Genomic DNA, 115,343 nt, shown 5'->3' with positions numbered 1-115,343 from the left:
CGCATCGCTGGTTAGACGTGTGATCAGATCACCCGTTTTGGCTTTCTCATAGTTGGATGCCTTAAAATGCAGAATATGATCAAACAGCTTTTTGCGAATATCAAACAGAAACTTTACATTTAAATAAATCCAGATGGATTTGATGATCCAGCTTAGTGCCCGAACACCCAAATACAATGCAATATACGTTAAAATCACATAACCAAAGAAATGAAGATTTCGATGATAGAACACTTCGTCAATCATAACTGCAAATATAAGCGGCCCAATCAGATCTACAAGGACCATAATCAACTCGCAGAACAGCATTGTGATTACACTAATCCGATAGGGTTTAACAAACGGGCGCACCCGCTTGCCTAATGAAATATTCCCCATACCTTCCTTTGAAATGTTCCCCATATTTCCCTCCTCTAGGAGATCCAGCTCTCAAATACGGTTCGGCTCTGGGATTGTACCTCCGTAATAATAGGAATTTTCTCTACGCTAGTGGAATGCATAAGCTCCTGCAATTCTTCATTCCAGGCACCTTCGGCAGTAACCCGGATGATGCTGGTGTTCAGGTCTGTGTTCACACTCACAATCTCGGCTGCATACCGCTTTCCCTGTTCCTCTGTATACCAGATGAGAACATCTCCTTCCTGCAGCCCCGCATGAGGCAGCTCTGCAAATGCGGCCTCAATTCGAACGGTCTTTACTTCAGCAGGCAGGGCATTCACATCAGCATATGCGCTTGCCTTCTCACTGCGCAGATAAGAGGTCGTATGGAACTGCATGGCAAGTGCCACCAGGATCGTTACAGTCAGACCGAGGATTACAAGCGCAGCCACAGGCAGCTTTACAGAGAGACGGAACCAAAGGTGAGTCCAACGTTTAGTCCGTTTCATGCCCAGCCTCTCCTTTAATCAGACTTACAACATAATCTCTGAAATCTCCAATTAACTCGGATGGTTCATAAGCCAGACGCTCATCGTCTATTTCCACATCAAATTCATTTTCGATCTCAACCATAATTTTGATGTAATCAATTGAATTCACACCCAGTTCGGACAACGTCTGATCCATCGGGATCTGTGTACCGCATGTCATAATCTTATCGACAGCCTGCAGGATTCGCTGTTCCACTGTTATCATTCCGCTCATTTAGGACCTCCCTATCGCAGAGGTGCTTGACACCCTGTTGTAAAATTCACGTTCAAGCACAGCTATGCGTCTGTATATTTCAGGCAACTTATGAAAGGATGAGGGTTTATAAGTGGAGGTTAATACGTACTTGGCCAGCACTGCCCGAATGCTGCTCCACTCGGCTGTAATCTGTTCGCGGATCACCGTCAACCGGGAACCTGAACCGGTCAGCTTTTCACAGCGGTACAGCTCTGCTTTTTTTGCATTGACCAGTTTATGGAGCGCTGTTACCCATTCCTCAGCAGTAGAGAGCAGACTGTCCGGATTATGCACCAGGTCCTCAAACACAGATGAACTCTGCTCAAGTCGTTCCAGGCTGTTCTTCACCCGAGCCTCTTCTCTCGCCAGATGGCCTGCATATGTCTGCCAATAGTGATCCAGCTGTTCAGGAGAAGCATGTAACCGATGTAGTGCAGGCTGGTGCCTGTTATGAAATGAATAAAATGTATGAGCTTCCATGTTGAAATGTTGGATATACCCCGTATAACTGTCCTTCAGATCCTGATAACTGATCGTTCTCTCTTCGTAGGACAGATTGTCATGATGCCTGTGTTCCATGATCATGAACGTTTGATTCAGGGGATCAACATCATAAATTAGCCAGGTATGCGGTATATGCTTTTTCAAATAAGCATCCTTCCGAATGGAAGCATAATAAGTGTCCACCCAGATAATAACCGGTCTGGCATCCAAAAGAGATTGTTCGACATCCTGAATAATATCTTCACTGTTGACTTTCGTATCAAAACCGATACCCAGTTCCTCCAAAATGTCCGTGTCGTTCCTGCATCTGATCCATCCGTTCACGATAAATTGTTGATTATCGGACCAGAGATATTCATCCACATGATGAATGAAAAATGGATAGATACTTTTTTGCTGCTGCATAATGATTGGGAACAATGAATTGTAAAAGCACACTTTGAAAAAAACATCGTTAAATGGGACGTACCCATGCATGCCTGCGGGCTTCAAATCATTCCCGTTATACAGATGAGTCTTGGGATACTCACCTGGTCCAGAGTCTTGTAAAGAATCGTGACTCTCGCCGGGCTGCAGTGTGGCTGCCGCTCCCTCCTCCAGTCTTCGAGCAAGCTCTCGGATGGTGGGGTAATCGTATATGATGGTGGGCTGCACATAATGTCCAATCTTCTCCAATTCAATCTCCATACGAATCACCAGCAGGGAATGTCCTCCGAGTTGAAAGAAGTCATCGTCTATTCCGACAGGTTCTGTCTGAAACAGTTCACTCCATACCTGTACAAGCTGATGCTCCAGTTCATTCTCAGGTGGGGAATACATCATACCGGATTCCAAAGACTGTTTCTGATTCGTCAATTCCTGGATATCCATCTTTCCGTGAATAGTTCGGGGTATTTGTGTGATTCGAATATACTTGGACGGAAGCATATATTCGGGGATACATGAACGCAGATAACCACGAATCTCCGAGACATACAGCTCACTTTCCGAGACCAGATAGGCTGTCAGCGTTTTTTCACCTTCGCTTCCGACCGGAAGGACAACACTTTCCTTGACAGAAGCATGGCGATCCAGATGGCGCTCAATTTCAGCTAATTCAATTCGATGCCCTCTGATTTTCACCTGATAATCCTTCCGTCCCAGGAATAACACCTGCCCTTCAGCGTTCCACATCCCGATGTCACCTGTACGAAACATTCGCGCTTCTTCAAGGTAGGGAGAACGGCCAAACTTCTGATCGGTCATTTCACGCAGCTTGTGATACCCCCATGCAACCCCCGGCCCTGATATACAAATCTCTCCTGGTACACCGACGGGCAGCATCCTGCCATGAGGGTCTGCGATGTGCACAAAATAGCCTTGTATCGGCTTTCCTGCAGGGATGGGTTCAACAGATGATTCTGACAGTTTCTCGTAAAGGGCACATACGGTTGTCTCGGTTGGTCCGTATGTATTGTATACATCTCCATACGTAAGCAACTGGTCGATATCTGCTATCTTTAATACATCTCCGCCGCTGATAAATGTTCGTACACTCCGCAGCTGAGGCATCCGGTTCAGTTCTCGCAAAATATGAGGTGTCGTCGTCACATGTGTAATTTCACAACTGTCCAGCAGATCGACCAGTCCGTGTATATCCAGCAATTGCTGCCGATCAACAACTACCAAAGAAGCCCCCGCAGTCAGCGCAGGGAATACCTCTTCCATATACGTATCGAAGGTACTGACAGCCTGCTGCAGCATCCGGTGTCCTGGTTTCAGTTGAAATTCAGCCTGAAAAGCATTCACGTAGGCACTTAAGTTGCGATGTTCTACAACAACCCCTTTGGGCCGCCCCGTCGAACCGGAAGTATACAATACATAGGCCTGATCAGCGATGTCCTCCTCGTATTCCAATGCACTATCATCTTGTCCGGTCCAGGATGTATCCTTCAGATGAATAATATCCACTATTGATGACAAGCTCTGAACGGCCTCTGCCCATGTGTGTAACCAAGTCTCCTCCATCTGCCCTGTAATGAGAACATCCGCTTCAGTCTCTTCAAGAATTCGGCGTATCCGTTCAGCTGGATATTCCGGATGCAGTGCAACATACACTCCACCTGACTTGAAAATGGCCAGAATGGTCAAAATCAGCTCGATGGAGTTATCCATAATTACGGGCACCATCGTGCCTGAGGTAACTCCGGCACTCATCAGCAGACGGGCCAACTGGTTGGAATCCCGGTCCAATGCAAAATAAGTGATCTGTCGTTCTCCATCTATTATCGCTATCTGCTCCGGCGTTCTGTTGACCTGCTCTTGAAACCTGGAGATTATGGAATGCTCTGCTTTGGCGAAAGTAAACGCACCGTAATTCCACTCCCTGATCTCAAGCTCCTCCTCCGTTGAAAGAAGCTGGATGTGAAACAGAGACTCATCCGGTGATTGTACTGCTTGTTCGAGCAGCCGTATGTAATGAGAACATAAACGCTCAGGCTGGCTCGGCTCCACAGGTCTTATTTGGTAGTGAAGATGGATCTGAATCTGCTGATCGATCCGCTCAATTTCAAGAACGGTATGCAGCTCGGAATCAAGTACGGGTTCTGCATGAATCCCTTTCATATATACAGCCGTCTGCAGCTTGCTCTCCTCAGGCAACCTTTCAAGCTTCTCGGCCATTTTGTCAAAAGGAAAGTGCCAGTAAACCCGTGCAGACATGACCTCGGATTTCATATGCAACACCTGTTCTCTGAATGAAGCATCACCATCAGCCTTACCACGGATAGCAAGCAGGTGAGTTTGATGAAGCTCTTCAGCCTGTTCCAAGGTCAGAGGCATACCTATAAGCAGATCAGAAGTTCCGGAATAGCGGTACAGAAGATGCTGAAATCCGGTTAGAAGCAGTATATATAACGCCAGGTTTGACCCGCCGCTCATATGGATTAGTCTGGCGGATAATTCGTGAGGAATAGATTGCGAGTATACGTTAGCTGTTGAACTATCGGCATTATCAGCCAGAGGGCCCATTTGTTCCAAAGCTTTTCCGATCTGAATATCGCCTGCAAGTTTGTCCTGCCAATAGGTTCGTTCTTCCTTGAACTTGTCGCTCGACATCATAATATTGAACAGATGGATATCCATGATCTCACCTCGAATACATAATAGACCGGTATGACATGTGCCCAAGCACATCATCATACCGGTCTGTGATTAGTTAGAGTTCGTTTAAGCTGTCGTTACTTTATGATCCGTCCACAGATAATATTGTCCTGTTTCATCCAGGATCTGGTGGAACCAGTCCTCACGTTCTTCTTGATCTACCTGTTTCGTTTCAAAAATCGTTCCCAGCCATTCCAGAGACTGTTTCATTTGCTCTGGCGTCGGCGCAGCTTCGGCGGCCTCCAGTTCTTCCTGAAGCTGTTGAATGCGTTTGTAAGGTTCCACGACACCCTTTTGATACTCGTCCTGATTCCAGTTGCGGTTCGGTGTAGCTACAGCAGCAGCCATACACTTGGTCACTACGGTCGGTCTTGGTCTGGACACAACTGCCTGATCCAGCAGTGTCTTGAGCGCTTTTCTGTCCTCTTTCTGCCCGTAAGCAAACGATTTCATGCCAAGGTTCTCCAACTCCACCAGCCCGCTCAGTACATTTTTCGGACCAAGTTCAATGGTTAATGTCACCCCGTGTTTCTTCAGATATTGCATCGTCTGGGTCCATTTCACGGGCTGAGACAGCTGTCTTTGCAGCAATCCGGGAATACGTGAACCCTCGGTATATGGACTCGCGGTAACATTGGACACAACCGGCCACTTAAAAGGATGGAAACGGTAATCAGTGAGTGCATTACCAAGCTGCTCACCGGCAGACTCCATCAAGCGGCTGTGAAATGGCGCACTCATCATCAACGGGGTTGTCTGTGCATCCTGCTCCAGCAAAATCGTTTCAACCTGTTCGATCGAATCCTGATGACCTGAAATCGCATATTGACTCATCGCATTGTAACAAGAGATTTCAGACCAGGCTGTATCGGTTGAAACCTGCTCACACGCTTTACGAATCATCTCCTCGTTCGCCCCGTCAATAATCGTCATGGCTCCGTCGCTCTCTTCAGCGACCCGCTCGGTCAGTTCACCTCTCCGCTTCGTAATCCGCACCGCATCACCAAATGTCATCGCTCCAGAGCAAGTCAGTGCTGCATATTCACCTAGACTGTGACCTGCACAGAATTGCGGGGTAATGCCAATCTCCTCCATGTACACCCGATATGCAGTCACACTTGCTGTAAGCAGCGCAGGCTGCATGTTGGACGGTTTATTCAGATCAAACAAGCTGCCCTCGAAACTCATCTTGGCCAGATCTAAGCCGAGGATATCGCTGGCCTCTTCATAAGTTCGTCTCGCAATCTCATATTGATCAAAGAAATTTTTCATCATGCCTACATATTGGGAGCCTTGGCCAGGGAATAAGAATGCTATTTTTTCCATAAAAAGAACACCTCGCTTATAGGATTGGTTTATGCAATGACTTCCAGCGATACATACGAAGGCTGATCCTGAATCATGCTCATGTCACTCTCAAACAAATAGAAATTGTCCTTTTGCTCAATCTCCTGGAATCCGGCAAATTTATACGTAATCATCATGGTCCGGTTACGGTCTGTGGACACAAATTCAGCCTGCAGTCGAACCCCTGCATCCTTAGCCATGCGCATAACATGGTGGAGCAACAGAGTGCCCGCGCCTCTTGACATGACCCTGCACGATACCAGAAGCAGCTTGAGTGTCCAAATCTCTTCGTTCAGCTCGAGCAGTGCCAGACCAATCTTCCCGTACGTGCCATATTTGTCTTCAAGCCCGGCAATGAGCAGTTTGTGGCGCGGTGAATAGCGGAACTCGTCCAATTCCTCATATGAATAGGTGTATCCGGTAGCATTCAACTGGTGAGTTCGTACCGTCAGTTCCTCCGCCCGCTGCAGATCTCCCTCCTTCACTTCCGAGATGGTAAAGATCATCCCGAGGGAAGCGAGAAACTCATCCTGCGTACCGTCGAAGGAATCTTCCTTCTCGTTGCGAACAATATCGCTCATATACATCTGACGGCGCAGTGCAGAATCCTCGGTAATAAAACGCGGATTCATCTCTTCCATCTGAGTGATCTCAAGATAAGCAAGTGAATCAATACATAGAACCTCCGGATGAGAATACAGTACCTCCTCCCGCTCAAACGGCTGATCATCTATAAAAGCAATCGTGTCCATACCGATATTGATAGCCTCAACGATCGTTTTGACAGATCGGGATTTGGCATTCCAGTTGATCTGCGGATAGATGAAATATTCGCGCAGCCCAAACTGCTCGAGTTTAGCCATAGCGAGGTCATGCTCATTACGGCTGGCGATCGATTGCAGAATTCCACGCGCATCAAGTGTGCGGATCACTTCAGCAATATTATCTTTCAGCGTAACCTCTTCATCTTCCAGTAAAATTCCGTTCCAGATCGTATGGTCAAGGTCCCAAATAACACATTTGATTTTTTTCATGAGTGTATAGCCTCCTCTTGGACGGATTGGTGAGTACTTGCAGCATACGAAGCAATAACCATCTCATGCATCTGTGTTGTGCCTTCTATAATTTCGTTCACCCGGGCATCTCGGTAGAAACGTTCAACCGGAGACTCGGTGCTGCAGCCTTTGGCTCCAAGAATCTGCACTGCCCGGTGTGCTACCTTGTTGACCATATCTGCTGCATGATACTTCGCTGTCCATGTTTCCATGATGGAATCGGGGTCCATCACCTCTTTTAAATATCCGGCCTGATAACACAGAAGCCGTGCTGCCTTAACTTCCACGATCATCTCGGTAAGCATTTTCTGAATCAGCTGATTATCCTGTAAAAGCACTCCAAATTGCCGTCGGCTGCCGGCATGACTTAATGAAGCCTCCAGACATGCCTGACCAAGCCCCACGCACCCCCATGCTACCGTATAACGTCCATAATCCAAACAGTGCAGGGCAACCATGGATACACCCATTCCCGGCTGGCCTAACATGCTGTCTTTGGCAACCCGGCAGTCCTCCAGATACAGCTCAGCCAGCATTGAACCTTTGACTCCCATCATGCCCTGAATAGGCTGCACGCCAAATCCCGGGCTATTCCGCTCAACCAGAAATGCCGTAGGTTTATCATTCACTTGGGCAAAGATCAGGAACACATCTGCAATCAGCCCCATCGTAATCCATTTCTTCCTGCCGTTCAGGCGATAGTTATCCTCCTCCGCTTCAGCCTTGGTTTCAATGCTTTTCGCATCACTCCCGATACCCGGTTCACTGAGTCCAAAAGCGCCGAGAACCTCACCTGAGGCCAGCCGAGGCAGCCAGTAAGAACGCATCTCTTCAGATCCGAATTTAAAAATGGCGAGGGCAACCATACCATGCACGGTGAGCAGGCTTCTTACAGACGAGCAGCCTCGTCCAATCTCCTCGTTCAGCACACCAACCGATATTGGGTCAAGGCCCCATCCGCCGTATTCCTGCGGAATCATGGAGCCCAGATAACCTGAAGATTTCAACGATTCAACGACTTCAGGATGGAGCCTTTCTTCCCGATCATGAAAAGCCGCGTACGGGACAACATACTGATTCGTATATGAAGCAGCCTCCTGCTTGCAGCGAAGCTGTTGCTCGTTCAATTCCATTTTCAACGCGCTAACCTCCTATTAGTGAAATATCGTTAGACAGCATATCGGGATCAGGAACTCACCATTTTGCTCTCGATGAGTTCTGTAATAGCATTAATCGATTTGAAGTTCTGCAGGTCCAAGTCCTGATTGTCGACACGGATGGAAAATTCTTTTTCCAGAAACATCACGAGCTGCATGGCAAACAGGGAATTCACAAAACCTAAGGCAAAAATATCTTCGTGGTCTTGAAGTTCATGTTTTCTGAAAAAACGTCCTAAAAATTTGCGAACTTTACCTTTAACTTCTTCCATTTTGAGAACTTCACTTTTAACTTCTTCCATTTCGCGAACTTCATTTTTAACTTCTTTCATTCGGATAACTCCCTTTCTCTCATTCCATTTATTTTAATGGGGCCCGTTCATAATCTGTCATGCCATTAACAGTTCACAGTGTAAATTCATCATTGAATTAGTAACTATAAAATCCTTCTCCTGACTTTCTGCCTGTTCGACCGGCATGCACCATCTTTCTGAGCAGCGGACAGCAGCGGAACTTGGGGTCCTGATAGCTTTCATACAGCACATCCAGCGAATCCATAACGGTATCCAGACCAATCAAGTCAGCTGTCTCCAGCGGTCCCATCGTGTGTCCATAACATTTCACAAAAATATCATCCACTTCACGGGCGGACGCTACCTGATCTTGAAGCACAAAAGCAGCCTCATTCATAAACAGATGTGAAATCCGGTTCGAAACAAAGCCCGGGTAATCATTGACCAAAATGGTCTCTTTACCAATGGATGAGAGGAGTTCTGTCACCACTTCTATCGTCTGCTCGGATGTATCCATTCCCTTGATCACTTCAACAGCCGATTTCAGAGGTACCGGATTCATAAAATGAGTGCCGATGACCCGATCAGGACGTTTCGTAAGGGCTGCAATTCTCGTAATAGAGATACAGGATGTGTTGACCAGGAAAATGCAATCTTTCTGACAAATCGGATCAATCTGGGCATACACATCCTTTTTCACTTCCCATTGTTCATTTACATTTTCTACAATGATGTCAGCCTCACGAAGCTCCTCCAGAGATGTTGTTCGATGAATCCGCTCCAAAATGACCTCGGGGGCTTCAAGCCCCTCCACTTTTTTGAACAGCAGCAGCATACGAATCTGGTTGTAGATCTCCTCTGCGGCTGTATCAAGTACTTCTTCGCTGATGTCCATCAGGATAACCTTATGCCCTGCCTGTGCAAAACTCTGTGCTACGCCGCGGCCCATCACACCTGCCCCGATAACTCCAATTGTTTTCATGTCCTACCTCCTTATATGTGTGAAGATCATGCCTCTATGGGGTTAGAAATTAAAATCAAAATCAAGGGTATCTGCGGCTGCATCCCGGGTAATCTGCATACGTTTGCTGCTCTCCAGTTCGATCTCTCCCAGCTTTAGTTCCGGATGCTGCAGTATCTGATGAAGCAGCTGCATATAATCGCCAAGCATCTTCTCGGCGGTTTCCCGCTTGAAGAGCTTGGTGCGGTACTCCAGGTTAAATTTCAGCTTGTCATGCTTCTGAATCACTTCAAGATAAACGTCATATCGGCTTTCAGAAGCTCCAAACCCGTAAGGTGTTGTTGTAAACTTCCCTACGGTCACATCGACCGTACCCACATTTTGCAGCGCGAACATAGCATCAAATAACGGGTTCCGATGAATATCCCTGTTCAGATTCAGTTTTCGTACCAGATCCTCAAACTGAAACTGCTGGTTTTCATATGATTTCAATGCACCTTCCCGTACTTCAGCAAGTAGCTCAAGAAATGTTTTATCCGCTTGCGGCTTCGTACGAATCGTGATGATATTGATGAATACACCAACTACATCTTCCAGATCGGCGTGAGATCGGCCTGCGATCGGAGAGCCAACAACGATATCTTCCTGGGCTGCGTATTTCGCTAGAAGCACGTTGTATGCAGCGAGTAGCAGCATAAACAGGGTTGTTCCTGTCCTGGAAGCCATACGTTCCAGTTCAAGAGTTAACGTTTCACTCCCCATCACGACCACCTGATCCCCTTCAAACTCATTGGCAGCAGGACGAACATAGTCGGTAGGCAGATGAAGTTGCGGTATAACATCCCTGTACAGGCTCAGCCAGTATTCCTCCTGCTTCTGCAAAGCCCCGGAGGAGAGAAGTGCATTATGCCATTCGGAGAAATCTTTGTACTGTATAGACAGCGGCTTCAACTCGCGCCCTTCATACAAATCAATAATCTCCTGCATAATGATGTCCATGGACATGCCATCAGTGATAATATGATGCATGTCCAAGAATACGGCATGTGTTCGTTCGGCAAGCTTGAGCACCTCAAAGCGGAATAACGGTGCCTGATCCAGCTCAAACGGCTTCACAAAACCAAGGAGTCTGTCCGTCAGTTCTTCCCGAGTACACTCGGAATATCCAACGCTGAAGTCCACATGGTCCCATATCTTCTGATAAGGGATACCATCCTGGATTTCGAACGAAGTTCGGAATGCCTCGTGGCGTTTGATTAACTGACGAATGATCCCTTCAAAAATGCCGTGCTCGAAGTCTCCTTCCATAATGGATGCCCTCGGAATGTTGGCGCTGGTGTTGGGGCCCTCCAGCCGGTCCAAAACAAGGAATCTCTTCTGAGCCGAAGACACCGGATAGTAGACCCGCTGCTCCACTGGGGTCAGGACAGGGATCGTCATGCCTGCAGAACCGACATTTCCTGCTGCTGGACCGTACGTCTCTACCAAATAAGCAGCCGATTCGGCAATGGTTGGATACATCAGAATCTCGGCAGTATTGACTAACACTGATAAAGCTTTCGTGAGACTATTTGCAATCTTGAGACCAATGATCGAGTCTCCTCCCAGTTCATAAAAATCATCATATATACCTAATTCAGTGACGCCGAGAGCGCGGCTCCATACACTCCCCAGTGTCATTTCCATCGCCGAGTACATGCCATCCGTTCTTCCTCGCAGATGTAGCTCGTCCTGCTCGTCCTTCCCGTAATCCGAATCTTCCCTGCGCCCCTGCTCAATGGCTCCACGAATATCATCCGAGAACAGCATCAGCGGCATATCATCCGATACATGCTGATAGATTGCCTCCCGGTTCAATTCTCCGATCAGAACCTGTGTAATATCTTTACGCATCGCCTCCTGCAGTCCCTGAATACCTCTCGCTGTGCTGATAGCCTTAAAGCCACCGTCTGCGTTGACATGAAAGTCCTTGGCCATACCAGTTTCTTTCCAGGCGGTCCAATTCACTGTTAGAGTGGGCAGTCCTTCCTGCCTGCGCTGGGCAGCAAACGAATCCAGATAGGCATTCGCGGCTGTATAGTCTCCCTGTCCAGGTTCACTAAAAAACGTGGTCGCAGTAGAGAACATCACAAAGAAGTCTGGCTGATCTGAACGTGTCAGCTGATCCAGACTCCATGTTCCCAGCACTTTAGGACGCATCACGCATTCAAAGGCTGTCCGTTCTTTGTTCATGAGTAACCCTTCACCAGCTACACCTGCACCGTGAATAATACCTGCAACCGGGCCATGCTCTTGTCTGATACTGCTGAGCACCGAAGCAAGCTGAATCGGATCTGCAATATCTGCACTGTGGAGATAAACTTCTGTACCACGAGCCTCCATCTCCTGAATTCGCCCAATCTGAAGGGACAGCTTTTCGTTCTGTTTAGAAGCCATCAGTTCTTCCCACATATGACGTTCAGGGAACTGAGAACGGTTAATCAGCACAAGTTTGATCTTCGCTGAAGACAGGGATAACGCATTAGCTGTCTCCAGACCGATCCCCCCAGTCCCCCCTGTGATCAGGTATACACCGCCTTCGCGCATTTGGACCGGTTGCTCTGGCAGCAGCGACATCGGCATTTCTCCTAATTCCTGAACATATCGGCGCCCGTTTCGATATGCAGCGAGATACAGGGTGTCCGGCTCACGAATCTCCTGCAGCCACTGCTCGATCGGTGTTTCGGAATCAATATCAATGGCCCTGCAGCGGAACTGATTCATTTCATGACAGATGGTTTTGCCAAGCCCCACCATTGGAGCGTATTCCGGATAGATATGTGGTTCACTGCCCGTAACACGCTGGCTGCAGGTTGTTATCAGCACCAGATCAACCGGGCGTTTGAAGTGAATCTTGGACATCTCTTTGGACAGATAAAAGAGACTGTACACACTCCGCTCAAGCGAGTCCTCCAGTCCATCCACTGTGCCTGTTTCTGAAATATCCATTGCAAAAAAATGAAGCAGCTGCGAGATTTTATAGGGTTCTATTGCTCGTACAAGCCGCTCATAATCCTCTTCGCATGGCCGAATTGTAAATTTCGCGTTGGACTGATTAGTATAGGAATCACCCCGGTATACCCTGATAACGAGCCTGCCCTCCGCCTCCAGTCTGGCAGCAACAGACGAAGCTGTGCCCTTTTCATCCATGAATATGACCACAGGATCAGTTTCGCTTTGTTTCGTGCCGGAAACCGGCCTGCTCATTTCTTTCCAAAGCGCTGCATAGTGCAGGGGAATCTCCCTGCCGTGACTGGACAAGTCTGCAGAACGCTTGCGCTCGGGAATGTCGATCCAGCATCGTTTCCGCTCCAGCGGATATGATGGCAGGCTTACTTTACGGATCAGCTCACCTGTATACAGTTCTGCCCAATTTGCATCTGCTCCCTGAACATAGAGATGGGCGATCTGTTTCAGCAAATATTCGGATTCCCGTCCGTTCTGTACAAAGTTCTCAATGGCGGAACGCAATAGTTGACTTAGTCCCGCTTTTTCAGACTCCGTCATATCCCCTGCGCCTCGCTCCTTCTTACTCTTGGGAACAATCCGGTGCTCTCCATACTCAAGTCCTGATATGATATCTGACCCCAAACGCGTTCTCGATGCCTGTCCAAGCATGCTCAGCATGCTCTTGTCATCTACAGCAATAAAGGCCAGCCGGAACGAATAATGACCGCGGCCTATGCTTGCTGTACTACAGATATCTGCAAGAGAACCCAAATTGTTACGTTCAAAGAGCCTTATATAATCAGCAACCAATCGGCGCAGGCCTTCCTCCGAACGGGCAGATAATACCAGGAGATGAGGAGCAGATGCTGCTGGCATCAATGGTACAGTTTTTGGCGGTTCTTCCAAAATGACATGGCAGTTGGTACCGCTGATTCCAAAGGCACTGACTCCGCATCGGCGCGGGCCGTTATCCACCTTCCATTGCCGCAAGCGTGTGTTTACATATACGGGTGAAGCATGAAAATCGATATTCCGGTTCGGACGATTAAAATGGAGATTGGGTGGAATAATGCCATCCCTCACCGCTAGTGCCGCCTTTATCAGACTAATCATACCGGCAGCTTCCGAAGTATGACCCAGATTTGTTTTGATCGATCCGATCGCACAGAATTGACGCTTGTCCGTAAATTGCCGGAAGGCATTCTGAATACCTTTAATCTCAATCGGGTCACCCAAGGCCGTTCCTGTACCATGCGTTTCCATATATGTTATCGTCTCGGGTTCAATACCAGCCTGCTGCCAAGCTTTCGTAATAACCTCCTGCTGTGCAGCAGGATTCGGAGCCGTAATACCGGCTGAACTACCGTCCTGATTCATGGCGGTTCCTTTGAGAACAGCATATACTTGATCGCCATCCGCCAATGCATCTTCCAGTCTCTTGAGCATCACAACCCCAATCCCCTCGCCAAGGCCTGCCCCGTCAGACTCATCATCAAACGCACGCGTCTTACCGTCACCAGACTCCAGACCCTGGAGCATATTTTCATTCTTTTTGGTGATCGGCATCGTTGAGATCTTGATTCCTCCGACTGCTGCCATACTGCACTCGCCGCTCAGCAAAGCTCTTGAGGCAATATGTACCGCTGTAAGCGAGGAAGAACAGGCCGTATCGACAAGCATGCTTGGCCCTTTCAGGTTTAACAAATAGGAGATGCGGGCAGGTATAATGGATGGTGTGTTGCCCACCACAGCATCAGGCAGCGCGCCCAAATCTGTCTCATAGATAAATCGTGAATACATATCCACCGTGTTCGTTGAATACCCCAAGAAGACACCGGTATCCGACCCTGCTAGCTGCCCGCCGCCGTATCCCGCATCCTCAATAGCCCTCCAGACCGTCTCCAGAAAAAGGCGCTGGTTGGGGTCCGTCAGACTCGCTTCCTTCGGTGATAACTTAAAAAAAGAATAATCAAACAAGTCAATATCCTCAATAAAAGCACCCACCTTGGAACTCAGTTCCGGAAGGTCCAGTGCCGTATTTTGCAGATACCAGTCCAGGTCATGCTGCCGCCGCTCCGGGAGAGGTCCTATATGATCAACCTTGCCCTGAATATGATCCCAGAATTCTGCAACATCCGTTGTGGAAGCGACATTCAGTGCCATGCCTACAATGGCCAGATCTCCCGGTTTCGTTGTAGTCAAAGCGTCCAATTTCATGCTGCCCTTGGGTTCTGTATCTCCCTCCAAAGAAATGTCTACCTGCTCCTGCGATGGTGCAGCTTCTTCGATCTCCTCCGTCTCCCCGTTCTCCTTGAAGATGAAATCAGCGAGCTTATGAATGGTTGAAAATTCAAATAAATCCGTTACGGCAAGAACACCCGGATATCGTGTGGAAAGTCCTGCATGAATCCGGAGCAGCAGAATGGAATCTGCACCCAGTTCAAAGAAGTTTTCGTAGACATCAATTTCATCAAAGCCCAGAACCTCTTTGCAGACGCTGGCTACGTGGCGTTCTGTAGCGGTGTACCCGCCCTCGCTTTTGCCTGACAGTATGACTTCACCGCTGGATACGCCCCCCGCCTTCTTGGTCGATCTGGTTTTGGAGGCTGCACGCTGCAAATATTCAGCAACACTGCTGCTGAGATCAGCAGATAAACGCACCTGCATTTTATCCAGCAGCCGCACACCCCCCCCGCTGAAATTCAGCTGTCCAATGAGCACTCTGCGAATAGAAGAGTTCATCGCCCGCTCCAGACCTGCAACAGCCTGAGAGGTGAGTATTGTTTTGAAGATTGTATCGGCAGTAAAACCTGCATCTACGGACATGCCCGTCTCTTTCCAGGTTGTCCAATTCACCGTAAGTGTACGTTTCCCTCTTGCGCTGCGCTCATCAGCATAAGCGTCCATATAAGCATTGGCTGCTACATAATCTGCTTGAGTTACTCCGCTGAACATCGTCGCTACAGAAGAATACATAACAAAGAAATCCAGATCATCATTACATGTAAGCTGATCCAGATTCCATGTTCCATCTATTTTGGATGCCAGCACTTCGGTAAATCGCTCTTCACTTCGATCCACCAAGAGCTGATCTCCCCCGACACCTGCTCCGTGGATAATGCCATGGATCGCTCCGTAACGTGTTCGTACATCATCAATCACACATGCCATCGTGTTCTCGTCTGCAACATCGGCACTGTACCAGGATACCTCTGAACCCGCTGCTTCCAGCTCAGTAACGGCTGTGATGAAACGCCGAAGCTTCGATTGACCCGGCTGATGCTGCACATCCGTCCAGCTTGTACGTTCCGGTATGGGGGTACGATTGACCAGCACGAGCCGGACTTTTGCCTTGGAAGCCAGGAATCGCGCCGTCTCCAGACCAATACCGCCCCCGCCCCCGGTAATGAGGTATACGCCCTGATCACGGATCGTGAAGGGAGCATCATTCTTCACGTCAATGCGGGTAAACTCTTCAACATAACGATGTCCATTACGATATGCTACCAGATAGTCCCCTGCCGAATCTGCTCCAAGTACATCTTCCAACCAAACGGCTGTAGTCGTATCATTGTCCACATCAACAGATTGGAACGTTATCTCGGGGTGCTCCCGGCTCAGTACCTTGCTTAGACTCAGATATGCAGCATGCTCCGGCAGCTGAATATCCTCGGTGCCTGTAACACGATTGGCGTTCGTCGCCACCAGTGTTATGCCTGTAATGGATGCGAACTCACTTCTCAAGAGAGCCCGTACCAGATAATACACACTGTATATACTTTTACGTTGGCAGTTCCTTAATTCGTGAAGGGATTCAATACCCGTTGGATGATGATGATGCATCGCACTGCCAACATGAATGATGTGAGACGGCATCCTTCCCTGCAGGCTGGAGAACAGCCGGGCGTAATCTGCTTCCTGGTCTCCCAGAACATACTGACCGAGTGTCTTATGTTCATACGAACCACCCAAGACAGCCCGAATTACGGCAGTTCCATTCTCTTCAAGCCCAAGAGCTACAGCGTCTCCCGCACCAGGTGTTCCCTCGATCAGCAGCACGCCTGATGGGAAAAGGGTATCTCTTCCATCCTGACGTCTCTGCTCAGCCGCCTTCCATTGCATCGTATAGTGAAACTCTTCCTTACTTGTTGAGGGTACCGTCTCCTGCCCAGGACTTCTTCGATTGGAAGCCATCTCCTCCGGCAGATCGATCCAGCAGCGATGACGCTCAAAAGGATACACAGGTAGGCTGACCCGTCTTGCACTGGTATTGCTGTACATTTCTGACCAGTTCACGTCTGCACCCTGAACATATAAAGAACCCAGTTCAAGCAGCTCCTTTTCATCGGCCTCCCCTGATCGGACCATCTCCTGCACCAGTTGCTGTACCTGCTGATCCAGCTTCCTACGTGAAGCTTCTGTCATATCTCCGGCTTCAAGCTGTGCTTTGCTGGCCGGTACGATCTTATGCTCCCCGAAACGGAACCATGACGTCTCTCTGCTCCAACTCTCCAGAGAAGATAGTTCCTTGAACTTCCATTCCAGATCTGCAATGCTGTCTGCGGCTATAGCTAACCGGAAATTATAATGTCCTCTGCCCGAACTCGCGGTGTAACATATATCCTGCAGGTGACAGGTACGTTCCTTATGATGCATGAAATATTCATATGCTGTGACGAGCTCACGTAAAGCCATCTCGGATTTGGCTGACATTACAATCAGTCCGGCAGGCCTATCGGAATTTTCAGCAGCTGTAACACTCACACTTGGCGCTTCCTCCAATACCAGGTGACAGTTGGTGCCGCTGAAGCCAAAACTGCTTACCGCGCATCGCATAGGCAGCCCTGACTCCGATGTCTCCCATTTACGCAGCCGTGTATTTACATACACAGGTGAAGTTTTGAAATCAATCTGTCCGTTCGGTCGATTAAAATGAAGAGACGGAGGGATTTCACGATTTTTGATAACCAGAGCTGCCTTGATCAGACTTACCAGCCCAGCCGCTTCATAGGGATGACCTACGTTGGATTTCACTGTTCCAATGGGACAAAATTGTTTTTTGTCGGTATATTTCTGAAAAGCAAGCTCAAGCCCTTCCAGTTCCAACGGGTCGCCAAGTTTCGTCCCTGTGCCGTGCGTCTCAATATAGGAGAGGCTTTCGGGGTGAATACCTGCCCGATCCCATGCTCTGGATATGACATCGGCCTGTGCCTCAGGATTGGGAGCCGTTATCCCGATGGAAGCTCCGTCCTGATTAATTGCACTGCCTTTAATTACAGCATAAATCTGGTCATGATCCTTCAGTGCTTTGCTCAGCGGTTTAAGAACGACGGCAGCCACCCCCTCACTGATGCCAGCCCCGTCTGAAGAATGATCAAAGGCTCTTGTCCGACCATCCGAGGCCTCAAGCCCTCCCCGGTAATACTCTGTGTCCAGCGGCATGAGATTTACGCGCAGCCCCCCCGCAAGAGCCATGTCGCAGTCTCCATTCAACAGCGACTGACAAGCCAAATGAACAGCTACCAAAGATGAAGAACAGGCTGTGTCGACGACCATCGAAGGACCTTTCAGATCAAGCAGATACGAGATCCGGGCAGGCATCATAGCCGAAATGTTGCCAACGGCTGCATCCGACGTCAGATGAATATCGATATCCTGAAGCATACGCAGATAACTGTCCTTGATATTACTGGCAAATCCCAGATATACACCCGTGCGGCTGCCTGCCAGACTTTTTCCGCCATAACCGGCATCCTCAAGAGCACTCCAGGCTGTTCGCAAGAACAACCTCTGAAAAGGGTCCATCAGCGCTGCATCCCGGGGTGGAATACGAAATAACTTGTAATCAAACTGGTCAATTTCGTTCAGATAAGAACCGTTGCTGAACTTGAGATTATCTCCATATCCTGCATATTGAAGATAAGCTTCAATATTCTTACGGCGGGAATCCGGAAAATTGGCAATGGAATCGCAGCGGCCCCGAATGTTGTCCCAGAACTCGTCAATCGTATTCGCTGAAGGAAGCATTGCGGAGATACCTACGATGGCGATCCCTTCCGAATCCTTCCGGCTACCTTCCGCCTTCAATCCCTTCAGCAACTGGGCTGCCACCTGCTTGTCAATTTTACCTGCAGCCGCGTTCTCAATAATCATTCTTAACATTTGGCTGGTTTGGTTCATTAGCTTCTCCTTCCTCAACGATCTTCGAAGCTCTTGACAGCATCGTCTATGCTCAGACTCCCGGCTTCAATATCTTTAAACAATTGTTCAAAATCATCTTCTGTCCGGGATGCCGGAACAGGCGGCTGTACGTCCAGTTTGCTCATGATGAATTGAGACAGCGCATGCACGGTCGTGTAGGAGAAGAGATGAATTAACTTCATTTTTCCTGGATAGGCCTCTTCCAGCAGTGCAAACAGCCTGTTCAGCAAAATGGAATCTCCACCCAGATCAAAGAAGCTGTCATGAATATCCAGTTCCTCAAAACCAAGCACTTCGTGATACATACTCGCAATCTGACGCTCAATGCTGTTGTAATCCTCGCCTTCTTTACCCTTAAGTTCTACCTGAGTGTTTGCAGAAGATTTACTTTTCTTCGTTGTTACTATCGTTGTCTGCCTAAGCTCTTCCTGCTTCTCGGCCTCCTTCAGTCTCTCCGTCATCTCTTCGGAGAAACGAAACGGAAACTTGTGCAGCAGCGCCTTGGCAAAGCGTGGATGGTAAGTGAACTCCCCAATTAATACGCGTGAGACTTCCTTCTGAAGTGCCCTCATAAATCCGGCAACTGCCTGTTCTGTCGGAAGCGCCTTGGTGATGGCATCTACATTAAATCCGTAGTCGACCGACATACCGGCTTCTTTCCACGAAGACCAGTTGATGGACAACGTTTTTAGCCCGCTTTTGCTGCGAGCATTGGCCAGTGCATCCAGATAGGCATTAGCAGCGGAGTAATCTCCCTGCCCCACCTCACTAGACAGCGAGAGTCCGGATGAGAAGAAAACGAGGAAATCCAGCTGGTCCTGTCGGGTCAACTGATCTATAATCCAGGCCCCATGCACTTTGGGATGTAATACTTCGTCAAAGATTTCCCGCGTCTTACGAATCAGATATCCTACAGCCGGCACACCTGCACCGTGGATTACCCCCGTAATCTTCCCGTATCTGTCTCTGACATCCGCCAGTACACTCTGCATCGCTTCGTAATCTGCTGTATCCGCCGCATAACAGGAAATCTCTGATCCCTGCTGTTCAATTTCCAGAAAGTTCCGCAAACGGGCAGCCATCTTAAGATCCAATGTCGGGTCCTCAAGGAGCATCTCCCATTCTGTTCTTGGCGGAATCGGCTTGCGCCCCAGCAGAACTAGTTTTACTTTGGCCTGCGAAGCAAAAAATTTGGCCATCTCCTGTCCAATTCCACCTGTACCACCAGTAATGACGTATACCCCGTTTTCCTGGATAAACACAGGTGAATCTGCTAGATCATCAGTCGGTACTTCGCCAAGCACCTCAATATACCGTATGCCCCCTCGATATGCCGAGGTATAACTCTGATCCTGTGAACCCATCTCACGAAAAAGCACCTCTGTCCCGGTATTCTCATCCAGGTCAATGCTTCGACAAGTGATATGCGGATACTCCAGAGCAAGCACTTTGCCCAGTCCCGTCAAAGAAGCCGTATCCGGGGAAAGCCGTGATTCTTCGCTGGTTACTTCGTAAAGCAGCTCCGAAACCAGCATCATGTTTAAGGCATTGTCATTTCCATGTTCAATGAGTGCACGAATGAGATGAAACAAGCTGTATACGCCTCTTTGCTGCCGCTGCTCCAGCTCCTGTATCGTACGAACCTCAGAAGACGTCGATGTAGCAAACAGATGAACAATATCACTCACAGCCGTCTCACCCAGAGCGGTAAAAAGTGCTCCAAAATCCTCCTCTGAGCCGTTTACTGTATATGTCCCGTCCTTTTCACGATGAAAAGATTCACCGAAGTTAACTTCAATGACACGACGCCCTGAAGTTTGAAGGAATTCCGTTAATTCACTCCCCCGTCGCCCCTCATCCTTCAGGATCAGTACTGCTCCTGAACTTTGCTGGCTTCCTGCCTCCGGCATGTCTGCCTTGCGCCAGTTCATCCGGTAGAAACGTGCTGACCACGGTTCATTTAAGGTGATATCGTCCATCCTTACTGACCCGGCACGCGCACCTTCTGGAACTTCAAACCAGCAGCGAGTTCGGGTAAAAGGGTATGTCGGCAGACTTGTTTTTCGCAGCCCTGCTTCGGTATACAAAAGCTCCCAATTCAGATCAACGCCTTGAACATACTGCACTCCGATTCGATCCATTATATCTGAAGCAGATGCCAGCCCTTTCCCTATTTTGGAGAGCTCCGGGTTCAGACTGGTTATTTCCAGCGAATCGGTGCAGTCAGCTTCACTGCTTCCAGGTTTATGATAGCCGTAATAGATACCCGGGCTTCCAATTCCCGAGGAACTTCCTGAGGGATCACCTTTCGTAACCCTTCCAATTTTCCCCTCTGTTGCGTTCGCCAAGAGACGCTCTGCCTCCATCAGCCGAAGCTGCAGCTGGCCTGCGTTCTGACCCAAAACCAGCAGCCGGTATGCATAGTGGCCTCTTCCCGTGTTCGCGGTATAACAGATGGAAGATAGCTCGGAAGGAGCGGCTGCTGACAGCACATCCACATATTGCTTGATCAGAATGCGCAGAGCTTCCTCCGTTTTGGCTGATACCGTTAAGAGATGCTCTCCATAAATCACCGGATCAAATAATGCTGCAGACGGCGCCTCCTCCAGTACAATGTGACAATTGGTGCCGCTGATTCCAAATGCACTTACACCACTGCGGCGCGGCGTGTTTTCTGCCCCCCAATGCCGTAAACGGGCGTTCACATAAACAGGAGAAGCAGCAAAATCAATAGAACGATTCGGTCTGTGAAAATGTTTGGAAGCAGGAATCTGCTTGTTACGCAGGGAAAGTGCCGACTTAATCAGTCCGATCACTCCCGCTGCCTCTGAAAGATGACCAATATTGGTTTTGACCGAACCAATTCCGCAAAATTGCCGCTTCGTGGTGTGACGACGGAAAGCTTGCTCTATCCCCTGTACCTCAAGCGGATCACCCAGCATCGTGCCGCTGCCGTGTGTTTCAATATAAGAAACCGTTTCGGGTTCAATACCAGCATCAGCCCAGGCCTGCAATATAGCTTCAGTCTGCGCTTCCGGATTCGGAGCCGCAATACTGATTGATTTACCATCCTGATTCACACCGTACCCTTTGATGACCGCATAAATCTGATCCCGATCTTCCAGTGCTTTCTCCAGTGGTTTTAGCAGAACGACTCCTGCCCCTTCACCGATACCTGATCCATCCGAATCATCATCAAACGCTTTCGTCCGCCAGTCTGTAGATTCAATGCCAATCTTGATGTGATCACTCTTCAGAGGCACAAGATTGATTTTGATCCCGCCTACCAGTGCTTGATCACACTGACCCTCTTTAATGGCTTGGCAAGCGAGTGTAACTGCCACAAGAGAGGAAGAACACGACGTATCCACCACCATACTCGGCCCTTTCAGATCCAGCAAAAAAGACAGCCGGCCTGCGGCCACAGATGCCAGATTACCGACCAGGGAATAAGCGAAGCTTTCCGGTTCTGCATCATAAATAAAGCGTGAGTACAAGTCCCTTATATTATTGGAGAGCCCCAGATACACTCCTGTTCGGCTGCCTGCAAGTTTCCCGCCACCATATCCTGCATCTTCCATTGCCTTCCAGGCTGTTTCAAGAAATAATCTGTGATTGGGGTCTGTGAGACTAGCCTCCTTGGGAGACATTTTGAAATAGGCATAGTCGAATTTGTCAATCTCATCCAGATAGGCATTCTCATTAAAAGCAATCTCATCCGGATTCATGCCCAGATACTCCAGATACGAATGGATATCCGGTCTTCTGGATTCCGGAAAGGAACGGATGCTGTCCGTTCCACTGATCATATTGTTCCAGAATTCTCCCGGCGAGTCGGCCTGAGGCAGTTTTAAGGCCATGCCTACAATGGCAATGTCCTTGGCTCCCTTCACGGACCCGGATGCCTTGCAGGTATCCTCTTCCTGTTTAAGTTTCTGAAGAAGCTGCACCGCAACCGTCTTGTCCAACGTTCCATCCTGCAGATGTTCCATGATGAACTTGTATACATGCTCCATCTCAGTTCTCCTTTACAAGTTAATCAGATTGTTCAGCGCCTGCTGCAGCGTCACATCGCCGCTTTCCATCTGATCGATGACACGCTTCAAATCCTGTTCCATATCTTGCGGCTTCGATTCAGACTGTTCATCCATGAATCGGGCCAGCCGGGTTATATTGGAGTTGGCAAACAGGTCCGTGACTTTGGTCAGACCAGGGAACTGCTGATCAATCCGGGCATGAACCTGCATGAGAACGATAGAGTCAGCTCCCATCTCAAAGAAGCTGTCTCCCACGTGGATCTCCTGAAAACCCAGCATGGTCTGACAGATGGATGCAAGGGCCCGCTCGGTTGCGGTATAAGCACCATCCACTTTTCCGATTAACGTCACTTCTCCCTTGACATGGGTTTGCAGTGTAGATGCGGCGCGTTTGCTTTCCAGCTGTTTGATCCGTTGATCCAGCTGTAGACGAATATTGGATGAAAGGTCAAATGGACTTTTCGCCAGTGAAGAGATCAGCTGACCTCCAAAATGAATCTCTCCGACCAATACTCGCTTCACCGTTGGTTGCTGCATGACACGAGCCAACTGTCGTATCGCCTGTGTCGTTGGCATGGCTTTGAACAGCGTATCTACAGCAAAACCATGGTCAGCAGACATCCCCGTCTCTTTCCACGTAGACCATTGCACGGTTAATGTGCGTTTGCCAAGTTTGGTTCTGTAATCGGCATAAGCATCCAGATAAGCATTGGCTGCAATATAATCCGCTTGACCTGGTGCACTGAAAATGGAAGCAATGGACGAGTACAGCACCATGAAATCCAGTTGATCCTGCCGGGTAAGCTGATCCAGCACCCATGTCCCGTATACTTTCGGATAAAATACTTCATTGAACCCGGCCTGCGAGCGATTGATAATCAGTTCTGAGCTTCCCACACCTGCTCCGTGAACAATCCCTCTGATCTTCCCGTATTTGTCCCGCAGTTGGTCCAGAAGCACACGCATCGAATCCAGATCGGATACATCTGCAGCATAACAGCTGACATCGTGTCCCCGACTTTCGAGTTCACGAATGGTCGTAATCTGGTGTATCACCTTCAGGTTATCCTGTGCTCCCACGACTGCATCCCATTGCTCGCGTGCGGGCAATGGTGTACGACTGATGAGTGCAAGATTCACCGGTTGACCTGCAGCCATGTATTTGGCTGTCTCCAATCCGATTCCACCTGTACCACCTGTAATCACGTATACGCCATCGTTATCAAACGCAATGTTGGATGGTGCGACTTCTGGTTCCTGAAGCTCCCTGAACTGCTGCACATATCGAACGCCATCCCGGAAGGCGACCTCATAATATGCTGATGGCATGGTTATCTCCTGCATCAACATATCCAGAGGCGTGCCTGCATCCATGTCAATACAGCGGCATTGAATCTGCAAGTTCTCCTTTCCGACGACCCTCCCCATGCCAAACGCCGAGGAAAGCTCCGGCTTGATCTGTTCCCTGCCATTGATGCTGTTGACCTCGCAGGAGATCAAAACCAGATCGACAGGATGTTTCAGGTTACTGGATAACAAGGCTCGAATCCATCGATAGAACGCATATACACGTTCATTGAGTATTGAAGTAAAACTTCCTACATCGGATACAGCATTTTCGGATGGCTCGTCATCACCTGCACCATTCAGGTATACCACTCTCGACACCTGCTCGATGCCTGCCCGCTGCAATGCCTGGGTGTATATTTCAACATCGGATATATCGTGAGTATCTGGAAGTGAGAACAGCGTATCATTCTGATGAATCGAGCAGACATTCAGGCCTGTCTCTTCCATATGTGATACAATCCGGGATGCTGTTGCAGAACCATCGAGAATGACGAGTGTTTTGCCTTCAGCCGGGTCACGCAACGGCGAACCGATTGTTGCATCACTACTTCTTGAGGCAGGCTTCCATACAAGCTCATAGGCTTCAGGTGCTTCATGGACACTCGCAAACGAAGACACCAAAGAAGGCTCGGGAAGATCCACCCAGCATCGTGTGTTGTCATATACATAAAGAGGAAGACTGATTTTACAGATCTCTTCATTTTCATAGAGTAGCTTCCAATCCAGATCACTGCCCGCTGCATACAGGCTACACAACTCCTGCATCAGCTCCACATCAGAGGATTCCAGAAAAAGAGACAGACACGCCTTCCCCTTCCGATTCAATTCAGACTTCTCCTGCCCTGTTAATTCACAGCTCGTAGCATCACTTTTCTCTGTGACGACTTTATGCGTCCCGTAATACAGCTCTTCACTAGTTGACTCGGAATCAAGGCCGGAAACCGCCAGCGATTGCAATTTTCGGAGCAGATCAGAGATATCCGCCACCGCAAAAGCAATGCGATGAACATGCTGCCAGCGACCGGTATTTACGGTATAACATATATTTTTGAGCGAAAGTGTCTGCTGATGTTCAGAAACAAAACGTATATATTGATCGATCATGGCTAACAGAGATTGACGATTCTTGGCGCTCAGCGTGAATATTTCCGCTTTCCTCGGGATGATGCGTTCCTGAATAACAGGAGGTTCTTCAAGCACCAGGTGGCAGTTGGTTCCACTGAAACCAAACGCACTCACACCGCAACGCAGGGGTGCACCATCCCCCTCCCACGCCCTTGCCTTGGTGTTGACATACAGCGGCGAATCCTGAAACGGAATGACTGCATTAGGTTTTTCAAAATGAAGGGTGGGAGGCAGCACCCGGTGCTTCAGCGCCATAGCCGCTTTTACCAGACTGCCCACACCAGCAGCCTCAAACAAATGTCCTACGTTGGATTTTACTGAACTGATGGCAACAAACTGATTCTTATCCGTGTATCGCCGCAAAGCTGTAGTAAGTCCATCCATCTCGATCGGATCACCCAGCTTGGTTGCTGTACCATGAGTCTCCACATAACCGATTGTCGCTGGATCAATTCCAGCATCCTCCCATGCCTTCACAATGACCTCCGTCTGCGCTTCGGGATTGGGGGCAGTGATACCAATGGAGGCGCCATCCTGATTAATGGCACTGCCCTTAATAACCGCATAAACGTTGTCTCTGTCCTCTATTGCTTTGCTCAGCGGTTTCAAAATTACTGCTGCGCTGCCTTCTCCGAGGCCCGAACCGTCTGCATCCTGGTCAAAGGGTCTGGTTAAACCATCCGAAGATTCGATACCTACTTTCAGATAATCGTGATCGAGCGGACTGAGACTGATTCGCGCGCCAGCAACAATGGCCATCTCGCAGTCACCGTTACGCAGAGCCTGACAGGCCAGATGTGTCGCCACAAGGGACGCCGAGCAGGCAGTATCAATCACCATGGTGGGCCCCTTAAGATCCAATGGATAAGCAATGCGAGTAGGCATCATGGCGGTGATGTTGCCGACAATGGACATCGGGTATTGGTAGGGGTCCAAATCGCAGATCATCTTCAGATAGGAATCATTCAAGCTGCTTGCAAAGCCCATGTACACGCCTGTGTTGGTTCCCTCAATTCGTCCGCCGTACCCGGCATCTTCAACCGCATGCCATGACGTCTTCATAAATAAACGCTGGATTGGGTCCGTCAGACCGGCCTCCTTCGGAGAAAGTCTGAAATATTGGTAGTCGAACTGATCAATGTTGTCCAGGAAAGCTCCCTGCAGATACTGCACTTCCTTGTCGGAACCTAATCTGGCATTCATCCATCGGTGATATGCATCCATATCCTTTTTTCGGGCATCTGGAAAATCAACCGTGCAGTCTACGCCGTTCACAACGTTATCCCAGTACTGCTGTGCAGTATCGGCCATCGGCATTTCTGCAGCAATGCCAATAATGGCAATCGCCTCATCTTCCTTCACCATCTGCTTCTTGACCTCTCCCGGCGAAGGGATGTTTGCTGATGCAGCCTGCTTTTCTTTTCCTTGATTCACATGCAGAGACAGTTTGTGAATGGATGTATGTGCAAACAAGTGCGCAATCTTCACTTTACCCGGGAACTCCTCATTCAGCCTTTCGTGCATACGGATCAGCATGATAGAGTTCCCGCCAAGATCAAAAAAGTTATCGTAGATGTTAATCTCCTGATAACCCAGGATTTCACTGTATATGCGGGCGACCTGCTGCTCTGTTTCGGAATAGGCCCCAGCTTCTTTACCTGACAAATCTACAGGACCAGTATGCTTCTCCTGTGATACGGTCCGAGTTGCATGACGCTGTGTTCCTTGATCGGCCAGCTCTGTGCTTTGCTTCACACCAGCCTGCAGTTTGTCAGAAAGCGCAAACGGGAACTGACCGAGTGCAGCCAAATGTTTGCTTCCGTAATTCATTGCCCCGATAAATATGCGTGAGACACTTCTGTTCATCGCTGCTTCCATCGCTTCAATACCGTCCGCTGTAGGAATAGTTCTGAACATCCCATCCACATTAATGCCAAAATCTACGGACATTCCGGTCTCTTTCCATGACACCCAGTTGATTGATAACGTTCTGCGTCCTGTGCTTGAACGCCATGCGGCAAAAGAGTCCAGATAACAATTGGCTGCTGTGTAATCTCCCTGCCCAATCTCACCAATCACCGATATACCGGATGAGAATATCATCATAAAATCCATATCCTGATCCTCTGTCAGCTTCTCCAAAATCCAGGTCCCTTTCACTTTCGGTCCCAGAATCGTCTGAAATTCCTCCCTGCTTTTGCGGTATATAAAGCCATCCCCGGGAATACCTGCACCATGAATAACGCCATGGATGTGTCCATGACGCTCCGTAATGTCCCGAATGACTTGTGCTATCCCCTGCTCATCAGACAGGTCGGCACTGAAATATTCCACAGCAGCACCTGCAGCCTCAAGATCAAGAATACCCTGCATCTTGACACAATGCGGGTTGTCCCCGGCATGAAGCAGGTCCTTCCACTGCTCTCTTGGAGGCAATATCGTTCGTCCGATCAGCGCGAGCTTTACAGACTTGGATGAGCGAGCTAGAAACTTGGCTGTCTCCAGACCAATCCCGCTTGTACCACCTGTAACGAGATATAATCCGCCAAATCTGATCTGGAACGGTACGTTTTCTTTTTCATTCAAATCAATTTCTGTGAATACTTCGGTATACCGTTTTCCATCACGATATGAAACAGCATACGTCTCACCACGGATGCCTCTCTCCCTGCACACATCATCTATAGAAACGGATGTATCTATGTCAACGAACTTGCACTGGATGTGTCCGTATTCTTGCTGAATGACTTTCCCAAGTCCCATCAGCATTGCATTATGAGGGGAAATCCTCTCTTCGTTTCCTGTAACTTGACTGGCATATTCAGCAAGTAGGGTCAACCGAATCTCTTCGGCAAACCCTTTAGCCATGAGTGCCTGGATCAGATACACCGGCGAATAGAAGGCTTCCTTCTGCATGGCCTCAAGTGAATCCAGATCATTGGGATAAGCTGATTTGCCCATCATGGATAAATAGATAATTTCAGTGATATCCCCGTCCGAAAATTCCTCCAGCAGTTCGGTATACATATCCGGTCGGGAGCCGCCAACAGCATACTGATTTGCCGAAATTTGCTCGAATCGTGCCCCCGGTCGCACCTGAATGATTCGGTGACCTTCATTTCTCAATGCCCCGGCGAAATCTTGCTCCCACTCGTTCCCATCTCCAATAATCATGATCGAATTTGTGAACGAATCTGTGGAGATGGCTTCAGCATCAGAGCCTTTATCCTCCACCCATTTCACGGTATGGAAATAATCCTGCAAAGCGGTGGCAGAAGGGTCATGGATGTCAATCCAGCATCGGCTGGGTTCAAACGGGTACGTAGGCAGACTCAGCTTCTGTATCGTTCTTCCTTGATACAGCTGTGCCCAGTCGGCATTAGCTCCCTGGACATAGCTGGAAGCAAGTTCCTCAAGCACTGCCTCATCCCAAACAGAGGGGGCCGCTCCGAGCTGCTTGATTCGCTCCTGTGCTTGTGTGGAATAGCCGCGAACACGGGCCCGCTCTTCTGATACTGTATCCTCAGCCCCTGCAGCATGGACGACTTGTCCACCGATATGCACACCTCGCTGCGCTTTCAGTTGTTCCCAAGGCTGTTCGAGCAGTTGGAGCAGCTCTTCTGTATTTTTCACAACCACAGACATGCGATATTCGTAATGTCCTCTACCGGTTGCTGCTGTATAACAAATGTTCTCAAGCGGAACTTCGGGCATTTCCTTCAGAAAGCCGCGATAACTCTGGATCAGCCGTGTCAATGCCCTCTCTGTCTGGGCTGAACATACAAACAGATGCATGCCGGAAGCAGATGCATCACTGGAATTCTGTAAAGCTGCAGCCTCAGGAGCTTCTTCAAGTACAACGTGGCAGTTGGTACCGCTGAACCCAAAAGCACTCACACCACATCTTCTTGGTACGCCTTCCTCTGTTTCCCACGGCCGAAGTTCTGTGTTCACATACACCGGGGTCTGCTCGAACCGAATGTTGCGGTTAGGTTTGGCAAAGTGAATGGATGGCGGAAGTTTCCGATGTTTCAAAGCCATCACTGCTTTGAGTAGCCCTGTAACTCCTGCACATTCATACAAGTGGCCGATATTGGATTTAACTGAACCTATGGCACAAAATTGTTTCCGTGATGTAAATTGCTCGAAAGCGTTGGTGATCCCCTTAATTTCGATCGGGTCACCAAGTTCGGTTGCTGTACCATGTGCTTCGATATATCGAATGGTCTCCGGGTCGATTCCGGCTTCCTCCCAGGCTTTAATAATCGCTTCCGACTGGGCACGTGGATTCGGAGCAGTAAGCCCAATGGATGTCCCATCCTGATTAGCAGCGGTCCCCTTAATTACGGCATAGATATGGTCCCCATCCTTCAAAGCCTGGCTCAACGGTTTCAACAAAATGGCCGCCACACCTTCACCTACACCCGCTCCATCCGAAGCATCATCAAACGTGCGAGTCTCTCCATCGGAAGATTCGATGCCAAATTGCTCATATTTATTAAAAACAGGCAGCGTATTGACCTTCACTCCACCGGCTATGGCAGCGTCACACTCTCCGCTTCTGATGGATTGGCATGCCATGTGCACCGCTACCAGAGAGGAGGAACATGCCGTGTCCACCACCATACTTGGGCCCTTCAGATTGAGAAGATAGGATATTCTTCCTGCCAGCACAGCAGTCACATTTCCCGTCACCGACATGGATATAGATTCAGGCTCCACATCAGCAATGATATTGGCATAATTGTCCCGGGTACTGCTGTAATACCCTACATATAGTCCGGTATTTGTGCCTGATAAGCGATTTCCCCCATACCCGGCATCTTCCACAGCTTCCCAGGCTGTCTGGAGAAAAATCCGCTGATCCGGGCTCATCAGTGACGCTTCTTTGGGAGTCAGCTTGAAATAGCGGTAATCAAACTTGTCTACCTCCTCCAGATAGGAGCCTTTAATAAAACGAAGCCCGACCTCTTCCTGCTGCTTAAAACGCACGTAGTTGAGAACATCCGCTTGTCTCGCTTCAGGAAATTCCACAATGGAATTTACTTTGTTCTCAATGTTATGCCAGAAGGCCTCCACATGATCCGCCATCGGCATGTGCGCGGATATGCCTACAATGGCAATATCCTCACGCTGATTATGCCTCTGCTGTTTGAGCAGTGTAATCATATCTATCGCTGTCTTTTTATCAATTTTGCCACCGGACGTATTCTCAATAATATATTTAAGCAGCTGTTCCAATGTATCCTCCCCTTACATATCAGATATGTTTTAGTCCTTTGAGCATATCCTCCATGCTGATTGTGCCGTCTTCCAATTGGTCAAAAAGAGAATGGACTTCTTCGTCCAGCCTCGTGACTTCGCTTGAGGCCGCAATATCAGTCTGTTCCTTCTCCCGGGTGCCCTCCGCTTTACCAGCCAGATAAGCACCCAGTCTATGAACTGACGGGTGCTCAAACAGATCCGCCACCACAAGAATGCCCGGATACACCCGATCCAGCTGCGCATACATTTGTTTAATCAAAATAGAATCGGCTCCAAGCTCAAAGAAGCTATCATGGATATCTATTTCACGGAAACCGAGAACAGCTTGGCATACATTCGCAATCTGACGTTCCCACGGGCTGTACTCACCGCCATCTGATCCGATTAATGCAGTCGTTTGCCCTGCTGTCTTTGGTTGCACAACGGGGGCATGTGATCCGGTTGACCGCTTTAACCGTGACTCGATCCAGTTCTCCACTTCAGCAGATCGTCTGAATGGATACTTCCGAATCAGCTGGAGCATGCCGCGGTCTGTGGACATCTGGCCAATGAGTACTCGCTCAACCTGGCGTTCCCACACCTGATCCAGCCAGGAAAGTGCCTCTTCATTTGTCATCGCTTTGAACAAGGTATCCACACCATATCCGGTTGCAGCCGCAGCCCCTGTCTCTTTCCAGGTAGACCAGTTGACTGTCATCGTACCGCTCATTTCACGATTGCGGTACGCCGCATAGGCATCCTGATATGCGTTGGCTGCAACATAATCCGCTTGTCCTGGTCCGCTGAACAGAGTTGCGATCGAAGAAAAAAGAATGAAAAAATCCGGATCATCTATCCGGGTTAACCGATCCACAACCTGCGTTCCCTGTACTTTAGAGCGCCAGACCTGTTCAGCCTCTGTAATCGTTCTGTCTATTAACGGATGATCCCCTCCAATCGCAACGCCAGCGCCATGGATAACTCCAGCGATCCGGCCGTGCTGCTGACGAAGTTCATGAAGCACGGCTTCCATAGATACTTCATCCGCAGCATCGGCCTGGTACACGAGGATCTTGGCTCCGAGTGCTTCCATCTGCTGCACTGACTTTATTTTCTGAATGATGGAATGATTCGAATCGGCAGCAATAATCTGGCCCCATTCCTTACGTGCCGGAAACAAAGTTCGGTTTACGAGAGCCAGTGTAATACCCGGATATCTCTCGGCAAGTTGTTTGCCGACTTCAAGTCCGATGCCCCCCAGTCCGCCGGTAATCAGATACAAACGATCATTGCGAATCGGTTGAGGGCGTTCTGGATACTGAGCAAGATCAAGTACGCCAAACTGCTGCACATACCTTTTTTCACTACGGTACGCTGTACCATAATCCTCACTGTCGTGCTCCAGTTCGGCGAGAACATGTTCAAGCGAGGTCTGTTCATCCACCTGAACAGAACGGCACTGCAGACGTGCATCTTCTTTCCGTGCAGCCTGCCCCAGACCAAACATCAGCGCATGCCGAGGATTAAGTGTCGCCTCCGTACCTGTGACGGCATAGATCGGATCACTCAGCAGTACCAGATCACATGCAGCAGATGAACACACACGCAGCAGATGCTGCAGCAGGTGGAAGAACGTATCAACAGGCTGATTTTTTTGGATATAGATCATTCGTTGAGCATTCAATGTACCCAGATGGAACCCTAACTCTTCCATACTTTCTCGTTCAGGTGATACCGTGTATTGCTCAGGTGTTACACGCGCAAAAGAAGAAGCATGAACCACAGTAATAATAGACTGTCCCTGTTCCTGCAATGCTTCTTTTAAAGGATGGTTCAGGTCCTGTTCATCTACAAAGAGAATCACGGGTCCCTCCGGTTTCTTCCGATTCGTATTACGTTCCGGATCGTGACTCCAGCGCATCTCGTAATGATGTACGTCTTCTATTCCGGCAGTGCCGGAGTCAGAGTTGGAATCAACTTGAGTTTGACGCGAACCAAGGTCAATCCAGCAGCGGTGAGCGTCAAAGGCATACGTCGGAATACTGATCCGTCGCACCTCTTCACCTGAATAAAGGTTTGTCCAGTTCACCTCGCCGCCGTCCAGATATGTTCTGCAGTGTACGCCCAAATAGAGGTGATCTGCCATCGGAACAGCTGCTTCCTGAAGTGATTTCCTATCATTTCCTTTCAGCTCCACTAACTGGGCAAGCAGATCCTCTTTGCTTGAAACAATGAGAATGATCCGATGTTCATAATGATTCCTGGACGTGCCAGCTGTATAACAAATATTGGCCAGCGTATGCGGGGTGCTGCTCAGAAAATTTATATATTTGGAGATATACTTTTGCAAGGATGAAGGTGTTTTGGCTGAAAGAGGAAAGGGATACTCACGTTTTGCCGTCTCCGTCTCCATTTCCTGAACCTGATCATGCCGGAACTCTTCGGCCTGTTCCACAATGACATGACAGTTCGTGCCACTGAACCCGAATGCACTAATACCCATACGAATCGGCTCTTCACCAGAAAGCCATGATCGGCTGCGTGTATTCACATACACAGGTGTACCGCTAAAATCAATATTTCGATTCGGACGATCAAAATGCTGTATCGCAGGTAATATTCCTTTTTTCAGAGACATAACTGCTTTCACCAGTCCAGTGATGCCTGCACTTTCATAGAGATGCCCGATATTTGATTTCACAGAACCAATGGCACAAAATTGCTTCTTGTCGGTGTACTGTGCGAAGGCACCTTTAATCCCGTCGACTTCAATTGGATCTCCTAATATCGTTCCAGTGCCATGTGTTTCAATATAATTGATACTTTCCGGATCTACCCCTGCTGCTTTCCAGGCTTTTACGATAACTTCACTCTGTGCTCTGGCATTAGGTGCTGTAATCCCCATGGAGTTTCCATCCTGATTGATTGCACTGCCTTTGATAACCGCATATACCTGATCCTTGTCCCTCAAAGCATCCTGCAGGGATTTCAGCATGACTACTGCTGCCCCTTCGCCTATGCCGGAACCATCGGAACTGTCATCAAAAGGTCTGGTCATGCCATTCGAAGACTCGATGCCCATGCGGTAATATTCTTTATCCAGCGGAAGCACGTTGAGCTTCACACCTCCAGCAAGAGCCATATCACATTCGCCCAGCCGGATCGCATTACAGGCATGATGGACAGCAACAAGAGACGAGGAACAAGCAGTATCTACCACCATACTTGGCCCTCTCAGATCAAGCATATACGATAATCGGCTTGGCAAAATGCAGGACAGATTGCCGGTCACCGAAATCGGAAGGGACTGCGGGTCCACTTCATGTATCATTTCTTTGTACCGATATCCCTCCAGATCGGAGACCAGTCCAACATATACACCTGTATTGCTGCCAGCCAGTTTTTCTTGGGTATATCCGCCGTCCTCCAAAGCTGCCCAAGCCGTTTCCATAAAAATACGCTGTGCTGGATTCATCAAACTTGCTTCCTTTGGAGAAAAACGAAAAAAAGGATAATCAAAGGTATCAATATGGTCCAGATATGACCCATCCAGATACTTAACCTCTTCTGCAGTGCTCATCTTGCGATACACAAAATCATCGGCATCCTGGCGGCGATGTTCCGGCAGATCCCGGGTGCAGTCCAGACCATGCAACAGATTATCCCAGAACTGCTCCGGGTTGTCTGCTAGTGGCATACGGACACTCAGGCCGACAATAGCGATATCTTGTGAACGGATGTGCGATGTAATGGGAGCAGCGGTCTGCTGATCAACCGATTCCATTTGACTTGTGTCTTGAACGTGCAGCTCACTGAAATCCATCAGTTTGTTTTTCATTGGATCACCCCCTCGCTTCCGCTGAACGGAGATTCTCAATCACTTTGTCTAACATCCTGTCATAGGTTCGGAAAAACGTGTGCCATAATGCCGTGCTTAACCTAGGTTGACAATACATTGTTATCAGCAATTTTCTTTTCTCCTGCTGCATTTCACAGATGATGTCAAACTGTTCTTCCAGTGTACTTCTACCTCCGCTGAAATAATCCGCATCACAAAATAAAGGCCTGATGGCATCGTGCCGAGACTTCATGTCTGATCGAATCAAATCCTGAATGTGATATCCCGGCTGCTCATCTACCGAACGCAGCGCCTGTTTTGCTACAGCAAACAGCTCGTTAAAGTTCCCGGCATTCTGTACATCAAGGGATATGGAACTGATATGATTCATCCGATAGATCAATGTAAACACATGGAGCTGCGGACGGCTGCCAATCTCGGTCAGCAGATATGCAAACAGAGACCATAACCATTCCATCGGGGTGATGTCCGCCTGCTCAGAGAGTGTTTTGATCTCACCCAACCGCTCTTTCTCAATGACGAATTCATATCGATTGTCCTGTAAGGTTTGTACGGAATTTTTCATGTAGTCTGGCGGAACAGGATATGCCTCCAGAATCATCCCCTCCTGTTCAGCGATAAATCGAGCCAATCTGGCAATGCTGGGGTAGGCAAACATATTGGTTAACGTAATTTGAGAGGGAAATAACTTTTCGAGTTGATTGTATACTTGGGCAAGCAGCATGGAATCACTACCCAGGTCGAAGAAATTTTTAGTTATTGTGACACCCGCATCCGTTCCCAGTACTTGTTGGAACACATCCAAAATGCTCTCTTCCAGCTGCTGTGCCGGTGTGATCTGGCGTTGGTTCATAGGACACCTCCGTGTAGGTTTGGACTTATTCCATATAACTCGTTAATGTCTGATTAATCATGCTGACGACCCGGTGCATGCTCTTTTCAAACAAATAAAAATGACCTCCCTTGTAGATCCGGGAGGCACTACCTTGTTGCGTAAAATCCCTCCAGTGCTCTGCACTGCCCAAAATATATTCCTCATCATCCGCTCCATTCAGTACAGTAACATCACAATGCAGTTTGAATGGCTCCTCTTCATAGACGTAAGTCTCATTGATCTCCAAGTCTTTGCGCAGGATAGGAATGAACATATCCATGAGCTGCTGATTTTCAAAAAACTCATCCGGTGTCCCTCCCATTTCCTTCATGCGATCAATGAACTGACCGTCAGGCAGGTGATAGTATACATGTTCTTTTTTGTAGTCCGGTGTCTCCCGACCAGAGAAAAACATATGCACAGGTCTCTGAAACTCCTGCTTATGCATTTTGTTGTACAATTCATAAATAATCAGGCTCCCCAGGCTGTGGCCAAACAAAGCATACTTCTCACCTTCTGGCAGATCCTGAGCTATATACTGGAAAACGTCATCCACACTTTGATGAATGCTTTCATACAAAGGTTTGGAAAATTTCAGTCCTCTGCCTGCCAATTCAACAGGAGTGAGTATAACGCTTTCGGACAAACCTTTTCTCCATTTTTGATAGATGGATGCCGAGCCCCCTGCATATGGAACACAATAAAGTCTAATCTTGGACATATAATCTCCTCTCGGTTTACAAGATCTCGCCCCATCTGATGGCTGTGGCACAATAATAGGTACCTGCTCCTGCACCAACCATGACTACACGTGCACCTGACCTCAACACACCCTCTTGCACGGCTTCGTTAACTGCAATCGGCAGGCAAGCATTCGACGTATATCCGAATTTCTCCATCGCCATATAGGCTTTTTCCTGAGAAATACCGAGAGAAACGGCCAGTTCACGAATCAGATTGCTGTTCGTTTGTGGGAAGATAAACAGATCCACGTCCCGTATGTCCCATTTTATTCTACGAAGCAGCCGGTTAACGAGCCGCGGAATACCCTTGGCCAGCTGCTCGTACAGATATCTCCCGTTGGACGTATACACAGAAACAGCCCCTTCCTTGATGCGCCCATAATGCACAGGCAGCGTTCCATGTTCGATATTCTCCATCACTTCATGATGCATAATACCATTTATAAAAATGCTGTGACTGGCGTTATCCTCCTCATTCAATACTTGTAAAACAAAAGCTCCTGCACCATCACCCACGCTGGAGCATGCTGAACGATCCTGCCAATTAGTCACCTTGGAGTATGTATCAGCTCCAATGACCAGTACATTATTTATATCTTCCTCCGCCTGAAGGGTATAATACGCATTCATCATGCCATAACTAAAACCGGCACAGCCCGCACGAATATCCAAACAACTGGCCTGATTGGCACCTATCTTCTGTTTTACAAGTGCAGCTGAATGTGGAACCAGACGGTCTGGTGTGAACGTTGCCATGATGATCAGATCAATATCCTCCTGATCCAGTCCAGCTTGCTTAACAGCCCGCTTTCCTGCCTCTGCTGCCAAATCACTGGTATACTCATGCTGCTCTGCGATTCTCCGTTCACGTATGCCGAGATTCTGGTAAATCCAGTCCGCATTAGCGTTAATCCCCATAGCCTCAAGCTCTTGATTCGTCAACACCGTACCCGGCACATACATGCCCATACCTTTGACAATCATTTGTCTCATGTTCGCACCTTCCTTTCCCTGATTGCGAATACCCGATTCTCTGGAGACAACAAAAAAAACAGTTCATCCGCTCCCTTGCGCTTCACTGCCATCGACATATTTTATTCAGTTTTAAGTTAGAATCGTTACCCTGTACATAGCTTCGCCCAGTTGAAACACACTATAATGTGTATTTTATCATAAAAAGAAGTATGACCCCTTTGGTTACAAAATGTGCCTAAGCTTCATTTTGCTCCTCCAGTTTTGTACGGTTACAGATTACAAAATTACTTTCTCATATGACTTGCGTATAAAATATCAACACCTAAATCAATAAGTCGAGGTTCTTGATCTCCTGTTAGCTGAAGCCAGATTTTAGCTCTGCGCGTATGTCGGTCAATTTTTTTAATAATACCCTCATGGCCCCTCAAGGGACCGTCGAGCACAACAACTGTGGTATTTTCCATATAAACGGTTGAATAATCGATGATGTCTTCCGGATTAACAAGATTTAGCAGCGTTGTCATTTCATGATCCGGGATCGGAGTGCAGCTTGCATTGGTTCCCAACATCTTGATGATATGAGGTATGGAGCAGATCAAGTGGTAAGTTTCGGCGGTCATATTGACTTGGATAAGTACATAACCAGGGAAGACTTTTTTGGTAGAGGATTTAAAAATACCCGATTTCTTCTCCGGGACTTTTCTCTTGGGGATTAGAACACGAATGGATGTTCCCAGATACATATGTAGGTATCTCCTAATGACTTCTTCGCTTCCTGTATGCACGAATAATGCGTACCAGTTCATCGCGTCATCCTTTGATTTGCAGAGTAGTCGAACAGAAGAATACATAATCCAGAAAGAACTCTACACTTCAATCCATGTATTTTTTTGTAATTATTTAATTATTGATATCTTAACCCATGAATTATTGGATCGTCAATGCTATTGTTGCATTTTTTTGTAATTTAATCTTTTAATTTACATAAATATCTCTTGTTCTGTCAGATCCCTCTGGCCTCTTCTTCCCAAATAGATAAAAAATCACCTGCATCCCGAAATTTCGCAGGTGATTTTTTACGTTTTTATTTTTTTTATTCAAACAGATCCAGTCGCAGACGTTTCAAGCTGGTGTGCTGAATGCGCCACTGTCCATCGATTTTGACAAATGTTTCGTGATAATGCCCAAACCCATGAAAGGATTTGTTGTCATTGCCTTCAGGGAATGTCACCCAGTCCTCCATCGGAGAAATCACCTTTGCTTCGGTCGCGGATACGAACTCCACTTCCGCACTATGTACATGATGCACAGTTACCGCCGGGTCTACAAGTTCACGGAACACTTGTACAATGGTGTCACGTCCATTCAAAACCGGAATTGGATTGCCTTCCGTACTGAAGTCCGCAACAGCATCGGGGGCAAATACATCACCCAACTCATCCCATGCTTTCGTATCAATATAGCGGCAGTAACGCGCCTTGGTATTTCTAATATTTTCGATTGCCAGCAGCTGCTCCAGTTCCGTCATCGTTGTCGTTTGGCTCATGTGTTTCCCTCCAGAGATGTAAATATGATTAAGTATGTATATATAGTATCTTCCTTATTGTAACATTGCCCTTCTGTCAGGCACAACGCCACCCCAAGTGAGAAATTCAAAACCATTACCCAATCTTACTGGAATAAAAACATACCAGAGCCACACTAGAGCAACAAAGACTATAGTGAATGAGCTTCCCTCATCTGGGATGCCAGCTCGGACATTTTTTTATGATGCAGGAAACTTTCCATCTCTTCCTCCGCCTGAACCATGACCTGCTGGATCAGACATGATGCATTATGATTTTGCGAGCATTCAAATAAGGAAGCCTTGCCTTCGATGGCATGAATAATTTCAAGAAAAGAAGGATCAGGATTCTTGCGACTCAACCGATAACCGCCATTGGCACCGGATGTGGATTCAATCATGCCTGCTTTGACCAATTTGGTTAATATTTTCGAAAGGTAGGTAGGAGATACTTTCTGAAACTCAGCCAGTTGATGCACGCTGATTAGTTGCTCAGGCGCAGTGCTAACCAGATATAACATCGTATGCAGAGCATAGTTTGTTGCTTTGGAATATTTCATGAGAAGTCACCTCATATATACGGATTTAATTTATCCATAATAGACCTGATTAAAGGCTCTGTCAAACGAATGCACATGAAAGTCGGCAAGGCAGATGGCCTGCTGGAAGTTTGCTTCATCGATTTATCTTCCTTACTTATGATACAACCCTCGGTAATCGGTAGGTGTCATGCCCTCATGTGCCATAAACTGACGGTTAAAATAGCTGGCATTGGGATACCCCGCTTCCTCCGCAATCTGCCCAATGTTCGCCGACGGTCGTTCAAGAAGCCATTGCTTCGCCATCTGCAACCGTGACCGGGTAATAAACTCCATCGGAGTCATCTCGACGGCATTTTTGAATATTTTGCAAAAATAATATGTGCTTACCCCTGCGCGATCCGCCCAGTCCTGTAATAGAAAAGGCTCACACGCCTCCTGCTGCATCTGCGGTAAAAGTGAAAGCACCCGGCTCTCCGTTTTGCTTGTGTTACGTGTGTTCTTAAGCGGCACGGCATGCTGTACGAATTCCGCCAGCAAAGCATAGGTCAACGTGGATAACTGGGCTGGACGAAGCATCCTGTTCTGCTCCGCCTCTTCAAGCAGCGCCAGATGAGCTTCTTCCCAGGAAGTACGCTGTCTCAGCGTCCATAACAGATTACGGTGCAAGCCCCGCTCCAGCATATAATCATGCAGCCGTTCTCCGTAAAAATGAACCCAGCGTACGTCCCACGGCTCATCTTCGCTACTATAATAATGCTGCCGCTGATGAGGAAAATAAAGCACCGCTTGACCCGCCCGAAGCTCATGCACCACACCATCTACTTCCATATATCCTTTGCCTGCCGCAACATAGTGAATGTTGAAATTATTGAGGACCCCTGCCTCCCGTAATACGGCGTGCTGTGCATGATTCGTATAATGTCCTACAGATTCCGGGTAACAGAAATAAGGGATATCCTGCAGGGTCAGCAATACCGTTTGTCTCATCATGACAATTCACTCCATTAAACAATATTGTGTTAATGATATTCAATATATTATCATTTTAATTCACTCATCTATTTATTATAATCACAATATACATTCAAATACAGGAGGAAACAAGTTATGAATTCTGTTCAAAAGTTACGCTGGGGTATCCTTGGCAGCGCCAACATTGCAATAGGTTCCGTCATTCCTGGATTACAGCAATCGGAATTAAACGAAGTTACCGCTATTGCCAGCCGGGACTTCGATAAAGCACAGCAAACTGCTGATAAACTTAGTATTGAAAAGGCTTACGGTAGCTATGAAGCAATCTTGGAAGATGATTCAATTGATGCCGTTTACATTCCACTACCGAATCATCTGCACCGGGAATGGACGATCCGCGCAGCACAAGCTGGAAAACACATTTTATGCGAAAAACCACTTGCTCTTACGGAAAAAGAAGCACTAGAGATGGTTCAGGCGTGTGCGGATGCGGGTGTGCATCTGGCTGAAGCTTTCATGTACCGTCATCACCCGCGTTATGACCAGATTCGAGAAATCATCTCCAGCGGCGAGATTGGTGAAATTCGCGGCATTCACAGTACGTTTTCGTTTAACAATTCCGGTTCATCCGGCAACGTACGTTTCCGCAAAGAATGGGGCGGCGGCGCGCTGTACGATATCGGCTGTTACTCCATCAGTGCTGCTCGTCTCCTGCTGGGACAGGAGCCAAAAGCGGTAACTGTCATTGGCATGTTCTCCCCGGAGCATGATCAGGTAGATATGATGGCTTCCGGATTACTTGAATTCGATAATCATGTTGGCGTTACATTCGACAGCAGTATGTGGGCAGCTTTTCGTAATACGCTAGAGGTGCTTGGATCTGACGGTATTATTGAAGTACCTTCGGCTTATATTGCGAATCCGGACAACAGCTCTAACTTCTACGTTACTGCAGGTGGTGAGCGTCGGGAGGTTGAAGTGCAGCAGGTGAATCATTACGCGCTGCAAGGAGATGATATGGCTCGTGCGGTGCTTCAGGGTAAAGAGTTACGTTTCGCTCCTTCCGATGCGGCAGCCAATATGAAAGTACTCGAAGCTTGTCTTCGCTCCGCAGAAGAACGTACACGAATCACACTATAAGGCAAGGACTAGATACAACATATAGCAGCTTCATGCTGATTCTAAATTCTGACTTTTTATTCGAATGAACACTCCAAAATGAATTTCACCTTATATATGAGAGGATGGTTTATCTATGGAATATATTGAAATCGCCGGTGCTGGCAAAAAAGTCTCCCGATTAATCAAAGGAACAGACTATTTCTTCCATGATACCTATGAAAAAGCTGCGACAAATCTGGATGCATTCCTGGCTATTGGCGGCAATACGGTAGATACAGCGCACATCTATTGCGGCGGACAGAGCGAAGAGGTTCTGGGACGTTACATGAAGGAACGTGCCAATCGCGACCAGATGGTCATCCTCACTAAAGGGGCACACCATGACCAAAACGGCCCTCGCGTCAATGCCGATGCCATTCGCAGTGACCTGACCGAAAGTCTGGAGCGGTTGCAGACGGATCATGTTGAACTTTATGCATTGCATCGGGACGATCCCAACATGCCTGTGGCTGCCATTCTGGAGGCACTGAACGAACATGTCGAGTCTGGCAAAATCGGCGCCCTTGGCGCCTCCAACTGGACCTGGCAGCGGTTAGAAGAAGCTAACACTTATGCCGCCTCCCATGGTCTCAAAGGATTCACGTTCAGCAGCCCGAACCTCAGTCTCGCCAAAGCAAACGAGCCGTTCTGGGCAGGCTGTGTATCTGCAGATGCCGAAACGCTCGCATGGCATGAGCAGAGCAGGCTGCCGCTCCTGTCCTGGTCTTCCCAGGCTCGCGGTTTCTTCACCGGACGTTTCACGCCTGAAGTACGCGACAATGCTGATCTTGTGCGTGTATTCTACAGTGATGGCAACTGGGAACGACTGCGCCGTGCCGGGGAATTGGCTGAATCCAAAAATACAACGGCGATTCAGATTGCCTTGGCGTATGTATTGAATCAATCCTTCCCAACCTGCGCATTGATCGGGGCACAAAATCAGGCAGAATTGCTTTCCTGTGACGAAGGCTCGCGCATTACGCTGACTTCGGAAGAGATTGCCTGGATCGATCTGGCGAGTGATGTTAAACCAGCAGGTGTCTGAAGATATTGTCCTGAAATTCTAAACTTGCTAAATGCAAAGAAAAAATCTTTAAATAAACCACAAATATCAAGCTAAAAAACGGGATCAAGGTAACGGAATTTCCGCTTTGTCCCGTTTTTTTGATAGCTGTGCAACTGAACTAATGGAGAGACGCCAGATAAACAACGTGCTCCAAGCAGTTGAACATTAGCTTGGGCCTGCTGTTTTTGGCAATATCACCTCACAATCGCACACGCACACGCACACGCACACGCACACGCACACGCACACGCACACGCACACGCACACGCACACGCACACGCACACGCACACGCACACGCACACGCACACGTCGCAAAGTATACTTTCTCACTAATCCACCGTAAATCCATCATTGGTACCCACTTGGAACCAGCATTTGCAGCCAAAAGACATACGCCAAATTTCTAACGATCTCAGATGACGCTATTTCGCCTATTTTAGCCTGTTCTCAATTCTAACGATCACGAGAAACGCTATTTTCCCATCTCACCCTCAAATTCGGTCTTTTAGAGGCAATTTTGGGGAAATAACGTCGCTGGTGATCGTTAGATTTCTCAGACTTCCAAAATCATGCAAATAAGCTTATCTGAGATCGTTAGCGTAATTCTAGAGTTCCACACACACTTTTCCCCCTCCAATGACTAGAGTAAAAGGCTGGGCAAAACCCGGCCTCTCCTCATCAAACCGTACGTGAGGTTTTCCCTTATACGGCTTTCCGATGTTTGTCATTCATGGGCATGCAGATTACAATAGCGTTTTTAATTCATATTGACTGGCGATGTACTTCACCTCGGCTATTGAACCTATCCATTTTCTGCGTTGTCTCTTCTTCGCGTACCACCGGGTTAACCGTTGCAACATATACCAGTCCAGCTTCGCTAATCTCTTTTGGCTGTAGCTCGTGTAGTAATATTTTCTCCACCCTTGAATCTTCGGATTGAGCCATTTCACCTGTTCCGCAAATGATCTGGATCGCATACTCGGTGGGGATAATCGCTCTTTAATGACTCCACGAATACGTTCTTCCGCCTTTTCGGTTAGCCATTGCTGCGTGGTGTAATATACCTTCCCTTGCGACGTTTCTGCTTTCGTTTTGCGGTGGTGCATTCCTAGAAAGTCGAATCCTTCGGCTCCTGTCCATAGACCGACAATCCGGGTTTTGGTCGGGTGTAACGTGAGCTCCAGACGTTCCATGATTCTGCGTATAAGTTCAAATGCATGTTCCGCATCCTTTTTGGTTTTACAGACCACGACAAAATCGTCTGCATACCTTGTCAGTTCTCCCAACCCACTTCCGTGTTTCTCCCATAGCCGGTCAAAGTAGTTCAGATAGATATTCGCTAGAAGCGGTGAAATCACGCCACCTTGCGGTGTTCCTAAGTCGGATCGCCTCACCTTTCCTTCTTCCATCACTCCCGCTTGAAGCCACTTCCGTATTAATTTCAAGATTCGCCTGTCATTGATACGCATTTCCACCAGTTTCATGAGCTTCTCTTGATTTATATTGTCGAAGTAGCCTTGGATATCGACGTCGACTACCCAATTTCCTTTGCGGTTGCAGGCTTTCCGAATTCGTTCTAGCGCTCCTTTTGCACTTCGTTTCGGACGAAATCCGAAGGATACTTCCTCGAAATCTGCTTCAAAGATCGGTTCAATCACGAGCTTGGTTGCCATTTGTATGACTCGATCGCGCACGGTGGGGATGCCTAGCGGTCTTTGCTTCCCATCTTTCTTCGGGATATAGTGCCGCCTTACAGCCTGCGGATGATATTTGCCTTCTTTCAGTTCTCGCTCACATTCCGCAAGGAAACGTGTCTCTCCTTGCTCCTCAATCTGTGCGAACGTCACCTCATCTACTCCCGCAGCTCCCTTGTTCGCTTTCACCCGTTTCCAGGCTTCACACAGCACATCCCAGCGGTAGACTTTGTCGTACAGAGCATGAAATTTACGCTTCTTGTTCTCCTTGGCCACATGACCTAGCTTTTCTTGGAGTTCTTGAACTTTTTCCTTTGGTGTTGTTAGCTGGTTGGCATTCACTCACTCGTACCTCCTCCAAAAGCATAAACAAAGCAGAGCCCCTTCCCTCCCCAAGGTTATGTTGTCCTTGGGTTCTTCGGTACTATGAGCCCCTCGGACTCCCTTCCCACAGACGTTTCACTTCGTCTTTTGGACTTATAGAGCGTCTCTTTACGGGGGTTAAAAAAAAATCCCGTGTGGGGGAGGGTCTCCCCAGTTCACTGCATCCTCTTTCAGACCATGCCGCTCCCTTTACGCCGGAGGATTCTTCGCTGTCGCTCCAAGTTCCAAACAGTTTCCTTGGCCTTCGTCGATATGAGCGCGACTCGGCTTCCTCTTGTCCCTCTTGCAAGGCCTTTTTGACGACGCGGCAGAATTCACTTGATGTTACGGCCTGGCATGTCGCTCGCCCTGTCTCTGACAGGTACTTTTGTCGATACGCTTTTACGTACAGATTTCGCCATACGCAAGTATCCTAGCTACGCAGGGGCTTGGCCCCTCCTGCGACCGGACTTTCACCGGCTAGAAGATGCGTGCTTTGCTGGGCACGCCTCACATAAAAAGGACATCCACCAGCACACTACACTGGAGAATGTCCTCTAAATTTAATGATTGCGATTCAATAGCAATTTATATCCTAAATACACCCTATTACAGCTTAACGATCTGACCTGTTTTCTCGGATTCAAACGCAGCCAGGATGACTTGCAGGGAACGTAAGCCCTCTTCACCAGAGATGGTTGGTGGCGTCTTCGTCACGATAGATTCTACGAATGCATCGATTACACCGCTTGGTACTTGTTTTTCGTTGGTCGCCATGGCCCCGACTTTGTACGTTTCTACTGTACCGTTGGTCAACTCAACGATGACCTCGTCACCTTCCACTGTACCGATCTTCATTACGCCGTTTTCACACCACAGCACGGTGCTGTTGTCTCCGCCTCTGTATTGTGTCCAGCTGGCTACGAGTGTGCCGATTGCGCCGCTCTTCATGCGCAGCAAACATGTCGCATTGTCATCCACATCTGTACCTTCTTTATGCAGCGTGCTGATGAAACCAGCCACTTCGGACACTTCGTCGTTCAGCAAATAACGGATAAAATCGGATTTGTGCACGCCAAGGTCACCCATGGCACCCATAATTGCTTCTTCTTTGCGGAAAAACCAGCTACCAGCTCCATCTAAACTCCAGCCTTCCGGTCCCGGGTGACCAAAAGCAGTACGGAAGGTCAGTACTTTGCCCAGTCGGCCGGAATCCAGAATTTCTTTTGCTTTCACGTGAGGAGGCATCAGACGTTGGTTGTGACCTACCATCAGATATACGCCGTTTTTCTTAGCCGCCTCAATCATTTGCTCGCCTTCTTCAGTGGAAACCGCCATCGGTTTTTCAACCAGGACATGTTTGCCCGCATTGGCAGCAGCAATCGTCATAGGTGCATGCAGATAGTTCGGTGTGCATACGCTCACCGCTTCTACTGTTGTTTCATTTGCGAGCAATTCCTCATAACTGGAATATGCTTTACCTCCGTACATTTCAGCCATTTCCTGCGCACGCTCCACTACGGGATCAGCAAATGCAACAAGTTCTACGTTCTCATTGGCAGCGTACTCTGGAATATGTCTGCGCTGAGCGATAGCTCCACAGCCGAATACAGCAACTTTAATTTTACTCATGTACAAAAGTCTCCTTTGACAATTAGATTCATGTTTGACACGGTCAGATGTTACGTCTATAGAAGTTGAACTCTTAGAACTGGTTCAGGTAGTTTTGTTTCAGCCAATTGTGACTGTTCTCTACGCTCTCAAGCGGAGGGTTCTGACATACGTCCTGCTCCACAATCAGCCACTCCACGCCTGCATTTGTTGCGCTTTCAATAACAGCTGGCAGATCCACTTCGCCTTGTCCCAGCTCCAGAGTTTTCATCTGACCCTGCTCGTCTTTGCTAAAATCTTTCAAGTGAAGCAGCGGCAAACGACCCGCATATTTATTAATATACTCGATCGGATTTTGTCCGGCAAATTGCACCCAACATACGTCCATTTCCACTTGTACTGCTTCAGGTGTGGTTTGAGCGAACATCGCATCAAAAGCATTGGCATCCCCAACTTGACCATGGAATTCGAAGTCATGGTTGTGATAACCAAAGACCAAACCTTGTTTTGCCGCTTCGGCTCCATACTGTTGCAACTCTTCAAACAGCTTTGTCCAGCCTTCTTCATTGTCCGGGCGATCCTCCGGCATCAGATAAGGACAGATCATATATTGTGCACCAATTGTTTTCAGGTAATCGATTTGTTTTTGCAGGTCTTCGCGCATCGCATGAAGGGACACGTGGCTGCTGAAACCTTTGAGACCAAGCTCGTCTAGTAGCGCTTTCATTTCCTCTGCTGGAATGTCGCCATATCCGGCAAATTCTACCCCTTCGTATCCAAGCGCGGCTACTTTGCGCAGTGTACCACGAAAATCTGCTGCCGTTTCATCGCGAAGTGTAAAAAGTTGCAAACCAATGTTAAGTTTTTTCATGACAGATACTCCTCTGCTCTCAAATTTGCTTACATTGCTCTATCTGGTATCATCCTAACGCAAAACAGGCTAAAATGAACATATACAATATAATCGAAACATGAACTATCTGATCAAATTTTATTTCCATCCTGATTTAATCCGTGAACTCAGTTATAGGGCTGCTCACTGGCAGTCCTATAATTCCGCTGATACGACAGGATTGAACGTTTTGGGGGGTACAACTGTGGAAACTTTGGACACATCCGTACTAATCTGTGACTACTCCTATCACTACAAGGCATTCACCCATAATATGAAAGGCGAGCTATCCACCTATCTGTTCCGCTTGCAGACGGAAGGCTCGTGCAAAGTATACGTACAGGAAGAGGAATTCCGCATGACCAGCGGTGATTTGCTTTTGTTAAAACCCGGGGATGATTACCGTCTCGTCGTGGATGAACCGCATAAGGAAGGACGATTGTCCAGCGGGGACTATTATCTGTTCTGTGAAGGCGCCTGGATAGAGCAATGGTGGAAACGTCAGCAGCGTCCGACGGTAAGCCGTATTGGTCTGGATGATAAACTGATCAGCCTGTGGCGCAACATGCTGCTGGAGAAACGACGTGGGCCGCTGGAGGAAAATACGGAGCTGAAGGACGCTCTGCTGCGGGGGCTATGCCTGTACATTGACCGGGCGATTACCGAAAATATTCAGACCGACCGGGCTGTCTCTTCGGCACTTAAGCTCAAGCGTTTTATCGAAGAACATGCCACCGTTACGTTTAAATTGGAGGAAGCCGCCCGTTATGCCGGACTCAGCCTCTCGCGTGCCGTGCGTTTATTCAAAGAACACTACAATCAGACCATGATCCAGTATGCCATCGAAATCCGACTGAATGCGGCACTGGAGCGTATGAAATACAGCGAGATGACACTGGAGCATATTGCCGAGTCCTGCGGTTTTGCCAGCTACTCCTACTTCCATCGAGTGTTCCGTGCACACTTCGGCGTGGCTCCAGCAGAGTACCAGAAATCCAGACAGCATGAACCGATAGATGATCTGGAACATGTGTAGGTTAAAATAGTTGTAATTCTCAACCGAGGCTGCACCTTATGTGCGGCTTCTCTTTTTATCATAAATACATAAATTGTGATTTTTTATCTACATTTTTAAGTTATATCATTAAAGAATAGTTGCTATCACAGGAATCATCGATGGACAAAACGAAGTTAGCGGATTCCAATGGTCTTTGGCTCTGCAAGTTATGTTAAACGGCATAGTGGCAGGACTATTGTTATTAGGTATTGCGGAGATTATACGGCTTGTACAGGATATTAAAAATGAAACGGTAGGCCCAGATTAAATTTGACCTCTGTCTTGGTTAAAGAGTTGTTTATCAATAACAAGAACGAGTTGTTTTTATACCTAGAGACGGATAGTCGACTAGAAAATACCGGTTATTTTGATAATGAAAAGAATATACATAAGGAGTCTACCAATCTTGAAATTAAAGCGGATTAACTACTGGCTCATTGCCAGCCTGTGCTTCTTTCTTGTAATCCCGTCTGAGCCTACTCTCGCTCAAGATCTTCTACAACCTCAATGGGAATATGATATTACCAACGGTGGAAAGAACCGCACAAGCTCATATTCAATGAAGAAAGATATAGATGCTACGGGAAATGAGAGCCTATTCATCCATAAAGTAGGTAAAAATAATGACTATTATATCGACAGTGTAGATGCCAAAACAGGGAAACTCCTTTGGTCGATGCCAACGAACAACGAATACCAGCTTTCTCATTATGGATATATATTCATTTAAAAAAATAATCAAGTGAGTGCCAAGCATGTAGCTACAGGTCGAGTCATATGGAAAGCTGCTTTGCCCGGTGCGCCAGAAGAGTGGAGACGAGACGGGGCTGAGGCCGCCATTCCAGGCAAAAATGGAAGTTTATATTTGTTTTGGAGATCCGACGATAATAAAAGCAGTACCCTCTACTATTACGATACCAAAGGAAATTTAAGCAAAAAGTTAAAGGCTCCATATTTTATGTACCAGATTCATGGAGATGTGATTGTCGGCAGTAAATTTGGAGATCACCCCGATCTGTACTTGATTAGCCTGAACACCGGAAAAAAAATTAAAACGATTACTGGCGGTAAAGGTTACAACGGGATTAGGAGTCTATCTGACGGCACATTCCTGCAATATAATATCTACAAAAAAATGAAGACGCTTAAAGGCTACAACAGCTCAGGGCAACTAAACTGGACAAAACAACTTCCTTACACTGAATATTTTACAAGGTTTTACGAATTAAACGGACGTTTTTTATTTGTGGATGTTAAAAATAATCAAATCAAGCTATATTCATCTTCAGGTAAATTAATAGCTGAAAAGCCATATCTGCCAGAACCACGTACCTATAATCGTGATTACACACCACTTAATGTGGCAGTAGATAGCACTAGTTTAGTTTTATGTTTACATCCGTAAAGAATGGCACAGAGGAACTTGTTATTATGGACACGACTAACCTGAACGTCCTACACACTTACAAAAATGGCGAATTGGATATTGAGAATGAATCCCTGTATCTCCATAACACAACGGGTCTGTATATCATAAGTAACGAAGGTCGGACCTTAGTTAATATGGAGTTAAATTAGTAGCTTAATTAGAAAATCAGAAGAGAGGAATCTCCTCACATTGATGTGGATCCCACGTTACCTTCCGCATCTCGCACTTAAAAAGCCCTCGCCGATCCAAAATTGATCGGTTAGGGCTTCTTTACATTCATACAATTAACTTTTCAGGATACATAACCCTACATCCAATCTTCTAGCTCCGCCACTTTTTCGCCAGCTCGCTAATCTGATGTGGTGTTGTACGGCAGCATCCGCCAATAATCTGAGCACCAGCAGCAACCCATTGTTCCGATGCATCCTTCATGCTGCCGCAGGAACCTTGGCCGCTCCATGTTTTCGTCTCGGCATCGTAGGTTTCACCTGAATTCGGGTACACGATGATCGGTTTATCGCTGCCTTGGCGAAGAATACCGATGGCTTCCGTGACCACTTCCATCGGAGCGCAGTTCAGGCCGATTGCAGCAATCTGCGGCTCCGAGCCAAAGGTCTGTGCGCATACTTCAAGCGGTGTTCCCTCGCTAATGCTTGTCCCATCTTTTAATGAAAAAGAAATCCACGCATTAGCATCCGGAAACTCCTTAAGTAATTCTACAAGAACACGAGCCTCCTGCAACGAAGGAATGGTCTCGAATGCGAGTATGTCAGCCCCTGCTTCAATCAGCGCAGCCATGCGAGGACGGTGAAACGCAGTCAGTGTCTCGTCCGATACGCCGTAATGTCCCACATATTCGGAACCATCCGCCAGATAGGCACCGTATGGGCCAACAGAGCCAGCAACGACAGGTCGCGGACGACGCGGCTTCTCGCCACCAGTATGCTCACCTGTACGATTTTCACTCTGCTCGTTCCCCGCATTCTCGGCATGTTCCGATGTCGCTACCGTAGGCTGTCTTGTTGAACCTTCTACACCTGCTGTGCCACCCTGTACTTCTGCCCATACATCATCTCTGGCATTCGCCGCCAGCTCTACTGTTTTGCGAATCAGATCCAGTGCAGCCTCTTCTCCAATGCCACGCTTGCGGAAGCCCTCCACTGTTGCCTGATAACTGGAGGTGATTGCACAATCTGCCCCTGCACGGAAATAATCAGCATGCACGTTCACAATGACATCCGGGTTCTCCAGCAACACCCGTGCAGACCAAAGCGGATCATCCAGATCACAGCCATGTTGTTCAAGCTCTGTCGCCAGTGCGCCATCCAGAATCATAACAGGATACTTGTCCAGAATGTGCTGTATTGCATTTATATCATTCGTTTGCTCACGTTGAATCATGAAGTCAGCCCTCTTTTCTTCTTCGTACGATCCGTCCAATAATACACGACATAACACAAAATAATGAATGGAATACCACAGTATAAAGCAATCCGCTGTGTTGGGTCAAAAGCTATCCCGATGCAGGATGCCAGGCACAACAAAAATGAAATGATGGGCACAATTGGATATAGCGGTGTCCGGTAAACCAATTTTGTCACGTCATGTCCTTCCCGCAAATACTGTCTGCGGAACATATACTGGGATGCACTGATGCTCATCCACACGACCACTACAGCAAGACCCGAGATGGAGACGAGCGTAATATAAACCGTCCCTGGCGCAATGATGCTGGACAGTAAAGCCAGTGCACCACCAGCCATGCTAAGCACTAGCGCATTGAATGGCACACCGCGTTTGGTCAGACGAGCAAACCATGGAGAAATTGTCTTTTTATCCGCCAATGACCAGAGCATCCGTGAGGAAGCATATAGTCCCGAGTTAGCTGCTGACAGTATCGCTGTTAAAATAACAAAGTTCATCACATCTGCCGCATACGGAACACCGATCCGCTCCATGACCGCCACAAATGGACTTTCCAGCACACTTGCATCCGACATCGGCAGAAGAGCAGACAGAATGACAATTGTACCAATAAAGAAAATAATCAAACGCCATAGCGTTGTATGGATCGCTTTCGGGATCGTTTTCTCTGGATTTTCCGTTTCCCCTGCGGCAATACCAATCAGTTCTGTACCTGAAAAGGCAAAATTGACAGCCAGCATCGTCATGAAAATCGCAGTCGCTCCATACGGAAACCACCCTGACGCTGTAATGTTGGAGAAGAACGGAGCCGATTCAGCATCCGCCATCGGAATAATGCCAAACATCGCGGCACCACCAAGAATGATAAAGAGTACAATCGTCATCACCTTCACCAAAGAAAACCAAAACTCTGATTCTGCAAACAGTTTTACCGTGAATGCATTAAAGAGGAAAATCATCAGCGCAAATAACGCACTCCAGATCCACACGTTTACGGATGGAAACCAGCGCTGCATGAGCAAACCGGCGGCTGTAAATTCCGAACCCAGTGCCACGGTCCAAGTAAGCCAATATAACCAGGCTACGGTGTATCCTGTAGCTGGTCCTATATATTTGGCTGCGTAACTATGGAATGCACCCGTCTCCGGCATATGTACAGACAGTTCGCCTAGACAAAGCATCACCAGATACACCACCAATGCACCAATCAGATAGGACAGAATCGTACCAAGTGGTCCGGCCTGCTGGATGGTATACCCCGAACTAAGGAACAGACCTGTTCCAATGACGCCGCCAAGAGAAAGCATGACCACATGCCTGGTTTGCATTTTTCGCTGAAATTGACCTTTATCGTTTCTATTCTCCATAAACCTGCTCCCCGCTCCTTCATCCAGAACAAACAAAAAAGACCCACTCTTCCCGAAGAGTGCGCCACTACTGACAAATAAAAACAAACGCTCCTATCTATCAGGCTTTCACCCGCTGGAATTAGCACAGTATCCTTCAGATCTGTTGCTGAGGTTTCTAAGGGCCAGTCCCTCCACCTCTCTGGATAAGAAAATGATTTTGTATAACTATATCGACTGCTGCCTGATGTGTCAACATTTAAATACACACTACGCCTACGTCTGACTGAGGCAAAGCTTTCCCCCCCCTTAGTGCCGAGTTAACACATTAAGTATTCCGATTGAGGAGTATCGACTACTCTGTGGAAGATCCCGGATTCACAATACTCGTTTTAATCTCATACGTAATAGGTGCCGTCGCAAACACTTCATCCCAGTTATCTTTTACTTTTTTCCACGTTTTCGGATAATGAATTCGGAGGCTGTCCCGAAAGCCAGCAACATCAGCTTTATACGTATGCTGGAGTTTATAGAGCATTTGATCGATCTGTTGATCTACGATTTTGGCAAAATCTTTTTCAAGCTCCTTAAGATAGGCTCCCTTCTCTTCTTTTTCAGGGGCACGCCAATCCTCCATTAACCAGCCTTCCGACTCTGCCTTGACGTGGAACGAAATATTACCTCCAGCCACCTTTGGTATAATTTTTATCTTTTTCTTTTTGATTTCATAGGTCACTGTAAAACCTTCTTTACTGTACGTTTTAATTACCCCTCCTTTTTGCTCCGGCTCCAGCCAGGACATAGCTTCTAAATCCGTTTGACTAAGCTCACCAATATATTTCGTTGTTTTGCCATCGAAAATGCTTCCTCCAGAAAACTTGTCCTCCCCGTTATAGTTCAGTACATTTTGCAACAGAAAGCTTGACTTGGATTGCATTTGTGCATCCAGTTTTGCCAGCGTTACAGGCTCTAGAATCTTGTTGGAGATATAGGAATTATTCGTAATACCCGTGAGATAAAATGCCGGAATGCGTGATGGATCGTTGGATGTGAGCACATCCAACGCCCGATGATGGCTGATCAACACCAGACAGTTCGGACGAATATCGTTATCTCGCAGAACAAAATCAAGCAGCTGATTCAGCCCGTACTTTTTGGCAATCTCCTTGGAAATAACAATCACCTTGAGGTGATGCCCAATAAGCGGACGGTCACGACGCAAGGCAAACTGACGGAAAATCTGAAGCATGGAATCACCGGTAAGCCGTTCATTGGAATAGGATGATTTCCCGGATGCAGGTGAACCAGGCTGGTCGCTTTTCTGGGTGCTGGAGTAACCTGGTGCGATCTGAACGGTGGCTGTCACGTTGTCCAGCTTGGGATAATCTCCCCCCTGCTCTGAAGTCTTTTTCTCGAATTCGGTTTCCTGACCGACATCAATGCCGAGCCCGACATATAAGCTCAAATCTTCAATCTCACGGCTGCTCCAGCAGCCCGAGAGTATACTCAGGATGGCCACGACGGAAGTGATCCGTCCCAGCAGGCGAAAGAAAATCATGCGTGTTTGCCTCCTTTTTTGCGTATCATGCTAAGAAGCAGCAAGACCAGGGGCAAGATGGCGAACAGGAAAACTGAGGCGTTACCCAGCATATCGCCAAGTGCGAAGGTCTCATCTACATTTTTGGGCATCATCGCCGTCAAATAAATGATGGGTAGCAGAATATACATGATCTTGCCCATCTTCTTCGCCTTGAATAAATCACGAATGCCTACAGAAGCACAGTAATGGGTAATCGCAAAGGTGGAGAAAATCTGCATAATCCAGATGACCAGCAGGAGTGATTCAAAGCGCTCAAAGATCAAGCCTTGTATTTCGAAGCTTCGAACCAGATCCAGCGTCGGCCATGTCCTGGTTTTGATGCCCTCGAGAGAAAGACTGCCCACCACCATAACAACCGTAATAAGGTACATGGCAGTGGAAATAGCTAAGCCCCAAGTCATCGCTTTGTTGCTTTTTTTCGGATTCTGCATATATGCAGTAATGACCAGCATGACTTCGTAACCTGTATAAGACAGTAGAGTTGGCTTCAAACCTTTGATCACGGGCAAGATGCCATCACCCAAAACCGGTCTTAAATTGCTTATCTCGAACAATTGATTGCTAAGCAGTATTTCCATAACGAAGATGACCAGTGTGAGCGGCAGAATGATCTCGAATACACGCAGAATCACAGATAGCCCGCCAGAGATGAGATAGATACCAATCCACATAAACACCATCACAATAGCCCACGTAGGGGTACGCTCAAGCAAATACATGCCTGTTACATCGGCCATCACTCTGATCTCGAATGCAGCAATAATCATAAAATACAGAATCATCGCACATCCCAGAATGTAAGCAATCCAGCGTCCGGTAATTTCCCTTGTGAACTGGAACACTGTTTTTTCGGGAAACCTGCGGCACAGAGTCACAAGGATAATACCCACCCCTGTGATGATCAGACCAGACAGAATAATGGAAATCCAGACGTCAGGTGTTCCCACAACTGTGCTCGTCGTTCGTGGCAACGTTAATATCCCTGCACCCAGCATATAATTGACGATGATCACAACCGCCTGTGTTGTGCTTATTTTCCCCTGAGCGTCATTCACTTCACTGCACCTCCACGCTTACAATTGATTGAAGCGGATGACCGGCCTACTTCTTCCGATCCTCATCCACCGTATTCATCATCTCGGGACGTCTTCTCATCATGGAAAGCGGCGCACGCAGAATGAAATCCTTCCAGTCACTCAAACGATATGGAACAGCCGGGGCCACATATGGAACCCCAAAGCTGGTCAACCGCGCCAGATGAGTGCAGACTAGCAAAAAGAACATAATCACACCATATAATCCGAGTACAGCAGCGCTGATCATAGCAGCAAACCGCAAAATTCGCAGCGTCAATCCTGCACTGTATACCGGGATGGTAAAAGAAGAGATTGCCGTAACGGCCACCACGATGACCAGAAACTGACTGATGATCCCGGCCTGCACTGCCGCTTGCCCGATAATCAGACCCCCAACGATGCCCATTGCAGGTCCAATCGGTTTCGGTAGACGTATTCCGGCTTCCCTCAGAATTTCAATGGCGAGTTCCATTATTAATACTTCAATGAGGGATGGAAAAGGTACACCTGTTCTTGTTTCGATAATGGTCAGCACCAGCTTGGTGGGAATCAGACCTGGATGAAAGGAGATAAACGAGATATACAGCGCGGGAGCAAGCAAGGCCAGCATGGCAGATAAGAAACGCAGCATACGCATAAAGGTCCCGGGAATCCACCGTTCATAATAATCCTCAGGAGATTGCAGCAGCATGCTGAAGGTCACTGGCACAACGAGCACAAATGGCGTCCCATCCAGTAAAATAGCAACTCGTCCTTCCATCAGGGCGCCAATCACCCGGTCAGGCCTTTCCGTATTTAATATTTGCTGGAACGGACTTAGCGTATTGTCTTCAATCAATTGTTCGACATAGCCTGATTCAAGGAAATTGTCCATATCCATCTCACGAATACGCTTCTCGACTTCCGCCACCAAGTTCGGGTCAGCGATATCCTGAATATAAGCAATAGCCAGATCTTTCTTAATACGTGAACCCACTTCAACCTTTTGAATAAACAAGCTCTGATCACTGCCATATCGGCGCAAAATGCCCATGTTGTCACTTAACTGCTCCGTAAATCCAATCCGCGGACCACGCAGCAATGCCTCGGATAACGGCTCATTGATGCTTCGTGTTTTTCCCTTTGGCGTGCCAATCAGCATTCCGGCTGGCATACCGTCCACCAGCAGTCCATTTTTCCCCACCAGTACACCAAGTGCAAGCTCCTGCAGCGAACTTGTCTCCTGAATCTGGCTTACAGGAAGCAATTGATTTTTGAGATAAGTTGATAATAGATTTGCGTTATCCGGGTGTACGAACCCTTCCTGCCTCAGTTCGGGTACCCCTTCCAGCATAAGCGGTGTAATTAGGTGTTCATCAACGAGTCCCTGATCCACTAAACCTTCGGTATACAGGACAGCTGCCCTTGTGTTTGTACCTCTGATCGTGAATTCGCGAATATGTACGTCTGCATTCTGGGCGAAAGTCTCTTTTATACTTGTCATATCTGTCGCATATTCACCCGTTAATTTAATATTGGCATAATGACCTGTCTCCTTACCGGGCCCCATACCCACCGCTGCTGGCGAGATATCTCTGGAGGAAATAGAAGGGTTCTGGGAACGAGAAAAGCTGCCACGCTTGATCGCTGCATTCAACCACCGCCAGATCAAAGTAATGCTCACCGGAACAATCAGTACCAGCATAGCCTGAGCCCATATCGACCATTCGGGAATATACGATATAATGGTGGACCACATGCTTATATCCCTCCCCCCTCTCTGCAAAATCAAACTACAGGTATTCCCAAGTTATTGTGTCCTGTTTACCCGCAAAAATTCCATGTTTCTGCCAACATATCCAAAAGAACGCTTTCTTCTCTTCATTCTCTGAACAACAAAAAAACGACCCTGCAAGGAGCAGAATCGTTCTGAAAATCAATCAACCTCTATGTTCAGAATGTATACATTAAGGCATAACCTACACAATTCGAGTCACATGCTGTGCCTTATCATCCAATAAATGAGCTGCGGCTGCGATCGTTTTGAAGTCGTTTAACGCAATCTCAATTCGTTCGTGACTTTGCTGCACATAGTCCTCTACCTTTTTCGTACCATTTGTGATGTTGGTAATCTCTTTGGTAATGCCCGTAACACTGTCACGGATCTCATTAATTGAATTCTCTACCATGGCTGACAGCTTGCGTACTTCCTTGGCCACAATATCGAATCCTCGGCCGAACTCTCCTGCATGCGCAGCCTCAATCGCTGCATTCAGCGCGAGTAACTGTGTCTGAGACGAAATTTCGCGAATGGTTCGGACCACACCCTGAATGGAACCGGCCTGTTCTTGCAGATGAGATAGAGTAGACTGGTTAGCCGATGATACCTCCGAGATGTAAGAAACGCTGGACATCAGTTCATGGCTTCGACCGATGCCAGCTCCTGCCTGCTCATTCAGTTCATGAGACAACGCCTTCAGTTCCTGAACAACGGCTGTAATGTTATTTTGGCGATTCGTAATATCGGTAGCCATTTTGCAGACTCCCAGCACCTTCCGATTCGACTCGTCAAATACCGGCATATATGTAGCTTCAAGCCATACCGATTGACCATTCGCATCCATGCGCTCGATCTTGTCCTGAAAGCTTTTCCCACCCAAAATACTTCTCCAGAACGCCTCATACGCTGGACTGTCTGCAAATGTTCCAAAGCATAATTGACGATGCTGCATACCATACATCTCTTCCTTGGTATACCCCATCCTTGAAGCAAATACATCGTTCACATATGTAACCCTGCGGTTCAGGTCGAATCGAATGATCGCCAAACTTTTCTCCATCGCCTTAACCACCAGCTCGTCCGTAACCTCATCTTGCCGCCCAGTCTCCAATAAAGACATCCAAATCCCCCACAATCCGTCCCATAGTCAATAAAGTTTTGTTATTTAACCACTGAATGCCGTTCTATACAGATGCATTATGCGTTGACTCCTAGTAATGATACCCGAATTCGGGACTTTTGGATCACTGATTTGCATGAATCCCAAAATATTTTTTTTGCTGTACATACAACCTTCATACTCTGGGTATGATCTGGGAAATTAAAACCAAATAAAGAGCAAGTTATGGATGACCATAACCTGCTCTTCTTTAGAAACTTCAAACCTTAAAAATCATGTACCGTTACACAAAGCTGAATCACAACACCAAACGGATCACGGACGATCCCATATCCGGGACTGAATTCATTCCGTTCATAGGGCACAAGTACCTTCACTCCCTCATGTTGTACCAATGCCGCGTACAGTCGATCCATCTGGCCTTGATCCTTGGATTGAATGCACAGCGATGTACTGTTCCCCAGCTCCCATGGTCGCTCTGCATCCATTGCGTCCTCAGCGATCATGATTTTGTTCGCTCCGATCTCCAGTACCGAATGTGTAATGTACTCATCCTGCCCTGCAGGATACGTGAAACCGGGACTCATTTGTTTCATTTCTTTGTAGCTTTTTCGAAACAATACCTTTGCACCTAACGTTTTTTCGTAAAATGTAATTGCTTTAGCCGCTTCTCCGTTCATCGAGAGAAAAGGAATCACTTCAAGATTCATTCTGTTTGCCTCCTCTATTCGTTTAACTTACACTTATCACTATAACGAATAAAGGTGCCAATTAAAGGCACCATTGAGAGGGGGGACATGGAAAGGTGAAAAAGACTGAACGTTTACACCATATGCTTCGTTTCATTAATCAAAAACAACATTTCACCCTGCTTGAATTGATGCAACAGTTTCATATATCCAAACGCACCGCATTGCGGGACATTGCGTCCATAGAAGAGATGGGTGCGCCCATCTATGTCGAATATGGACGTTATGGCGGCTACCGGCTGCTTCAGCAGATGCAGCTGCCTCCGATCTCTTTTAATACCGATGAGCTCCATGCCCTGTACTTCGCCATGCAGGCCCTTCGCAGTTTCACCAGCCTGCCCTTTCAGACGACATTTGACTCTGTGCATGAGAAATTCATGGCAGCGTTATCCGATCGACAACGAGAGACTATTGATCACATGCAACAACGTGTCACCTTTAAACATACAGAACAGATCAAAGACAGTACTCATCTGGAGCTTCTATTGGAGGCTGCGGTACAGCAAATGGTTATTCAGATTGAGTATCCTGACAAAATCAGGAGCGCGACGGAGCAGAGTAAGGTCACCGTTTCGTTTGAGAACAAAGAGCCTACCAAAGAAAACCTGGAATCCACTCATGATCAGTCAGAAGCAGTTTCCAAACCAAAAACCAGCACCCGTGTTATACAGCCCATTCTGCTATATTCCAGTAAAGGGTACTGGTACTGTCAGGCATACGATCTGGAGAAACAAGCTTATCGTGTATTTCGCTGTGATCGAATCATTTCGGCTGTCTTAACGGATATGGAACCTGTTATTGAGCTGTCTGTTCTGAGAGCAGAGCAATTTCTTTCCTTATGGAAACCTTCCGAACAAGCTATCTCGTTTCAATGTAACATTAGCGAGGCCGGGATAGAACAATTTCGGCAAAATCACTACCCGTCCATGCGTCTTGAAAAAAAGGACGGCGTCCATCTGCTCCTGGGAACCTATGAACCTCATGAATTAGACTTCATCGTGAGTTACCTTGCAGGTTACGGCACATCTATTAAGATCGTAGAGCCAGAATCGCTGAAGGAGTCGTTGAGACAATATTATCTGAAATTGCTGGAGTGTATTGAGTGGTAGAGCAAATATTAGTGAAAACAAAAGGGAATAATTAACTACATCCTTGTTACCAAATGTATCACCAAGTTTTAAGACACCAGGCTATTACCCTAAAGTTTCCATTCTCCTTGTTTTTACAAAACAAGCTCCAGAATGAATATGCCCTTCTGCAATGACTTTATTACCGAATGTTAGTCCGAACATTGCGCGATTAATAATCTGAAATAGCCAGTCTTATCAGGAATCCCTTATGTTTGAATTGTGAATATTTTTATTATTGCGGTCATAAGCCATTCTTCATTAGATGAGAATCAACTCTATATCAATATTGATATTCAAATATTATATTTCTATCTTCTAAAATTGGACACTGCCCCACTTTTTTAGTTCAAGGAATCACAACTTAAAAGTTACTTATTATTTTAGTTATAATTTGTATTTTGATTTAATAAATATATCAAATAGCAAATTTTTAACACAAATGAACAGTTCATATTGTTACACACGACTGACAATGATAAGATATTCTTTGCTAGGGTTAAATTATCTAGAAAAAATAGGGTTAAGGGAGTTCCGCGTTTGCCAATCATGGTGCGATAATTGAGGAGTTAGGAGTGAACATTAATGAATAGCGTTATTCTTCCGATGTATGAACCGAAATTAAATACATATAACGTTTACGCAACACTATTTTCCATTATTGCAAAAGATGAGAGCTATTTGCCTTGGTATTATAGTAATTTTATAGCTCTTGGTATTAATACTTGTGATGACACTTTGTATTTTACCGATCATTTTACATTTTTTGAATATGGTGAAGGATTAACATCATGTCCGTGGTTAGAGGTCTACAAACCGTCGCATAAAACTATTTATTATGATTATAAATTTGATATTCAGAAAGTCTTAACTAGTTATTTAGATCAAAACAAGTACATTTGGCTTCATTTAGACCAATTCTATATTCCATTAAGTGTTCATTATCAAAAGATGCATAAAGAGCATTCCCTGCTAGTGTATGGGTATGATGATGCAACAAATGTATTTTACATTGCAGATAGTTTAGACAATGGAAAGTTCACTAAAACTACACTATCATATCAACAACTAAAAAAAGCTTGGGAGAGCGAGATTTGTGAACACTTCCGCAGATTGTTTCGAGTGATTAGTCGTAAACCAGGAGAATACACCCTCAATACTGAACATCTCAAAATTCAAATAGAAGATTATTTATCATCCAAAAGTGTTAACAAGGGCATTTATTGGGATCAAATCCCAGTGGATGGACCTCATTCTTACGTTCAAAACAAGAAATTTTGGATATTTGGCATAGAAGTTTATAAATATATCCTTAATTTAAACAAGCAATTAAAAGAGAGTTCTGGACATAAAAGTTTGGATCTCCGTATTCCACATCTTCTGTGGCAACATAAGAAGTGTATGCTTGAACGAATACATTATTTAAATTTGGCGAACACTGATATATACAATGATTATAAAAAAATTGTAGATGAATCATTATTAATTCTCAATCTGAGTATGAAATACAATATGACCACTAGCGAAAGTATCTTAGAACGTATAGACACTAAAATTAATAAAGTTGTATTTTCCGAAAAAATTACTTTAAGAAAACTTCTCGAATTGCTTTAGCTAAATTGAACACTTCTGAATCTTTAGAATATTAACGTGTTAAGAGGTGAGGTTAACCATTTTGGCTGGTTAACCTCACTTCAGTTATTCCAACTCTCCTGACTTTCTAGTTGAATATCTTCTTATACACTATATACTTGTCAGTCTACTCGTCAATGTTCGGTAGGATCGGCTTAGATGTCTCTAAACTCCTTCATAGTATTCCCTCCGTTTGTATTTCCCTTGATTAAATAGGTTTATATTACATTATACTCACATAATTGATTTTACGTTCTAATCTTCCTTCATTATCCATTAATACCTGAAGTTCAGAGCTTTTATTTTGACATAGCTCAATTGTACTTCAACAATTCCCGTAATTATTCGCTCGTCCTAGACTAATCGATAAGTACCTTTCCACGGGATATGAAGTTCACTTATATTACATATTTAGTTTCTATAAATCATTTCCATCACTCGCAGCGCCAGACATTAGATTCCTAAGGTGGACTTTCCCTATCATTAAAAACCACCTGGCTCAGGATGCGTGCCGAACGAATTGCGGCATACACCCAAGCCGGCTAATGGATTAGAAAAGAATATCAATGGCTTCTAGCTCATCTTGCTCCTGTTCGGATTGTCCATTCAAGGAAATATCCTTCAAAAGTATAAAAGGCTGTTCGCAAACCTGATTGATGATCATAAGCAGGTCTTGCGCAAAATTGTCGATCAGATTGCGTGTGAACAATTTGGTGGCATATTCAAACTGCCCGTTCATTCCCCCATCCAGCAACGAAATGATCAAGGTAAGATCAAATTGAGACACGGCATGCGTTTCCGGATATGACTCGATCTGGATCTCCCCGAAACTTTGAACGTTATCTTCCTTCGTTTCCAGAGCAAACATAACATCGAATACAGGATTGCGACTTTGATCTCGCGGCACCTGCAACTTTTTCACAAGCTCCTCGAACGGATAATCCTGGTGGTCGTAAGCTCCCAGCATCGTTTCTTTGACTTCGTTCAAGTAAGTGAGGAACGTCTTCTCCCCGGATGGATAATGGCGAATCGCCAATGTGTTGACAAACATTCCGATGAGCGGCTCCAGGTCAGCGTGCGTGCGACCAGAAACCGGCATGCCTACAATGAAATCATCTTGTCCCGAGTACTTGCTGAGCAGGATGGAATAGGCGGCCGATAATACCATATACAGGGTAGCACCATTCTCATCGGCGATGCGCTGCAAGTTGTCAGTCATCAGCTTGTCAATGCTGAAAGGCAGTACATCTCCCTCAAAGCTGCGAGTGGCTGGTCTGACAAAGTCAGTTGGCAGTTCCAGCGTTGGCAGTTCACCTTCCAGCATATCCAGCCAGTAGGCTTCCTGACGTTTCAGCCGCTCTTGTACAGGTTTGGACTGCTGCCAGGCAGCAAATTCTTTGTATTGAATGCGAAGTGGCTCCAACGTTTCACCGTTATACAGGCGTAACAGCTCTTCAACGATGATGCCCATCGACATACCATCCGTGACGATATGATGAATGTCCAACATGAGCAGATGCCGTTCTGCTTCCCATTCAACTATACCCACACGTAGTAGCGGCGGCCGCTCCAAATCAAAGACACGCACAAAGCTGTCTGCGATGCTCTTGGTTTCACTCTCCGTCGCTTTCGTATACTCGACGGCAAACTCCAAGTCCCGATAAATCCGTTGTACAGGTTCACCGCCTACCATGTCGAAGCCCGTTCGCAAAATTTCGTGACGAGCAATTAGTCCTTTGAGTGCCGCCTCGAATTGTTGCCTTTCCAGTCGCCCGACGAGAACTGTCATGCCAGACATGTTGTAGCTAAGCTCGGCGCCTTCCATCTGTTGCTGGATGTACAACCGTTTCTGTACGGAGGAAAGCGGATAGTAATCCCTCCTATCCAGAACAGGAATGGAGAGGTGTTCCTGACGCTCCAATTGGCTGATTGCTTCGGCCATCGATTCGACGGTTGCATGCCGGAACACATCACGCAGCGGCAGGTTTACGCTTAACTCCTTGTGCACCTTGCTTACCAGCGTCGTTGCTCGCAGAGAATGCCCACCAAGGTCGAAGAAATTGTCCGTTACGCCAACCTTGACCGAACCGAGTACATCCTGCCAAATGGCAACCAGTTTTGCTTCTAACTCGGTGCGCGGTGCCACGTATTCGCGGCCTGCACTTGCTCCCCCTTCCGGCGCAGGTAGCGCCTTCCGATCTATTTTCCCATTCGGCGTCAAAGGCAATCGCTCCAGCTCCACAAAGTATGACGGAATCATGTATCCTGGCAGCTCGTTGGAGATCTCCCGTTTCAGTTCTGCCGCGGTCAAGCCGTCTTCCACTGTGTAATAAGCACACAACGCTTTTTGACCTTCCTGATCTTCCCTGACAACAACGACCGTTTCCTTCACACCACTTACACTCAGCATCATCGCTTCGACCTCGCCCGTTTCGATACGATACCCCCGAATTTTCGCCTGGTTGTCGATCCGACCGATAAAGTCCACGTTGCCGTCTTTCATCCAACGAGCTGAATCTCCCGTTCTGTACAGTCGCTCTCCCTCGGCGAACGGACTATCTACGAATTTCTCTTCCGTGAGGTCCGGACGGTTCAAGTACCCGCGTGCCACACCAACTCCGCCGATAACCAGCTCACCAAGTACACCAACGGGCACCGGATTCAGATGAGCATCCACGATGTAAAACTTTGCATTCAGCCACGCTTTACCAATGGGTACATGACCTGTCTGCGGCAGCTTCGTCAACAGTTCATCGTAGAAACTGGTGTCAATCGCCGCTTCCGTCACGCCGTAGGCGTTGATGATCCGGAACACTGAGCCATAGCGTTCCTGCAAGGTTCGGTAATCGGCTACGCTACAACTGTCCGAGCTTGTAATCAAGAGCTCCATTCCACTCATATCCAGCCCCTGCTCATGCACATATTCCATAAACGGCACGATCAGCGCTGGCGTCGATTCGAAGATGGTCACCTGTTCCCGTTCAATCCAATGGTGCAGACGAGACGGATCAATCCGGTCGTCCTTCGGTACAATCACCATTGTGCCTCCGTTGTACAGCGTACGCGCAATATCGCCCACGAACACATCAAACGAGAAACTGGCGAGCTGCAACAGCCGCACCGGGAACTGTTCTAACCGGTATTCCCGGCGGTATCCCGCTGCCGTGTTCACCAGACTGCGGTGCTCAATCATGACGCCCTTCGGCTTCCCGGTCGTTCCCGATGTATAGATTACATACGCCAGATCCTCTGGACGTGCTTCATGGAAGCTGTCCATGCCAGCAACATCAACAACATCTGGACGACTCTCATCACCATCGTTCGCAGCACTTTTCAGCTTGTCCGAAACTATACCCGAGTCCATCAATGAATTTGCCCGCACATCGCTATACGATTCCTCGTCGTCCAGATAAAGTACCTTCGCCAGCGCCAGTTCTTCTTCAACGAGCCAGGCTTCAGCACGTTCTCGCAGTAGCGTTTGCGTCAGTAGCACCTTCGCTCCGCTGTCTTCGAGCATGAAGCGTACACGGTCTGCCGGATAATCCGGGTCGAGTGGTACATACGCCCCGCCCGCTTTCCAGACAGCCAGTACGGCCACCAACAAGTCCACCGAACGCTCGGCAAGAATGCCAACGATTGACTCCCTGCCGATGCCGCTTGTTCGTAGCGTAGCCGCCAGACGGTTTGCCTGCTCGTTCAGCTCCGCATACGTCAGCCTGTCGTTCTCGTATACAACGGCTGCATCTCCCGGCGTTCGCTCTGCTTGTTCCTCGAACAAACGGTGGAATGTAGCCGCAGGAACTGCCTCCTCTTCAGGGCGCGTAGGGTTAAACGCGCCGAGAATTTCTTTTTCCTCTGCCGTCAGCAAGTTCAATTCGGCAATGGTTGCCGATGGGTTATGGAGAATCGATTCAACCAGTTCCAAATAGTGAGCTGCCAATTTCTCCACGGTTTCGGTTTTATAAAGAGCCGTTGCGTATTCAAACAAGTATTCCAAACCTTCTTCAACCTCTGTGACGTCCAGGCTTAGATCAAATTTCGAAACAATTTCTTCGCTGGCATACGTCGACAAATGGAGTCCAGGAAGCTGAATTTCCACATTCTCTGTATTCTGCAAAGCAAACATCGTATCAAACAGCGGATTGCGGCTTAAATCACGAACCACGTTTACCTTATCCACCAGTTCCTCAAACGGATAATTCTGATGTTCAAAAGCGCCAAGGGTTGTCTCCTTGATTTCCTTCAAGTAGTCAAGGAATGTTTTGCTGGCAGCCGGATAACTACGAATGGCCAGGGTATTAACAAACATCCCGATCAACGGCTGAACATCGTTATGATTTCTTCCCGCAATCGGCGTACCGACAACGACGTCTTCTTGCCCTGTATATTTTTGCAATAATATGGTATAGCCAGCTAGCAGAACCATGTAAAGTGTTGCACCGTTCTCAGCAGCAAGCCGTCTCAGACCCTCGCTTTTCTCGCTGTTCATAAACAATTGCAGTGTACGCCCTTCGTAGCTCTGCATCGCCGGGCGTGGATAATCTGTCGGCAATTCCAAAACAGGCAACTCTCCGCTGAACATATCGAGCCAGTAGGCTTCCTGCTTGGCAAGCAGCATTTTCTGCTCGTCCGATTGTTGCCACACCGCATAATCTTTGTACTGAATACGGAGTGGTTCGAGCGACTCCCCACTGTACAGGAGTACGAACTCCTCAATAAGTACGTCCATCGAAACGCCATCAGATACGATATGATGCGTATCAAACATCAGAATGTGCCGATCCGGTGCCAATTCAGCAAGGCCTACACGCAGAAGGGGTGGCTGAGCCAGATCAAATGCACGAATGAATTGGCGCACTGTTTCTTCCGCTTGCTCCTCGCTGATCCGCACATATTCCACCTGGAAGACAGCTTCTTCATAAATCCGCTGAACGGCTTCGCCATTAACCATCTCAAAGCCGGTACGCAGTGTTTCATGCCGAGCTACAAGCCCGCGGAACGCTTCTTCAAACCGCTGTCGGTCGAGATCTCCCTCAAGCAACATAGCTCCTGGGATGTTGTAGCTCAACTCGCCTCCTTCCAGCTGGTTCAAGATGTAGAGGCGTTTCTGAGCCGAAGAGAGCGGATAATACTCGCTCGGTTCCGCGGCAGAAATAGATGTAAACGAACGGGTCTCCAGTTGCTCCATAGCCATAGCCATTTCCTCAACCGTCGAGTAATTGAACACATCACGAAGAGGGAATTCAATGCCTAGTTCTTTATGCATTTTGCTAACAAGCGTTGTCGCTCGCAGAGAGTGTCCGCCGAGATCGAAGAAGTTGTCCGTTACGCTAACAGCCTTGTCACGAACAAGCACCTCCTGCCAAATAGCAGCCAGTTTTACCTCCAGTTCGGTACGCGGCGCCACGTATTCACGTCCTCCGCCTGCTCCCGCTTCTGGTGCAGGTAATGCCTTACGGTCGATCTTTCCGTTTGGCGTGAGAGGCAGGTACTCCAGCTCCATGAAATATGACGGGATCATGTACCCTGGTAGCTCGCTGGCAATAGCCCGCTTCAAGTCGAGCGCAGTCAAACCTTCTTCTGCTGTATAATATGCGCATAACGCTTTCTGACCTTCTTGATCTTCCCGGACAACAACGACAGCTTCCTTCACAGCACTAACGCTGAGTAGCTTCGCTTCAACTTCACCTGTCTCGATCCGGTATCCCCGAATTTTCACCTGGTTGTCGATCCGGCCAATGAAATCCACGTTGCCATCCTCCATCCACCGCGCCAAGTCTCCCGTGCGATACAGTCGCTCGCTCTCGGTGAACGGGCTGCTTATGAACTTCTCTTCGGTCAGCTCTGCACGATTCAAGTACCCGCGTGCGACCCCAACTCCGCCGATAACCAATTCGCCAAGTACGCCAACGGGCACCGGGTTCATATGGGCATCCACGATATAAAATTTCGCATTTAGCCACGCTTTGCCAATGGGTACATGACCTGTCTGCGGCAACTTCGTCAACGGTTCGTCGTAGAAACTGGTGTCAATCGCCGCTTCCGTCACGCCGTAGGTGTTGATGATCCGGAACAGCGAGCCATAGCGTTCCTGCAAGGTTCGGTAATCGGCTACGCTGCAGCTGTCCGAGCTTGTAATTAACAGCTCCATTCCACTCATATCCAGCCCCTGCTCATGCACGTATTCCATAAACGGCACGATCAGCGCTGGTGTCGATTCGAAGATGGTCACCCGCTCCCGCTCAATCCAGTGGTGCAGACGAGACGGATCAATCCGGTCGTCCTTCGGCACAATCACCATTGTACCTCCGTTGTACAGCGTGCGCGCAATATCGCCCACGAACACGTCGAATGAGAAGCTTGCGAGCTGTAACAACCGCACCGGGAACTCATCCAATCGGTATTCCCGACGGTAACCCGCCGCCGTGTTCACCAGACTGCGGTGCTCGATCATGACACCCTTCGGCTTGCCCGTTGTTCCCGACGTGTAGATTACATATGCCAGATCCTCTGGACGTGCTTCATGGAAACTGTCCATGTCAGCAACATCAACAACATCTGGATGACTCGCATCGCCATCGTTCACAGCACCTTTCAGCTTGTCAGAAACTTTGTCAAAAACGGAGCCTGATACCATACCAGAGCTCATCGGTGCATTCGCCCGCTCCTCGCTGTACGACGCTTCATCATCAAGGTACAGCACCGCTTCCAGTGCCAGTTCCTCTTCACCAAGCCAGGCTTCGGCACGTCCTCGCAGCGGAGTTTGTGTCAACAGTACCTTGGCTCCGCTGTCCTCAAGCATGAATCGCACGCGATCTGCCGGATAATCCGGGTCAAGCGGTACATAGGCCCCTCCTGCTTTCCAAACGGCCAGAACGGCCACTAGCAAATCGACCGAGCGCTCGGCGAGAATGCCAACGATTGTCTCCCGGCCAATGCCACTTGCACGAAGTGTGACCGACAAACGGTTCGCCCGCTCGTCCAGCTCTGTATACGTTAGCCTGTCATTCTCGTACACAACAGCTGCCTCTCCCGGTGTACGCTCCGCCTGTTCCTCAAATAACCGGTGGAACGTCGTTATAGGGGCTGCCTCCCACTGTGCCGGGTTAAACGCGCCAAGAATTTGCTCTTTTTCCGCCGCAGTCAAAAGCTCCAACTGATTCACCCGTATGTTCGGGTTAGCCGCAACCTGCTCCAGTGCCCGGGCAAAATGACTGTGGATCGCCTTGATGTCTTCCTCTCTGTATGTCAGCGCATTATACGTAAACCGCAGCAAAATATGCTCTTCCGGAATGACGGTAATGTCCAGGTCGTAGTTCGTTTGCTCCGGCGACTGGATATTAGCGATTTTCAACGCTTCTTTGTCTCCGCCGACAACCTGTTCAATCTGTTCTTCCATCGGGTAATTTTCAAAGACCATAATGTGGTTGATCAAGTCGCGCTTTTGCTCACTCAGCGACTGAATTTCGAACAATGGGAACGTTTCGTAAGCTCCTGATGCCAGCGCTTGATCCTGGGTTTTCCTCAAGATATCGGCTACAGTCTCCTCGGCTTTGCCTTGAATACGAACCGGGATCGTATTAATAAACAGGCCGATCATGCTTTCGATGCCCGGAATTTCCGCCGGACGACCAGATACGACCGAGCCAAACACGACATCTTCACTGTTGTTGTATATCTGCAAAACCAGTCCCCATATGGTCTGCATGAACGTATTAAGTGTCACCTGCTGCTGGCGTGCTACCCGCTCAATTTGCCCCGTCAGTTCCTTGCTGAGCTCCACATCGATTTCAGCTGCTTCAAAAGCGCCCTGCTTCAGCTGCGTTTTCTCCTGAGGTAGCTTGGTCTGCTGATCGTAACCTGCCAAATAGTCTGACCAGTAACGTGCAGCTTTCGCAGCATCTTGAGCTTCCAGCCATTCGATATACCGAGAGTATGAAGTAACCGGAGGAAGCTCCGCTGTACTATTCTCCTGAAACGCGAAGTAGGTGTCGAACACTTCCTTAATCATGAAAGACATACACCAGCCGTCCATCAAAATGTGATGGTGACTCCAGATCACATGATAGGACTCATCCCCCGTGTGCAAAACGGTAACGCGCATCAGAGAGCCTTGAGCCAAATCGAATTTGTTCGCTTTATCTGCGCTGACAAAATCGGCTATCATTTTCTCCGGGTCTTCGTCGCTTACGAAGCGAATATCTTCGAAGTACACTTCACACTTCCGCTCGCGGAATACCACTTGAATTGGCTCGTCTCTCCAGCCGGTAATAAAGTTGGTTCGTAACGCCTCATTCCGCTGCACTAGCGTATCCAGTCCTTTTGTAAAAGCTTCAACATTGAGGCTTCCGTGCAGATCAAAGGTCACCTGTTCGAAGTAAGCTTCCGAATCCGCATCCAGTAGGCTGTGGAACAACATCCCTTTTTGTAGCGGAGTCAGGGTGTATACATTCTCCAGTTCACCTAGTTTCGCCGTTTGTTCAGCCAACCGATCCAGTTCTTCCACCGTCACATTTTGTAGCAGCACGTCACTAGGCGTAAGCTCCGGCCGTTCTTTGGATACGCAATGACGGATGACTTCAAGCAAGCTCGAATGAAGCAGGGTGCTCAGACGTTCTATCGTATCCCGTTGATACTGAGTTTCCCCATATCGAATCGTGAGTTCCAATATTCCTTCCGATACCATCCCGTTGATATCAAGGACAAAATCCATCACAGCATTTGGGCTTGAATCAGAGCCTGGACTAAACGGAGACAGCTGTGAACCGCTGCTTTCGTAATCTTGGTCGAACTGACCCAAATAGTTAAAACTGATCTCTGGTTCCAAAGCAAAGCGCTCGTTTTCACGCGGTGTCGACATATAACGCAGAATGCCGTAGCCGATTCCTTTGTTCGGGATGCGGCGCAAGTTTTCTTTTACTTGTTTCACCTGATGACCAAGTGCCTGAGCATGACCAGGCTCGAGAACGACAGGGAACTGACTTGTAAACCAGCCAACTGTGCGCGTAATGTCTACATCTGGCAAAAGTTCTTCCCGGCCGTGGCCTTCGAGATTTACCAGCACGCGGTCCAGACCGCTCCAATCTTTTACCGCGAGGCCAAGCGCCGCAAGCAGCAGATCATTCATTTCCGTATGGTAGGCACGGTGTGCCTGCTTCAACAGCTGCTGCGTTTCCTCCGCCGACCAGCGAACGGTCACGAGCCCGCTGTTCTGCAGCTTGGATTTACCTTGTTCAAAATCTTTCGGCAGTGGCTCATAGCTCAATTGCTCGATATGCTGCCAATACTCTCTTTCGCCTTCCATCGCCGAGCCGTTTGCATAATCAGCGAGCTGTTTCGCCCACGTTTGGAAGGAATCTGTTTTGAGCGGCAGACGGATCGGTTGCCCTTGCTGTGCCTGCTCATAGCCAGTTGCAAAATCCTCAAGAAGAATCCGCCAGGATACGCCGTCTACGACCAAGTGGTGAATCGCGATGAGCAAGTGGTCGCCGTCATCACAGCGGAACAAGCCGAGCTTCACAAGCGGGCCGTTTTCCAGATCAATGCTCGCTTGAATGTCATTCGCCTTAGCTTCTACCGCTTCGTTCACGTTATGGACTCCCTTAAAATCGACAACTTCCAGATCGAACAGAACTTCGTTCTCCCCGGCGCCGCGGTTCCAGGCGGTATAACCGTTCTCGGTTTGGCGGTAAACCGTACGAAGAGCATCATGATGCATGACAAGTTGACGCACTGCTTGGCGTAAGGCACCTTCGTCATAGCCATACTGGGAGAACTGCATGAACGCCTGATTGCTGTGATGTACATCGGCCGGATTTTGTTCAAAAAACCAGCGCTGAATCGGAGTTAAGATGACCTCCCCTGTCACTTCGGCCTGACTTGCCGTTCTCTCCGCCGTTTGCAGCTGTAAACTAAGGGCAGAAATCGTTGGATAATGGAACAAATCTTTCATGACCAGCTTGTACCCCGTTTGTAAAAGACGGGACGATACTTGCAAAGCCTTGATTGAATCACCGCCGAGCGCAAAGAAATTGTCCATCGTACCAACCTGATCCACACCCAGCACGGACTGCCAGACCGAAGCAAGGGCTTGCTCAGCAGGAGTACGAGGCGCCGTGTATGCAGCCTCGGCGCGAATGCTTCCTTCCGGTACAGGCAGCGCTTTGCGGTCGATCTTGCCGTTCGGCGTAAGTGGCATTTGATCCAGGCGCATAATACGTGAAGGCACCATATGGGAAGGCAACACGGCGTCCAGATGAGCCACAAGCTCCTCCAGATCAAAGCTGGAATCCGCTACGACATACCCGCACAAATATTTCTGCCCCCGCTCGTCCGTCCGATCAATGACAAGTGTCTGACGCACGTTAGCAACATTTTTCATGGCCGCTTCAATCTCACCAAGCTCGATTCGATAACCGCGAATTTTCACCTGGTTGTCGATCCGGCCGATGAAGTCCACGTTACCATCCGGCATCCAGCGCGCCAGGTCACCTGTCCGGTAGAGCCGCTCTCCAGCGGCGAACGGGCTATCCACAAATTTCTCTGCTGTCAAATCCGGGCGGTTCAAGTAACCACGGGCCACCCCCGCCCCGCCGATCACCAGCTCGCCGAGAACTCCAATAGGCACCGGCTTCAGATTCGCATCCACAATGTAGAACTTGGCGTTCAGCCATGCTTTCCCAATCGGCACACTGCCTGTCTTCGGCAACTGTTCCAGCGGCTCGTCATAGAAGCTCGAATCAATTGCCGCCTCTGTTACGCCATAGCTGTTGATGATACGGAACTGCGAGCCGAAGCGCTCCTGCAAGTTGCGGTAATCCGCTACGCTACAAGCATCAGAGCTTGTAATCAGCAACTCCATCGAACTGAGATCCAGACCCTCGGCGTGCACATGCTCCATGAACGGCACGATCAGCGCCGGGGTTGATTCAAACACCGTCACAGCGTAATCATGAATCCAGCCGTAGAGTCGGGTTGGGTCAATCCGGTCGTCTTTCGGCACAATGACCATGGTTCCACCGTTGTAAAGCGTCCGCGCAATGTCGCCGACGAATACATCGAACGAGAAGCTCGCGAGCTGCAACAACCGGACCGGGAACTGATCCAAGCGGTAGTCCCGACGGTATCCCGCCGCCGTATTCATCAGGCTGCGGTGTTCCACCGCCACGCCCTTCGGACGGCCCGTCGTACCGGAGGTGTAGATAACGTAAGCCAGATCGCCTGGCTTGTTCACATTCGCCGGATCCGATACAAAGTCTGCCGATAATGCGCTTTGCTCGCTTTCTGCCGTAACGGACGTTTCCGCGACAGCCGTCTCCGCTTGTGCCAAAGCCTCTACCTCTGCCACTATTTCAACCTCAGCTTGTAAGCTCACGGCTGTTTCCGATACTCCGAGGCTATACGTCGCCGCATCATCAAGTGCAAGCACTGTTTGCAGCGCTAGAGTTCTATCTTTGCTCCAAGCTTCCGCCTGCTCCAACAGGCAGGCTTGTGTGAGCAACACCGATGCCCCGCTGTCCGCGAGCATGTATTCAATCCGCTCCGCCGGATAGTCTGGATCAAGCGGCACATAAGCGCCGCCCGCTTTCCATACGGCGAGTACCCCGATCAATAACTCCGCCGAACGACCGGCCAGAATGCCGACCACCTGCTCCGGCTTCACGCCTTGCGCCCGTAGTACATATGCCAGACGATTCGCTTTGGCGTTTAGCTCCGCATACGTCAGCTTGTTGTCTTCGTAGACAACCGCCAACGCTCCCGGAGTGCGTTTTACCTGTTCCTCGAACAGCTCGTGGAACGTTCTCTCCCTCCACGACTCATGAGCTTCCAGACCCGTCCCCTCTTCCGCGGATTGCTTCGCAAAAGCCGCAGACGATACGTCAAAACCGACCAGCAGATCATGTTTTTCGTTGTCCATCAGAATATCTAAATCCGAAATCCGCGAACTCGGCTGAGCCAGGATCGACGCCAAAAGCTGCTCGTAATGACCCGCTAGCCTTACCATCGTTTCCTGTCTAAACAACGAAGTAGCATACTCAACCTTACAAATCAATTCGTTACCGGCTTCCACAATATCCAAACTAAGATCAAACTTTGCTGTTTTTTCCTCAATGTCATACAGCGACCATTGCAGACCTTCAAGGATTAAATCCAGGCTTTCGTGCTTTTGTAATGAAAACATCGTATCAAACAGCGGATTCCGGCTTAAGTCCCGGCTTACCTGAAGAGCTTCCACCAGTTCTTCGAACGGATAATCCTGGTGCTCGTAGGCTCCAAGCGTCGTTTCCTTTACTTTCTGTAAATAATCCATAAACGTTTGCTCCGCAGCTGGTTCCAAGCGAAGAGCCAGCGTATTGACAAACATACCGATAATCGGCTGTAGATCAGCGTGAGAACGAGCAGCAATCGGTGTGCCGACCACGATATCTTCCTGTCCCGCATATTTATGAAGCAATACGGAATATGCAGCGAGCAGAAGCATATACAGCGTCGCCCCCGAATCACCAGCAAGCCGTTTAAGAGCTTCACTTTTCTCCGCATCTAGCGTAAACGTGAGCGTTTGACCGTCAAACTGCTGAACGGCCGGGCGGGAGAAGTCGAGAGGCAGTTCAAGAACCGGAAGTTCTGAGTTGAACACCCCGCGCCAGTATTCCTCCTGTTGTTTAATGTGCTGACGTTGCTCCTCGGATTGCTGCCAAACAGCATAATCCTTATATTGGATCCGCAGCTCTGGTAATTCTTCTCCATTGTATAGCCGCACGAATTCACGCAGCAGCACGTCCATAGAGAGGCCATCGGAAGCAATATGATGAATATCCAGCGCAAGCAAGAATTTTTCTGGCTCCAGTTCGATCAGCAGGGCACGCAGCAAGGGGGGGTGAGTCAAGTCAAACGGCTGAATGAAACCTTCAAGAATAGCCGCAACCTGATCTTCACTTGCTTGAACCTTCTCTATCTTGAAAGCTGTGAGCGGAAAAATACGCTGAACCGGCTCCCCGTCTACGATCTCAAAACCGGTACGCAGCATGTCGTGGCGGGCCACCAAAGTATTCAGTGCCTTTTCCACTTTGGCCTCGTTCAAAGTGCCTTCCAATTGCAAGGCGCTTGGGAGGTTGTAATTCAACTCCAAGCTATCCAGCTGGTGCAGGACGTACAACCTTTTTTGAGCGGAGGAAACCGGATAGTACATTTTCTCTTCCGCTTTCGGAATCGAGATATGTTGCGATTCTTCCAAACTGGAAATAGCCTCCGCCATCGACTCTACCGTCATGTAGCGGAACACATCACGCAGCGGAAGTTCGACGTTCATTTCCTTCCGAATTTTGCTGACAAGGCTCGTCGCACGCAACGAGTGGCCTCCAAGCTCAAAGAAATTGTTCAGAACACCAATACCAGAGTAGCCCAGCACATCCTCCCAGATTTTCACAAGCAGAGCCTCTGTCCGGTTACGCGGCGCTACAAATTCAACGCCCGTTTCCATGCCGTCTTGCGGCTCTGGTAGCACTTTGCGATCCACCTTACCGTTCGACGTCAGCGGCATACGCTCCATCTGCACGAAGTATGACGGGATCATATATCCTGGCATTTCCTGAGCTAGCGAGGTTCTCATCTCGCTGACTGTCAGCATGCGGTTCGCAACATAGTAAGCAACAAGCGCCTTTTCGCCCCCACCGTCCTCACGAGCAAGCACTACTGCTTCTTCCACGCCTTCGACATTCAGAAGCTGTGTCTCGATTTCGTCCAGCTCGATCCGATACCCGCGGATTTTCACCTGATGGTCAATCCGACCCAAGTATTCGATGTTGCCGTCTGGCAACCAAGCAGCCAAGTCACCCGAGCGGTACAGTTTCTCCCCCTCCGCAAACGGGGAATCAACAAACTTCTCCGCCGTCAGATCCGGTCGGTTCAGATACCCTCGCGCCAGACCTTCTCCAGCCACATACATCTCGCCCGCAACGCCGATTGGCACAGGACGTCGATTTCCATCCAGAACATACACGCTCAGTGTTGGGATCGGCTTACCGATATTGCTCTTTGCTGCCTCCATCTCGACCCACGTAATCTCCTTATACGTTACGTGAACCGTTGTCTCGGTAATGCCGTACATGTTAATTAGCTTCGTTTCCGGGTACTTGGTCTTAAAACCCTTGAGCAACAACGGACTGAGTGCTTCCCCCCCGAAGATGACGTTGCGAATCCGCAAATCATATGGATGATCCGATAATGCCTCACGCAGCAGCTGGTAAAAGTACGTTGGTGTCTGATTCAAAATCGTGACCTGTTCGCGGCCTAACAGCGCCAGAAAATCAGCTGGATTTTTCGCCGTGAGTGGAGGTACGATGACCAGCTTTCCTCCGTACAACAATGCTCCATACATTTCCCAGACGGAGAAATCAAAACAGAATGAGTGGAACAACGTCCATGTATCAGATGCCCCGAAGTCGAACAGATTCTTGTCGTTGAACAGGAGACGTACAACGTTTTTATGCTCGATCAACGTCCCTTTCGGTCTGCCGGTCGTTCCCGACGTGTAGATGACATAGGCCAAGTTGTTTGGCCCGGAAATCGGCTCCAGGTTGGAAGCGTGCAGAGCATCTGCGGAGTCCGCTCCGTTGTCATCCCAAACGAAACCGTCTAATTCAAGGCGCGTTCCTGCAAAGTCGGTCTTTTCGTGCAAATGCTGTTGAATCAGCAATAACGGTGCGCCCGAATCCTCGATCATGAAACGAATGCGCTCCTCCGGGTAGTCGGGATCGACAGGCACGTAGGCTCCGCCCGCTTTGAGGATCGACAGAATGCCGACGACCATATCAAGCGAACGTTCAGCCAAAATCGCTACCAGTTGATCCGCGTGGACTCCTGCCTCACGCAGCTTCCGCGCAAGCCGGTTGGATCTCTCGTTCAGCTCGCGGTAGGTCAGCTCTCGCTCATTCATGACGGCGGCTACGTTATTTGGGTATAGCTCTGCCTTTTCTTCGAACAAGCTGTGAATCGTCTGCTGACGTGGGTAGTCTGCCTGCGAATTATTGAAACCACGCACCAGCTCGTGGATTTCCTCCTCCTTGAGCATTTCAAGAGAGGCAATATTTCCGCCCGGTGCCGCTGCAATAGTTTCAAGCAACTTGTCGTAATGTCTGGCGAATCGTTCAGCCGTCTCCTGTTTATACAAAGCTGTAGCATACTCCAACCGGCACTCAAGCTGACCGTCCAGCTCCGAAATATCCAAGAGCAGCTCGAATTTGGACGTTCGGTTTTCCAGTGGATAAAACGATTGCTCCAGCCCCTCGATAACAATTTGCTCGTTCTCTGTATTTTGCAGGGAGAAGAACGTATCAAAGATTGGATTCCGGCCGGTCGCACGCGGAATATGAAGACTTTCCACCAAATCTTCAAAAAGATAATTTTGGTGTTCGAAAGCCCCCAGCGTGATGTCTTTAACTTCTTCAAGGTACGAAAGGTACGACTTGGAACGCTCCGGACGACTGCGAATAGCCAGCGTATTGATAAACATGCCCACGATCGGCTGCACTTCTTCCTGCGTTCTTCCGGCAATGGGTGTTCCCACGATTAGATCTTCCTGACCAGAATATTTATGCATCAGGATGGAGTAAGCCGATAGCAGAACCATATACAGGGTCGTGCCTGTCCGTGCAGCCAGTTCTTTCAGCTTCTCCGTCCGCTCTTTTCCGATATTAAACTTCACGGTGCGGCCGTCAAAACTTTGCACCGCAGGCCGCGGGAAGTCCGTCGGCAGCTCCAAGATCGGGAGCTCGCCCGACAACTGTTGCAACCAATACTCCTTCTGCCGCTGGAGCAACCGTTCATAGGCTTCAGAATGCTGCCAAACAGCATAATCTTTGTATTGAATGTGCAGTGGAGCCAGCTTCTCGCCCCGATACAGGCGGCTGAACTCGTCGAAGAGCAACGCCGTCGAAATGCCGTCCGAGACGATATGGTGCATATCGAACAGCAGAATGTGACGATCCTCGGTGACTGCGATCAGGCCGATGCGGAGAAGAGGTGGCTTGGTCAGATCAAACGGGCGATAATAGGCTTCTACTACTTGATCCAATTCCTGCTCGCTCGCCTGCAAAAAATCTACAGAAAACTCCACCTCATCATAGATGCGTTGCACAAGCTCACCCTGAACCTGTTCGATCCCGGTACGCAGCGTCTCATGGCGCTGAATCAGAGCCCGGAACGCTTGCTGAACGCGCGTATGATCCAACACACCTTCGAGAAGAAGCGCCGCCGACATATTGTAACTGCGCTCAGCTCCGTTAAGCTGACGCAATACATACAGACGCTTTTGCTCAGATGAAACTGGATAGTACTCGGCCTCAGCCGCCTTCGTAATCTCATACGCCTCCTGCTGCCTTAACCCGCTGATTCTCTGAGCAAGTTGCTCTATCGTCGTATAACGGAAAATCTCCCGCAGTGGAACCTCGACTTGCAGCTCTCTCCGAATCTTGGACACCAGCGAGGAGGCTCGCAAGGAATGACCACCCAGCTCAAAGAAATCGTCATGGACTCCAACTCGTGTAATACCTAGCACCTGCTGCCAAATAAGTGCAAGTCTTGTTTCCAGCGTGGTACGTGGAGCCACATGCTCATGGCCTACTTCCACCGTTCCGGTCGGTTCAGGGAGCGCTTTACGGTCAATTTTTCCATTCGGCGTGAGCGGAAGCTTATCCAGAGACATCAGCCGTGCCGGGATCATATGAGCCGGCAAATCTTGCTTCAATTGGAGCAGCAGATCGCTTGGCTGCAAGGAAGCGTCACTTGCCACGTAACCGCATAAATACTTTTGCCCCTGCTCATCCATACGGTCGGTCACTACAGCTTGCTTGACGCCTGGGAAACGCAGCAGAGCTGTTTCAATTTCGCCAAGTTCAATTCGGAACCCGCGAATCTTCACCTGGTAGTCGATCCGGCCAATGAAGTCGACATTACCGTCTTCCAGCCAGCGAGCCAAATCGCCTGTCCGGTACAGACGTTCACCCGGTACAAAAGGGCTGTCCACAAACTTCTCGGCAGTTAAATCCGGACGGTTCCAGTACCCGCGCGCAACCCCTGCACCTCCGATGACAAGTTCACCTGGAACGCCTACAGGCACTGGCTTTAACGCGGCATCAACAATGTAAAATCGGGCGTTCAGCCAAGCTTTGCCGATCGGCACATGACCCGATGACGGCAGTTTATCCAGCGGCTCATCGTAAAAGCTGCTGTCAATGGCCGCTTCGGTAACACCATAGCTGTTAATGATGCGGAATTGTCCGCCGAATCTTTCCTGCAGTATACGGTAATCGGTAACACTGCAAGCGTCCGAGCTGGTAATCAACAACTCCATAGAGCTAACATCCAGCCCTTCATCATAAATATGTTGCATGAACGGCAGGATGAGCGCAGGCGTTGATTCAAATACCGTAATGTTTTGATCCCGAATCCAGCCATGTAAACGACTGGGATCAATTCGGTCATCCTTCGGCACAATCACCATCGTGCCTCCGTTATACAGCGTACGTGCCATGTCTCCGACGAATACATCAAATGAGAAACTGGCCAGCTGCAGCAGACGCACCGGGAACTGATCCAACCGATACTCGCGGCGGTACGCTTCCGCCGTATTTACGAGACTACCGTGCTCGATCATGACACCTTTCGGGCGTCCTGTCGTTCCCGAGGTATAGATCACATAAGCCAGGTCTTGCGGCGCACTGTCAGTAGATTCAAATTTCACGCTTAGAGCCTGTCCGTTATAAATTTCTTCATCGTCCAGTGCATGGACAGCTTGAAGCTTCAGACGCTCATCGGCTAACCAACCCTCAGCACGCTCCAACAGATGACGCTGCGTAAGCAGCACCGAAGCATTACTATCACCGAGCATGAATTCAATCCGCTCCGCTGGATAATCAGGATCCAGCGGTACGTAGGCTCCACCAGCTTTCCAAACAGCAAGCACTCCGACCAGCAACTCCACCGAACGTTCCGCCCAAATACCTGTAATCGTTTCCCTTCCTACGCCCTGTTCGCGAAGAAGAACAGCCAGCCGATCGGCGCGTTCATTCAATTCGCTATAGGTCAGCTCTTCGTTCATGTAAACAACTGCCGGATGATCCGGAGTTTCCCGGGCAAACCTTTCCACATACCGATGAAATGCTTCACCTTCGTTCAGTTCTGCCACCGAAGGGTTAAACACGTGGAAAATACGGTGTCTCTCCTCATCACTCAGCAGAGAAATTTCCCGCACCGCGAGTTCCGGAGTCTGAACAAACTGATCCAGAACGGTTACATACTGTTCGATAATCCGATCAATCTCGGTCGTCTCAAACAGGCCAGTACGATAGGAAGCATGGAGAATGACATGGCCTTCATTCAACATATGGTCGAAGCGCAGCAACAAATCGTCCATTTCGTGCCTAGCGAAGTGAGCTTCCAGACGTACTTTGATTTCTTCGTATTCCTCAATTTTCAAAGGGAGATATTCCAGAGACGTACGGAACAGTTCCGAAAGATCGTTTCTACCGTGTTGTTCGCGTAGATCCTGAATTAACTGATTATAAGGATATTTTTGATACCGAAGATCTGCTGTATTTTCCTTGGCAACGTTGTGAATTAAGGAAAGCACGTGCTCGTCTGGATTTAGATGAATGCGTGTAGCTACGGTGCTGACGAACATGCCTATGGTTTCTTTTTCCTTCTTGCTGGTCCGGTTGGCAAAAACCGTGCCGACTGGAACATCGGTGCTATCGGTCAGTTTGTACAATAAGGCGTACATCGCGGACAAAAATAATGTATATAAGCTGACCTGATGTTGTTCACTGAAGGCCAGAATGCGTTCATACCGGGAACCGTCCAAAGTGATGGCGATTGTATTGGATTCGCTGCCGATGGAGAATGGCGGAACCGATTTAATACCGGTCGTTTCAGGCAAAGTGTTGTACTTCGTCAGCCAGTATTCCTTACCTTTTTGATAACGCGCCGAATGCTCATAATCACGCTCCGCAGAGATATAATCCAGATAGGAAGGGGCCTGGCCACTTCCCGTAATGCCTTTATTTTCGCCTTTGTCTTTGTCTTTACGCAGTTCCAGATATTTTTCCATTACTGCATGCAGCAAAGCATTAACAGACAAACCGTCAGCGATGATATGATTTATCGTCAAATTAAGCCATACCTGGCCGTTCGCAAAAAGGATCATCGTAAATTGGTGAAGGTGTTCATCAAACACACTGACCGGCTTTTCGCTTAATTCATTCACCCATGCATAAAATTGTTCGGTTGTGCCTATTTCGAGTCGGCTTATTCTTGCTTGCACATTCTCCGGCTCTTCAAACCACTGCGTTGGATTTTGCAAATCCCCACTAAGGCGGATTCGAAAAGCATCATAGGTTTTGACGATCTCTGTTGCTGCTTGCTCCAGAAGCTGTGTGTCGATCTCACCCGTAATTTGGTAGGTAGCAGAAAGCATCGTGATGGACGTACCCGGATTCATAATCTCCATGAACCATATTCGGCGCTGGGCTTGCGTTAATCCATATTGCTTGTTGGCATTCTCTCTCACATCGACACACTCCCGTTTTAGAGATTGTTTGTAGATAAGCTAACCGTAAAGCCGAGCATAATAACCCCCGAGCGCCAGCAGATCCTGATGGCGACCTCGTTCGACGACCGTTCCTTGATTCATTACACTAATTGAATCTGCATGTTCCACCGTGCTGAGACGGTGAGCAATCAAAATCGTGGTGCGCCCCTTCATCAAAACGTTCAGGGCCTGTTGTACCCAATGCTGGGATTCGTTATCCAGTGCGGAAGTTGCTTCATCCAGCAACAGAATTGGTGCATTTTTGAGAATCGCCCGGGCGATTGCAATCCGCTGCCTTTGTCCGCCCGACAACGAGGCCCCCCTCTCTCCCACCGGCGTTTTATATTGTTCAGGAAGTTCCTGAATAAAATGATGAGCATATGCTGCTTTGGCTGCTTCGACCACTTCTTCTTCTGATGCGTCCGGATTGCCGTAGCGGATATTTTCTTCAATCGTGCCGGTAAACAAAAATGGTTCCTGTGGAACGTATGCAATCTGCCTGCGAATTTCGTCCAGCGTGTAATGACCAAATGGTTTGCCTTGAAGCAGAATTTCACCGCTGTCCACAGGATAAAAGCCGAGTAACAGCTTGATCAGCGTACTTTTGCCGCTGCCGCTGGCCCCCACGATCGCAGTAACCTGACCGGGAAACACTTGCATGGACATGTTTACAAGCACCTTTTTATCCGCCTGATAGGAAAATTCCACATCGCGAAACTCCACTGCAGCCTCAGACACTAGGTCGCTGTGAGGAGATCCCAGACGCTCCGGTTCCTCTTCCTCTCTTAGTACCTCTTGAATCCGGTGAGCACCAGCGAGCGAATTTTGGGTCATCGACAGAACCGTCCCCAAGTTCAACAAGGCATGCGTCAGATTCACTTGCAGAACCGCCAGGGCAGCGACGCTTCCCATTCCCATCATCCCGTAGGCATATAGGAGACTGCCGATGACAATAATGCCGCAGAACGTAACATAGCTGATAAAGTGGTTCACCGCTGCCTGCATGCCGTTCTTCTGAGCCGTTCTCCGAAGCGTCTGTGCCATTTGTTCGTTCAACGTCTCGTACTGACTGTAGATCGTGCGGATGCGGAACAGCTTCACCATTTGAATGCCGCCCATAAAATCTTTGAATTTTTCGGTCATTTTACCGAGCGTTTGCAAACCTTGTTCAGACAAGATACGAATATCCCGCGCAAATTTCAGGCTGACCGCGGAGGATAACAGCAGTATGACGAAGGATACGCCAGCAAACCGCCAATCGATCAACACCATTGAGGCAATCGAGCCAATGCAAAAGACAACTTGAAGCAGCAACACAAAATAAAGCTGCGAGAATGTAAACTCAACGGTCGTTACGTCGTTGTTCACTCGCGACAGCAAATCCCCATGGTGCGTCTGTTCCAAAAATCTCGGACGAACCCGGCATAACTTGTCATACAGACGTTGCCGGATATTCAGCACTGTCAATTCGACACTACGCTGGTACAAATAAATGAACCAGGGAGAAATTATATTTTCCAGGAACAACACCGCGCCTAAAATAATAAAAGCATTCACCATCAGAGACGTATCTCGGGATACGGCAAAATCAACCAAGTTATGTACGACCAGACTGAAGGCGATCAGGAACAACGTCTGGGTAAGCGCCGTTACAGCAAGGCCTGTGGCGTACTGCGTTTTTTGCTTGCGATTCATAAAAGTTAATAAGTAGCCAAGTTCTTTCACTTGCGAGAGTCGTCCGCTCTTTTTCATATGTACGTCACCTCCCTGCGTTCGGCAGACTCGGTAAATTCCTGGTAGTACGACTGGGCATACAATCCCTTCATCTCCAGTAATTGTTCATGAGTACCCTTTTCCACAAGTTTTCCTTGTTCCATGACCCAAATCTCGTCTGCACTTTGTACCGTAGACAGCCGGTGGGCAATAACCATCGTCGTTCTTTGCTTCATCAATACACCCAGTGCTTCCTGAACCGCACTTTCCGACTCCGGATCAAGAGCCGATGTTGGCTCGTCCAGCAGCAGAATGGGAGCATTCTTCAGAAAGGCCCTAGCCATGGCGATCCGCTGGCGCTGACCGCCAGATAAGAAACCTCCACGCTCTCCAACATACGTCTGATAACCGTCGGGAAGCTGCATAATGAAAGAATGTGCCTGGGCGACTTTAGCGGCTTCAATGATCTCGTCCATCGACGCTTCTTCCCGCCCATAGCCGATATTTTCGGCGATCGTGCCGCTAAACAAATAGGAATCCTGAGTAACTACGGAAAAATGTGACCGAAGCTGCTCCGGATCGACTCCCTCGATCAGGCTGCCAAAAACGCGAATCTCACCTTGATTCTCCGGAAGCGGATAAAAACCGCATACCAGTTTAAATACCGTGCTCTTTCCTCCACCGCTCGCTCCAACAAGCGCAATCGTCTTTCCTTCCGGCACGGAGAAGCTAACATTCCGCAGGATCGGGGAGTTTTCCTCGTATCCAAAGGTTACGTTCTGAAAATCGATAGGTGTTGCACTTGTTCTCGGAAGGGAACGGCCATTTTCCGTTTCGGTCGGTTGCTCTACGATATCGGAGACCCTTCTCAGGGCACCGGTCATTTCAAACGTGCGCGTGATGAGCTCGGGAATATGCTCCAGCGGCTCCAGACACAGATTCAGCAAGTACAGGAAGGCAACCAGCTCTCCCGCACCAAGCTGCCCTTGATAGATCAAATAGCTTCCGTAACTGACAGCGAAAATGATAGGACTGATCATCAGCGTGGAGAGCAAGGGGTTGACCCAGGCTTCACGCTTTTTCACGGCCAGCTTTTTTTGAGCCGTCAATTGCAGCAACACTTGGTAAGAGCGGGATAACATGCCGGATAACAGGTAGCTTTTTACAATGGGCATTCCCCCAAGCGTATCCTGGAGGTTGACGTTCATTCGGCCCATGTTGGTCTGAGCTTCCTCCGTCAATCGTTCCAGCTGCTTGCCGATCCATTGGGAAACGAACAGCGCTAAAGGAAATAACAACAGGCTGTACAGCATTAGCTCCCATTGGAGGTAGATCAAATAGGAGAAACAGCCGATGAACAATAGCGGATGATAGAACCACTGGGCAAGATCCCGAATCATAAACTGCTGGATGAGCTGCAGGTCATTGTTCATCCGCGACAACACGTCACCAGAGTGCTGCTTTTCCAAATAGGAAACCCGGAGTTTGCCGATATGATGCATGACATGGTTGCGGATATCCTGCACCGCAGAGGCGCTGCTCCGCTCCACCCCAAAGCTCATAAAAAACTTCGCTGGCACACCGATCAAGATGACCACAAAGACGGTGTACACGATTTGCAGAACGACTGGCCCCGCTCCTTTCTCGGCTTGGGTGGTCAGCCGCTCAATCAAACTTCCCGTCCATATTTCAATAACGGCGGCGGCAATCGCGGACAAAATTCCGATGATCATCCAGCCTTTGTGACGGTTTACATAGGACATCAGCCAGCGGAACGCCTTCCAGGTAGCGTAAGCGGTTTGGCGCTTGGAAGACGTCACTGTGCCTTGTTCCAGAACAGAGGGCTGCCGGTCAGCTTCCATGTAATACCCCGGCCTCTGCTTCGATCTGCCGCTTGACTTGCTCCAAAATGTCCCGGATGACACCGGCTGTTTCATCTACACGCGCCAGTTCAAGTAATTCCTCATGCGCACCTTCCAGCCGGTAATCGGCGTAAGCTTGCTTCGTTGCCCCCTGCCAGGACGGCAACTGGTGCTCCAGACGGAAAGCTTCGCTGTCCTTCGCAATCAGTTCGTAAATCCGGGCAGTGATCGTGCCGGAATTAATCAGCTGTGCTTCGTATGTTAAGGTTGCCTTGACCTTCCGATGAACCCGCTCCCGTACAAGTGGGTTGCTCATTAATTCCTTCTCTTCTTCGTCGAAATCGGCAAGCATTTCTTCGAACTCTTTCTCCGAAGTTTCAGCAGGTGTCAGCGTGTTCTTAATCCACGAGTCCACCATGAGCACATCCGTTACGGAATACCCTCGTTTCTCCATCGTTTTGGCTACCTCGAACGTCAGGTTGCCTCCAAAACAGTAACCTAGTAACACGTAAGACCCTTCCGGCTGGATACGGACAATCTCGTCCACATAATGGTTCAGCATGGCATCGTAATCGGTAGTATCGTCGATAAAATCAATGCCGTGGAGCACAAACCGGCCGTCCAACCTGCTTGCAAGTTCTCGGTACCCGATACCAAAGCCGCTGCCTGGAGGGAAGCAGAATACGTTCAAATCTCCTGTCTTATTCAGCTTAATGAAGGAATCTCCCCCTTGACCGAGCCCCTGATCTCCTTCTCCAAAAGCCATGGCTTCAACGGTTACATGATGGAATTGGCGGTTTAGCGGTACCTCAATGCCCGTTTCATCGTAGACAGCTTGAATAAGCCTCATCAGACTTAACGAATTGCCACCGAGCTCAAAAAAGTTATCCTTTACGCCAACCTGTGGAATGCCAAGCGTATCCTGCCAGACGCGGGCGATCTTCATTTCAAGTAGCGTTCTCGGCGCGACATATTCTACTCCTAAGGCCACGGCTTCCTCTGGTGCGGGCAGTGCTTTGCGGTCGATTTTGCCGTTCGAGGTCAGCGGCATCTGCGAAAGCTGTACGAGATGTGACGGAATCATATAGCCCGGAAGCTGCTCTCCGAGTTGCTCCTTGAGTTCCTGCGCCGCCAGCCTCGTTTCTGCAACGTAATAAGCGACAAGCTGCTTATCGCCGTTCGCGTCGTCGCGGGCGAGCACCGCCGCTTCTTGCACGGTGGCGATCTTCAGCAGTTGCTCCTCAATCTCGCCGATTTCGATCCGGTATCCGCGGATTTTCACCTGATGGTCGATCCGCCCCCGGTATTCGATGTTGCCGTCAGACAGCCAGCGGGCGAGATCTCCCGTGCGGTAAAGGCGTTCTCCCGGCGCAAACGGATGCTCCACAAACTTTTCTGCCGTTAGCTCCGGATGGTTCAGGTAACCTCTCGCAAGCCCCACACCTGCCACGCATAGCTCGCCGTCCACTCCCGGAGGCACAAGCTGAAGGTGAGCATCCAAAATAAAAATCCGGTGATTGGCAAGCGGGCGCCCGATCGGAATAACTCTGCGCTCCGGCTGCTGCTCCTCCGCATCCCAAAGCGTCGTAACAATCGAAGCTTCGGTTGGGCCGTATGCATTAAAATAATGGACCTTCTCCTTCCACCGCTGCACGAATTCAGCCGATACCGCCGAACCTCCCGTTACAAGCTTCGTTAAACTGGGAAGGCGGTCCGGGTTCAAATATGCGCTGTATGTCGGAGGCAAAATCGCCGCCGTAATCGCATGCTCGTTCATATAGCTCTCGAACAGGCGGTTGTCGAGAATCGTCTCGGCCGTCGGGATGTACAAAGCCGCACCAAAATAGAGCGCTTTGAACATTTCCCAACAGGACGCGTCGAATGACAGGCTGGCGAATTGAACGATCCGGTCCTGCTCCGTAATGCCCAGCCTATCTGCGAACATCAGCTTCAAGCTAACCAAACCGTGATGCTCCAGCATAACCCCTTTTGGGTTGCCCGTCGTACCTGATGTATAGATGACATAAGCCAGATCATTCGGACCGCTGGCCGGCTCCAGATTCGAAGCATCCAGCACACCAATGGAATCCGCCATGCTATCTCCCCAAACATAATCGTCTAATTCAAGACGTGTTCCTGCAAAGTCGGTCTTCTCGTGCAGATGCTTTTGAATTAGCAATAACGGTGCGCCTGAATCCTCGATCATAAAGCGGATGCGCTCCTCCGGGTAGTCGGGATCGACAGGCACGAAGGCTCCGCCAGCTTTAAGAATTGCCAGAATGCCGACGACCATATCAAGCGAGCGTTCGACCAGAATCGCTACCAGCTGGTCTGCTTCAACTCCTTTCTCCCGCAGCTTCCGCGCAAGCCGGTTGGACCGCTCATTCAGCTCGCGGTAGGTCAGTTGCCGCTCATTCATAACGGCGGCTACGTTACTCGGATAAAACTCTGCCTGTTCTTCGAACAAACCATAAATCGTTTTTTCTCGATCAAATCCGGTTTCGGTATCATTAAATCGATTCAGCAGCATCTCCCACTCATCCGGGGACAGCATATCGGCTTCTCCAAGCTCTAGATCCGGCTGAAATAAAAGCACGGACAGCAACCGAACAAGATGGTCGGCCGCCTGTTCCATAAATGCCCGCTCGTACCGCTGCCCGTCAAAGCTTGTTTCCAGCTCGATGGAGTGGTTGTGGCGGTCGAAGCGAAAAACGGTATCGGACTCCACACGGTTATCCAGCGGTTCCTGATGAATCGGGGCGAAGGATACGATGGTGTTGACGACTGGTAAGCCATTCCCCGTATAGTCGAGATGGAGCGGCTCTACCATTTTTCGAAAAGGCAAGTGCTGATGCTCCAGCGCCTCGCTGATAGTGGCTTTGATGCCTCCAAGCAACGTTTTCAACGTAGTTTGGTGGTTTACAGACGTCTTAATCACCAAAAAGTCATGTGGGGGCGGCGTCTCGCCTTTGTCTGCGCTATAAGAAGGCATACCGACCAGCACTTGGTCCCGCCCGGTATACTTGAACAACAGGCTTTTGACGCCTGCCAGAACTATCATGTACAAAGCCAAATCCGAACCATTGGCGAGGCGAATCATTTTCTCCGAAAGTTCGCTCGGCAGAGTGCGGTGAAGCAAGCACGGTTTGGACGCTGCTTCCCCACCCTTGAATAATTTGGAGGATTGACTGTATGGAAGAAAGCTCAGGCTATCTTCTGCGTCAAACTTGCCGCTCCAGTACCGTTCTTCCTTTTCAAATAAAGATTTCATTCGTACCTCCCCTAAAAATGAAGTGACCGCATACCCCGGCGCAGGTCTGAAAAAGCTTGCTTTCAACCTGCGCGTTTACGGGCCTGCATGTTGTTCGTGTCTTCCTTGGGATAAACCGCCGCTGTCGCTTGAGGACGGAGGCGCACTTGTAACATTAGAAAGAGAATTCGATCGTATCGACGGCACGCTTTGCGCCTGCCACCGGTTTATGACATTCAATTCGGCTTAGTTCCAGTTGTGGATTCTCCACAATTTGAGACAGTACCCGCAGATAATCCTCGGTCAAGGTGCGGATCATCGATTCTTTGAACAGCTTGGTGGCGTAGAAGAAGCCCCCACTCAGTGCTCCGTTGTTTTCATACATAAACAGTGTCAGATCAAACTTTGCTTCTTCTAATTGGTCAAGCTCATAATTCTTCAGGCTGACCCCTTCCAGTTCAACGTCTTGTTCCTCGATATTTTGCAAGTCGAAAACGGCATCGAACAACGGGAAGCGCCCCGGTTCTCCCTTCACATTCAAACGCTCCACGAGCTCTTCAAATGGATAATCCTGATTCTCGAAAGCACCCAGAGCCGTCTCCTTCACTTCTTCAAGGTAGGATAAGAACGTTTTGTTGCCTGATGGACGATTGCGTAGTGCCAGCGTATTAACAAACATACCGATGATTGGTTCCAAATCGGCATTCGTTCTTCCCGCCACCGGGGTACCCACGATCAAGTCTTCCTGCCCGCTGTACTTGGACAGCAGCACCGTATATGCCGCAAGAAGCACCATGTAGAGCGTGCTTTCACGCTCGGCTGCCAATTGGCGTAACCGCGCAGAAAGGGAACCTTCGACATCGAAATCCAGATGCATGCCTTCGTAGTCGCGAACTGCAGACCGCTCGTAATCCATTGGCATATCCGACGTTGGCAGATCTCCTTCGAAGGTTTTCAGCCAGTATTCTTCCTGTTGCCCGATCCGGTCTTGATGAGCCTTCGACTGCTGCCAGACGGCATAATCCTTGTATTGAATGCGCAGTGGCAGCAGTTCTTCCCCGGCGTATAAAAGCGAGAACTCATCCATCACAATCGCCATAGATATGCCGTCGGACACAATATGGTGCATATCGAAAAGAAGAATGTGCATGTTTAGCCCCAGCTCAATGACCCCCGCTCGAAGCAGCGGCGGCTTCCCGAGATCAAACGGACGAACGAAGCCACGGATGATCTGCTCGATATGAGCCGCATCCTCTTGATCCGCTTGATGATGCTCAATCACAAAATCAACCTGTGGGTAAATCCGCTGAACCGCTTCCCCCTTCACGATTTCAAAACCGGTGCGTAGCGATTCATGCCGTGTAATCAATTTCCGCAAAGCATCTTCTAACCGGCCTAAATCAAGCTCACCTTCCAACTGAACCAGCTCTGGCATATTGTAAAGCTGATCTGCTCCGTCGAGTGTGTACTGAATAAAAAGCCTTTTCTGCGCGGAGGACAGAGGGTAGTACGCTCTCTCTTCCGCTTGAGGGATGGTCTCGTGCTCCCGCCGTTCCATCCGGGCAATAGCATCAGCCATCGCCGCAATCGTGGAGTGACGGAATACGTCACGCAGTGGCAAGTTGACGTTTAATTCCTTAAATACCTTGCCCGCGAGCGTCGTCGCTCGCAGGGAGTGACCGCCGATGTCGAAGAAGTTGTCGTAAACACCAATTTCCTTCGCAAGCCCCAGAACTTCCTGCCAAATTACTGCCAGCTTCGTTTCCAGCTCATTACGTGGTGCGACATACTCTGTTGCGCCTCCCGTTTCCCCTTCCGGCGCTGGCAGCGCCTTCCGGTCAATCTTCCCGTTCGGTGTCAGAGGCAGGTGATCCAGCTCCACAAAATACGACGGGATCATGTATCCTGGCAACTCCTGTGCCAGTGCGCTGCGCAGATCATTCACTGCCAGCTTGGCTCCAGGGTCCGGCGTATAGTATGCGCATAGCGCCTTCTCCCCGTTTGTATTACTTCGTACCAGCACCACCGTTTCGCGCACACCTTCCAGCCGCAGCAATTGCGACTCGATCTCGCCCGTTTCAATCCGGTACCCCCGGATTTTTGCCTGATTATCGATCCTACCAATAAAGTCTACGTTCCCGTCTTCCGTCCACCGCGCCAAGTCGCCTGTACGGTACAATCGCTCACCTACGGCGAACGGACTGTCTACGAACTTTTCTTCTGTCAGTTCTGGACGATTCAAATACCCGCGCGAGACCCCAATTCCGCCGATAACCAGTTCGCCAAGTACACCAACGGGTACCGGATTCAGACGTGTATCCACGATGTAGAACTTCGCATTTAACCATGCTTTACCGATTGGCACATGGCCTGTCTGCGGCAGCTTCGTCAACGGTTCATCGTAGAAACTGGTATCAATCGCCGCTTCCGTCACGCCATAGGCATTGATGATTCGGAACAGAGATCCAAAGCGTTCCTGCAAATTCCGATAATCCGCCACACTACAGCTGTCCGAGCTTGTGATGAGTAGCTCCATCCCGCTCATATCCAGCCCCTGCTCATACACGTATTCCATAAACGGCACGATTAACGCCGGCGTCGATTCGAAGATAGTCACCTGTTCCTGCTCGATCCAGTGGTGCAAACGAGACGGATCAATCCGATCGTCCTTCGGCACAATCACCATTGTGCCTCCGTTGTAAAGCGTACGCGCAATATCGCCCACGAACACATCAAACGAGAAACTGGCGAGCTGCAGCAGCCGCACAGGGAACTGATCTAACTTGTATTCCCGACGGTAACCCGCCGCCGTATTCACCAGACTACGGTGCTCAATCATAACGCCCTTCGGCTTGCCCGTTGTTCCCGACGTATAGATTACATATGCCAGATCCTCTGGACGTGCTTCATGGAAACTGTCCATGTCAACAACATCTGGATGACTCGCATCGTCATCGTTCAGCTTGCCGGAGTCGGAGCCCGCCGAAACTATAGCAGAATCTATCGGTGCATTTGCCCGCTCATCGCTATACGATTGCTCGTCGTCCAGATACAGTACCTTCGCCAGCCCCAATCCTTCTTCACCAAGCCAGACTTCGGCACGCTCTCGCAGCGGCGTTTGCGTCAACAGCACCTTCACTCCGCTATCCTCAAGCATGAACCGCACGCGGTCTGCCGGATAGTCCGGGTCAAGCGGTACATAGGCTCCGCCCGCTTTCCAGACGGCTAGTACAGCCACTAGCAGATCTACCGAACGCTCGGCAAAAATACCAACGATTGACTCCCGGCCGATACCGTTTGTGCGCAGTGTAGCCGCCAATCGGTTTGCACGCTCGTTCAGCTCTGTATACGTCAGGCGGTCGTCCTCGTACACAACGGCTGTCTCTTCCGATGTGTATTGCACCTGTTCCTCGAACAGACGGTGGAACGCCGCTACAGGAGCTGATTCCGGTTGCACCGGGTTAAACTCTTCGAGAATTTGCTCCTCTTCATCTGCCGTCAGCATGCTCAGCTCGGCAATCTTCGCATCCGGACGGCTTACAATCGTTACGAGCAGTTGCTCGTAATGTTTAGCCAGCCGTTCGATCGTTTCCCTTTTGTACAGAGCCGTCGCATATTCAAAGCTGTAATCCAAACCTCCGTTCTCTTCGCCCACATCCAAGCTGATATCAAACTTCGCGGTATCCAGCTCGCTTGCATAAGGAATCAGACGAAGCCCATCCAGCTCAAAATCTTCGTTCTCCGTATTCTGCATCGTAAACAGTGTGTCGAAGAGCGGATTGCGACTCAAATCACGGTTGACTTGCACCTTGTCCACCAATTCTTCGAATGGATAGTTTTGATGCTCAAAAGCATGGAGAGTCGTTTCTTTCACTTCGTTCAGGTATGACAGGAATGTCTTCTCCGAAGCCGGATAACTACGGATGGCCAGCGTGTTTAAGAAAATCCCGATTAACGGCTGCACATCTCCATGGTTCCTTCCGGCAATCGGCGTACCGACGATTACATCTTCCTGACCTGAATATTTGTGTAGAAGCACGTTATATGCCGCAAGCAGCACCATAAACAGCGTCGTTCCTGTTTCCGAGGCCAGCTGCTTCAGGCTGTCGGTTTTGGAAGCGTCGAAGAAATACTCCAGCGTCTGACCCTCATAGCTCTGCACGGACGGACGCGGATAGTCCGTCGGCATTTCGAGCACCGGAAGCTCGCCTTGGAACATACCCAGCCAGTATGCCTCCTGATGCTGAAGCCGTTCTTTCTGCTCCTGCGAGTGTTGCCAAACCGTGTAATCTTTGTACTGAATACGCAAAGGTTCCAATCGCTCTCCGCCGTACAATCGAACAAACTCTTCGACAAAGATTTCCATTGAGACGCCATCAGAAATGATATGATGCATGTCGTACATCAAAATATGGCGTTCGGGAGCAAGCTCGACTAGGCCTACCCTCAACAGCGGAGGTTTCGCCAAATCAAACGGACGGACGAAACGGCGAACAGTCTCTTCAGCCTTTTGCTCATCTCCTCGATAGAATTCCACGGCAAAATTCACTTCCTCGTAAATTCGCTGCGATGCTTCGCCATCTACCATTTCAAAACCGGTACGCAGCATTTCATGCCGCATTATGAGCTTGCGGAACGCTTCTTCGAACCTCGTCCGATCCAAAGCACCCTCCAGCAGCATTGCTTCTGGCATGTTGTAGCTAAGCTCCGCACCTTCCAATTGGTTCAGGATAAAGAGACGTTTTTGAGCAAAAGATTGCGGATACACCTCTCGGTCATCTGCCGCCGGAATAGAAACAAATTTCTGCTCATCCAGCTGAGAAATGGTAGCAGCCATGCTCTCAATTACGGAATGACGGAACACGTCGCGCAGTGGCAGATCCACATTCAATTCTTTATGAATCTTACTGACCAGCGTTGTTGCACGCAGAGAGTGACCACCGATGTCGAAGAAGTTGTCGTGAATGCCTATCGCCTTCTCAAGCCCCAGCACCTCCTGCCAAATCAACTCCAGCTTCGTTTCCAGCTCATTACGCGGTGCAACATACTCTACTCCACTTCCTGCTTCCCCTTCCGGCGCTGGTAACGCCCTCCTATCAATCTTTCCGTTCGGGGTCAGAGGCAAGTGATCCAGCTCCACAAAATACGACGGGATCATGTATCCTGGCAACTCCTGTGCCAGTGCGCTGCGCAGATCATTCACTGCCAGCTCGGCTCCAGTATCCGGCGTATAGTATGCGCATAGCGCCTTCTCCCCGTTCGCGTCACTTCGTACCAGCACCACCGTTTCGCGCACACCTTCCAGCCGTAGCAATTGCGACTCGATCTCGCCCGTTTCAATCCGGTACCCCCGGATTTTCGCCTGGTTGTCCATTCGGCCGATGAAGTCCACGTTGCCGTCCTCCATCCACCGCGCCAAGTCTCCCGTGCGGTACAAACGTTCATCCGCAACGAATGGACTGTCTACGAACTTTTCTTCTGTCAGTTCTGGACGGTTCAAGTACCCCCGCGCGACCCCAATTCCGCCGATAACCAACTCGCCAAGTACACCAACGGGCACCGGATTCAGATGTGCATCCACGATGTAAAACTTCGCGTTCAGCCATGCTTTACCGATTGGCACATGGCCTGTCTGCGGCAGCTTCGTCAACGGTTCATCGTAGAAACTGGTATCAATCGCCGCTTCCGTCACACCGTAGGCGTTGATGATCCGGAACACCGAGCCATAGCGTTCCTGCAAAGTTCGGTAATCCGCTACGCTACAGCTGTCTGAACTCGTGATCAACAGTTCCATCCCGCTTACATCCAGCCCCTGCTCATACACGTATTCCATAAACGGCACGATCAGCGCTGGCGTCGATTCGAAGATGGTCACCTGTTCCTGCTCGATCCAGTGGTGCAAGCGAGACGGATCAATCCGATCGTCCTTCGGCACAATCACCATTGTGCCTCCGTTGTAAAGCGTACGCGCAATATCACCCACGAACACATCAAACGAGAAACTGGCGAGCTGCAGCAGCCGCACAGGGAACTGATCTAACTTGTATTCCCGACGGTAACCCGCCGCCGTATTCACCAGACTACGGTGCTCAATCATAACGCCCTTCGGCTTGCCCGTTGTTCCCGACGTGTAGATTACATATGCCAGATCTTCTGGACGTGCTTCATGGAAACTTTCCATGCCAACAACATTTGCATGGCTCACATTATCGCCATCGTTCACAGCTCCCGTCAGCCTATCGGAGACCTTACCGGAGACAAAATCCGAAGCTTTACCCGAGCCCCTAGGCGCATTCGCCCGCTCCTCGCTGTACGACGCTTCGTCGTCCAGATACAGTACCGCTTCCAGTGAAAGTTCCTCTTCACCAAGCCAAGCTTCGGCACGTTCTCGTAGCGGCGTTTGCGTCAACAGCACCTTAGCTCCGCTGTCCTCAAGCATGAACCGCACGCGGTCTGCCGGATAATCCGGGTCAAGCGGTACATAGGCCCCTCCTGCTTTCCAGACGGCCAGCACGGCCACTAGCAAATCGACCGAGCGCTCGGCGAGAATGCCAACGATTGCCCCCCGACCAATGCTAATTGCACGAAGTGTAGCCGACAAACGGTTCGCCCGCTCGTTTAGCTCCGCATATGTTAGCCGGTTCTTCTCATACACAACAGCCGTATCTTCCGGCGTACATTCCGCCTGTTCTTCAAACAATCGATGGAACGCAGCAGCAGGATTCGATTCTGGCTGTGCCGGATTAAACGCGCCAAGGATTTCTTTTTCCTCTGCCGTCAACATGTTCAATTCAGCAATTTTTGCATCCGGACGACTTACGATCATCGCAAGCAATTGTCCAAAATGAGTTGCCAGCCGCCGAATCGTGCTTTCTTTATACAGAGATGTTGCGAATTCAAAGCTACACTCCAGGACACCATTTTCTTCCATAACATCTACACTCAAGTCAAACTTGGCCGAGCCGTAGTCGCTAGGGTATGGGGACAATTGTAGTCCTTCCAGATCCAACTCTTTATCCTCCAGGTTTTGCAGCGAGAACATCGTGTCAAAGAGCGGATTACGGCTCAAATTCCGGCTGACCTTCACTTTATCGACAAGCTCTTCGAATGGATAATTCTGATGCTCATATGCACCTAAGGTCGTTTCTTTCACTTCTTCCAAATACGAAAGGAAGGTCTTTTCCGAAGCAGGATAATTGCGGAGCGCCAGTGTATTGACGAACATACCGATTAAAGGCTGTGTGTCTACATGCGTTCTGCCCGCAATCGAGGTTCCGACGATCAGATCATTCTGACCTGTATATTTGTGCAAAAGAACTGTATACGCCGCAAGCAATACCATATACAGCGTCGCTCCTCTTTGAGTGGCCAACTGCTTCAAGCCTTCGTTCGTTCCAGCATCTACGAAGGACATCAAGGTTTGCCCTTCATAACGTTGTACGGCAGGACGTGGATAATCCGTTGGCATTTCCAGAACCGGCACTTCGTCTCGGTAACGATCCAGCCAGTAAGTTTCTTCTCGTTTCAATCGAACTTTTTGTTCATCTGACTGCTGCCATACTGCATAGTCCTTGTATTGAATGCGCAAAGGCTCTAATGACTCCCCGCCGTAAAGACGAACGAGTTCCTCTACTAACACGTCCATCGAAACCCCGTCGGAGATAATATGGTGCATATCAAACATCAGCAAATAACGTTCGGCGGCCAGCTCTACAAGCTCCGCCCGCAGCAGCGGAGGCTTTGCCAAGTCGAAAGGACGTATGAAGGCCTGCACGATTTCAGGCGCTTCCTCCTCACTCACATGACAATACTCCAGGGTAAAGTCGAAGCTCTCGTAAATGCGCTGTACTGCTTCACCTTGTACGATCTCAAATCCGGTTCGCAGCGTTTCGTGCCGTGCGATTAGTCCGAGGAAAGCCATCTCCAGCAGGCTCCGGTCAATTGATCCTTCCAACAGAAACACACCCGGCATATTGTAGCTCTGATCAGCCCCTTCCAGCTGATTCAGGATATACAGGCGCTTCTGAGCTGAGGAAAGTGGATAATATTCTCTTGCATCTGCCAACGGAATAGACGAGAACGACTGCTCTCCAACTCGAGAGATAGCGCAAGCCATCTCTTCAATTGTCAAGTAGCGGAATACGTCACGCAAAGGCAGCTCAACGTTCAGATCCTGATGTATCTTGCTCACCAGTGTCGTTGCCCGCAAGGAATGACCACCAAGGTCAAAGAAATTGTCATGAACGCCGATATGCGCCAGTCCGAGCACGCTTTTCCAAATTTCGGCCAAGCTGGCTTCCAGCGGAGTTCGAGGTAGTGTATGTCCTTCGCCTGATTGCAAACTCTCCTCCGGCGCCGGGAGAGATCTGCGGTCAACCTTACCGTTCGTCGTCAGCGGGAGCATCTCTAACTGAATTAAATATGCCGGAATCATATAGGCCGGAAGTTCCTGGGAAAGTACACTCTTCAGTTCGGCCGCCGGAAGCTCGTAATCCGCTTCATAATAGGCACAGAGTTGCTTCTCACCAGAAGCATTTTCTCTGGCGAATACCGTTGTTTTGCGAATCCCCTCTACTTTTTGAAGCTGAGCTTCGATCTCACCCAACTCAATGCGGAAGCCGCGGATTTTCACTTGATCGTCCGTGCGTCCCACGTAATCGATCGTGCCATCTGGCAGCCATTTCGCTAAGTCTCCTGTCCGGTACATGCGCTCTCCCGGTACAAACGGATTATCTACAAATTTCTCTGCCGTCAGCTCCGGTCGATTATTGTAACCCTGTACTAGGCCTTCTCCGCCTACGCAAAGCTCACCAGCCACTCCGATTGGCAGAAGCTTATTCTGACTGTCAACGATATACACTGTTGTATTACTAATCGGCCGTCCGATAGGCACGGTAACTGCCGACTCATCGATGAAGTCGACTGGCAGGTATGTGGTATAAACCGTGCTTTCCGACGGGCCGTACAGATGGTTGAGCCTGCCCGGTCCGATATGCGTGAGGGCTTTACGTACATGACCAACCGAGACGCGCTCTCCTCCGAACAAAATCGCCCGGACATCCCGCAGGCAGTCGACGTGCACATCTACAAGCACGTTGAAGAAAGCCGTCGTAATCAGCATGACCGAAATATGCTCCCGCTGAATGATATCTGCTAACTGGCCGATTTCCAGCAAAGTCTCGCGGGGAACGAGCACCAGTCGTGCTCCGTTGGTCAAAGCACCAAAAATATCAAAAATCGCTCCGTCGAACGAATAGCTTGAAAGCTGGAGGACATGATCCTGCTCGGTGATGTCGATATAATTCGTATTTCGTACAATCCGCACGATGTTGCGGTGCGAAACAAGGTTGCCTTTTGGCTTGCCCGTCGTACCTGACGTATAGATGATACAGGCCAGATCTGTCGCTTCGGTGCCCGGATTTAGATTGGTTCCGTCCTCGTGATAGAAGGATTCGTCATCCAGTAAAAGCACGGATTTCGAATCTGCCAAGTGCCCTTGCAAGTGGCTCTGTGTCAACATGACTTTTGCTCCCGAATCCTCGATTAAGAAACGAATACGCTCCTCTGGATATTCCGCGTCAATGGGTACGTAACCCGCTCCAGCTTTGTGTGCCGCCAGTATGCCAACCACCATTTCGATGGAACGCTCGGCCATAATGGCAACCAGTCGGCCTTTGGATATCCCGTGGCTACGCAAGGTACGGGCAAGACGGTTGACGCGTATGTTCAGTTCGCGGTAGGTCATCTCTTGTTCATTCAAGGTTATGGCAGCCGCATTCGGGATACGCTCCGCCTGGTCTTCGAACAATTGAATGAGTGTCTCCTCGCGCGGAAATTCCGTAGTTGTATCGTTAAAACGTCCAAGAAGGTCTGCTCTCTCTTCCTCGGTCACAAGCTCCAGCTCTCCCACGGTAATTTCCGGATGATCTGTCACCTGCTCCAGCAGATGCACCAGATGTCCCTTGAGCCGCTCGATGCTGTCTCTATCAAATACTTCAGCATTAAAGTCAAACCGAATTTCAATCTCGGCTCCCGGCGCCACAGTCACGTTGAAATTATAGTTTGTCTGCTCCTCCATCTGAACGTCAGCAATCGTCAGGTTGCCGTGCTGCTGGTCGCCCGCCTGCTCCATCTGCTCGTCCACCGGGTAGTTCTCAAAAGCAATGATATGGTTGACCAGGTTCTGTTTTTGCACGCTGTGTGCTTGTATTTCATAAAGCGGATAATAATCATAACCCCCGGATTCCAATGCCTGATCTTGGAGCTTGACCATCAGGTCGGCGAATGAGGTGTCCGCTTCACTCGTGACGCGGATCGGGACCGTATTGATGAATAGCCCGATCATAGACTCAATGCCCGGGATTTCTGCCGGTCTTCCAGCAACAACGCTGCCGAATACGGCGTCGTTTGTTCCGTTATATTTTTGCAGCATCACGCCCCAAGTAGCTTGAAGCAGCGTATTAACCGTAACCAGGCGCTGTTTCGCCACCCGATCCATCCGCTCGCTCAATTCCTTGCCCAGTTCGACAGTGACGTGATCAGCCGTAAACTTGCCGTTCAGTGCCGCTTCCTTTTGTCCTGGGAGTAGGGTTTGCCCTTCATAACCTTCCAGAAATGCTGTCCAATAGCGGGATGCCGCCTGATCATCTTGTTTCTCCAGCCATTCAATATAGGCACCATAATCCGATCCCTTATCTCCTGTTGGCTGCTTGCCGGATGCCAAGGCTGAATACGTCTCAAACAGCTCCTGCGTCAGCTGCGTCAGACACCAACCGTCCATCAAAATATGCTGAAAACTCCACAGCACATGATAGCTTTGCTCTTCAGTACGCAGAATCGTAACTCGAACAAGCGCATCATTTTCCATGTCGAATCCGCGAAGCTTGTCATCTTCGGATTTTTTATCCAGATACGCTTCTTTTTCGTTCGCTTTCAGATGGAGTAGCTCTTCATATTCAAAGCCAACCGGCTTATCGCGATATATGATTTGCAGCGGCTCTCCCGCCGGTCCGCTCACGAAATTCGCTCGCAGCACCAAATGACGCCTCGCAAGTTCCAGCCAGCTCCTCTCGAAAAGCTGCACGTCGAGTGCTCCTCGCATCGTAAAGCGTGTCTGCTCGAAGTAAGCGCCCGTTTGCCGATCAAGTGCGCTGTGAAACCACATGCCCTTCTGCATCGGAGTAAGTGAGTAAATATTTTCAATTTCCTCAAGATGGCCAGATCGCTGGGCAATTAGCTCCAATTCCGCGATGGTCAATCCTTTAAATTGTAAGTCGCTCGGCGTCAATTCAGTCTTTTCTTTGCCTACGCAGTGAGTAACCAGTTCTCGGAGACTTTGCTCAAGCTGCTGACCGAAGGCTTCCATCGTTTCCTTGCGATACTGCTTCCGGCTATAGCTGAGATCAAGTGATAAAACACCGTCAAGCACCATGCCGTTGATATCCAGCACAAAGCTACGGGCCTGCCGGTCACTGGCCGGGCTACCACTGGAATATGGAGATATGCTGATCTCGTCCTGATTGACATCATCATCGAACTGCCCGAGATAGTTAAAATTAATTTCCGGCTCTGCGCCCCAAACAAAAACATCCTCCGAGTTGGAAAGATAACGGCATATGCCGTACCCGAGTCCCTTATTCGGAATAAGGCGCAAGCTTTCCTTAACCTGTTTAATCTGATAAGCCAAGTCCCGGTCAGTTTCAGGCTCCAGGATCACTGGAAACTTGGTCGTAAACCAGCCAACTGTACGCGTAATGTCAATATCCGTTCCGATTGATTCACGTCCGTGTCCTTCGAGATTGATCCGCACCCGTTCATGTCCCGTCCACTTGCGAACAGCTATGCCAAGTGCCGTTACCAAAATATCGTTCATTTCAGTGTTGTAGGCCCGGTGAACCCGCTTCAGCAAAAGTTCCGTTTCTTCGGATGTCAGACGCACAAACAGCGATTCACTATCCTGTTGCGTCGTTACATCCGCCTCCATATCCTTCGGTATAACCGGAACCTCTATTTGTTCCACGGCCTGCCAATAGGCTCGTTCCTCTGCCATCTCCGGGCTCTGCGCGTAAGCAGTCAGCTGCTCCGACCAATGGAGATACGCATCCGTTTTCGCCGGAAAACGAATTTCCCCGCTTTTGACGGCCTGCTCGTAACCCAGAGCAAAATCCTCCATCAAAATACGCCAAGATACGCCGTCCACCACGGCATGATGAACCGCCAGCAGCAAATGATCGCCATCCGTGCACCGGAACAATCCTGCTTTCATGAGGGGGCCGAATTCTAGATCAATGCCCGCTTGAATGTCTGTTGCCTTTGTTTCCACATCCTGCGCGGTATTCTTTGCATCTTTGAAGTCAAACACGTCCAGCGTGAATAACCCGCTTTCCTGAATCGCACGATTCCGTGCGCTAAATCCTTGTTCTGTCTTGCTGAATACCATCCTCAAGGCGTCATGATGTTCGACCAGCATTTGTAGTACTTGACCTACTGCATCTTCGTCGAAGCGCTCCTTCCGGTACAGCATCACCGACTGATTGAAATGGTGTGAGTCCGCAAAAAAGCTCTCGAAAAACCAGTGCTGAATCGGCGTCAGCGCCGTTTCACCTGTTATTTCACCTTGATCGATGGTACGTCCGATCGGTTTTACATGCAGGCTGAGCTGCGAGATCGTCGGATATTTGAACAAATCCCGGATTTCCAGCTTGTACCCGGCTTGATGAAGCCGCGAAGATACTTGGATGGACTTGATCGAGTCTCCGCCAAGCTCAAAGAAATGATCCGTTACTCCAACACGATCAGCATTTAATACTGCCTGCCACACTTCGGTAAGCGTTCGCTCGGCTTCATTGCGGGGAGCTACGTACGTACCACTCGTCAGCGCGTTTCCTTCCGGAGCGGGCAGAGCCTTGCGATCAATTTTGTCATTCGGCGTAAGCGGCATCCGTGGAAGCTGAACAAAATGTGCCGGAATCATATAATTCGGCAATTTTTGCGCCAGCGCACTTCTCAGATCACCGATCGTAAGCGGGTGGCCCGCGACCAGGTAAGCGCACAGTTCTTGCCCGCTTTTGCCTTCCCGCGCGATTACGATCGTCTCCTGCACGGAGTCAATCTTCAGAAGCTGCTCTTCGATCTCGCCGATCTCGATTCGGAATCCACGAATTTTCACCTGATGATCGATCCGGCCCAAGTACTCCAGATTTCCATCTGGCAACCAGCGGGCGAGATCTCCCGTCCGGTATAGACGTTCTCCCGGGATAAACGGATGTTCCACGAACTTCTCTGCCGTCAGCTCCGGTTGGTTCAGGTACCCTCTCGCAAGCCCCACGCCTGCAACGCACAGCTCGCCGTCCACTCCTGGAGGCACAAGTTGCAGGTGGGCATCCAGTATAAAAATCTGGTGATTGGCCAATGGACGACCGATTGGAATGACTCTGTGCTGCGACTGCTCCTCATCCGCATCCCAAAGCGTCGTAACAATCGAAGCCTCAGTTGGTCCGTAAGCATTAAAATAGTGAACCTTTGTTTTCCATTGCTGCACGAATTCGGCCGATACCGCCGACCCTCCCGTTACAAGCTTTGTTAAACTGGGAAGGCGGTCCGGGTTCAAATGAGCACTGTACGTCGGAGGCAAAATCGCTGCCGTAATCGCATGTTTGTTCATATAACTCTCGAACAGATGAGTGTCGAGAATCGTCTCGGCCGTCGGGATATATAAAGCCGCACCAAAATAGAGCGCCTTGAACATTTCCCAGCAGGATGCGTCAAATGACAGGCTGGCAAATTGAACGATCCGGTCATGCTCTGTGATGCCCAAACTATCCGCAAACATCAGCTTCAAGCTGACTAAACCGCGATGCTCCAGCATAACTCCTTTGGGTTTGCCCGTCGTACCTGACGTATAGATGACATAAGCAAGATCATTTGGACCGCTAGCTGGCTCAAGGTTTGAGCCATCATCGTTATAGGCCTGCTTGTCATCTATAGCCAATACAGTTCCTTCGAATGCCACCTGCTGCAGCAATTCCTTTTGAGTCAGTAGCAGCTGCGCGTTTGAGTTCTCCAAAATATAGCGAATTCGTTCTTCCGGGTATTCCGGGTCGATTGGCACATAGGCACCGCCAGCTTTCAGAACTGCCAGAATGCCGACAACTGTCTCCAGCGACCTTCTGGCCATCAAACCTACCAGTTGATTGGGTAGCACACCGACTGATCGCAACGTCCGCGCCAGCCGGTTCGCCCGTTCGTTCAACTCCGCATACGAAAGCCGCTGCCCCTCAAAGACAACTGCCGTCGCTTCGGGCACACGCTGCACCTGCTCCTCCACGAGTTGATGGATCGTCCGATCACGAGCGTAGTCCTTCTCCGTGTCGTTGAAACTTTGCAACAATTGAATTTTCTCGTCCTCTGACAGCATCTCCGCCCGTACGATGTCCAGCTCCAGCTCATGAAGCCCTACAGTCAGCAGGCGATCTAGATGACCGACGACCCGAGTCATGAACTCGGAGTCATATAAGTGTTCATTATATGAGAGCGCAAGCTGTATCGTTCCCCCGGTTAAGCTGAATGTAAAGGAACAATCCGAGGCCATGTTTTGCCCGATCTCATCCAGATGTAACTCCTTAAGGGATACTAACGTATGGACGACGGGTATCCCGTCTATATATTGCAGATCCAGCTTCTCCGTCATTTTCAAGAAAGGAATATGTTGATGCTGAATTGCCTCCGGCAAGGAGGTTCTCAGTTCGCTCAAAAGCGTTTTAAAAGTTGTCCCCGTAGGAAGTGAGTTTTTCAAAATAACTGTATGATTAACGGAACGGCGTTCCTCCGCTTTTTTCCGTACAACTGGCATACCAACCAGAATGTCAGAAGTGCCTGTATATCTATGCAGGAGCGACTGAACACCAGCAAGCAAGATCATAAAAACAGCCAGCGGAGCGCCCTTGCTCATTTGAAGTACACGTTGTGCTGCTTTCTCCGAAAACGAACCGCTGACTGTTGTCATCATAGGTGCCAGTGATCCTGGAGTTTTGCTGTAAGGCAACCGCGTCAAGGTATAGTCATCGCTACCTAATGTTTCATTCCAAAACAACATTTCTTTTTCAAAAGCCACCTGGATCGTTCCCCTCTCTTCATCGGTAAAAGCAATCCGGCAGAGCATATACCACAGCAATGCTGCCCGCCTTTTCAAAAAATGTGACAACAAATGTCATGGCTCGCACAGGGTCACCATTCCACTTGTTCGGTTGATCACATGCGGTAGCCCTCTGCCTTGCAATTGTGCCATTAGTTCCCTGCGTAAAAGACAATAAAAAAACATAGGTCCTCACAAGAGGTGCTGCTTCTAGCTCCCCTGCTTCATTATGCATACTGCGGGCGAGCCACCCGAAAACGGGCTTAGGTTTAACATTTGGATTCGGAATTGAATATGGGGTGGGCTAGGGAGGTTCCTCCCATTGAAGTAAGACTAGCTGTAGGATTCCATGTGGACAGCAAAAAATCAGCCGTACCTATGGCTTCGGCACCTGAGCTGACTTTGCCGAAGGCTATGTCTAAGGGGTATTGATAGACTCTATGTACACTTTATACATCCCCCGCAGCCCTGATGTGGTTAAGTAAAGATCCGGCTGCGAGGTAGTGATCTTTTCCTGACGATTAGATGTGACGATGTGTGCTTCATAAGGTGAACAATGTTCCAATGGGATCAAAACGTTCCATTTTATTTGAGGGCTGCACGGCTCTCAGAACGCACTTCAATGCCTATTATCTCTGTAAGGGCAGCCCTGGCCTGCTCTACTTTAGGTTGTTACTAGCAAACTCTGTTTCTCCTGAGAGATCACCTGCTGAATACTGGACTTGATAATGTCGCATCCAGCAGCCAGATTCTCCATCGAAACGGTCAGCGGAGGCATGATTTTCAGCACCATGTCTCCTCTGCCAGCTCTTTCAATGATGAGCCCTTTCTCAAAGCTAAGCTCCGACATCTGCTTCGCCCCGGCTTCATCCGTGAAGCCCGAGACGTCGATGCCCCAGATCAGGCCAAGTCCGCGGGTGACGATGGACGGATGCAGAGGCTTGATTTCTTTATCAAGGAACGAGCGAACAAACTCTTCCTTCTGCTTCACTTGATCCTCCAGGGCAGCTCTGTCCCGGAACTCAAGAGCAGCCTTCGCGGCTACAAAAGCAAGCTGGTTACCACGGAAAGTCCCGTTGTGTTCACCCGGCGTCCAGAGATCAAGCTCGGGCTTCAGGAGCAGGAGGGACATTGGCAGTCCGTACCCACTAATCGACTTCGATAGAGTAATCAGATCCGGTTCGATTCCTGCACGTTCGAAGGAGAAGAATTCGCCTGTTCGGCCGCAACCGACTTGAATCTCGTCGGTAATGAGCAGAATATCATGCTTACGGCAAAGCTGCTGCAGCCCGCACAGCCATTGTGCGTCGGCAACATGAATTCCGCCTTCGGCTTGTACCGTTTCTAGCAGAATGGCAGCCGGCTTGTCGATTCCGGAATGCGAATCAGTCAGGATGTTCTCGATATAGCCGAGCGTATCCATTTTCGCAAAAGTCCCACTCGGGTGAGGCATAAACGTAACTCCGTCCAGAGGAAGCCCCGCCCCTTCTCTCATAGACTTGGAGCTTGTCGCCGATAGGCTGCCGAGCGACATGCCATGGAAGCCGCCCATGAATGCAAATATTCCAGTTCTTTTCTTCGCCTTGCGTGCGAGCTTAAGGGCCGCTTCCACTGCATTCGTGCCTGTTGGACCACAGAATTGCAGCTTGTAATTCAGCTTCTTGGGCTCCAAAATCCGCTCCGAAAAGCTCTGGATGAATTCACGCTTGGCCATAGTGTACATATCCAGACCATGCATAATCCGGTCTGAGGTCAAGTAGTCGAGAATCCGATCCTTGATATAATCGTTGTTATGACCGTAATTCAGTGCTCCTGCACCTGCGAAAAAATCAATGTATGCTTTTCCATCCTCAGAATACAACAGGTCTTCCTTAGCCCGGTCGAATACCACCGGAAAGCTTCTGCAATAAGATCTTACGTTGGACTCCAGCTTTTCAAAAATGCTCACGCGCTTCATCCTCCATCGGAATTGGGATAAGGTTAGCTTCATTCTTTCTGAACCTTCTGACGTCATCGAGCAACAAATTCTCGGCTGTCATTTTCCACAATTGTCGGTCCTTGCATGCCAGCTTGCTGGGTAGCCAGTGGACTGGTCTCTCGCGCACAGCTTAGGTATGTATAAAAACCCACCAATTCTATTTTTTAGTATAATTGGAAGGCGACCTATGTTGAATTATATCAAATTTCCAAAGAATGTATAGTAAAATTTTGGTTAAATTAGATCTTAGCAACATTAAATATTAATAATTCGACTGTTTCTAAATAATTTTGAGGAATTTCTAGAATTTTTTGTATTTTTTTGAGAGATTCGACTCTCCCTAACCCCTGAATATCTATTGGTAATTTTGGAATGAAAAACCTAAAATTTTTACTATTCCTCTGAATCCATGTACTTGAGATGACAATTCATCAAAATTTTCATCTCTCTTGTCACACTCTGGGTCAGCGTTAAATTTGATTGAAAGAATACATGAGGTTCACTAGGGGCGGATATGTATGATGTTTTGTGGAATTCAAAAAGGAGCCACGAGTTAATCTCTCGGGCTCCCTTTTAGAGGTTATAAATCTTTCATCTTACGTTTCAATTCACAACTTATATACTACTCAACTGTTACACTTTTCGCCAGGTTACGTGGTTTATCGACATCGTGACCTAGAGCCAATGAAGCGTAATATGCCAGCAATTGCAATGCAACAACGGACAGAGCAGGGCTCAGAAGTGGCAACGTCTTAGGAATAGCAAATGCTTGGTCTACAGATTTCAGCAAAGGAGCTACGTGCTCTTCGTACGTGATTGCCAAAACGTCTGCACCACGTGCTTTCACTTCTTTGATGTTACTTACTGTTTTCTCAAGGACATTTTCCTGTGTTGCCAAAGCAATAACAGGAATACCATCTTCGATCAACGCAAGTGTACCATGTTTCAGTTCGCCTGCAGCATAGGCTTCCGAGTGGATATAAGAGATCTCTTTCAGCTTCAACGATCCTTCTTGAGCTACCGCATAATCCAGACCACGGCCAATGAAGAAGAGATGTTCATGTTTAGAGATTTGCTCTGCATACCCTTTAATCGCATCCGCTTGCTCCAGCATGGATTCCACTTGCTCAGGCAGTGCTTGCATCGCTGCAAGTGTGTGTGCAATCTCATCCGGTGTTTGTGTACCGCGTACTTGTGCAAGGTACAGACCAAGAAGGTTAAATGCAATCAACTGAGACGTGTAGGCTTTAGTAGAAGCTACTGCAATCTCAGGACCAGCCAATGTAGCAATCACATCGTCTGCGTCACGTGCAATCGAACTGCCCACAACGTTTGTAATCGCCAGTACATGCGCACCGTTAGATTGAGCTTCACGCAGTGCTGCCAGCGTATCTGCTGTTTCACCGGATTGGCTTACCACAATTACAAGTGTATCTTTATGGACGATCGGCGAACGGTAACGATACTCAGAAGCAACATCCGTTTCAACAGGAATACGAACCAATTGTTCAATCACTGTACGTCCAACCAGACCAGCATGGTACGCCGTACCACATGCAATAATTTGAACGTTACGAATATTTTTGATTTGCTCTTCCGTCATTTTGAGTTCAGGAAGCTGAACTTTTTTGCCTTCATTGTCGATGCGACCCAGCATCGTATCACGATATGCTTTTGGCTGCTCATGAATTTCTTTCAGCATGAAATGCTCAAATCCGCCTTTTTCTGCGGTTACTGCATCCCAATCGACACGAATCATTTCCCGAGAAATAAAATTGCCCTCAATCGTCATCAATTCGACAGCATCATGTGTCAATACAGCCATTTCACCATCATTCAGAATATACACGTTACGTGTATGTTCCAGAATTGCCGGGATATCGGAACCGATGAAGTTCTCGCCTTCACCAATACCAATAATCAATGGGCTTGCTTGACGCACAGCAACGAGTTTCTCAGGCTCATGCTCTGTCAATACACCCAGCGCAAATGCGCCACGCAACAACGTGATCACTTTTTGCACAGTTTTAACGATATCACCATTGTATTCGCGTGCAATCAGGTGTGAAATGACTTCGGTATCTGTCTCGGAAGTAAACGTGTGACCTTGAGAGATCAGCTCATCCTTCAGTTCCAAATAGTTCTCAATAATCCCGTTATGCACAACAGAGAACTTCTGACTGCCATCCGTGTGTGGATGGGAGTTCTCGTCCGATGGTTTACCATGCGTAGCCCAACGTGTGTGTCCGATTCCGGCATTACCTACCAGCGGAGCACCATCTAGCTTTGCTTCAAGGTTTGCCAAACGTCCAAGAGCTTTCGTGATTTGCAGACCTTCTGGTGTGAAGATCGCGATCCCTGCAGAATCATAGCCACGATACTCGAGCTTTTTCAACCCTTCGACCAATACCGATTGAGTGTTCTTATTACCAATATATCCAACAATACCGCACATAATTTAGTTCCTCCGTTTGTATATGAATACTGTGTCAGGAAGAGAAACAGGCAGAGGTGGACGTGTTGGAAAATGATAGATTGCTTACCGTATCATGAATATCATTTCCTATTCAATTGTCAATGATCAGAACGGCCTTCTGCCGTCCCGCTGTGTTCATGCTCTATTACGAATGCAATCATGAATGTACATCATTTTCCGTCCGCGTACTGTTTACGCTCTTCGCGCACATTCATTTTAGTTTTATCTGATCTCCTGCACCTACCGGCGCGTTGTGTGGACAGTCACCCATCCATTTTCCGCAATCCGGTTTACGGCTCTGGTGCATCACCGGGAGGTCCCCGCCGAACAATCCGAACACCTCCACCTCGTCAGCTTGATTGCCGTCCATGTATCATGTCTTCTCTTCATAGTTCAAAAGAGATATCCACCAACATGTGTCCCGCGCAACTCCAAGCTCTGGCGCTTGTGTAACTGTAACCTTACAATCCTCACTTTCCGTGTCTGAATGACGACTCCACTCATTATATGCACCTGAAGTCCATTTTGCAATGGAGCAAAGTACCTGTAACTATTTCAGCATATTTACCCACGCTCCAACGCCAGATAATCAAACCCATAGTCTTATCTGGCAGGACGCAGGACCAATGAATGAATCGTTAATATTTGGAATTCAATCTACCTTGTATAACCATATGCCATGAAATCAATTTTGTGAAAATCAACTCTCAGATCGCATGGCAACAGGCTTTTCTTAGCGGTCTATACCAGCTCTTTTTGCACTACATCAACAATCTGGGATACAAACTGCTCCAGTTCATTCTTATCTGGCCCTTCCGCCATAACACGAATCAGGGACTCAGTACCTGACGCACGAACCAGCACACGGCCATTATCTCCCAGTTTTTCTTCTACCGCTGCAATGGCTTCACCGATCGCAACATTACCCTCATATTTGCTCTTGTCATCCACACGAACATTAACCAGCACTTGCGGGTACTGTGTCATGATCGCTTTCAGCCCACTCAACTTTTTACCAGAAGCCTTCAGCGTATCAACAAGTTGAATAGCCGTCAGCATGCCATCGCCAGTTGTATTGTAATCCAGGAAAATAACATGACCGGACTGCTCACCGCCCAAGTTGTATCCGCCACGACGCATTTCTTCCATCACGTAACGATCGCCTACAGCTGTTTTGGCTGTTTTCAGCGCAAGCTTCTCTGTTGCTTTGTAGAAACCAATGTTACTCATTACGGTAGACACCACCGTATTGTCTTTCAGCTTGCCTGCCCGATTCATCGCATCTCCGCATATGCATAGAATGAAGTCGCCATCCACTTCGGCACCCGTTTCATCGATAGCAATCAAACGATCTGCATCTCCGTCAAAAGCAAGGCCAAGATCAGCTTGATGTTTCAACACCTCTTGTTTCAAATGCTCTGGATGGGTCGAACCACATTGCTCGTTAATGTTCAGACCGTTCGGCTCAGCGCCAATGGCAATGACTTCTGCACCAAGCTCACTAAACAATTTAGGCGCCAGTTCATAAGCTGCACCATTCGCACAGTCGAGTACAATTTTGAGACCAGAGAACGACTCGGATACGGTTGTTTTCAGGTAGTCCAGATAACGATACCGGGATTCTTCATCGATCGTCACAGTTCCAAGACCCGCACCAACGGGACGTGGCAGTTCATCTTTTTCCGCATCCATTAATTCTTCAATCCGGTTCTCCGTTTCATCCGATAACTTAAAACCATCTCCACCAAAAAATTTAATACCGTTATCCTCAACCGGGTTGTGAGAAGCCGAGATCATGACACCCGCGTCTGCTCTGAGCAAACGTGCAATGTAAGCCACACCTGGAGTAGACACGACACCAAGTCGAATGACATCCGCACCAATAGACAGTAGACCTGCCACTAGCGCCGATTCCAGCATAAGTCCGGAAATCCGTGTGTCCATGCCAATGACTACTTTCGGTCTTTCCACACCACCTGCAAGCACGTAACCACCGCACCGTCCAATGCTATATGCTAACTCTGCCGTCAACTCTTTATTAGCAACCCCTCTGACACCATCTGTACCAAAATATTTACCCATGATCTAACTCCTTCTATTTGCATCATATATGAGCGCATCAATATCATTTTGAATTTGAAATAAATTAAAGATTACGGATTAGAACCCGATTTACTACCGCTACTGCTATTATTATCATTATTGTTTACACTTCCACGATTTGTTGCTGCACTTCCTTGCTGGCTTGGATCCTGATGCTCCGTATTCGATTCGTTTTGCTCTTCTACAGGATCCGTATTTGGCTTTCCATTCTCAACTTCTGCCGGCGATGGATCTGGTGATGATGGATTATCCTCACTTGAATTTGGATCTGGAGAAGCAGTTGCATCTTCGGCTTTTTCACTGATCTTAACCGTAGCACTTAAACTATTAGACGCCTTATCCAGCTTGGCAAACCGTGGCAGATCGGCTTCCAATTTAATCTCATGTGTACCCACAGCAAGTCCTCTGAGGTCTCCCGTAAGTTTGATGTCATCACCACTTAAACCTTCAAGCATGTTTCGTGATCCGGTTAGTGTGATATTTAGGCCACCGCTTTTCGGAGTAACTAACTCACTTTCCAGCCCAGTTCCCAAACCACTCAAATTAATCGGAACGTTGGGAAAGACCTTGGTTGTCGTCTCCACTTCATCATATGGAGACACGGTTACCTTAATCTGAATCGAACTAGGCTCGATTTTCTCAGAACCGGAAGGCGCCGTCAAGTCCACGTTAACTGTCGATGTACCCGACTGAGTGAATTGCGTAAGATCAAGAGTAGTCTGGTCATAGGACTGTATACCTGCAAGTACTTCCTCACTCCCATAAACCGAGACTTCTTTCACGTTAGGTTCAACTGAGGAGAGTACCAGACCGTCTGGCAACTGTCCTGAATATTGGATCCTCAAGGGCACTTTGGTATAGGGCTGACTGACCGGTATACGAACTTCAACCGCTTGCGGCGTTATGATTGCATTCTCGATCACTTTACCCTCGGCATCATATGCCTGAAGCTTCACTTTTTTCTGAATCACATCGTCCTTCGCATCTTTCACACTCACACTGCCCTGAACACTCGCCACAGCATCGAGTTGACCTTCCGGAAGAGTTACCTTAACCGGAGAGGAAGGTTCAACCACGGGCGTTCCTGCAGTATATCCAGCCGAAGGCTCTCCTTCGGGTACAATATTCACGTTAAACGATTTGGTGCCCAATTTCTCTACATTCACCGTCACCATGGATGGTTCCATACTGACCACTTCAACCCCGGAAGGAAGATCAGGGACAAGCGGTAATGTATTCGAACCATCCTTTACTTGGCTCAAATCGACCAGAACTTTATAATCATCATTGGTGAAAATAGATGTCAGCATCGAACGCTGCCCTTTGATCTCCAGTCGCACTTCATCTGTGCTGAGAGACGTAAGAACATAAGCATTACTATCCAAGCCATATGGCTGAACAGGCACAGTGCGCTCCACGACCTTACTGGATATGCCCGCAGTAATTGTTGGTGTTGTTGGAACTTCATCCAGATGTATCATGAACCAGAGAAGCAAACTCACCGCCAGTGCAAGAATTTTGGCAAACGTATTATTGTTAAACCATTTATCCATTTTTGCGTCCCCCCTTCCGTTTCCAGAAGGTTGACCATGCATTCTTCTTGCTCAAATTGGAGGTTGGGCGCAATTCCTCATACAGTTTGGCAATCAGTGATTCTTCCTTAATATCACGAACCACCTGTCCATTCATCGCCAGAGAAACTTGTCCTGTCTCCTCCGAAACAACCAGACAGATTGCATCGGCCACCTCAGTTATTCCAATTGCCGCACGATGGCGGGTACCCAATTCTTTGCTGATAAACGGATTCTCGGATAATGGCAGGTAACAGGCTGCTGCGGTTATTTGTTTTCCCTGGATGATCACTGCTCCATCATGAAGTGGAGTGTTCGGAATAAAGATGTTAATCATCAGCTCCGAACTGACGAGAGACTGCATTTTGATCCCGGATTCCGTGTAGTCATTCAGCCCTGTTTCACGTTCAAAGACAACAAGTGCACCAATTTTACGGCGGGACAGATAATTAACGGACTTAATAATCTCACCAATTAACACCGTTAACTCTTCGTCGCTTGCGGCAGCTGAGCGTCCAAATAACTTGCCTCGACCCAATTGCTCCAGACCACGGCGGAGTTCCGGCTGGAATATAATGAACACGGCCACGACTCCAAACGTAAACATCTGGTTCATTAGCCACTTGAGTGTATACAGATTTAGCCACGTACTTAATGCCCAGATCAACACAAGGAACAGAATCCCTTTCAGAAGCTGAACCGCACGTGTACCCCGTACAAGTAAAATCAGTTTGTACATAATATAGGTAACGATCAATATATCGATAACGTCCTTAATGGACTCTTTCCACGTTAAGTCAGCAAAATAATTCATAAGCCAGCCCCCGCTATCCCCATTGATGAGTAAACCCTGATCTCATATTAACCATTTGGGATTTTACATAACCCCTTCTTCGCATTTATTTAATGCTTATCTATATGTAGTATGTTCTCATTACTATCTAGGTTATAACGTTACCGTTCAGGTTGCAAGTTACTCCAGTCACAAACTGCATATAAGCTTCCTTTTTCCACTTTTTCTGTCATTTAAACAATAAAAAAAGGGCACCCCACGCAATTCGGAGGTACCCTGCTTGGTATATACCCGTGAAGTGATACCCTCACTTAGCGGTAAGCCACTTCATTTACCATATTGGTTATTTTGTACCAGAACCAGTCGAGCGCCTGATCAATACTTTTCACTTGACCTGAAACGTGCGCTGTAGAGGCTTGAAACAGTTGTCCGTCAATGACCGTCAGATTACCATTCACATCTCCGTAAACTTGAGCGGTTCCATTCTCTATCGTAAGATCGCCAGCAATTGACTTACCTTCTGGAACAATAACCGTGTTGCCTTGAATCACGAGCTGATCCAGACTGTTCCCCTTAACGACCATTTCGTTGTTCTGATTCCAGAAATTGAAGGCGCTAAAGAGCATCACGACCAAAAAGAAGGCTGCCGCCGTCAGCGCGGGATGTCCTTTGACCCATTTGAGCCATATTTGCTGTCTCTTGGGCTGTGGCAGAGCATTCATAATTCGATTGGTCAGCTCATCCGAGGCAGACGGTGAATAATGTTTCATGGCAAAGAGTAGCATTTCCGTCTGTTCCAACTCTTTAAAGCGCATGCGACAATCCGGACAGATCAACAGGTGGCTTTTCAGTTCAGTCTTCTGTTCCGGGGACAACGACTCATCCAAACATTCATGCATTAAAGAGACGGCCGAGTTGCAATCCATATGAGAGCCAATCCTTTCCTTAGACACTTAGTCCATGCACCTGTAAAAAGCACGCATAAGACTTGCATATATTTCATACGCACCCGTTTCGGATATGTTTCAAATAATTTTGCCCAATTTCGGGTGAACCTGAAATTATAACTTATATTCCAGTTTTTTGCGCAGAAAATCACGGCCCCGGTGTACCCTTGTCTTAATTGTAGTTACGGGCATACCTGTAACATCACTGATCTCCTGTAATGATAAATCCTGTAAGTATCTCAAAACCATAACCGACTTATACTTCGCTGGCAAGCTATCAATCGCCTCACGGATGAGGGTCTGTGTTTCGGAAAGAAGTGCCTCACTCTCCGGTGTTCGATCATCACTGGGAAGCATCGCGTATCCATCAGATCCTTCCTGATCATTAAGCTCAGCATCAAGCGAGTAGGAAGGTTTCTTTCTACGTAACCGGTCGATACACAGATTCGTTGCAATTCGATAGATCCAAGTCGAGAATTTCTGATTTGGATCATATTTTTCCATATTTCGAAACACACGCAAAAACGTCTCCTGAACAACGTCCTCCGCTTCGTGACGGTTGCTCAGCATCCGGTATGCCAAATGAAACAGCTTGTCCTTATATAATTCAACGATTTCTGCAAAGGCTCTCTGGTCACCCTTGAGTACCAGCTTCACAAGCCTGTTCTCCAAATTGTCCACCCTAATTCCCCCAGACATGCTGATGGGTCTTCCGTCTTCTAATACCCGCCCACACTTGTAATTCACCAATCAAATCGTAAATCAACTTTGGTCAAAAATCAAGACTGTATGACAAATATCGTCCAAAAACAGTAAAAACGGGAACTCCCGGAGGAGTCCCCTCTACTCTCGCCTTGAAAAGGAGAGATACATATTTAATTTAGTGCATAAACCATTCATCATGTGAATGACTCAGGTTCAATATCAGCCCGTATTACGTAACCCTGCAGCAATACCATTAATGGTCAACAACACTTCTCTGAGCAATTCCGTATCATCCTCACCACGTTCACGCATGTCGCGTAATTCACTCAGCAACTGTACTTGCATGTAGGAAAGGGGATCAACATACGGATTACGCAAACGAATCGATTCTTGAATAACAGGTACATCGTCCAGAATTTCAGCTTCGCCCGTAATTTTCAGGATCAGCTCTTTGGTCAGTTTGAACTCCGTTTCGATCTGACCATAGATGCGATCACGCGCTTCCTTGTTGGAAGTCATGGCCGAATACTCTTTGGCTATCACGAGATCCGCTTTGGCAATCGCCATTTGCACCGTATCAATCAATGTACGGAAGAACGGGAAGTTGGCATACATATCTTTCAGGACGTTCAGATTTTCTTCTTTGCCCTGATAGTAGCTCTGCAATCCTGTACCTGCCGCATACCATGCCGGAAGCAAATAACGGCTCTGTGTCCAGGCAAATACCCAAGGAATCGCACGCAGGTCTTCGAACTTGTCACTGCCCTTCCGTTTGGATGGTCGTGAACCAATGTTGAGCTCGCCTACCTCAGGAAGAGGTGTAGACTCCTTAAAGAACGTGAAGAAATCCGGGTCACGGAAAATGAGATCCTGATACTTCGTCAGCGACACTCCCGAGATGTCTTTAATAATCTCATCCCAAGCTTGCTCCGATGCCGACTCTTGCGGCTCCAGACCATTCAAAGCCGCTGTAATCAGCGCTGAAGTTGCCTGCTCCAGACTGCGATAAGCAATTCCCTGTAGAGAATAACGGGACGAAATAACCTCGCCTTGTTCCGTAATCTTGATCCCGCCCCCAATCGTATGAGGTGGTTGTGCAAGAATACTTCGGTTCAGCGGCATACCGCCACGTCCTAGGGCTCCGCCGCGTCCGTGGAAGAACTTCAGTTTTACGCCATGCTCATTACCTACAGCTGTAATTGCGTTCATCGCTATACGCAGTTCCCAGTTCGCTGTGACTACTCCGCCATCCTTGTTACTGTCAGAGTAACCAAGCATAATTTCGTGTAGTTCATTACGTGCCTTAACGCTTTCACGATACACAGGCAGATTAAAGAGTCTTTGCATGATCTCGGATGCTGCATGAAGGTCGTCAATCGTCTCGAACAACGGAACCGCCTGCAGTGTAGAGATGACTTCACCACTTGCTCCTTTGGAGAACAAACCAACCTCTTTGGCAAATACCATCACTTCAAGCAGATCACTTGCCCCTTGTGTCATACTAATCAGGTAGCTGGTAATACAGCCTGTACCGAATTCATTCTGTGCACGCTTGATTGTGCGGAATACATCCAGACACTCTTTGGTTCCTTCCGTATACTGATGGTAAGAAGATGTAAGCGGCCTAGGATCATCCAGCAAACGAGCAAGCAGGTCGATTTTACCGTCCTCTGTCAGACGTGCATAATCATCTACAATATTCATTTTCGCCAAAATTTCTGACATTGCACTTTCATGCTCCTTGCTGTGCTGACGCACATCCAAAGAAGCTGTATGGAATCCGAACAGTTCAACCTGACGAATCATTTTACGAATCGTTGTATCCGCTACATAGTCAGCAAAATGATGCCGCAGGCTTCTGTCGATAATTAACAAATCATCAATCAGGTCTTGAGCATTTTGATATCGATCCGGCTGACCTACTTTGTTCTCATCAAGAACATTGTTCAGCTTGGCAATCATGTAAGCCAGTTTAATGCGGTACGGCTCTTTTTCATTACGCCAAATGTCTACTTTTTTTAAA

52 protein-coding genes and 1 riboswitch (2 of these 53 running past the window's edge) are annotated in these 115,343 nt (G+C 48.6%); of the genes, 7 read left to right on the top strand and 45 right to left on the bottom strand.

The features are described from left to right. From ACR8BL_RS20810 to ACR8BL_RS20715, 20 genes are all read right to left on the bottom strand, one after another. Positions 1–402: the beginning of an ABC transporter ATP-binding protein gene (locus ACR8BL_RS20810; RefSeq protein ID WP_434749330.1), read on the bottom strand. The gene continues 1,365 nt to the left of window position 1, outside the view; the window shows 402 of its 1,767 coding nt (coding positions 1–402); it begins with the start codon at positions 400–402; the stop codon falls past the left edge of the window. A gap of 11 nt (positions 403–413) precedes the next feature. After that, a complete protein-coding gene (locus ACR8BL_RS20805) occupies positions 414–887 on the bottom strand; it encodes a hypothetical protein (protein ID WP_434749329.1) in 474 nt (157 codons plus the stop codon). Further along, entirely contained in the window at positions 874–1,143 is a 270-nt protein-coding gene (locus ACR8BL_RS20800; protein WP_434749328.1) for a phosphopantetheine-binding protein, read from the bottom strand. The genes ACR8BL_RS20805 and ACR8BL_RS20800 overlap by 14 nt, the downstream gene beginning before the upstream one ends. Continuing rightward, the gene (locus tag ACR8BL_RS20795) at positions 1,144–4,791 is read right to left on the bottom strand and encodes a non-ribosomal peptide synthetase (RefSeq protein ID WP_434749327.1); all 3,648 of its coding nucleotides are present in this window, start codon (positions 4,789–4,791) and stop codon (positions 1,144–1,146) included. A gap of 84 nt (positions 4,792–4,875) precedes the next feature. Further along, positions 4,876–6,135, bottom strand: a complete 1,260-nt coding sequence (gene fabD, locus ACR8BL_RS20790; RefSeq protein ID WP_434749326.1) for an ACP S-malonyltransferase — start codon at positions 6,133–6,135, stop codon at positions 4,876–4,878. Positions 6,136–6,164: 29 nt separating this feature from the next. Continuing rightward, a complete protein-coding gene (locus ACR8BL_RS20785; protein WP_434749325.1) occupies positions 6,165–7,190 on the bottom strand; it encodes an HAD-IIIC family phosphatase in 1,026 nt (341 codons plus the stop codon). After that, complete coding sequence (locus ACR8BL_RS20780) at positions 7,187–8,344, bottom strand: acyl-CoA dehydrogenase family protein (RefSeq protein ID WP_434753193.1); 1,158 nt, start codon at positions 8,342–8,344, stop codon at positions 7,187–7,189. The genes ACR8BL_RS20785 and ACR8BL_RS20780 overlap by 4 nt, the downstream gene beginning before the upstream one ends. Before the next feature lie 53 nt (positions 8,345–8,397). Then, positions 8,398–8,700, bottom strand: a complete 303-nt coding sequence (locus ACR8BL_RS20775) for an acyl carrier protein (protein WP_434749324.1) — start codon at positions 8,698–8,700, stop codon at positions 8,398–8,400. 97 nt (positions 8,701–8,797) lie between these two features. Continuing rightward, on the bottom strand, positions 8,798–9,643 hold the full coding sequence (locus tag ACR8BL_RS20770) for a 3-hydroxyacyl-CoA dehydrogenase family protein (RefSeq protein ID WP_434749323.1): 846 nt from the start codon (positions 9,641–9,643) through the stop codon (positions 8,798–8,800). Positions 9,644–9,685: 42 nt separating this feature from the next. Next, positions 9,686–18,790, bottom strand: a complete 9,105-nt coding sequence (locus tag ACR8BL_RS20765) for an SDR family NAD(P)-dependent oxidoreductase (RefSeq protein ID WP_434749322.1) — start codon at positions 18,788–18,790, stop codon at positions 9,686–9,688. 14 nt (positions 18,791–18,804) lie between these two features. Next, positions 18,805–22,827, bottom strand: a complete 4,023-nt coding sequence (locus ACR8BL_RS20760) for an SDR family NAD(P)-dependent oxidoreductase (RefSeq protein ID WP_434749321.1) — start codon at positions 22,825–22,827, stop codon at positions 18,805–18,807. 12 nt (positions 22,828–22,839) lie between these two features. Then, positions 22,840–30,564 (bottom strand): SDR family NAD(P)-dependent oxidoreductase, encoded by a 7,725-nt coding sequence (locus ACR8BL_RS20755; protein ID WP_434749320.1) that lies wholly within the window; start codon positions 30,562–30,564, stop codon positions 22,840–22,842. A gap of 19 nt (positions 30,565–30,583) precedes the next feature. Next, a complete protein-coding gene (locus tag ACR8BL_RS20750) occupies positions 30,584–34,405 on the bottom strand; it encodes a beta-ketoacyl synthase N-terminal-like domain-containing protein (RefSeq protein WP_434749319.1) in 3,822 nt (1,273 codons plus the stop codon). Positions 34,406–34,409: 4 nt separating this feature from the next. Then, on the bottom strand, positions 34,410–35,279 hold the full coding sequence (locus ACR8BL_RS20745; protein ID WP_434749318.1) for an acyl carrier protein: 870 nt from the start codon (positions 35,277–35,279) through the stop codon (positions 34,410–34,412). A 25-nt stretch (positions 35,280–35,304) separates the two neighbouring features. Beyond that, positions 35,305–36,021, bottom strand: coding sequence for a thioesterase II family protein (locus ACR8BL_RS20740; protein WP_434749317.1), 717 nt, complete (start codon positions 36,019–36,021; stop codon positions 35,305–35,307). Positions 36,022–36,037: 16 nt separating this feature from the next. Beyond that, positions 36,038–37,036, bottom strand: coding sequence for a 3-oxoacyl-ACP synthase III family protein (locus ACR8BL_RS20735; protein ID WP_434749316.1), 999 nt, complete (start codon positions 37,034–37,036; stop codon positions 36,038–36,040). A 266-nt stretch (positions 37,037–37,302) separates the two neighbouring features. After that, positions 37,303–37,824 (bottom strand): antiterminator LoaP, encoded by a 522-nt coding sequence (gene loaP / locus ACR8BL_RS20730; RefSeq protein ID WP_434749315.1) that lies wholly within the window; start codon positions 37,822–37,824, stop codon positions 37,303–37,305. A 287-nt stretch (positions 37,825–38,111) separates the two neighbouring features. Further along, positions 38,112–38,564, bottom strand: coding sequence for a nuclear transport factor 2 family protein (locus tag ACR8BL_RS20725; protein ID WP_434749314.1), 453 nt, complete (start codon positions 38,562–38,564; stop codon positions 38,112–38,114). A gap of 170 nt (positions 38,565–38,734) precedes the next feature. Next, positions 38,735–39,142, bottom strand: a complete 408-nt coding sequence (locus tag ACR8BL_RS20720; protein ID WP_434749313.1) for an RrF2 family transcriptional regulator — start codon at positions 39,140–39,142, stop codon at positions 38,735–38,737. 132 nt (positions 39,143–39,274) lie between these two features. Beyond that, positions 39,275–40,114, bottom strand: a complete 840-nt coding sequence (locus ACR8BL_RS20715; protein ID WP_434749312.1) for an AraC family transcriptional regulator — start codon at positions 40,112–40,114, stop codon at positions 39,275–39,277. 117 nt (positions 40,115–40,231) lie between these two features. Between ACR8BL_RS20715 and ACR8BL_RS20710 the strand changes: the two genes are divergently transcribed. Beyond that, positions 40,232–41,236 (top strand): Gfo/Idh/MocA family protein, encoded by a 1,005-nt coding sequence (locus tag ACR8BL_RS20710; RefSeq protein ID WP_434749311.1) that lies wholly within the window; start codon positions 40,232–40,234, stop codon positions 41,234–41,236. A 115-nt stretch (positions 41,237–41,351) separates the two neighbouring features. After that, complete coding sequence (locus ACR8BL_RS20705) at positions 41,352–42,302, top strand: aldo/keto reductase (RefSeq protein WP_434749310.1); 951 nt, start codon at positions 41,352–41,354, stop codon at positions 42,300–42,302. A gap of 220 nt (positions 42,303–42,522) precedes the next feature. On the opposite strand, the gene ACR8BL_RS20700 is transcribed toward ACR8BL_RS20705, so the two are convergent. The 4 genes from ACR8BL_RS20700 to ACR8BL_RS20685 all read right to left on the bottom strand — a co-directional run bounded on the left by ACR8BL_RS20700 (position 42,523) and on the right by ACR8BL_RS20685 (position 46,863). Continuing rightward, positions 42,523–42,654 (bottom strand): hypothetical protein, encoded by a 132-nt coding sequence (locus ACR8BL_RS20700; RefSeq protein WP_434749309.1) that lies wholly within the window; start codon positions 42,652–42,654, stop codon positions 42,523–42,525. Positions 42,655–43,067: 413 nt separating this feature from the next. Further along, on the bottom strand, positions 43,068–44,360 hold the full coding sequence (ltrA, locus tag ACR8BL_RS20695; protein ID WP_434749308.1) for a group II intron reverse transcriptase/maturase: 1,293 nt from the start codon (positions 44,358–44,360) through the stop codon (positions 43,068–43,070). A gap of 630 nt (positions 44,361–44,990) precedes the next feature. After that, positions 44,991–46,013 carry a Gfo/Idh/MocA family protein gene (locus tag ACR8BL_RS20690; RefSeq protein WP_434749307.1) on the bottom strand — a complete coding sequence of 341 codons (1,023 nt, stop codon included), beginning with the start codon at positions 46,011–46,013 and terminating at the stop codon, positions 44,991–44,993. 73 nt (positions 46,014–46,086) lie between these two features. Then, the gene (locus ACR8BL_RS20685; RefSeq protein WP_434749306.1) at positions 46,087–46,863 is read right to left on the bottom strand and encodes a sugar phosphate isomerase/epimerase family protein; all 777 of its coding nucleotides are present in this window, start codon (positions 46,861–46,863) and stop codon (positions 46,087–46,089) included. Positions 46,864–47,098: 235 nt separating this feature from the next. Here ACR8BL_RS20685 and ACR8BL_RS20680 point away from each other — a divergent pair, with 235 nt between their 5' ends. From ACR8BL_RS20680 to ACR8BL_RS20670, 3 genes are all read left to right on the top strand, one after another. Further along, the gene (locus ACR8BL_RS20680; RefSeq protein WP_434753192.1) at positions 47,099–47,920 is read left to right on the top strand and encodes a helix-turn-helix domain-containing protein; all 822 of its coding nucleotides are present in this window, start codon (positions 47,099–47,101) and stop codon (positions 47,918–47,920) included. Positions 47,921–48,347: 427 nt separating this feature from the next. Continuing rightward, on the top strand, positions 48,348–48,671 hold the full coding sequence (locus ACR8BL_RS20675) for a hypothetical protein (RefSeq protein ID WP_434749305.1): 324 nt from the start codon (positions 48,348–48,350) through the stop codon (positions 48,669–48,671). 12 nt (positions 48,672–48,683) lie between these two features. Then, positions 48,684–49,346 carry a hypothetical protein gene (locus tag ACR8BL_RS20670; RefSeq protein ID WP_434749304.1) on the top strand — a complete coding sequence of 221 codons (663 nt, stop codon included), beginning with the start codon at positions 48,684–48,686 and terminating at the stop codon, positions 49,344–49,346. A 345-nt stretch (positions 49,347–49,691) separates the two neighbouring features. Here ACR8BL_RS20670 and mmuM read toward each other — a convergent pair whose 3' ends face one another. The 7 genes from mmuM to ACR8BL_RS20635 form a co-directional block, all read right to left on the bottom strand. After that, positions 49,692–50,771 (bottom strand): homocysteine S-methyltransferase, encoded by a 1,080-nt coding sequence (mmuM, locus tag ACR8BL_RS20665; RefSeq protein WP_434749303.1) that lies wholly within the window; start codon positions 50,769–50,771, stop codon positions 49,692–49,694. Next, positions 50,768–52,162, bottom strand: coding sequence for an S-methylmethionine permease (gene mmuP / locus ACR8BL_RS20660; protein WP_434749302.1), 1,395 nt, complete (start codon positions 52,160–52,162; stop codon positions 50,768–50,770). Before mmuP ends, mmuM begins: the two co-directional genes overlap by 4 nt. A 90-nt stretch (positions 52,163–52,252) precedes the next feature. Continuing rightward, positions 52,253–52,354: riboswitch (SAM riboswitch) on the bottom strand. Between the two features lie 142 nt (positions 52,355–52,496). Continuing rightward, positions 52,497–53,699 carry a Ger(x)C family spore germination protein gene (locus ACR8BL_RS20655; RefSeq protein WP_434749301.1) on the bottom strand — a complete coding sequence of 401 codons (1,203 nt, stop codon included), beginning with the start codon at positions 53,697–53,699 and terminating at the stop codon, positions 52,497–52,499. Continuing rightward, the gene (locus ACR8BL_RS20650; RefSeq protein ID WP_434749300.1) at positions 53,696–54,796 is read right to left on the bottom strand and encodes a GerAB/ArcD/ProY family transporter; all 1,101 of its coding nucleotides are present in this window, start codon (positions 54,794–54,796) and stop codon (positions 53,696–53,698) included. Before ACR8BL_RS20650 ends, ACR8BL_RS20655 begins: the two co-directional genes overlap by 4 nt. A gap of 46 nt (positions 54,797–54,842) precedes the next feature. After that, a complete protein-coding gene (locus ACR8BL_RS20645; protein ID WP_434749299.1) occupies positions 54,843–56,555 on the bottom strand; it encodes a spore germination protein in 1,713 nt (570 codons plus the stop codon). 220 nt (positions 56,556–56,775) lie between these two features. Further along, on the bottom strand, positions 56,776–57,696 hold the full coding sequence (locus tag ACR8BL_RS20640) for a methyl-accepting chemotaxis protein (protein WP_434749298.1): 921 nt from the start codon (positions 57,694–57,696) through the stop codon (positions 56,776–56,778). 266 nt (positions 57,697–57,962) lie between these two features. Beyond that, on the bottom strand, positions 57,963–58,406 hold the full coding sequence (locus tag ACR8BL_RS20635) for a VOC family protein (RefSeq protein ID WP_434749297.1): 444 nt from the start codon (positions 58,404–58,406) through the stop codon (positions 57,963–57,965). Positions 58,407–58,501: 95 nt separating this feature from the next. Between ACR8BL_RS20635 and ACR8BL_RS20630 the strand changes: the two genes are divergently transcribed. Then, positions 58,502–59,554, top strand: coding sequence for a helix-turn-helix transcriptional regulator (locus tag ACR8BL_RS20630; RefSeq protein WP_434749296.1), 1,053 nt, complete (start codon positions 58,502–58,504; stop codon positions 59,552–59,554). A 603-nt stretch (positions 59,555–60,157) separates the two neighbouring features. Beyond that, positions 60,158–61,186, top strand: a complete 1,029-nt coding sequence (locus ACR8BL_RS20625; protein ID WP_434749295.1) for a BtrH N-terminal domain-containing protein — start codon at positions 60,158–60,160, stop codon at positions 61,184–61,186. 568 nt (positions 61,187–61,754) lie between these two features. Here ACR8BL_RS20625 and ACR8BL_RS20620 read toward each other — a convergent pair. The 14 genes from ACR8BL_RS20620 to ppc form a co-directional block, all read right to left on the bottom strand. Further along, the gene (locus ACR8BL_RS20620) at positions 61,755–80,768 is read right to left on the bottom strand and encodes a non-ribosomal peptide synthase/polyketide synthase (protein WP_434749294.1); all 19,014 of its coding nucleotides are present in this window, start codon (positions 80,766–80,768) and stop codon (positions 61,755–61,757) included. Between the two features lie 39 nt (positions 80,769–80,807). Further along, positions 80,808–82,541 (bottom strand): ABC transporter ATP-binding protein, encoded by a 1,734-nt coding sequence (locus tag ACR8BL_RS20615; RefSeq protein ID WP_434749293.1) that lies wholly within the window; start codon positions 82,539–82,541, stop codon positions 80,808–80,810. Beyond that, positions 82,538–84,364 carry an ABC transporter ATP-binding protein gene (locus ACR8BL_RS20610; protein WP_434749292.1) on the bottom strand — a complete coding sequence of 609 codons (1,827 nt, stop codon included), beginning with the start codon at positions 84,362–84,364 and terminating at the stop codon, positions 82,538–82,540. Before ACR8BL_RS20610 ends, ACR8BL_RS20615 begins: the two co-directional genes overlap by 4 nt. Then, complete coding sequence (locus ACR8BL_RS20605) at positions 84,354–87,635, bottom strand: non-ribosomal peptide synthetase (RefSeq protein WP_434749291.1); 3,282 nt, start codon at positions 87,633–87,635, stop codon at positions 84,354–84,356. Before ACR8BL_RS20605 ends, ACR8BL_RS20610 begins: the two co-directional genes overlap by 11 nt. A 154-nt stretch (positions 87,636–87,789) precedes the next feature. Beyond that, positions 87,790–102,774 carry an amino acid adenylation domain-containing protein gene (locus ACR8BL_RS20600; protein WP_434753191.1) on the bottom strand — a complete coding sequence of 4,995 codons (14,985 nt, stop codon included), beginning with the start codon at positions 102,772–102,774 and terminating at the stop codon, positions 87,790–87,792. Positions 102,775–103,411: 637 nt separating this feature from the next. Next, entirely contained in the window at positions 103,412–104,695 is a 1,284-nt protein-coding gene (ectB, locus tag ACR8BL_RS20595) for a diaminobutyrate--2-oxoglutarate transaminase (RefSeq protein ID WP_434749290.1), read from the bottom strand. A 652-nt stretch (positions 104,696–105,347) separates the two neighbouring features. After that, positions 105,348–107,180: a glutamine--fructose-6-phosphate transaminase (isomerizing) gene (glmS, locus tag ACR8BL_RS20590; RefSeq protein WP_434749289.1), complete on the bottom strand. Its 1,833-nt coding sequence runs from the start codon at positions 107,178–107,180 to the stop codon at positions 105,348–105,350. 232 nt (positions 107,181–107,412) lie between these two features. Next, on the bottom strand, positions 107,413–107,571 hold the full coding sequence (locus ACR8BL_RS20585; protein WP_434749288.1) for a hypothetical protein: 159 nt from the start codon (positions 107,569–107,571) through the stop codon (positions 107,413–107,415). Between the two features lie 371 nt (positions 107,572–107,942). Further along, complete coding sequence (glmM, locus tag ACR8BL_RS20580) at positions 107,943–109,283, bottom strand: phosphoglucosamine mutase (RefSeq protein WP_434749287.1); 1,341 nt, start codon at positions 109,281–109,283, stop codon at positions 107,943–107,945. A gap of 71 nt (positions 109,284–109,354) precedes the next feature. Then, positions 109,355–110,857 carry a CdaR family protein gene (locus ACR8BL_RS20575; protein WP_434749286.1) on the bottom strand — a complete coding sequence of 501 codons (1,503 nt, stop codon included), beginning with the start codon at positions 110,855–110,857 and terminating at the stop codon, positions 109,355–109,357. After that, on the bottom strand, positions 110,850–111,689 hold the full coding sequence (cdaA, locus tag ACR8BL_RS20570; protein WP_434749285.1) for a diadenylate cyclase CdaA: 840 nt from the start codon (positions 111,687–111,689) through the stop codon (positions 110,850–110,852). The genes ACR8BL_RS20575 and cdaA overlap by 8 nt, the downstream gene beginning before the upstream one ends. Positions 111,690–111,979: 290 nt before the next feature. Beyond that, positions 111,980–112,594: a zf-HC2 domain-containing protein gene (locus ACR8BL_RS20565; RefSeq protein WP_434749284.1), complete on the bottom strand. Its 615-nt coding sequence runs from the start codon at positions 112,592–112,594 to the stop codon at positions 111,980–111,982. Positions 112,595–112,729: 135 nt separating this feature from the next. Then, positions 112,730–113,296, bottom strand: a complete 567-nt coding sequence (sigW, locus tag ACR8BL_RS20560) for an RNA polymerase sigma factor SigW (protein WP_090924356.1) — start codon at positions 113,294–113,296, stop codon at positions 112,730–112,732. A gap of 243 nt (positions 113,297–113,539) precedes the next feature. Further along, positions 113,540–115,343, bottom strand: partial view of a phosphoenolpyruvate carboxylase gene (ppc, locus tag ACR8BL_RS20555; RefSeq protein ID WP_434749283.1) — the 3' portion only. It continues 989 nt past the right edge of the window; only the last 1,804 of its 2,793 coding nucleotides appear in the window; its start codon lies off the right edge, out of view — the gene reads right to left on this strand; the stop codon is at positions 113,540–113,542.

Source organism: Paenibacillus amylolyticus, assembly GCF_051136285.1.
In the GTDB taxonomy this organism is placed as follows: Bacteria; Bacillota; Bacilli; order Paenibacillales; family Paenibacillaceae; genus Paenibacillus; species Paenibacillus amylolyticus_F.
This window is presented reverse-complemented; position numbering and strand designations above follow the sequence as displayed.

Coding starts and splice junctions, on each gene's coding strand:
- ACR8BL_RS20805 (WP_434749329.1), bottom strand. CDS start 887: ATGAAACGGACTAAACGTTGGACTCACCTTTGGTTCCGTCTCTCTGTA.
- ACR8BL_RS20800 (WP_434749328.1), bottom strand. CDS start 1,143: ATGAGCGGAATGATAACAGTGGAACAGCGAATCCTGCAGGCTGTCGAT.
- ACR8BL_RS20795 (WP_434749327.1), bottom strand. CDS start 4,791: ATGGATATCCATCTGTTCAATATTATGATGTCGAGCGACAAGTTCAAG.
- fabD (WP_434749326.1), bottom strand. CDS start 6,135: ATGGAAAAAATAGCATTCTTATTCCCTGGCCAAGGCTCCCAATATGTA.
- ACR8BL_RS20785 (WP_434749325.1), bottom strand. CDS start 7,190: ATGAAAAAAATCAAATGTGTTATTTGGGACCTTGACCATACGATCTGG.
- ACR8BL_RS20780 (WP_434753193.1), bottom strand. CDS start 8,344: ATGGAATTGAACGAGCAACAGCTTCGCTGCAAGCAGGAGGCTGCTTCA.
- ACR8BL_RS20775 (WP_434749324.1), bottom strand. CDS start 8,700: ATGAAAGAAGTTAAAAATGAAGTTCGCGAAATGGAAGAAGTTAAAAGT.
- ACR8BL_RS20770 (WP_434749323.1), bottom strand. CDS start 9,643: ATGAAAACAATTGGAGTTATCGGGGCAGGTGTGATGGGCCGCGGCGTA.
- ACR8BL_RS20765 (WP_434749322.1), bottom strand. CDS start 18,790: ATGAACCAAACCAGCCAAATGTTAAGAATGATTATTGAGAACGCGGCT.
- ACR8BL_RS20760 (WP_434749321.1), bottom strand. CDS start 22,827: ATGGAGCATGTATACAAGTTCATCATGGAACATCTGCAGGATGGAACG.
- ACR8BL_RS20750 (WP_434749319.1), bottom strand. CDS start 34,405: ATGAAAAACAAACTGATGGATTTCAGTGAGCTGCACGTTCAAGACACA.
- ACR8BL_RS20745 (WP_434749318.1), bottom strand. CDS start 35,279: ATGAACCAACGCCAGATCACACCGGCACAGCAGCTGGAAGAGAGCATT.
- ACR8BL_RS20740 (WP_434749317.1), bottom strand. CDS start 36,021: ATGTCCAAGATTAGACTTTATTGTGTTCCATATGCAGGGGGCTCGGCA.
- ACR8BL_RS20735 (WP_434749316.1), bottom strand. CDS start 37,036: ATGAGACAAATGATTGTCAAAGGTATGGGCATGTATGTGCCGGGTACG.
- loaP (WP_434749315.1), bottom strand. CDS start 37,824: ATGAACTGGTACGCATTATTCGTGCATACAGGAAGCGAAGAAGTCATT.
- ACR8BL_RS20725 (WP_434749314.1), bottom strand. CDS start 38,564: ATGAGCCAAACGACAACGATGACGGAACTGGAGCAGCTGCTGGCAATC.
- ACR8BL_RS20720 (WP_434749313.1), bottom strand. CDS start 39,142: ATGAAATATTCCAAAGCAACAAACTATGCTCTGCATACGATGTTATAT.
- ACR8BL_RS20715 (WP_434749312.1), bottom strand. CDS start 40,114: ATGATGAGACAAACGGTATTGCTGACCCTGCAGGATATCCCTTATTTC.
- ACR8BL_RS20710 (WP_434749311.1), top strand. CDS start 40,232: ATGAATTCTGTTCAAAAGTTACGCTGGGGTATCCTTGGCAGCGCCAAC.
- ACR8BL_RS20705 (WP_434749310.1), top strand. CDS start 41,352: ATGGAATATATTGAAATCGCCGGTGCTGGCAAAAAAGTCTCCCGATTA.
- ACR8BL_RS20690 (WP_434749307.1), bottom strand. CDS start 46,013: ATGAGTAAAATTAAAGTTGCTGTATTCGGCTGTGGAGCTATCGCTCAG.
- ACR8BL_RS20685 (WP_434749306.1), bottom strand. CDS start 46,863: ATGAAAAAACTTAACATTGGTTTGCAACTTTTTACACTTCGCGATGAA.
- mmuM (WP_434749303.1), bottom strand. CDS start 50,771: ATGATTCAACGTGAGCAAACGAATGATATAAATGCAATACAGCACATT.
- mmuP (WP_434749302.1), bottom strand. CDS start 52,162: ATGGAGAATAGAAACGATAAAGGTCAATTTCAGCGAAAAATGCAAACC.
- ACR8BL_RS20655 (WP_434749301.1), bottom strand. CDS start 53,699: ATGATTTTCTTTCGCCTGCTGGGACGGATCACTTCCGTCGTGGCCATC.
- ACR8BL_RS20645 (WP_434749299.1), bottom strand. CDS start 56,555: ATGTGGTCCACCATTATATCGTATATTCCCGAATGGTCGATATGGGCT.
- ACR8BL_RS20640 (WP_434749298.1), bottom strand. CDS start 57,696: ATGTCTTTATTGGAGACTGGGCGGCAAGATGAGGTTACGGACGAGCTG.
- ACR8BL_RS20635 (WP_434749297.1), bottom strand. CDS start 58,406: ATGAATCTTGAAGTGATTCCTTTTCTCTCGATGAACGGAGAAGCGGCT.
- ACR8BL_RS20625 (WP_434749295.1), top strand. CDS start 60,158: ATGAATAGCGTTATTCTTCCGATGTATGAACCGAAATTAAATACATAT.
- ACR8BL_RS20615 (WP_434749293.1), bottom strand. CDS start 82,541: ATGAAAAAGAGCGGACGACTCTCGCAAGTGAAAGAACTTGGCTACTTA.
- ACR8BL_RS20610 (WP_434749292.1), bottom strand. CDS start 84,364: ATGGAAGCTGACCGGCAGCCCTCTGTTCTGGAACAAGGCACAGTGACG.
- ACR8BL_RS20605 (WP_434749291.1), bottom strand. CDS start 87,635: ATGAAATCTTTATTTGAAAAGGAAGAACGGTACTGGAGCGGCAAGTTT.
- ACR8BL_RS20600 (WP_434753191.1), bottom strand. CDS start 102,774: ATGCTCTGCCGGATTGCTTTTACCGATGAAGAGAGGGGAACGATCCAG.
- glmS (WP_434749289.1), bottom strand. CDS start 107,180: ATGTGCGGTATTGTTGGATATATTGGTAATAAGAACACTCAATCGGTA.
- ACR8BL_RS20585 (WP_434749288.1), bottom strand. CDS start 107,571: ATGGACGGCAATCAAGCTGACGAGGTGGAGGTGTTCGGATTGTTCGGC.
- glmM (WP_434749287.1), bottom strand. CDS start 109,283: ATGGGTAAATATTTTGGTACAGATGGTGTCAGAGGGGTTGCTAATAAA.
- ACR8BL_RS20575 (WP_434749286.1), bottom strand. CDS start 110,857: ATGGATAAATGGTTTAACAATAATACGTTTGCCAAAATTCTTGCACTG.
- cdaA (WP_434749285.1), bottom strand. CDS start 111,689: ATGAATTATTTTGCTGACTTAACGTGGAAAGAGTCCATTAAGGACGTT.
- ACR8BL_RS20565 (WP_434749284.1), bottom strand. CDS start 112,594: ATGGATTGCAACTCGGCCGTCTCTTTAATGCATGAATGTTTGGATGAG.